The organism is Rhodococcus sp. PSBB066, assembly GCF_017068255.1.
GTDB lineage: Bacteria > Actinomycetota > Actinomycetes > Mycobacteriales > Mycobacteriaceae > Rhodococcus > Rhodococcus aetherivorans.
Genome location: NZ_CP070859.1, coordinates 1,652,853 through 1,766,594, shown reverse-complemented (window position 1 = coordinate 1,766,594; position 113,742 = coordinate 1,652,853). Strand labels below are relative to the sequence as shown.

Below are 113,742 nucleotides of genomic sequence, written 5' to 3'. Positions count from 1 at the left end.
CCTGCAGACCGTCGAGAAGGGCCACGTCACCGCGGTGGTGCCGCCGGTGGAGTGGATGGCCAATCCCATGGGGGCGGTGCAGGGCGGGGTGCTGGTCTCCGTCGCCGACGCCGTTGCCGAACTGGCGGCCCAGACCCTCACCGCCGCCGGCCGGCAGTACCGACTGCTGAACCTGACCCTCGACTACCTGCGCTCACCCGAGGCGCCGGGTCCCGACATGCTCGTCGAGGCGAAGGTCACCCGTGCGGGCCGGCGACTCGCCTCGATCGACACGCACCTCACCGCACCGGACGGCGCGGTCCTGGTGCGGGCCCACGCGAGCGTGCACATGGGTTCGCTCTGAAGGTGTCGGCTTCCGACCGCGCTCGATCAACTCGCCGAGCGGTGGGCGGAGACGACCCTCGTCCGGCCCCCGGCTCGGACCGTCGCATCAGGGGTGGGCGCAGGTCGCCGGTCAGTGGTCGTCGTAGTGCCCGTCGTGCGCGGCGTGCCGGTGCCCGTCGTGGATGTAGTCCAGGTGATCCCCGTGCGGGACGGCCACGTGCCCGCAGCCTTCACCGTGGACGTGGTCGTGTCCTTCGTAGGCCACATGCTCGGCGGGTTCACACTCGTCGACGTGTCCGTCGTGGACTCGGTGCAGATGCCCGTCGTGCACATAGTCGACGTGGTCGCCGTGTGGCACGGCCACGTGCCCGCAGCCCTCGCCGTGGGCGTGTTCGTGGCCTGCATGTTCTCGGTGGGTGGTCATCGCCGCGCTCCTCGGACAGACGAAACCGTTTCGCGCTTCCCAGTCTCCCACCGTCATCCGTGGTTCGGAACAGAGCCGCCGGTGATCCTGCTGTTCGTGGTCGAGGCGGTCACCGGGCGCCGCGTGCACCACTGACAGGTCCCGGGTCGGCACGGGGTGCGGGCTCCTCGGCAGGCCGTCAGGTAGCCCGCCGTCAGGCCGCCTGCCGGGCGACGACGACACCCGCGGCGCCGAGGCGCGGGAACCGCATGTCCGAGATGGGGGTGACGCTCCCGAGGCGGTTGGTGACGAAGGCGATCGACAGGCCGGTTTCCGGATCGGCGAACGCGCCGGAGCCGCCGAAGCCGAAGTGGCCGATCGACTGCAGCGGTTGCTCGCGCAGGGCGACCCAGCCCGGGTGGTAGCCCAGCCGCCAGTTCGGGCGGATACCGAGCACGTAGTCGCGGCGACGGGTCTGCACCTCCAGGACCTGTTCGAGGGTCTCCTCCTTCAGCAGCCGCGCCCCGCCGAGTTCGCCGGCGTTCGCGAGGGCCCCGTACATCCGGGCCAGCGCGCGAGCGGTGAACACCCCGTTCCACCCCGGCATCACCGCGTCGTGCGCCGCGGGGCTGCGGGCCAGCTCGTCGAAGCCTTCGGCCATGCCCGCTTCGGCGACGCCGCGCAACCCGGGCAGCCGCGACAGCACGGTGCCGGTGACCGCCCACGGCGCGGGGGTCGGATTCAGCCGGGGGAACACCCGGGCGATGCGGTGCCGATCTTCCTGCGGCACGTGGAACCAGAACTCGCGCAGACCGAGTGGGCCGGCGATCTCCTGCTCGATCAGCTCGGTGAAGGACAGGCCGGTCACCCGGATGGCGATCTCGGCGACGAGGTTGCCGTAGGTGACGGCGTGATAGCCGGGGCCGGCGAGCCGGCGCGGGTCCGGCGCGGCTGCCGCGAGGGCGGCCGCCACCGCGTCGGAGTCGAGCAGCCCGAAGCGTCCCGGCACGAGGCCGCGCGCGCGGTGCAGGCCGGCGCGGTGCGACATCAGTTCCCGGACGGTGATGGATTCCTTCCCGGCGGCCCCGAATTCGGGCCAGTACGCCGCGACCGGTTCGTCGTAGTCGACCAGCCCGCGCTCGGCGAGCCGGTGCAGCACGGTGCTCGCGACGCCCTTGCCGGTGGAGAACGACAGCGCCACCGTGTCGTGGGTCCAGCGCTTGTCCCGGGACGCCCAGCCCGCCCAGATGTCGAGCACCGGTTCGCCGTGCAGGTACGCGGCCAGCGCCCCGCCGCCCTGCCGGGTGTCGCGGAACATCTTGAAGAACCGGTCGGCAACCGGCAGGAAGCGAGGGTCGACGATCATCTCCGTCCGGGGGTGCTCGCCGTCCACCCGCCTGGTCGCTCCGGTGTCGGAACTCATGGCGCCACTCCTACCGCGGCCTCCAGTTGTGACAGAGACCGCTCTGTCAGAGGTATCAACGCTTCGATGTCCGGTATTACTTCCCCACCGGCCACATATCCGAAGCCGACTCGGTCGGCATACGAGCACACCGTGACGTTGAGAGCCATCCCGTCGTACACGATCGACACGGGGTAGATCTCCTCGAGGTGGGCGCCGTTCCAGTACAGCTCGGTGCGCGGGCCGGGCACGTTGGAGATCGGGAGGTTGTAGCCGGGCCGCACCCTCGGGCCGAACGGGAGCATCGGGAGCAGAATGGTCGGCAGGATGCTCGGAGCTGCCACCAGCAGCGACGGCACCGGCCCCAGCGACGCGACGCGCTCCTTGGCCACCTGCATCGACCGGTGGATCAGGCCCAGCCGGTCGGCCGGATCGGCGAGGTCGGTGCCCAGGGTGCACACCGCGGTTCCGAACGCATTGCCCGCCGTCCCGCCGTCCTCCCGCCCGCGTACCGAGACCGGGCAGATCGCCACCAGGGAGTCACCGGGCAGTTCGTCGTGCTCGGCGAACCACGAGCGCAACGCCCCGGCCACAACGGCCGTGACGACGTCGTTGCCGGTCACCCCCGCCGCGTGCTGGATCGCGCGCAGCCGCGCCTTCGGCCAGCCGGCGGCCGCGAAGGTGCGGCCGGCTCCGAGAGGGCCGTTGAGCCGGGTGCGGGGCGCCGCGAACGGCAGCACGGTGGTGTCGGTGGTCAGGCCCTGCACCGTGGAGCGGACCTGCCCTTCGACGGTCCGACGGACCAGACCCATCCCGGAGGCGACCGTCCCGACGGCCGAGCGGGCCAGGGCGAGCGGGGTGGGAAGCCCGCCGTGCGCGGACCCGGGCCGGTCCCGCCCGCCGGTGGCGAAGAACGGGGACATCGACCGACGATCGGGGTCCGGCGACATCGACTCCTCGATCATCCGCAGGCCCGCGATCCCGTCGAGGACCGCATGGTGGACCTTGATGTAGAGCGCGTACCGGCCGTCGGGAAGGCCGTCGACGAGGTGTGCCTCCCACATCGGGCGGGAGCGGTCGAGGGGCTCGGCATGCAACGCGCCCACCAGCTGCCACAGCTCGTCCCGTCCGGCGCCCGGCGGCAGCGACGCCCGCCGCACGTGGTAGCTCAGGTCGATGTCGTCCACGTCGCGCCAGGCCCACCACCCGCCGGTGTCCACTCCCCGGTGCGCCCGGCGCCGCAGCACCGGATCCACCTCGCCGCCCCGGCCGAGGGCGTCCCGGTACGCGTCGTCGACGAACCGCGGGCCGGCATCCTCGGGCGGGTCGAGGATCAGCACCACCGCGACGTGCATGGGGTTGGCCAGCAGCTCCGCCGTCATGAGAACGGCGTCGATCGGGTCCATCAGACCCACATGTTCACCCCGCTTCCACGTGTCTGTGAGGCTTCGGTCACGGTAACTCGAGCGGGACGCGTCGCGGGCCGGGACGGCCGGTCGCGCACGCGCAGGCCCGTGCCGGGTGCGGAGAATGGGTGTAAGGATGGACGACATGACCATCGTGGAGCATTCCCGGGCTCGGCACTCGGGCATCGACCTGACCCACCTCGACGAGAGCACCCGAGCGCAGGACGATCTGTTCGAGCACGTCAACGGGCGCTGGCTCGCCGAACACGAGATCCCCGCCGACCGGGCCCTCGACGGCGCGTTCCGCACGCTGTTCGACAAGGCCGAGGTCGACGTCCGCACCCTCATCGAGGAGGCGGCCGCGTCCTCGGCCGAGCGGGGCACCGACGCGCAGCGCATCGGCGACCTGTACGCGAGCTTCCTGAACACCGAGGCCGTGGAGGCGGCGGGGCTGAGCCCGATCGCCGGCGAGCTGGCCGCCGTGGCGGACGCCGCGGACCGGGCCGAGCTCGCGGCCGTGCTCGGGCGGCTGCAACGCGTCGGGGTCGGCGGCGCCGTCGCGCACTACGTCGACACCGACGCGAAGAACTCGTCGCGCTATCTGATGCACACGACGCAGTCCGGCCTCGGCCTGCCCGACGAGTCGTACTACCGCGAGGACGGCCACGCCGAGATCCGGGCGCAGTACGTCGCGCACATCGGGCGCATGTTCGAGCTGGCGGGCATCGGGCACGACCCGCAGCGGGTCCTCGACCTCGAAACCCGGCTGGCGGCCGGGCACTGGGACGTGGTCAAGCGGCGCGACGCCGACCTGTCCTACAACCTGGTGACATTCGAGGCACTGACCTCCGCTCGGCCCGGCTTCGACTGGCGCGGCTGGATCGACGCGCTCGGCGCCACCGAGGAGCAGTGGGCCGAGATCGTGGTCCGCCAGCCGGACTTCCTCGACACGTTTGCGCGGCTGTGGGCCGACGCGCCCCTCGAGGACTGGAAGGCTTGGGCCACCTGGCGGGTCCTGCACGCCCGCGCGCCGTACCTCACCGAGGCGCTCGTCGCCGAGAACTTCGCGTTCTACGGCCGCACCCTGACCGGCGCGCAGGAGATCCGCGACCGGTGGAAGCGCGGCGTGGCGCTCGTACAGGACCTGCTCGGCGAGGCCGTCGGCAAGCTGTATGTGGAACGGCACTTCCCGGCCGAGGCCAAGGCCCGCATGCAGCACCTCGTCGCCAACCTGCAGGAGGCGTACCGGCGCAGCATCGCCGATCTGGAGTGGATGAGCCCGCAGACCCGCGAGGCGGCGCTGCGCAAGCTGGAGAAGTTCACCCCCAAGATCGGCTACCCGGACAAGTGGCGGGACTACTCGGCCGTGACGATCGACGCGGGCGATCTGGTCGGCAACTACCGCAGCGGCTACGCCGCCGAGTACGACCGCGACCTGGCCAAGCTCGGTGGGCCGGTGGACCGCGACGAGTGGTTCATGACGCCGCAGACCGTCAACGCCTACTACAACCCGGGTATGAACGAGATCGTGTTCCCTGCCGCGATCCTGCAACCGCCGTTCTTCGACCTGCACGCCGACGACGCCGCCAACTACGGCGGGATCGGCGCCGTCATCGGCCACGAGATCGGGCACGGCTTCGACGATCAGGGCGCCAAGTACGACGGCGACGGCAATCTCGAGAACTGGTGGACCGACGACGATCGCACCGAGTTCGGCAAGCGCACCGCGGCGCTGATCGCGCAGTACGACGAGTTCGAGCCGAAGGCGCTCGCCGGCCATCGCGTCAACGGCAGCTTCACCATCGGCGAGAACATCGGCGACCTCGGCGGGCTGTCCATCGCGCTGAAGGCGTACGAGATCGCACTCGACGGCGCCGAGGCGCCCGTGATCGACGGCCTCACGGGCCTGCAGCGGGTGTTCTTCGGCTGGGCGCAGGTGTGGCGGACCAAGGTCCGCGACGAGGAGGCGCTGCGCCGGCTAGCCGTGGACCCGCACTCGCCGCCGGAGTTCCGCTGCAACGGGGTGGTACGCAACATCGACGCCTTCTACGAGGCGTTCGACGTGCGTCCCGGCGATGCGCTGTATCTCGCGCAGGAGGAGCGCGTGCGGATCTGGTGAGCCGGACGCCGGTGCGCCGCGCCCCCCGACGGGGCGGCGTACCGGCGCCCGACTAGGAGCGCGAGGCCTGAGGTACCGAGATCCCGCGCGAGCCGAACCAGGCCATCGGGTCCATCTTGGCGCCGCCCGGCTGCCACACCTCGAAGTGCAGGTGCGGCCCGGTGGACTGGCCTCGGTTGCCCATCGTGGCGATCACGTCGCCCGCCCGCACCTGCTGGCCGACGGACACGAGCGACTCGTTGATGTGCCCGTAGACGCCGATGGTGCCGTCGTCCTGCTGGATGCGAACCCACAGCCCGAAGCCGGAGGCGGGACCGGATTCGATCACGGTGCCGTCGGTGACCGACTTGATCGGCGTGCCGATGGCGTTGGCGATGTCGATGCCGTTGTGCGCCGTGCCCCAGCGGGGCCCGAAGCCGGAGGTCAGCGCCCCGACGGTCGGGAAGACCGCGCTCGGGCGGCTCGCGAGTTCCCGTGCGATCCGCTCGGACTCCTGCTGGGCGAGGCGTTCGGCCTCCTGCTGGGCGAGGCGCTCCGCCTCGCGCTGGCGCTCCGCGGCCTCCGCGGCGAGGCGCGCGGCCTCCCGCTCGGCGGCGCGCTGCAGCTGGTCGACGTACCGGTCGGTGCCGGCGTCCGGAAGCTGCAGCACCTGCGGTGCCGTCGAGAGTCCGACCGTCGGCTGCTGCCGCTCGGGGGCGGCCTCGGCCCGGGGTTGGCCGGGCGCCGCCTGGGCCGCGGCGCTGCCGGCCGCGAGCACGGCGCCGACCGCCAGGGGGATGGTCAGCAACCGGCGCGCGGGCCCGGTCCGGGTCGAGCGCCGGTGGGCCCCACGCCGGGGCGCCACGGGTTCGGAAGCTTCGCTGGAGTTGTCACCATCGTGGCGGGCGTACGGGGCCAATCTGCTGTCCTCGACGTTCGAGCGGTCCGTTTAATAACGGATTGATCACGGTCGAGTCACAGATTAGCGCATAGTTCCGTCGGTGGGTAGCCGCTCCCAGCGGACCGAATGTCACAGGCGTTCCGCTCCGCGATCCAAATGTGACATTCGGCCCACTAGGAAGGGGTCGCCGGCTCGCGCACCAGCCGCTGGTACGAGACCCGCCACAACCACTCGACCGGCCCCTGCCGATATCGCCGCAGCCACCAGCTCGCCGTGACGACCAGCACCGCACACACCAGCAGGTACACCGCGACGGTGAACGGCACCCGCAGCGACGGATCAACTCTCGCCGCCAGCCCGAGGCCCCAGCCGTAGCACAGCGCAGAGGCGAGAACGTTCTGCGCGACGTAGCAGCTCAACGCGGTCCGGCCGATGCGTTCCAGCCCGGTCCCGACCACCCCCGCCCGCCGCGGCGTCACGTGGAACTGCGCGATCCAGGCGAGCAGGCCGACCGCGACGAACGGGGCCACGCCGTAGCGGGCGACCAGCACACCGGCCTCACCGCCGCACAATCCCACGACCGCGTCGACCGGGGCGGCGACCGCCCCGAGCAGCATCAGCTTCCGCCGCAGCACCCGGCTGCCCGGATCGAAGATTCCCGCCTCGTACAGCGCGGCACCGGCGAGGAACATCGCGATCGTCATCGGGATCACGAAGATCACCTCGGCCCGGAACGCGCCGACGTTCTCGGCCCGGAACACCACCAGATCCCACCAGCTGCCGGTGGCGAACACGTCGGTGGCCGGGGCGGTGGGCGCCCCGGAGTCCGGCTCGGCCGCGATCGCCGCCACCAGCGCGGTGAGCAGCAGCACGTGCGCGGCGGACGCGGCGACGGCCACCCACAGCCGCGCCCGTACCGATGCGACGACGAGACCGCACACGAGCATCGACACCAGTGCGTAACCCATGAGGATGTCGAATTCGGCGACGAGCAGGTAGTGCAGCGCGCCGTCGAGCAACAGCAGCGCGGCACGCACCCGGTACCCGCCCGGCCACGGCCGTCCCGCCCGTCGCGCCGACGCCGCCTGGATCGCCAGACCGATCCCGAACATCAAGGTCAGCAACCCCAGGAACTTGCCCTGGGCGAGTTGCATGAGGATCCGCTGGGGCCACGGCTCGGAACCGAGCGTGTTCAGGTAGCCGACGATGCCGGCCGGGTCGGTCAAGATCCAGATGTTCGTGCCGAGCGTGCCCAGGATGGCGATGCCGCGCGCGACGTCGAGCGCCACGATGCGCCCGGGCCGGGTCGTCGTCTCGGTTGCCGTCATGACTTCGACTCTGACGCGAGGCGGTCGCCGGCGCGTCGGCCATCCGACGGACCGGGTGTCCTCCCTCCGGAGGAGGCGACCTACCTGCCCGCGATCTGCCGGGCGACGAACGCGGCGTGCAACCGCGAATCCACCCCCAGCTTCGCCAGGACCCGGGAGACGTGGGTCTTGACGGTGGTGGCGCCGATGTTCAGGCGCTCGGCGATCTGCTGGTTCGCCAGGCCCTCACCGAGGCAGTCGAGCACCTCGCGTTCCCGGTCCGTGAGCAGGTCCACGCCGGTCGGCGGCGGCACCGGTTCGGCGGCACCGGCGGCCAGGCCCGCGATGACGGTGCGGGTCACCTGCGGGGACAGCACGCCGTCGCCGTGGGCCACCCGCCGGATACCGTCGGTCAGTTCCTGCGCGGAGGCCGACTTCAGCAGGAAGCCCGCGGCGCCGGCGCGCAGCGCACCCAGGACGTACTCGTCGACGTCGAAGGTCGTGAGGACGAGCACCTGGGTATCGCTCGTCTCGCGGATCCGGCGGGTGGCCTCGATGCCGTCGGTGCCCGGCATGCGGATGTCCATGAGCACCACGTCCGGCCGCAGCGCCCGCACCTGACGCACGGCGACGTCGCCGTCGGCGGCCTCGCCGACCACCTCGAGATCGGAGGTCGCGGACAGGATCATCGCCAGCCCCGCGCGGATGGCTCCGTGGTCGTCGGCGAGCAACACCCGGATCACGACGGCGCTCCCGGGCGCAGCGGCAGCGACGCCCCCACGACCCACGTCCCGTCGGACGGACCCGCCCGGAACCGGCCGCCGAGAAGCTCGGTGCGTTCCCGCATGCTCGCCAGGCCCCGGCCGCCCGACGGCGTGCGCGGCGCGGCAACCGTCCCGTCGGGGAGCGGGTTGCGCACGGTCACCTCCAACCGGTCGCCGCGCGCGTCCAGCGACAGCTCGACGGGGACGCCGGGCGCGTGCTTGGCGGCGTTGGTCAGGGCCTCCTGGACGATGCGATAGGCGGCGTGGTCGACGGCGACGGGCAGCTGCCGCCCCGGACCCGACCGACGGACGTGGACGACGGTGCCCCCGGCGTGGGCCGAGTCGACGAGCTTGCCGAGGTGGGCCAGCCGCCCGGGCGCGGTCGTCTCGCCGAGGACGGGCCGGTCCCGCAGTAGTCCGATCATCTCCCGCATCTCCTCGAGCGCGTCGACGCTGTTGCTCCGCACCGATTCGAGCACGGCGTGCAGCGCCTCCATCCGGCGGGCCGTCGGCGACGACGCATCGCGGGAGAGGCCCAGCGCGGCCTCGGACTGGATCGCGATCGCCGACAGGTGCCCGGCGACGACGTCGTGCAGATCGCGGGCCATGCGGTTGCGCTCGGCCGCCACGGCGGCCCGCCGGTCGAGTTCGGCGATCGTGGTGACGGCCTCGGCGCGGGCGCGTTCGGCGTCGGCGACGTCCTTGTGCAACCGGACCGCGCGCCCCCACCACAGCGGAGTGCCGACGAACGCGGACAGCGCAATCGCCGTGAGCACCAGCAGCTGCCAGTTCCCGGTGACGACGTAGACGACCCCGAAACAGGCCGCGGAGAGCGCGGAGGCGAGGCCGAGCAGCGCCCGTGCCTGCCGCTCGGTGCCGTAGCGGACGCTGGCGTAGAGCAGGTCGGAGTAGACGAGCCACACGGGCAGGGACGGCCCGAGCAGGAGGTCGATGCCCAGCGGCACCGCACCGAGCACGAGTGCCGCCACCGGCCGCCGCACCCGGAGCACCGCTGCGCCGCACACGGCCGCCAGCAGGCCGATACGCACGGCCGCCGGAGCCTCCACCCTGACGGGGGCGAGTTCGTACAGACCTGCGGACAGCAACAGCAGCCCGAGCAGGAACTCGGCCACCGCGATACACCAGCCCTGCGCGGTGACGGAGAGAGACGACCAACGCGGCACCCGTTCATCACAGCACAGGCGCGCGGCCGGTTCGTCCTCCCGACGGAGGACCCCGCCTCGTTCCGAAGACCGACGACACGCGTGCGGTGACCGCCGAGCATCGAGCCATGGACCTCGCTCTCCTGGGCACGCTCGCGGTGCTGGCGCTCGTGGACAGCACCAGTCTCGGCACCCTCGTCGTGCCGCTGTGGTTGCTCACCGTGCCGGGCCGGCCCCCCGTACGCCGCCTGCTGGTGTACCTGCTGTCGATCGCCGCGTTCTACTTCGTCGTCGGACTCGTGCTGATGTCCGCGGGCCGGAGCGGCGCCGCGGCGCTCGCGCGGTGGAGCGACACGACGGCGTGGCACTGGGCGCAACTCTCGGTGGGCGCGGCTCTGTTCGCGATGAGCTGGCGATTCGACTCGGGGAAGGCGCGGGTTGCGGGCCGCGGGAGCCGGCTGCGGCACTGGCGCTCCCGGGCCCTCGAGCGGCAACGGACGGCGTCCGGTGTGGCAGTGCTCGCGCTCGGTGCCGGGACCGTCGAGGTCGCCACGATGCTGCCGTACCTGGCGGCGATCGGGACGATCGTGGCGACGGGCCTGCCGGCCGCCACCGGCGCCGGCCTGCTCGCCGGGTACTGCGCGGTGATGGTGCTGCCGGCCCTGCTGCTGGTGGTGGGCCGGCTCGTCGTGCACCGGCGGATCGAGCCGCTGCTGCGACGTCTCGACGAGTTCACCGCCCGGCACGCCGACTCGGCGCTGGGATGGGTGCTGGGTATCGCCGGGTTTCTGATCGCGCGGGATGCGGCGGCGGCCCTGTTCTTCGCGGACTGAGGAGGTCTCCGGGCCGGATCTCCTGCCCGGCGGCCACCTCGCTCAGCCGTCCGCCACCTCACGCGCCGACGCGCCGCCGGAGGCCCGGACGCGGGCCCGGTCGGCCAGCACCGTGTCCAGCCAGTCGAACATCCGCTGGTCGGTGAGGCTGCGAGCGAGGGGCTGGCAGTGGAAGTTGGCACCCTCCGCCGCGGTGAACGACGCCAGTTCCTTCGCCCCGCGCAGCCGCTCGGCGAGCTGCCGGGACTGGCCGGGCCAGAACTGCTCGTCCTCGGGGTCGGTGACGAACAGCGGCGTCGTGATCGACTCGGGGAGATCGCCGAGCCGGTACTTCAGCACCTCGGTGAGGGTGTCGAAGTACGAGTCCATCCTGCGGTAGGGGCGGGCCCGGAACCGCCACGTGCGCTCGAGCCGGCCCGACAGCCGCATTCCGAAGGCCATGTCGCGATCGAACTTCTCCCGGTCGCCCTTCTCGAGCAACTCGATCATGTTCTTGGGCATGTGGGCGAGCCACGACGCGGACACGTCGACCACCCCCGGATCGGCGATTGCCGCCGCGATCCGGTGCTCGAAGGCCAGTGCGCGCGGCACCCAGTATCCGGCCTGACTGATCCCGTAGAGGGCGATGCGCGAGCCGTCGACCTCCGGGTACCGGAGGAGGAAGTCCACGATCGGCGTGATCACGGCCTCCCAGTCGTGCCGGAACGGCACGCCGCGCTCGAACAGCATGGACTGCTGGCCCGGACCGTCGAAGAACAGCACGTTGTAGCCGCGGGCGAGGGCGCCGGCCCCGGCGGCGGTCCACAGGCTGCTGATGGGCCCGTCGCTGCCGTTGTTCAGGATCAGGGTGGGGCGTGGTTCGCGGGTCTCCTCGCCGAGCGGCCGCAGCAGGTAGCCCGGCAGGAAGCCGTCCTCGTAGGGAATGTCCACCCGCTCGGCCGGGTGCGGGGTGGTCTCGACGAACCGGTCCCACGCCGCCCGGTGCTGCCGAAACGTCGGCAGCAGCGGGCCGTCGTCGGCCAGACCGTCCACGGAGTTGACTGCGGTAGCGAAATACGTTGCGGCACGCAGATATGCGCCCGCGGCACTGACGACGTGCCCGGCCTCGGCGGAGGCATCGGCGAGCCCCCGGACGCGACTGCCGAGCGCCACCCAGCCCTCGAACCACTTCTCGTGATCCTTCTCGCCGATCGGGGCGATGGTGGCGAGCACCTCCCCCACGTCCGCCGCACCGTGCACGGCCTGTCCGAGCAGGAACCGGACCTCGAAGTCGAAGTCCTCGTCGCGGTAGAAACCTGCGGTGAACGCCTGGTGCGGATGCGCAAAGAAGGATGCAGGCATGTGGGCTCCCTCGGGCGGTGGCGGGGCACACCCACCGTACGCCCGAACCGGTCGTTCGGCTCGATATCCGACTTCCGCCCGTCACAGGCGGTGCAGTTCCACCTCGTGCAGTCCGCCGTCGGCGACGGTCGCGGTCACGAAGGTGCAGAACGGTTGGCGCCGACGGTCGGTCGGTGACCCCGGGTTGAGCAGGCGCAGCCCCGTCGCCGTGGTGGTGTCCCACGGAATGTGGCTGTGCCCGAACACCAGAACGTCGGTGTCGGGATGAGCGGCCGACATCCGCCCGTCCCGGCCTGCCGAGGCTCCGGTCTCGTGGACGACGGTGAAGCGCACACCCTCCAATGTCACGCGCGCGGTCTCGGGCATCCGGCGCCGCAACTCGGCACCGTCGTTGTTGCCCCAGCACGCGACCAACCGGGCGGACCGCTCGGACAGGGCGTCGAAGAACGCAACCTCGACCCAGTCGCCGGCGTGCAGCACCACGTCGGCGTGATCGACCTCCTCCCACACCCGGGCCGGCAGGTCCCTCGCACGCGCAGGGATGTGGGTGTCGGCCAGCAGCAGCAACCTCATGCGACCAGTGTGCCGCCCGGGACGGACCACCCCGCCCGCCCGCCCGCCCCGAACGATTCTCGTCGCGCTCGGCGCCGAGGTTTCGCCCGTCCCCCACCGGGCACCCGGCCCCGGAGGACACGACGAAGGACGCCCGCGGCGGACGCCGGGCGCCACCGGGAGGAACGGCATGGCCAACGTCGCCGACGGGATAGTCGACCGGCTCCGGGCCTGGGGCGTCCACCGCGTCTTCGGCTACGCCGGAGACGGGATCGACCCGATCCTGGCCGCTCTGGATCGGGCGGCCGAGCACATCGAGCTCGTCACCGCCCGGCACGAGGAGATGGCGGCCTTCATGGCCACCGGGCACGCGAAATACACCGGGGAGGTGGGGGTGTGCCTCGCCACCCAGGGACCCGGGGCGGTGCATCTGCTCACCGGCCTCTACGACGCCAAGCTGGACGGCAAACCGGTGGTGGCGATCGTCGGACACGTGGTGACGACGGCCCAGGGCAGCGGCTACCAGCAGGAAGTCGCGCTGCCCACGCTGTTCAAGGACGTGTGCGCCCAGTACGTGCAGACCCTCGATACCCCCGAACAACTCGGCGCGGTGCTCGACAACGCCTTCCGCACCGCACGGGCGACCTCCAGCCCGACGTGTGTGATCGTCCCGCACGACGTGCAGCAGGCCGACGTCGCCGGGGAGGAGCACGCCCACGGCGTGGTCCCCAGCGCCGCGACGGTCGCGGTCCCGCGGGTGCTGCCCACCGACGCCGATCTCGACCGGGCCGCCGACCTGCTCAACGCCGGGCGACGGGTCGCGCTGCTCGTCGGCCAGGGCGCATACGGCGCGGCCCCGGAGATCGGCGAGGTCGCGGAGCTGCTCGGCGCCGGCGTCACGACGTCGCTGCTCGGCAAACCGGTGATCGACGAGTCCCGGGACTGGGCCTGCGGTGTCATGGGACACCTCGGCACGACCGCCTCTGCGGACCTGACGGCCGGATGCGACACCCTGCTGATCGTGGGCAGCAACGATCCGTGGACGGAGTTCTATCCCGCCCCGGGACAGGCACGTGCCGTGCAGATCGACATCGCCGCCCGCAACCTCGGCGCCAAGTATCCCGTCGAGGTGCCCCTCGCCGGGGACGCCCGCGAGACCCTGCGCGCCCTGCTGCCCCGGCTGCACCGGACCGCCGGACCGTGGCGCCGCGACGTCGAGCAGATGGTCCGGAACTGGCGGCGGATCGCCGCCGCACGGTGCACGGAGCCCCCGGACGGTCTCGATCCGCAGGCCGTCGTCCTCGATCCGCAGGCTGTCGTCGCAGCCCTGTCCGACCGGCTCCCGGCGGACGCCCAGGTGGCGGTGGACGTCGGATCGGTCGTGTATTGGTACGCGCGTTTCCTGCGACTGCCGCCGGGAGTGCCGGCGCACCTGTCGAGCACGCTCGCCTCGATGGGGTCCGCGATGCCGTACGGACTGGCCGCCAAGCTCGCCCATCCGGATCGTCCGGTGATCGCCCTGGCCGGGGACGGCGCCATGCAGATGAACGGCATCTCGGAGCTGATCACCCTTGCCCACCGCTGGCGAGACTGGGCCGATCCGCGCTTCGTCGTCCTCGTCCTCGACAACGGCGACCTCACCGAAGTGTCCTGGGAGCAGAGGGAAATGGAGGGCGACGCCCGCATCCCCGCCTCGCAGACCGTCCCGCCCTTCCCCTATGCCGACTACGCCCGGCTGCTCGGCCTGGAGGGCATCCGGGTCGATCGCCCCGAGGACGTCGACGGGGCGTGGCACACCGCCCTGACCGCCGACCGTCCGGTGCTGATCCAGGCGGTCGTCGATCCGGCTACCCCGCTGCTGCCGCCGCGCGCCTCTGCGGACAAGGTCGAGAAGATGCTCCAGGCCCTCGAGCGGGAAGGCGCGCACACGGCCGCACAGCGGCTGCGGCGGCAGCGCGAGCAGGAAGCCGAGAGCTGACGGCGGCGGTTCCCCGGCCCGAAGGGCCTCCACCGGGCGTCGACGGGGCCGCTTCCGGGTATACCCCCGTAACGGCAACGGAGGACAGCGCAGTGGATCGGTGTACATGAGGGCCTCGTTCGATCAACAGTTACGCGACCTCACCGGCAGGCTCCGCGGTCTCGCCGAGCTCGCGGCGAAGGCCCTGGAGCTGTCGACGCGTGCGCTGCTCGACGGCGACGTGGCCGCGGCCGAGGAGGCGCTCGATCTCGGCGAGCAGATCGACACGTTGCACACCGAGTGCAGCGAGCGGGCCGTGGCGATCCTGGCGTTGCAGCATCCGGTGGCCGGCGATCTCCGGTTCGTCTTCTCGGCGGTGCGGATGAGCAGCGACCTGGCGCGGATGGGCCAGCTCGCCCTGCACATCGCGCGGGCAGCCCGGCGGCGCACCCCCGGAGAGCTCGCCCCCGACGAGGTCCGGGACGACATCGCCCGGATGGGCGAACTCACGGCCGGCATGGCGCGCGGACTGTGTGACGTCTTCACGGAGCCGAATCTGGAGCTGGTCACCCGGGTCCGGAGCACCGACGCGGAACTCGACGCCGTCCACGCCCGTCTGCTCGGGACGCTCCGGGACCCGGCGTGGAAGCACGGCGTGACCCCCGCCGTCGACCTCGCCCTGGTGGCACGCTTCTACGAACGCTTCGGGGACCAGGCCGTGGACGTGGCCGAACGGGTCATCTTCCTCATCACCGGGCGGCGCCCCGACGGCGATCCAGCTCCACCCGAGCGGCCCTGAGAATGTGCCCGGGCCGGTCCGGGTTCACGGTCCGTTCGAGGTCGGCGACGAACTCCTCCAGGCGCTCCGTGGGCCACGATTCGAGTCCCGCGCCCGTGCGTTCGGGATAGGCGGCGTGGACGACGTCGAGAATCCGGTGTGCGAGCCGGCGCGCGTCCGCCACGCCGAGGCGGTGGGTCGTGCCGTCGACGGTGACATCCAGCCCGTCGCCGGTGTCGGTCACGGCAAAGGTCGTCATGGGTGCACCTCCTGTGCTCACCGGTCATGACGTTACTCGAGGTGAGCGCCCGTCGACCACCGATCGGCGTGGAGGGGACGACGAGTGGGTACAGGCCCTGCATGAATATTCCTGCACCCGAGAGACTTGCGATCGTCACCGGAGCCGATTCGGGAATCGGAAAAGCCACCGCCGAGGTGCTGGCCTCGGAGGGATTCGACGTAGGCATCACGTTCCACACCGACGAGGCCGGGGCCCGGAACACCCGGGACGGGATCGAGGAGCGCGGACAGCGCTGCTTCGTCGTCCACCAGGACCTGACCAGTCCGGACACCGCCGACGTCGTCGACACGCTCGCCGAGAAGCTCGGCGGCCTGGGCGTTCTGGTCAACAACGCCGGAACCGGGCACATGGACCGGATCCTCGACCTGAGCTACGACACGTGGCGGGAGGTTCTCGCGACCGACCTCGAGGGTCCGTTCCTGTGCGCTCAGCGCGCCGCCCGGCGGATGATCGCGGGCGGCCGCGGTGGCCGGATCATCAACGTCACGAGTGTGCACGAGCACATCCCCCGGCTCGGCGCCGCCGCCTACTGCAGCGCCAAGGCCGGCCTGGGCATGCTCACCAAGTGCCTCGCACTCGAGCTGGGACGGCACGGCATACTCGTCAATGCGATTGCGCCGGGCGAGATCTCGACCCCGATGACGGGCATGGACGAATCCCAGGCGTATCGTGAGGACCGCCCCGGCAACCCGGTCGGCCGGCCCGGGCACGTCAACGAGGTCGCGTCGGCCATCGCATTCCTCGCGTCGCCGCGCTCGTCGTACCTCACGGGCGGCTCGATTCCCGTCGACGGTGGACTGATGCTCATGGCGGCACACGGCCACGACATGGCCGGGGAGAGCTGGCGCGAGATCTGAGATCGCACCGACTGGATCTCGCCGGTGCCGGGCCGAGGGCACCACGAGGCCGCGTCGGCGCCTCTACGCGAGTCGCTCGATGTCCGGCAGCTGCCACGTCTTGTCGAACCACGGTGCGAGGGGGCCGTACAGCCGGAACATGGCCCACCAGCTCTTGCCGGGAACGGTCTGGATCCAGTTGTGACCGTCCTCGGGCGGTTCGGGACCGAAGTGGACGTCGACGGAGCCGTCCTCGTTCGTGGTGAAATCGCGGTCCTGGCTCGTCACCGACGGCCACTCCTGTCCGGTCTGCAGCATGGACCGGGTCTGGGTGTCGTAGGCGAGGATCGACCAGAAGTTGCCGGCCGGAACGTTCGCAGGGACGCGGAGCCGGTAGGTCCGGCCGCCGTCGAACGGGGCGCCGTCGGCGTCGACGCAGGCGACGACGTACTGGGAACCGGTGCCGATCCTCTCGACGTCCTCTGCCGGACTCACGCCGGTCACCGAGAAGTTGAACTGAGCGGCGGCGTCGAGCAGGGCGACCCCGTCCTCCTCGAACCGATGACCACCGAGGAAGAATGCGCGCCAAGTACTGCCCGGGTAGCGGTAGGCCTCCGGCTGCCGGAACCGGTAGGTGAGGGCGCGACCGGTGGCGTCACCCACCGCGGCGGCTTCGGTGAGGATCGCGCGCATGCGCTCGTCGGGGTCGAACGGCCTGCCGCGCCGGATGCCGATCGAGGCGAAGAATCCCAGGGTGAGCGGATCGGACGACTCGGGCGGCTCCGACTGCACCACCTCGTCGAGCATTTCCCACGCCCGGAAGTCGGCCGGGGGGACGCCGACCATGGGTTCGGGCGACACGTTCACGAACCGCATGGACGGCGGACGGCCCGCGAGCGCGAGGGGGTAGGCCCGGGTCTTGTCCTTGATGACCTCGACGGCGGGGTGGGGATCGCCGTGCTCGTCGAGGAAGCCCCGAACGAACAGCACCATGCCGAAGCTGTTGGTCCGCACCACGAAGTAGCCGCCGGGGACCTCACCGTCGTAGCCGGGGGGCAGCAGCAGGTAGGCGCCGCCCCGGCCCTTGTCGGGTCCGGTCAGGCCGACGTCGACCACCCAGCGTCCCCAGCTGTCGTCGATCGCGCCCAGCACGCCGGGCGGCGCCTCGATCACGAGCGGACCGTCGTGCAGGTCGATCCAGATGGCGGTGTACGACGTGCTCGTGTTAGCCGTGAGCCACACGGTGCGCGGATGCATCAGGTCTTCGAAGACGTACGCCGTCGAGTTCACCGGGCCCCATTCGAGGAGCGCGCTGCGCATCGCCGCCATGTTCAGCGCGGGCAGAGCCAGCAGGTACGCCTGCACGGCACGCTGAAAGTCCAGGTTGTCGAACAACGTCCGGACCGTCGCGTCGTCCGGGAAGCCGTCGAAGAACCGCAACGTGCCCAACCGGGTGTGAACCTCGTCGGGCGACTCGATGCCGGCCGGGATGGGGGTCGCCGTCGTATCAGTCATCGCCAGCCTCCTCGTCGCGATGCCGCCGACTCCGACGCTACGAATCACATCACCGGCTCTCTAGGGTCCAAAGCCCATAGCTCGCCCCAGCGGAAGCCGAGGACCCCGGCATCTGCCGAACCCGTCCCTGCGGTGGCCCTCTCACACAAGCTTCACACATCGGGACGGGAACCCTTCACCGACGGTGCGTTGACTCGGTGGTGAGAGAAAGGTGGTGCCGGTGATGAACACCTGGCGGAAGACAGTGGCCGCACTCGCGGCAGGGGCGACGATCGGAATCGCCGGATTCGGGACGGCCGTCGCGACAGCCCAGGAGCCGGACGAGGGCACGGGCGGTGCGCTGTCCACACAGGAGCAGTCCGACCTGGTGGTGATGCGGGAGGAGGAACGCCTGGCACGAGATCTGTACCAGCAGTTCGCGCAGAAGTGGGGGGCACAGATCTTCGAGCGCATCTCCGCCAGCGAACAGCGTCACTACGATGCCGTCGGCGCTCTGCTCGGTCGGTACGGTGTGAGCGATCCATCGGCCGGGCTCACTGCCGCAACCTACGCCGAGCCTCAGTTGCAGAGCGCCTACGACGGTTGGCTCGCCCGCGGTCTGACCTCGGTCGAGGAGGCGTACGCGGTCGGGGCCGAACTCGAGGCCGCCGACATCGCCGAACTGTCCACCGCGATCGAGGTCAGTGACGAGGACGCGATCGACCGCCTGTACGGCAAGCTGCGCACCGGTTCCGAGCACCATCTGCAGGCCTTCCGGGCAGCCCTGACCGGCGAGGAGCCGGCCGGCGGACACGGGCAGGGCCAGGGACACGGGCAGGGACCGCAGCACTCGGAGTAGCGCACGGCCGCGGAAGGCGCGGATGTGTCAGCGTCGGATCGGGTGGTCGCTTCGAGTGGGCAGCTGCAGTGTGAACCGTGATCCGTGACCGCGGCCGGGAGAGTCGGCCGACAGGTCGCCGCCGTGGGCGCGGGCGATGCCCCGGCTGATGGTCAGGCCGATGCCGGAGCCGAGATCGTGCTCGCCCCGGCGCCGGGACGGGACCCGGTAGAAGCGCTCGAAGATCCGTTCCACATCGTCCCGGTCGAGTCCCTCGCCCGTATCGGTGACGGTGACGGTGGCGACGTCTCGACCGGCGGTGATGTCGATGCTCACGCCGCCGGTCTCCGTCGCGGCGAGGGCGTTGCCGAGCAGATTGGTCAGCACCTGCGTGATCCGGTCGGCATCGGCCCACACCACGACCGGCCGGGACGGCGGGTGCACGGTCAAGGTCAGGCCGGCATCGTCGAACTGCGGGCGCAACCGGCCCGTGACCTGCACGACGAGGCCGGACAGATCGACGTCGGCCGGGTGCAGGTCCAAACGGCCCTCCTCCGCCCGGGACAGGGTGGACAGATCATCGGCGAGCCTGCGCAGCCGGCCCACCTCGGTTTCGATCTGGACCAGCTCTGCCGGTGCGAAGACACCGTCGAGGACACCCTCGGCGTAGCCGTCGATCACGGTCAACGGGGTGCGCATCTCGTGCGCCACCTCCGACAGCAGCCGGACCCGCCGGGCTTCTGTGTCGGCGAGGCGGATGGCGAGATCGTTGACATCGGTGGCGACCGCGGCAAGTTCCACCTCCGGCGGCACCGGGATGCGGTGCCGGTAGTCACCGGTGGCGATCGCCCGGGTGCCCGAGCGCACCGACCGCAGCGACCGCAGCAGGCGCCGGGACGCCAGCAGACCCAGCGCGGCGGCCGCGATCACCCCGGCAAGCACCCCGAGCAGCAACGCCGTCGTCACGGCATCGGCCACGACCTCGCGCAACGGAGAAGACCCGTTCGTGCGGTTGCGGCCGCCGCCGGGACCGGGGGCGCGTTCGTCGAACAACGCCGGCGCCGCGACCCGGACGACGGCGAAGGTGACCAGCGCTCCGACCACCGCCACCAGCAGATGGGAGACGAACAGCCGCGTCGTCAGGCTCGGCACGGGAAACCGGGAACCGCCGAGGTTCACCGGTCGGCCCCGGCCGTGGCCACGAACTTGTAGCCGACCCCGCGGACGGTCCCGATGAAGCGGGGGGCGGTGGCGTCGTCACCGAGCGCCCGGCGGATGCTGCGGATGTGCACGTCCACGACCCGTTCGTCACCGAAGAAGTCGCCGCCCCACACCTTCTCGAGCAGTTGCCGGCGCGAGTACACCCGGCCCGGCGCCCGGGCCAGGGCCAGGAGCAGGTCGAACTCGAGCGCGGACAGTTCCACGGGAGTGCTGTCGACCGTCACCTCCCGGGAGTCGGGGTCGACGGTCAGACCGGCGACGACCACGCGGGAGGTCCCACCGTCGGTGCCTCGGGCGCGGCGCAGGACGGCACGGACGCGGGCGGCGACCTCGCGAGGCGCGAACGGTTTGGTGATGTAGTCGTCGGCGCCGACCGCCAGACCCACCAGCTTGTCGACCTCCTCGGCGCGCGCGGTGACCAACACGACGTACACGTCGGAGAATCCGCGGATCCTGCGCAGCACCTCGAGACCGTCGAGGTCGGGAAGGCGGATGTCGAGCAGCACCAGGTCGGGGCGGCGGGACTGCACCGATGTCAGCGCTTGCGAGCCCGTTGCGGCTTCGATGACGTCGTAGCCGTCCGCCTCGAGGTAGCCGCGCAGGACGCGACGGATGTGGGGTTCGTCGTCGACGACGAGGACGCTGCGGGGCACAGTTTCCCCTTTCGATCCGCCGGTCCGACCGGGCGACGGGCTGCTGTGGACAGGAGGGTCCCTCGAGGTGTTCGACTGGCAGACCGAGGGTAGTCCAGCCGCGCAGCCCGCCGCGGAGGTGTCGTTGCACAGACCCGTGAACGCCCACGTCTCCGGCCCGTCCTGCGGAGCGTGCGCACATCCGCATCACCCGAGGCTGCCACCCAGGTGGACGCAGTTACTCGGAGATGGGCAGGCACATCCGGACCTCGGTACCGTGCGGGTGGTTTGGCAGGTACCGGATGCTGCCCCCGTGTCGCTCGACGATGTGCTCCGAGATGATCAGGCCGATCCCGGAACTGTCCTGCTTGGCCGAGAAGGCCCCGGAGGCCAGACGGTTTCCCGAGGCACCGTCCATCCCTCGTCCCTGGTCGAGAACGGAGACGCAGGCCCACTCACCCCGCCGGGCCGTCCGGACGGTCAGCTCCTTGACGGAAGTCGAGGGCAACACGATCTCGTCGATCGCGTTGAAGCAGAGGTTGATGACCACCTGCCCGATCAGCACGCTCTCTCCTTCCACCGGCAACGGGGAACGGGACCTGTCGATCGATATGTGCACGCCCCGCTCGGCTGCCCGCAGACGAACGAAGTACAGGCTCTCCTCGACCGTCTCGTTGAGGTCGATGGCAGCCTTGGTGCTCTCGATCCGCCGCACGTAGCGCTTCACGGAGGACACGATTTCCGCCGCCCGGCCGAGCTGCTTCTCCATCCTGTCCAACCCGTAGCTCAGCGCCTCGGGGTCGAGGGATCGGTCGGAGATGCGCGCCTTGAGGCCGCTCAGATAGTTCGTCGAGGCGGCGAGGGGCTGCCCGAGTTCGTGAGCGAGGATCATGGCCATGTCACCCATCGCGTTGTACCGGCTGAGGTACTGGAGGTTGGCCTCCTGATACGCATGCCGGCGTTCCCACTCCACGCGATCCGTCACGTCACGGATCGTCAGCACCCGGGACGTCATTCCGTCGTGCACCACGGCCTCGAGAAAGCCGGCCAGCCAAGTGGTGCTGCCGTCGCTCTTCTCGATCTCCTGCATGATGCCCACCGGCCCGGCCGCCGCGTCCAATTTGGCGACGACGGGCTCGGCGGTCAGGCGAGGCTCACACCGGCCCAGATCCTCCAGGTACACACCGGACAGTTCGTCCGGCGTTCTGCCGAAGAGCTGGGCCGCGAGCGGCGAGATGTCCTCGATGCAGTTCATCTCGTCGAGCACCACGATGCCCGCCGACGTGTGCGTCATGATGCGCTGTAGGGACTGCGACACCCAGCTGAGCTCCTCCTGGAGCTCCACCTCTTCGGCGATGTTGCGGAACTCGACCATCACGACCTGCCCGTCCTGGAAGGTCAGGAGCGAGGCGACCGCGTCTGCCAGGAAGTCCTGACCGTCCTTGGTCCGGTACTTCCACTGTCTGCGGCTCGAGCCGTGTACGACCGCGTCCTGCAACCACGCCACCCCGACCGAGCGCCGGTACTGACGCTCCTGGCTGCTCATGTGGTGGGCCTTCAACGGTCGCAGTTCGTCGAGGGTGAAACCGAACATCCGGCACGCGGCGGGGTTGGCCCAGAGGATGTTCTTGGACGCGGCCTCGTGGATGAGGATCCCTGTTTCCGTCTTCTCCACCATCTCCTGGAAGTCGCGGCCTGTCGGGAACATCGATCCTCACCTCCGGGTGCCGTGACGGTTCATTGTCGACCCACGAGCGGCGGATCGACCATAGGGGAATGCTTTATGACCGGCGGAGGAAATCCCGATACCGCCTCGTCCGAACCTTTCCTAGCGTTTTCCTCAGCGCGACACGACGAGGTGGATGGAGACGACGATGGCGATCCGGAGCACGATCAAACCAGTGCAGGCGGCAGCGGTGGGCCCTGCACGGGAGAAGGCCTTCGAGGACGCCCTCGCCGTGCTGCTGGACCGGCGCGACGAGTTCAACCGGCAACGATTCGTGCCGAAGGACTTCATCGCGCTCTTGAAGCAGGCCGGACTCTACCGCGCGTCGACCCCGGCACGGTTCGGCGGAGAACCGATGGCCCCCTCCTCCTTCATGAGGCAGATCGAGCGGATTTCCGCGGTGGATCCGGCCACCGGGTGGGTGGCAAGCTTCGGATCCTCGCTCGTGTACTTCGCGGCCCTGCCGGTCGAAACCCAGGAGACGATCTACTCCGACGGCCCGGACGTCGCCTATGCCGGCGGGTTGTTCCCCATGCAGAAGGCCGAGAAGGTGGACGGCGGCTACCTGTGCAGCGGGCTCTGGCAGTTCGCCAGCGGATGCCTGGGCGCCGACATCCTCGGCATCGGTCTCGCCGGAGGCCCGGAAACGAACGGCAAGCCACTGACCGCCCTCGTCGACCCTGCCGACGTGGAGATCGTGGAGAACTGGGATGTCGCCGGAATGAAGGCGACGGGGTCACACGCAGTGAAGGCCGACAGGCTCTTCGTCCCCGAGGAGATGACGTTCGTCCGCGGTGGCGCTCCCCTGATCGACGAGCCGCTCACACGGTATCCGTCGCTCGCCTATGCCGCCCAGGTGCTGGCGGTGGTGACTCTCGGCGCCGCCCGCGGCGCGCTGGATTACGTCCACGAGGTCGGAGCGGTCCGATCCAGCATCACCGGCGGTGACAGCAAGGGAAACCGGCCCGCCTACAAGACCGGCCTGGCCCGCGCCGAGGCCGATCTCCGCTCCGCTCGGGCCTTCTTCTACGAGATCACCGACGAGGTGTGGGACCTGGCGGTCCGCGGCGACGAGATCACCGACGAGTACACGGCCCTGCTCCGCCTGGGAGCAACCCAGGCCGCCCACGTCGGCCGCAACGTCGTGCTCGCCGCGTTCGACCTGGCCGGCACCGGGGCGATCTACGAGAGCCACCCGCTGCAGCGCTACCTTCGGGACGCTCTCGTCCCGGCTCAGCACGCCATGCTTCAGACCAACACCTTCGAGGCGGCCGGAGCCGTTCTCCTCGGCCTGGAACCCGGGATCCCCAGTTTCCCCTGACCGGGGCGGGATCTTCGAGACCAGCGCCTGCCTTCCCAGCGAAAGGACGCCCCATGACCGCCGAACCGTTGCGCACCCTGTTCTGCATCGGCAACAACCAGAACTTCTTCGACCTGCCGAAGGCGGAGATCGGCCCGGTGTGGGTCGGCATCTCCACCATGCTCTCGAATCTCGCGAACATGGACGGCATCCATGTCATCGGCACGTTCGACGACGACGCCCACATGGTGGGCCCGTCCGACGGCTGGCCCTGGACCTGCTACGTCCTGGCCGACGTGAAGGACCAGGAAACCGTGCGGGCCGCGTGCAACCTGTTGCGGACGACGATGATCGGCGAGTACGCCCTCTGGAAGTACTTCAAGATCGAGGCCCGCATGGGCCGAGAGCTGACGATCCGCGCCGACGTCGAGGTCTGATCCGTGACCGACACGGAGCACCGCCTCGAGGTGGTCGAGGCGAAGGAGGCCGTCCGCGACTGTCTCGCCCGCTATCTGGACCTGTGTGACGTGCCCGGCCCGCTGCAGAGCCCGGATCAGCTCGGCGTCCTGTTCACCGACGACGCGACCTGGGAAGGACTGGGTCCGGAGTACGCCGGCAAATTCGGAATCGCCAGGGGCCGAGACGAAATCGTGGCCCTCGTGTCCCGGTACCTGCCGCCGGCCGACCACTTCCTCCGCAACGTGCATCTCCTCGGGAGCGAGCAGATCCGTCTCGACGGCAACCGTGCGAGCGGGCAGTGGATCATGCAGCAACTGTCGCTCTATGCGACGGGAACGGCCGAGATTCTCTGCGCCCGGCTCGCGATCGACTTCGACCTGGGCCGGACCGGGGGACGTACGGCGGCTCGCATGAGCCGGTTCTGCACCCGCCGGATGTTCGCCGCGCCGCTGCCCGCCGAGGCGATGTTCCAACGGATCTGATGCATCCCGGTGATGCCCGCCCTTGCACTTCACGAACGAAGGAATCACATGACGACGACAGAAGAACCCACCGCACGCACCTACGCGGACCTCGTCGCGAACGACCGGGTCGCGGGCCGGCTGTACACCGATCCGGACATCTTCCAGGAGGAGATGAAGAAGATCTTCTACAAGACCTGGGTGTGGGTGGCACACGAGAGCGAGATCCCGGAGGCGGGCTCGTTCAAGACCACCCAGGTCGGAGACCAGCCGGTCATCGTGACCCGGGATCGCAAGGGCAACTTCAACACCCTGCTGAACCGATGCCGGCATCGCGGGGCGACGGTGTGCGACCAGCGCAGCGGCAAGGCCAACGGCTTCACGTGCCCGTACCACAACTGGTCCTACGCACTCGACGGACGTCTTCGCGGCATCCCCTACCCGGACGGTTACGAGGGCGTCGTGGACAAGAAGGACTTCCCGCTCCAGACGCTGCGCACCGAGAGCTACCTGGGGATGATCTGGGCAACCTTCGACCAGGACGCCGAGCCGCTCGAGGACTTCCTCGGCGACGCCAAGATCTGGATGGAACGCTTCTTCAAGCAGAGCAACGGATTTCCGACCAAGGTGCTCGGCGTTCACAAGTTCCGGTTCAAGGGGAACTGGAAGATCCAGCTCGAGAACACCACGGACGGGTACCACTTCCCGATGGTGCACAAGTCGTGGATGGCCTCCGTCGACGCCGAGACGGCGGACATGATGTCATTCATGGACGACCCCGCGGCCGAGACCCACGCCCTCGGCAACGGGCACAGCGTCGCGATCATGGCCGCGGCCCACGCGGATCTCGATGTGGACGACGGAACGGAGGAGATCCAGCCCCGCTTCCAGCATCTGGTCGACGAACTCGCCGCCGCGGGAGAAAGCCCCGAACGGATCCGTCGCTATATGCGTTCCATGCACGGTTGCGGGTTCAACCTCAACACCTTCCCGAACGTCGCGATGTCGTCGTCGTTCTTCCGGGTCCTGATCCCTCTCTCCGTCGACGAGACCGAGATCTGGCACATGGCCCTCGGCATGGACGGCGGGCCCGAGAGCGTCAACCGCGAGCGACTGAGGATCCACGAGCACTTCCAGGGGCCGTTCGGTTTCGGTAGCCCCGACGACGCCGAGGGTTGGATCCGGGTGCAGATCGGGGCCGGCGGCAATCCGAACATGCCGATCCTCGTCAACCGCGGCGAGGGACGCGAGTACACGACCGAAGAAGGTTGGCCCACCTCTCATGTCACCGACGAGACGGGGATGCGGGAAGCCTACGCGATGTGGAAGAAGATGATGAGCAATGACTGAGGTCGTACCGATGCCGACCCTGACGGACTCCCGTACCCTCCGGGCGATCGAGCTCGTCTGGAAGGAAGCTCAGGTCCTCGATGCCAAGGACTATCGAGCCTGGGAGCAGATGTACACGGACGACGCATATTACGTGATTCCCATCGATCCGGACACCGACGACTTCGCCGCGGGCCTGAACATGGTCTACGACGACAAGCGCATGCGGCACCTGCGCGTCGAGCGGATGATGCAGGGCTACTCGCCCTCCGCGGTGGCCGCGGCCCGGACCGTGCGGATCGTCTCGCGGTTCACCGTGGAGGAAATCACCGAAACCTCGGTCACTCTCCGATCGGCCCAGATCCTCAATGCGTTCAAGCGCAACGAATTCACGACGCTCGGCGCCGAGCTGACCCACCGGATCGTTCTCGGAGCGGACGGGGACAGAATCTCACTCAAGGTCGTGCGGCTCATCGACAGCGAGGACGCGGTCAGCGCCTCGGGTTACCTGCTGTAGGGGGCCGATGTGATCTCTCAGTCCACCGGCACCGGGCCGGGTATCGCCGTTGTCACCGGCGCGGCCGGAGGTATGGGTGCCGCCATTGCCCGGAAACTCCACGCCGACGGTAGAAGGGTTCTGCTCGCCGACATCGACACGGCCGGTGTCGAAGCCCTCGCGGCGGAGTTGTCCCCCGACGGATCGACCGCACGCGGTCTCGAGCTCGACGTCAGTCGCAAGGTCGGATTCGAGGAGGCCCTGGCGACATGCCGGCAGATCTGGGGCATCCCCACGATCGTCGTCAACAATGCTGCCGTCACGCAGGCAGCGGAGCTGATGAACCTGGCGGAGGCGGACTTCACGAGTGTGCTCACGACGAACGTGAACAGCATCTTCTTCGGTTGCCAGGTGTTCGGCGCGGCCATGGCCGACCAGGGCTTCGGACGGATCGTCAACATGGCCTCACTTGCCGGCCAGAACGGAGGGACGGCAACCGGTGGCCACTACGCGGCCTCCAAGGGAGCGATCCTGACCACCACCAAGGTCTTCGCGCGCGAGCTGGCCGGCCGGGGAGTGACCGTGAACGCGATCTCTCCCGGGCCGCACGACCTCCCGGTCGTGCGGGCCACGGTGCCCCCGGACAGGCTCGCGGGCATCGTCGCCGGGATTCCGGTGGGCCGCTTGGGAAGTCCGTCGTTCGTGGCGGACATGGTCGGGCTGCTCACCTCGGACGACGGCTACTTCGTCACAGGTGCCTGCTGGGACGTCAACGGCGGGCTGTACCTCCGCTGAGCGGGGTCCTCCCGTCCGGGAGGGCCCCGGTCGGCGTTTTCCGTCCGGAGAAATTCACGAGGAGAACGGACATGGCACTCATCGACGTCACCGTCGCCGAGATCATTCAGGAATCACCCACCGTCAGATCGTTCAGGCTGGCGAAGCCCGACGGATCGCCACTGGGTACGTATCTGCCGGGCGCGCACATCGATGTCGTCGGACCCACGTCGATCACCCGCCAGTACTCGCTGTTCAGCACGCCCGATGCGCAGGATTCGTTCGCCTTCGCGGTGAAGCGCGAGGAGAACTCCCGCGGCGGCTCGGCCGCCCTCCACGAAGTGGGGGTGGGCGACGTTCTCCGGATCAGCTCCCCGCGGAACCTGCTGAGCATCGCGACGGACGCCACGCACCACGTCCTGGTCGCCGCCGGCATCGGCATCACCCCGATGCTGAGCCTGGCGCGCTACATGGACGTCCACGGCATCAGCTTCGAACTGCACTACTTCGCGCGCAGCGAGAAGGAAGCCGCCTTCCTTCCGCTGCTGCGTGACCGCTGCCCGGAGAAGCTCCGTGCCCATCTGGGGGTGGCCCGGCAGGACCAGGACGAGATCCTCGGAACCACCTTTGCGGGAATGGATCCCGGCGCCCACGTCTACACGTGCGGACCCGACGGGTTCATGACCAAGGTCGTTGCGCTCGCCGGCCGGCACGTCCCGGCCGGGTCGATCCATCTCGAGAACTTCCACGCGGCGGAACAGCCGGACGCCTCCGAGAACTCCGCGTTCGAGGTGGAACTGGAGGGGGAGACCTATCAGGTCCCGGCCGACCGGAGCATCGTCGAGGTGCTTCAGGAGAACGGCTGCGACGTGGACACGTCCTGCCAGGAGGGCATCTGCGGTACCTGCATCATGCAGGTGCTGGCAGGGACTCCGATCCACCGGGACAACGTTCTCACGCAGTCCGAGAAGGAATCCGGCGAGATCATGGCAGTCTGCGTGTCCCGGGCAGCGGGCGAGCGCCTGGTGCTGGACTACTACTGATCCTCGACTACTGATCCTCGACCGGCACGTCCACCCCGTACCGAAGGACGTCCCGCACGAGGGTGCTGATGCTGTCGGCGTCCGTCTTGCTCTTGATGCGAGCACGATGGACGTCGACGGTCTTCACGCTCATGCCGAGTTTCCGGGCGATGTTCTGGCTGGGTAGGCCTTCGACCACCAGGGCCAGGATCTGACGCTCGCGCGGCGTGAGGGACGAGACCTTGTTCCGGACGGATTCCCGCACGACATGGTCGGTGAAGCGGAGCCGGGCCTTCTCCACCCCGGCCTGCACGGCGTCCAGCAGCCGTTGCGGATCGTAGGGCTTCTCGAGGAAGTCCAGCGCCCCCGCCTTCAGGGTGGAGACGGACATCCGGATGTCGCCGTGGGCGGAGACGAAGATGATCGCCACGTGCGGCGCGAACTCGTTGAGCTTCTCCTGCAACCGTGTCCCACTCATGCGGGGCATGCGCACGTCGAGGACGATGCAGGCCGGCCGGCTCCCGTCGTAGGCGTTCAGGAACTGCTCACCGCTGTGGCAGATCACCGGTCTGATCCCGATGCTCTCCAGCAACCAGTCGACGGATTCGCACAGTTCGAGATCGTCGTCGACCACGTACACCGTCGTCTCGGCTCGGAGGTCGTCCGCACTCTCCGCCATGGCTCTTCACCTCCGGATTCGGGAGCCAGGGCGTATCCCTGGCTCCCGACATTGTCCCCGTCCGCCGCGCGGGCGGAACCACCTGCTCAGGCGACGTCCGCCGCGGCGTCGTCCCAGCCGGCATCCGCGGTCCAGTAGTTCATTCCCGCCGCGCTCACCTGGTGCCGCCAGGCGGTGGTCCGTCGCAGGAGTGGTTCTTCCCTGCGGACCGACTCGTCGGCCGCCTCGGGGCCGTCGGCCTCCACCGTCCAGTGGACCCAGTTGACCTCACGGCCGTACTCGTCGTGGACGAACAGATCGACGTGGTGCCAGCCGCGGTCGAACGTGTCCTCGTAGCAGGTGAGGAACATCCTGTGGTGGTTGGTGGGGCGGGGTTCGAGCATGGCTGATCCTTTCACCGAGCCGAGCGAGTAATGTCACCGAGCCGAGCGAGTAATGTCACCGAGCCGAGCGAGCGGGCGGCTCAGACGGCAATCACGGGCAGTTCACGTAGGAGGGCCTCGAGCTTCTCGCCCACGTCGAGCAGCCGGTCCTCGTGCCCCGGCAGCCCGACGATCTGCAGGCCCAGCGGCAGTCCCGCGGGGGTGCGGGCACCCGGCACGACCACGACCGGTAGACCCAGCAGCTGCCACGGCCGGCTGAGGATCGGCGACCCGGTCGCGGACAGGCCGAACGGGGCCGGACCCAGCGCTGCAGGACCGACGATGATCGGAGCGGAGTCCAGAATCTCGTCCAGCAGTTCACGAGAACGGTCCCGACGGGTCAGGGCCGCGGAATACTCGGCCCCGGGGGTCCTGCGACCGTTCTCCAGGAGGTCTCGGATCGGCGCGCTCAGTGCCTGCGCATGTTCGTCGAACTCGTGTGCCCGTGCCCGGGCGGCTTCGTACGACATGACGGTGACGTGGTCCTCGGCCAAGGTCTGAACATGATCGTCCCAGTCGAGCGGTTCGGCCTTCACTCCGATCTCTTCCAGCAGGGCGGGCACATGTTCCAGCAACGCCGCCATGGGCGGCTCCAGAGGGTGGAGAGCACCGGCGTTCCAGACCAGGCCCCGAGCAACCGGCTCCGGAGCCCGGGCATCGGAGCGCTCGCGACCGGTGAATGCGTTGTGCACGAAGCGAAGATCGGCCACGGACCGGGTGAGCAGGCCCAGCGAGTCCAGTGACTCGCTCAGACCGGTGATGCCGGACATGTCCGTGGTGCCGTGGGCGAGGACCATGCCGGCGGCTCCGCAGTACGAGGCCGGCCGGGTCAGCGAACCCGCCGTCTGGGTGCCGAGCGCGAGGGGCACGGTCCCCGCCGCGACGGCCGCAGCCGATCCACTGGAGGACCCGCCGGGGGTGTGATCGAGGGCGTGGGGATTGCGGGTGGGGCCGGGGGTGAAGTAGCCGAACTCGGTCGTCACGGTCTTGCCCTGGACGATCGCACCGAGGGAACGCAGACGAGTCACGCAGGCAGCATCGGTGCCGACGGCATCCGGGGAGGTGACTGCGGAGCCGGCACGCGTGGGCATCCCGGCTACGTCGATGAGGTCCTTGACTCCGGCGGACACACCGGCCAGAGGCGCAGAGCCAGGGTCCCGGTCGACGGCACGAGCCTCTGCCGCAATCGTCGACGACAGGCACACCCAGGCGTCGAGTTCCGGTTCGCGCAGCTCGATCGCTCGTCTGACCTGCGTGGCGAGGTCCTCGGCCGGCACCGACCCGGTCCGGACCACCCCGACCTGCTCCCGCAGAGACAGCTCCGACGCGCGCGTGCTCATACTCCTCCTCCGGTCTCGACTCCTCCATTCTGGGCGAACAAGCCGAGGGCCGACAGTAAAGGTTTCCCTCCTACCGCAGTAAGGACGCATGGAAATAGCTTCTGAACCACTGTCGACCCGCTGGCGGATTCCGCATCCGCAGCTCGCTAGGAAAGGTGGCTGCTCATGGCTTCGACCGTGGCGCCCGAAGTCTCTGTCTCCCCGGAACCCGGGGAGAAGAGGATCGACTTCCACAGGATGAACCGCAAGGCGTGGATAATCACGGCTCTGCTCGTCCTCTTCCAGATCGTGGCCTTCGCCGACAAGGCCGTACTCGGCCTGGTGGCCTCGAAGGCCATGCCCGATCTCGGAATCTCCGCCGTGCAGTTCGGTTTCATCGGCAGCGCGTTCTTCTTCCTCTACGCGGTGGTCTCCGTGGTCACGGGTTTCCTCGCCGCCAGGTTCTCGGTCAAGTGGATCATCCTCACCATGGGCGTCGTCTGGGCGGTCATGCAGTTCCCGATGCTCCTCGGTGGCGGTGCCGCGGTGCTGCTGGTGACCCGCATCGTCCTGGGCGGCGCGGAAGGTCCCGCCACGGCGATGTCCCTCACCGCGGCCCATTCGTGGTTCGAACCGCGCCGTCGCGCCCTGCCGTCCAACCTGGTGGCCGCCGGCTCGACGCTGGGCCCGGTCATCGCCGCGCCTGCCCTCGCCTGGGTCATCGTCGCCTGGGGATGGCGCTGGGCCTTCGGCGTCCTCGGCATCGTCGGGCTCGTGTGGGTCGTCGCCTGGCTCCTGATCGCCGGTGACGGACCGTTTGCCGGGCACGGCAAGCAGAACCCCGCCGCCGCCCGCACCGCCGATCGGAAGCCGGCCGATGCCGCCGACGAGGTGGCCACGAACGATGTGGACGAACAGAAGCCTGTCGTCGTATGGCGTGCCCTGCTCAGCATGACCTTCCTCGCCGCGGTGATCGGCGGCGCCTCGAACTTCTGGGTCCAGGGGTTCGTCACGACATGGTTGCCCCAGTACCTCGGCACCGTCGTCGGCCTGTCGCTTCCTCAGGTCGGCACCGTCACCACCTTTCCCTGGATCCTCGGAGCCGCCGTGTTGCTGCTGCTCGGTTTCCTCGGCCACCGGTTGATGAAGCGCGGCCACAACGCGCATCGCGCGATCGCTGTCCCGTTCGGCATCGCGGCTCTGGTGGCCGGAGTCTGCTTCATCCTGGTCCAGGCGACCTCCGGTGTGCTGGCCGTCGCCCTCCTGTGCCTCGCCGCGGGCTGCAGCCTCGCGTACCCGATGACCGCCTCTGCGATCGCCTATGCGGTCGGCGCCAAGCAGCGACCGATTCTCATGGCCACGCTCGGCGGCGTGGCGTCGATCGGTGCCATCGTCTCCCCCACGCTCGTGGGCTGGCTGATGGCCCGCGCCGGTTACGTCTCTCCCGCTGCAGGAAGCGAACTGACCACCGAAATGGCGACGAACATGGCGATCGGTGTGCACCAGGCATTCACCATCACCGGCATCATCCTTCTCGTCGGCGGTCTCCTCTGCATCCTCTTCCTGCGGCCCGAGAGCCTCGGCCGGAAACTGCAGTCCAAGTACGTCAAGCACTGAACCCGGCATCTCGATGCATGCCGGCACCATCCCACCGTCCCCGAGATCAGGAGGACCTCCATGACAGGTTTCGCGACCCCGGTCGACCAGGGGCTCTTCCGGGAAGTGATGGGGCACTACCCGACCGGTGTGGCTGTCGTGACCGGCCGCGCGGACGACGGGGAACTGCTCGCCCTGGTGGTCGGAACCTTCGGTTCGGTGTCTCTCGATCCGCCCCTCGTCTCCTTCATGCCGATGAAGACGTCGAGGACGTTCGCCAAGATGCGGGAGTGTACTTCGCTGTGCGTCAACATCGTCGGCGGCGAGCAGGAGGAACTGGTCGCCAGCGTTGCACGACGCTGGGAGAACAAGTTCGACGGGATCGACTGGTTCCCGTCCCCGTCGGGGGACCCCGTACTGGCGGAATCGGTGGCGTGGATCGACACCCGCATCACCGACACGGTGGAGGCGGGCGACCATTGGATCGTCCTGTGCGCTGTGGCGGACATGGCCGTCACCAACCCGGTGGCCCCGCTGATCTTCTTTCAGGGCGGTTACGGAAGTTTCGTCGGCACGTCGCTGATGGCCCGGATGGAGCACCGGATTCTGTCGGCGATTCAGGATGCGGACTGCGCGCGGCCGGCCGTGAGGGACCTCGCGAACGAAATAGGTTGCGAAGTCACGCTCTACACGGCCGTCGGCCATGACGAGATGGCGACCGTTCTCTCCGCGTCGGCTCCCGGAATCGACCCGGAGAACGGACTGGCGCAGCGAGTTCCGATCGTGCCACCCATCGGCGATTCACTCGTCTTCGATCTGCCTCCCGAGGATCAGGAGCGGTGGATCGCCAAGGCTCGCGGCGTCGAGGAGTCCGGCAGACAGCTCTACCGGGACCGTCTCGACTTCGTCCGCGAACACGGGTTCCTGCTGTCGTTCCTGCCCCGGGAGGGCGGTGCCGCATACGAGGAGATGCGCGCCGCCACCCGCCGGTACGAGAGCGGAAGGCTGACACCGGCACAGGAACGGAGCATCCGGGAATGCGTCGTAAGGTCGACGGTCGACTACCGGTTGCACGACCTCGACGGTGCGGAAACGTACGACCTCGGTTCGGTCGTACTACCGGTTCGCGACCGAAAAGGTGACTACACGCTCACGCTGCGATTGGCGCAACTTCCTCGCCGGGTGTCCGGGACGCGGGTACGAGAGTGGATCGCTCGGGCCAAGGCGGTCGTCGGCGTCCTCGAGAGCGGTACCGATTTCGACCGGTAACCCGTTCCCGCGGAACGCGGTACACCGCGACATCCGGTGCCATGAGGGGTACCGGTCGGTCTTCGCCAGCTTGCATGTCGACCGGGTCGGTCACGGCTCGCCGGGCCGTGGGACGTGCGCCTGCCCCGTGCGTGTGTTCCACGGCTCCCGGATCCTGGCTGTGCGCGTCAGGCCGAGGGCGCTACCCGCACAGCCGCCGATCAAACTCGAGACGCTCCCCCGGCAGTGCGACGATCCCGTCCGCCGGATCGAGGCACGCGTGCGTCCGAGACGATTCCGCCTCCTCGGTTTTACCCGCCGCAGAATCGGTAACCCTGTGCCCATGGCGCACCCACCGAACGTGCTTCCGTGGCAGATCCACGGCTCGTGGACGCCCTCACACGTTCAGGGGTCCCAGGACCCGTTGCCGTCCCTCCTCGACGGCGGGCCGTGGGCGCGGGGCTGCTGCGGGCGGTACGCGCTGATCGACGAGGTGACGAGCGCGGCAACCCGCAGGAGGGAAGGGCCATGAAGATTGCGATGGTGTCCGAGCACGCACGCCTCCTCGCGGCCCCGAGCGACGCAGACTCCGGCGGCCGGGACGTGCACGTCGCCGAACTGTCGGCGGCGCTGGTACGGGCGGGACACGACGTCACCGTCTACACCCGTCGCGACGACCCCGATCTTCCCGAACGAGCCCGGACCGAGGAGGGGTACGAGGTGGTCCACGTCCCCGCCGGGCCACCCACCCGCCTGCCGGCGGACGAGCTCCTCCCGCGGATGGGCGAGTTCGGCACCTTCCTCGAACGCGCATGGACGAAGGACCGGCCCGACGTCGCCCACGCCCACTTCTGGATGTCGGGCATCGCGACCCAGCTCGCCGCCCGCAACGCCCGGGTGCCCACGGTGCAGACCTTCCACACCCTGGGCGTGGTCGAGCGCCGGCACCAGGGCAGCGCGGACGCCGGCTCGTCGAGCCGGATCCGCGTCGAGCGGCTCCTGGCCCTGGGCGCGAGCCGGGTGGCCGCCACCTGCTCGGAAGAGGTGTTCGAGCTCGCCACACTGGGTCTGCCCCGCACCCGCACGTCCGTCGTGCCCTGCGGCGTGAACCTCGAGCTCTTCACGCCCACCGGCCCCGGGGATCGGGCGCGCGGGGCCGGGCACCGCATCGTCACCGTGGGCCCGCTCGTGCCGCGCATGGGCTTCGACGTCGCGATCCGGGCCCTGGCCCTGCTCCCCGACACGGAACTGGTGATCGCCGGCGGACCGGTGGACGGCGACCTCGCCGACGATGCCGAGGCCGCCCGCCTGCGCGCCGTCGCCGAACAGCACGGTGTGCGGGACCGGGTGCGGATGACCGGGCCCGTGCCCCGGAAGGACATGCCCGCGCTGCTGCGGTCGGCGGACGTGGTGGTGTGCACTCCCTGGTACGAACCGCTCGGCATCGTGCCGCTGGAGGCGATGGCCTGCGGGCGGCCCGTCGTCGCGACCGCCGTCGGCGGCCTGCTCGACACGGTCGTCGACGGGGTGACGGGCACGCTGGTGCCCCCGCACGCATCCGAGGCCGTCGCTGCGGCCCTGCACGGCCTGCTCACCGACGACGTCCAGCGCACCGCCTTCGGTCTCGCCGGCCACGACCGGGCGAGTACCCGCTACTCGTGGGACCGGTCCGCCGCCGACGCCGCGCGCACCTATGAGCGGTGCGTGCCGGAACCGCGGCAGGCGGTGCGGTCCACGCGCTCCGGAGCGCGCTGAAGGAACTCCCGGGATCTTCACGGAAATTTCACAGATTCGGCCGCCGGGCACAGGGCCGAGACGTTACTGTTGCGAACAAGGTTGAGAAGCAGCCGGTTCTCGTCTCGTGGAGGCGATTGCTGCGCTCCCCTGTCCCCCGACCGGGCGCTGCTCCAGCAGTCGGAATCATCGGAGGAACAGCCATGGTCTATCTGCGCTCCATCCTGGACGCACCGCACCGGTATTCGTCGTCGCTGCTCGACACCGCGCTGTTCGACGACTTCTCCGGCGACGGGACCCGGGTCTGCATCGACGTCGACGAACCGCCGGGCGGTCCCGTCGTGGTGCAGGTGTCAGGGAGCGTCGACGAGGGCGCCGCGCCGGTGCTGCACTCGTTCCTGCGCGAGGCCGTCGTGCGGGGTCGAGGCGTGGTACTGGACCTGTTGCAGGTCACCGCCGTCGAGTGCGACACCGCGGCACTGCTCGAGCGGGCCGAGTCGCTGCTCCGCGAGCGGGGCGCGAACATCACCGTCGCCGGCGGTGCGGCGGTGCGGCGCGCGGTACGGGACGCGGGATTCGAGGACCGGATCGCGTGCTTCGACACCTTCGGTCCGGCATTCGAGGCGGCACACCGCGGGTGCGACCTCCGGACCGCGGCACGGCGGGTGCAGCCGTGACCGCCAATGTCGTCCTGCTGCTGTTCGTGCTGGCAGCAGGCATCGGTGGCACCGCAGCGTTGCAGGGGGCGCTGCGGCGCCGCCGCTGACTTCACACCTTCCGGACGGCCGTGTGCGGTGCGTCGTGCGCGGGCGTGTGCTGTCCGCGCCGAGGCCGTTGGCCGATCGCCCGCCCGTTGATAGTGTTCTGCGTCACCTACCTCGGTCGCCGAGACCTCGGGGAACGGAGAAGCGCGATGCACGACGAGCACGTCGACGTTCTGATCGTCGGCGCCGGACTCTCCGGGATCGGCGCGGCCTGCCATCTGCAGGACGAATGCCCGGACAAGAGCTACACCGTCCTCGAGGCGCGCGACGCCATCGGAGGCACCTGGGACCTGTTCCGCTACCCGGGCATCCGCTCCGACTCCGACATGTTCACCCTGGGGTACTCGTTCCAGCCCTGGACCGAACCAGAAACCTTCGCCGACGGCCCGTCCATCCGCGACTACGTCCGTCGCACCGCGCGGACCCGCGGCATCGACGAGAAGGTCCGGTTCCACCATCGTGTGGTCCGCGCCGAGTGGTCCACGCCCGAGGCCCGCTGGACCGTGACGGCCGAGCGCACCGACACCGGCGAGCGCATTCGTCTCACGTGCGGCTTCCTGTTCGTCAACTCGGGCTACTACCGCTACGACGAGGGATTCACCCCCGAACTGCCCGGCGTCGAACGGTTCACCGGCACGCTCGTGCATCCGCAGCACTGGCCCGAGGACCTGGACTGCGCCGGCAAGCGCGTTGTCGTCATCGGCAGCGGCGCCACCGCGGTGACCCTCGTCCCGGCGCTCGCGGAGTCGGCCGCACACGTGACGATGCTGCAGCGCTCCCCGAGCTACGTCATGTCACGGCCTTCGATCGACCCCGTCGCCGGTGCGCTGCTCGGCCGGGTGCCGTCGAAGATCGCCTATCCGATCGTCCGCTGGGCCAACGTGCTGGGCAGCATGGCCTTCTTCCAGTTGAGCCGGCGCCGGCCGGCTCTGGTCAAGAGGCTGCTGCGCAAGGGCGTGCTGAGCCACCTGCCCGCGGACTACGAGGTGGATGTCCATTTCCGGCCGCGGTACGACCCGTGGGACCAGCGGGTGTGTTTCGTTCCCGACGGCGACCTGTTCAAGGCCCTGCGCGAGGGCCGGGCGACGGTCGTGACCGACACGATCGGCACGTTCACGGAGAACGGAATCCGGCTCGCCTCGGGGCAGGAACTCGAGGCCGACGTGGTCGTCACCGCGACGGGACTGAACCTGCTCCTGCTCGGCGGGATGGCCGTACGCGTCGACGGTCGCGACGTGGAGATGGGAAAGACGCTGGCGTACAAGGGGATGATGCTCTCCGGTGTCCCCAACCTGGCGTTCACCGTGGGATACACCAACGCGTCCTGGACATTGAAGGCCGACCTCGTCGCCGGATACGTGTGCCGCCTGCTGCGGCACATGGACGCGCGCGGGTACGCCTACTGCACCCCGACCGCTCCCGCCTCCACAACGGCCGCGTCACCGCTGGTCGATCTGGCGTCCGGGTACGTACTGCGCAGCATCGATTCGCTCCCCAAGCAGGGCCCCGCGGCTCCGTGGCGACTGTTCCAGAACTACGTCCGTGACCTGGTGATGATGCGCCGCGGCGGGCTCGAGGACGGCGCCATGCGCTTCTCCCGGGCAGCGGTCCCGACAGCGAAGCAGCCGGCCGCCTGAGGCCCCCGTACGGAATCTCCGAGCATCCCGGGGCCCGCTTCCGCGGATGCGCATGTCCGCGTATCCGCGAGGAATCTCGCTGCCCGCCCGATCGAAAGTAGCAGCGTAGGTGGGCGGTTCCCAGCCGAGCGCGACACCATCCGGATCCGCCGCATAGACTGCCGGTGGAGGAGGCGGTCGACCCTCCCCTCCCCGGCGCACAGTTCCGCAACCGCGGCAATTTCCAGGGGCGGAGAGTGACATATGCAAGTTGGTGCCCTGTTCGGCAGGTATCGCCTGGACCGTCCACTGTCGGTGGATGCGACCGGCGAGGTGTGGGCCGCGTTCGACACGATCACGCATCGGCACGTCGCCGTGCGGGCGCTGCCGCCGGAGGCGACCGAGGACGACGACTACCGCGCTCGTTTCGAACGGGAAGCCGAGATCGCAGCGCGCATCCGGAACCCGCATGTGGTCCCGATCCACGACTTCGGGCAGATCGGCAGCCGGCTCTTCCTCGCAACGACGATCGTCCAGGGCACGAGCCTGCAGGCGATGCTCCGGGCCACCGGCGCAATGGAGGTGCCGCGCGCGGTCGACGTCGTCGAGCAGCTGGCGTCGGCCCTCGAGGCCGTGCACGCGGCCGGACTGGTCGAGCAGGAGGTGACGTCGGCGAACGTCCTCGTGCAGGACGATGGGCTGATCTGCCTCACCGATGTGGGGTTCCCCCCGCATCCCGGCGCGGCGTCGGGCGTCTACGGCCTGACCACCGTGCTGTACGAATGCCTCACCGGCCGACTCTTCCAGTCGTCGAGCGGACCGACGTTGCCACCGCAATCGTCGTCGGTGCTCTCGACCCTGCCCGCCGGTATGGTCGACGTGATCGCCCGCGGAACGGCAGCCGAACCCGCGCGGCGTTACGGATCGGTGGGCGAGCTGGCCGCTGCCGCGCGCACCGCGGCAACATCGCAGCGACCCGCCCACAGGGCCTCGACCGCGATCGTTCCGGTCGACTGGAGCCGGCGCATCCTGGTCGCAGGCCTCGCGCTGGCGGCGATCATCGCCGTTTTCGTCGTCGGCAGCATGGCACTCGGCGCGATATCGCCCTCGTCCGAGGGCGCCGACCCCGCTCCGCTCCCGATCGCGGCGCGGCCGGCCGCGCCGACACCGTCGCCACCGACCACCCCGACAGGTGCGGACGAGGTGCCGCCGGAACCAGCGACACCTCGGACGGAAGCTCCGGCCGCCGAGGCTCCTCCGCTTCGGGAGGCGGCCCCACCGGCACCCACACCCCGATCCGCACCGCAATCGCCACCGGCACCGGCACCGCCACCTGCACCGGCACCGCCACCGCCGGCGCCCGCGCCGCAGGTACTGCCCTGCTACCCCGGCTACGAGCACACCCCGCCACCGGACGGACCCTGCCTTCCGGCCGGCTCACCCCCCGCACCAGCCCCGGCACCGCCGGCGCCCGCGCCGCAGGTACTGCCCTGCTACCCCGGCTACGAGCACACCCCGCTACCGGACGGACCCTGCCTTCCGGCCGGCTCACCCCCCGCACCCGCCCCGGCACCGCCGGCGCCCGCGCCCGCGCCCGCGCCCGCGCCGGCGCCGGCGCCGGAGATACTGCCCTGCTACCCCGGCTACGAGCACACCCCGCCACCGGACGGGCCGTGCTGGGCCCCCGCGAGCCTGCGGGGCCCGACCGGCGACGGGTGATCCCGGTGAACCGTCCGCTCGCCGTCGGGCCGAATGTCACACGCATTCAGTTCAATCGAATGCATGTGACATTCGGCCGCCCACTCGGGGTCAGAGGCGGGCGCCCGTCGTCGCCGAGAAGAAGTAGACCTCGCCCGCCTGCGGGAGCAGGTGCACCCGCTCGCCCGGACCGATCGGGACGCGTCGATCCACCCGCACCACGACCTTGCCCGACGCGCTCGACCAGTCGGCCGGCTCGGCGGCCGTCGCGTGGACGAACGATTCCGCGCCGAGTTGCTCGACGAGGTCCACCGTCAACGACAGGGTTCCGGAACGCCACGCCCCGACGGGGGTCCACGCCTCGGGCCGCACCCCGACGACGATCCGCTCGGCATCGACGTCGGCCGGTACGGCGACCCGCAGACTGCCGAGCACGGCCGCGCCGTCGCGGACGGGCGCGTCGAGCAGGTTCATGCCGGGCGACCCGATGAATCCGGCGACGAAGGTGTTGACCGGGTTGTCGTACAGGTCGCGGGGCGCGGCGACCTGCTGCAGGCGGCCGCCGTCGAGGACGGCCACCCGATCCCCCATGGTCATCGCCTCCACCTGATCATGGGTGACGTACACGGTCGTGGTGCCCAGCCGACGTTGCAGTCCCGCGATCTGCGAGCGTGTGCTGACCCGCAACTTCGCGTCGAGGTTGCTCAGCGGTTCGTCCATGCAGAACACCGCGGGCCGTCGCACGATGGCCCGGCCCATCGCCACGCGCTGCCGCTGCCCGCCCGAGAGCTTGCCCGGTTTGCGGTCGAGCAGCGGCTCGAGCTCGAGCATCCGCGCGGCTTCGAGCACCCGCGCCGACCGTTCCGCCTTGCCGACGCCGGCGTTGCGCAACGCGAAACCCATGTTCTCCGCCACCGTCATGTTCGGATACAGCGCGTAGTTCTGGAACACCATCGCCACGTCGCGTGCCTTGGGCGGCAACCCCGTCACGTCGGCTCCTCCGATGTCGATGCGGCCGTCGTCGACTGCCTCGAGCCCGGCGAGCATCCGCAGGCTCGTGGATTTCCCGCAGCCCGACGGACCGACCAGGACCAGGAACTCCCCGTCCGCGACGTCGAGGTCGAGCCGGTCCACCGACGGCCGTTCGACGCCCGGGTAGCGGTGGGTGACGGTCCGGAAACCTATGTTTGCCAAGGCTGTTCCTACAGGTTCGGGGTGATCTGGCGATCGATGATCTGCTGCAGCTGACGGGTGACGTCGCCGAACGCCGTCGTCACGTCGGCGCCCTGGAGGGCGATCTGCTCGAGGCCGGTGCCGATGATCTGGTCGCCGCCGGGTACGAAGACGCGCGCGTAGTCCTGCGAGCGGGTACGCGCGAGTTGGTCGACGGCGGTACGAGAGTTGGGGTTCTGCTCGAGGAACGCCTTCATGTCGGGGTTCTCGGTGGCGGACTTGCGCACCGGCATGTAGCCGATCCGCTGCGAAAAGTAGGCGGTGTTCTCCCCGTTGGTGACGAAGTCGATGAACTTCAGCGCGTTGCGCTTTCGCTCGTCGGAGATGTTCGCGGGGATCGCCAGTCCGGCGCCGCCGGTGGGGCATCCCGGAGTGCCGTCGGGGGCCGGGAGGAACGCGGTGCCGAAGTCGAACGCGGCGTTCTTCGTGATGCCGGACAGGTCGCCGGTGGAGGCGATCGTGGACGCGATGATCCCGGCGGAGAAGTCGTTGGCGATGTCCGTGGAGACACCCGCGTATTTCCCGGTGTGGATCATGTCCTTCAGGAACTGTCCCGCGGCGATCGTCTCCGCGTCGCCGAAGCGCAGCCGCCAGCCGTCGGAGTAGGCACCGCCGAACGTCCAGATCGGTCCTTCGAAGGTCCAACCCAGGTAGTCCTTGGCGTTGCCCCAGCCGTGCGCCAGCTTGCCTGACCCGACGGCGCGTTGCAGTTCGGGCCCCCACTCGGAGAACTCCTGCCAGGTGGCGGGCCCGCGGTCGGGCAGTCCCGCCTGCCGCCAGACGTCGCGGTTGTAGTAGAACAGCGGGGTCGAGCGGGCGTAGGGCAGCGCGAAGTGGCGGCCCTCGAAGAGGTAGTCGGCCAGCAGGGAATCGACGTAGTCGCCGGTATCCACGCCGACCTCGGTGAACAGGTCGTCGAGCGGCGTGATCGCGCCGGCGAGCGCGTAGTTGAACCACCACACGTCCGACAGGACCACGACGTCGGGCAGATCGCCCCCGGACAGGGCTGCGTTGAACTTCTGTGACACCTCTTCGTAGTTCTTGCCGCCGTCGACGAGGTCGACGGTCAGGTCCGGGTACTTCGCCTGGAACCGGGCGATGAGTTCCTTCTCCACGTCCTGGGACTTGCCCGGGTGGTTGGACCAGAACTTGATCGTGTTCGTATCGGAAGCGGACCCCGAGGTGCCCGCCGACCCGGACGAGCCGGTGCCGGCGCACGCGGCCAGCGCTGCGCTCGCCGCGACCACCCCGGTCAGTCCCAGAAATCCACGCCTGTCGATGTTCACGAAGTTGCTCCTGGAAGAGTTCAGCCCTTGACCGCACCGGAGGTGAGGCCCTTGATCATGTGTCGTTGCAGCGCAAGGAAGACCACGAGGATCGGCAGCATGGCCAGCACCGTGCCGGCCATCACCGGACCCCAGTTGGTGACGCCGTCGTTGTTCTGCAACTGGGTCAGTCCGATCGGCAGCGGGGCCACCGACGCGTCGTCGGCCATGAGGAACGGCCACAGGTATTCGTTCCACTCGTTGACCACGGTGATGAGCGCGAACGCGACCAGGGTCGGGCCGGACACGGGCAGCACGACCCGCCACAGCAGACGGACGTGCCCGGCGCCGTCCATCCGTGCCGCCTCGATGATCTCCGCGGGAATGGACAGGAAGTGGTTGCGCAGCAAGAACGTTCCGAACGCGACGCCCGCGAGCGGCACGATGATCCCCTGGAAGGTATTGCGCCATCCCCATTCCGCCACCAGCGCGTAGTTGGAGATGACCGTGATCTGGTTCGGCACCATCAGGGTGGCGACGATGCCGAGGAACACGAGATTCTTGCCGGGGAACCGCAGGAACACCAGACCGTAGGCGCTCAGGATGCCGAGGACGAACTTCACGCTCGACAGCACCGTGGTGATGATCAGTGAGTTCCGCAGGAACGTGCCGAACGGCACCGAGGTGACGGCCTCCGTGTAGTTCTGGGGATGGAACACGCTGGGCCACCAGGTGACCGGCAGCGTGTAGATGTCGGGCCGCTGCTTGAACGACGTCACCACGATCCAGTACAGCGGCAGCGCCACGACGAGCAGTGCGACGACCATCGCGGCGTAGGCGAGCACACGGATCGCGCGCTCCCGACGCCGGTACGGCTCTGCCGCCGTCGGCTCCGCACGTACGATCCGGCGGTCCAGAAGCGCCGTCATCCCACGATCTCCTTGCGCGCCACCGGCCGGATGTCACATTCCGTCGATGGGACCGAACGCGTGTCACATTCGGCCCCGCGCCCGCGCCCGCGACGGCGAAGACGGGGGCCGCGGACGGGGCGCGGCCGGTCGTCGCGGTCCATGAGACGCACCTGGTACACCGTGACCGCCAGCAGTACGAGGAACATGACGGTCGCGACGGTGGCGCCGTAGCCGGCCCGGAAGTTGCGGAAGGACTCGTTGTAGACCTGGTAGACCATCGTGGTGGTTCCGGTGCCGAGCGGTCCGCCCCGGGTCATCACGTTGATGATGTCGAAGACCTGGAACGAATTGAGCAGCACGGTGATCGACAAGAAGTAGGTGGTGGGCCGCAGCTGCGGCAGGAGTACGCGCCGGAAGGCGGTCCACGACGAGACGCCGTCGATCGCGGCGGCCTCGGAGAGTTCGGGGCGCAGGCCCTGCAGGGCGGCGAGATAGATGACGAAGGTGTAGCCGAGGTTCTTCCACAGGTAGGTGAGGGTGACCATCACCAGCGCCCAGGCCGGATCCTGGTAGAAGTCCGGGGCGCCGATCCCGACCCTGTCCAGCAGGTCCTGGACGAGGCCGAAGTTCGGGTCGAACACGAACTGGAACGCCACGCCCACCGCGGCGCCGGAGATGACGAACGGCGCGAAGAGTGCGGAGCGGACGAGGTTGCGGCCCAGGAGTTTACGGTCCAGCAACAGCGCCAGCGCCAGACCGAGCAGCATGGATCCCGCGACGGTGGCGACGGTGAACACGACGGTGTTGCCGACGATCTGCCAGGTGTCGGCGCGGCCGAACCACTCGCGGTAGTTGCCGAATCCGACGAACGTGGCGGTGGGGCTCGAGATGTTCCACTCGAAGAACGAGAGGCGGATGTTGTCGACGAGCGGCCGGTACGTGAACAGGATCAGCAGCGCGAGATTCGGTCCGATCAGCGTGGCGAACAGCGCGTAGTCGCCCCATGGGCGTCGCGACAGCCCCCGATCGGGTTGGGGCAATACTCTTTCCGGACTCGAGCGCACTGCGGCAGTGTGCCTGCCGCGGGCGAACCGGAGGTTACGCCGGTCTGGCGCCGGCGAGTACTCTCGCCACCCGGAAGGTCACCAGGTGCTCGCCGGCGTCGACCGTTGTCCGGCTAGAGGTTCCAGTCGCCGAGGCCGTCCCAGCCGTTGAGGGTGCCGCCACCGGTGTTCTGCACGATCACCGGGTCGCCCTTCTGGGCGTTCTCGAAGAACCAGCGACCGTCCTCGGTGCTCACGTTCAGGCACCCGTGGCTGACGTTGGTGTTGCCCTGCGCCCACTCGGACCACGGCGCCGCATGCACGAAGATGCCGCTGTTGGAGATGCGGGTCGCGTACTCGACGTAGGTGCGGTATCCCTCGGGCGAGTCGACCGGAACGCCGTACGTGGACGAGTCCATGTACATGTCGCGGAACTTCTCGCCGACGATGTAGGTGCCGTTGGGCGTCTCGTAGCCGGGCTTGCCGAACGACGTCGGCATGGTCTTGACGACCTCGCCGTTGCGGGTGACGGTGATGGTCTTGGTGTTGTCGTCCGCGACGGTGATCAGCGCGTCGCCGACGGTGTACGACGACTGCGTGCCCCCGGCGTTCACGGTGACCTGGGTGTGGGCCGGCCAGAACTCGAACGGCCGCCACCGCACCTGCCGGTCCGAGGCCCAGTAGAAGTGCCCGGACACCGGCGGGTTCGACGTGACGGTGATGGCGCGCTCGGCGGCCGCGCGATCGGTGACGTTCTCGTCGAAGCGGATGATGATCGGCTGGGCCACGCCGACCGTCTCACCGTTCGACGGGTTGATCGACGGGGCCGAGAACGGCGGCGGCGTGGGTGCGACGGAGTTCGAGCCGCCCGGAAGCCTCTCGACGAGTTCCTGCACGCTCGGCAGTTCGGGCCCGCCCGGCCACAGGGGTACCGCGGCGGCGGGTCCCGTCATGGTGAGCATGGCGGCGCCGGCCCCCACCAGCGCGGTGGCGACACGGCCGGACCAGCGACCGGCGCGGCCACGACTGCTCGGCCGACCCTTCTTCTCGAACATTCGACAACCCATCGTTCGTTCGTGCCGTCGCACCCACGTCCGCCCCGACAGCGACGACTTGGCGAACCCATTAGACACAGCTCCCCCGCAAGCGGGCAATTCGACCATGCCCGCCCGGACCACCCCTCGCGGGCTCGCGCCCAGGTCAGGACTCGATTCGAGAGGCGGCAAGGAGATCGGCGACAGCGACGAACTTCACGCGAGAGCGACCCGCGGCGCCGCCCCGGGCGCGTTCCTGCTTGTCGATCTGCTGCCAGCCCCGGTAGTCGACGTACTCCGGCCGGCGCTCGGAGACCAGCGCCGCGAGCTTCTCCCGGTCGGCGACGGGTGCGACGAGCCGGCCGGCCACGAAATCCTGGACCAAGTGCTCGACGGTCTGGGCGGAGCACTGCTTGTTGGTGCCGATGACGCCGGTGGGTCCGCGCTTGATCCAGCCGGCGGTGTACACGCCGGGCAGCGGCTCGTTCGTCTCCGGGTCCACGACCCGGCCCTCCTCGTTGGGGAGGATGCCGCGCTGGTCGTCGAACGGCAGGTCGGCGACGGGGGCCCCGCGGTAGCCGACAGAACGCAGGACCAGGCCGGTGGCCAGGGTCTCGGTCTGCCCGGTGCGGTGCGCCTCGAGCCGGCCGTTCGCCTCGACCAGTTCGGTGCGTTCGAGGGTGATCGATTCGACCCGGCCGTCACCGCTCAGCTCGACAGGGGCGGCGAGGAAGCGCAGCACGATCCGCTTGTTGCCCTCGGTGGGGCGCCGCTGGGCGAAGCCCTGGACCTGTTCGACCTTCAGCGCGATCCGCGGTTCGGCGGTGGGGTCGTCGACGAGGGCGCGGCCGGCCGGGTCGAGTTCGGCCTCGGCCGGGTCGACGACGACGTCGACGCCCGTGAGCTGACCGAGGGCCAGCAGTTCCGGGTTGGTGTAGGCGGCCTGGGCGGGTCCGCGGCGTCCCACGACGACGACCTCGCGGATGTTCGACTCGCGCAGGGCGGCGACGGCGTGGTCGGCCATGTCGGTCTTCGCCAGCTCGTCCGGGTCCATGACCAGTGCCCGCGCCACGTCGAGGGCGACGTTGCCGTTGCCGACGATCACCGCGCGTTCGCCGGACAGGTCGAAGGTGCGGTCGGCGTAGTCGGGGTGTCCGTTGTACCAGGCGACGAACTCGGTGGCCGCGTGCGAACCGGGCAGGTCCTCGCCGGGCACGTCCAGGCGCCGGTCCCCGGCGGCGCCGACGGCGTAGAGCACGGCATGGTGGTGCGCGAGTAGTTCCTCGTGGCTGATGTGGGTGCCCACCTCGACGTTGAACCAGCACTGGCTCTTCTTGTGGCCGAGAGCACTACGGAACAGCTCGCCGACGGCCTTGGTGCTCTGATGGTCCGGGGCGACACCTGCGCGGACGAGGCCGTACGGGGTGGGCAGGCGGTCGAAGATGTCGACCTCGACACGGGCCCGGCCGGTCAGCTCCAGCGCGGCGTAGCAGGCCGCCGGCCCCGAGCCGACGATCGCCACCCGCAGGGTGCCGAGCTCGGCGGGAATCTTGGTGCGGTCGCGTTCCTCGGGCCAGTCCGGTCCGATCGGGTATCGCCGGTAGTAGTCCTCGGCGATCTTCAGATAGGGCTCGTGCGCGGCGGGCAGCTCGTTGTCGGCGTAGATCGCGTCCACCGGGCATTCGTCCACGCACGCGCCGCAGTCGATGCAGGTGTCCGGGTCGATGTAGAGCATCTCGGTGGTGGCGAACGGCGCCTCGTCGGGCGTGGGATGGATGCAGTTGACGGGGCAGACCTCGACGCACGAGGCATCGTTGCAACACGCCTGGGTGATCACGTAAACCACGGTGGATACCTGCCTGAAGTGCCGGGGGTTCGACGACCCACTCAGACTATAACGTGTTCCAATTCCGGTCGAGATCCGGTTCGCCGCCCCTGCTCTCCCGGCGTGTCCCCCGCCACCGGACCGGACGCGTCAGCCGTCGGTCGGCTCGATGCGGAAGCCGATCTTCACGGTCACCTGGATGTGCGCGACGGCCCCGTCGTCGATGTGGCCCCTGACGTTCATCACCTCGAACCACTCGAGGTGGCGCGTGGTCTCCGCCGCACGCGCGACGGCCTGCTTGATCGCGTCGTCGACGCTGTCCGTCGACGAACCCACCACCTCGATCACCCGGTACACGTGGCTCACAGTGTCGCTCCCTCCGTATCGAACTGCTTCGAACAATCGTGGGGGTAGGCGCCGCGGCACCTTCCTCAGGCGCGGCGGGCCAGGTCGCGCGCCAGCGCGCCGAGCCGCGCGAGGCGCAGATCGCCCAGCGCGATCGGACCGCTGCCCAGCCGGTTCGTCGTGAACGCGAGCGCCAGTCCGGTGTCGAGGTCGGCGAAGGCGCCGGAACCGCCGACCCCGTAGTGGCCGAGCGCCCCGCGCGGCCGCTCCCGGCTGACGAACACCGGCTGGTGGTAGCCGAGCCGCCACGCCATCGGGACCCCGAGCACGTAGTCGCGGCCGCGCACCTGGACCTCGCTCATGGCCTCGATGGTTTCCGGGTGCAGGAACTGCACGCCGTCGATCGTGCCGCCCGCGGCGATCGCCCCGTACATCCGCGCCAGGGCGCGCGCCGAGAACACCCCGTTCCAGCCGGGCATCACCGCGTCGTGCACCGCGGGATCGCGCACCAGCTCGTCGAACTCCTCCGGCATCGCGGCCTCCGCGAGGCCCCGGGTGAGGCTCACCCGGGACAGCACCGAGGCGGTCATCCCCCAGTGCAGGCCGGCGGGATTGATCCGCGGGAACAGCTTGGCGATGCGGTGCCGCTGCTCCTCCGGCACCCGGAACCAGAATTCGGGGGTACCCAGGGGTTCGGCGATCTCCTGCCGGACGGCGTCGACGAACGGCGACCCGGTCACGCGCTGCACGATCTCCGCGACGAGCCAGCCGTACGTGACGGCGTGGTATCCCGGGCCTTCCAGCCGGCGCGGGTCGGGTGGGGCTGCGGCCAGCGCACGCACCGTGGCGTCGTAGTCGACGATGCCCATCCGGCCGGGCCGCAGGTTGCGCACCCGGTGCAGTCCGGCCCGGTGGGTGAGCACGTCCGCGACGGTGACGTCCTCCTTGCCGGCCGCCGCGAACTCCGGCCAGTACCGCGCGACGGGGGCGAAGTAGTCGATCAGGCCGCGGTCGGCGAGCCGGTGCACCACGGTGGACGCCACGCCCTTGCCGGTGGAGAAGGACAGCGACACCGTGTCGCGGTTCCACCGCCGGTCGCGGGTGGCCCAGCCCGCCCAGATGTCGAGCACCTTCTCGCCGTCCAGGTAGGCCGCGAGGGCCCCGCCCCCGTGCCGGGGCAGCCGGTACAGGTCGAAGAAGCGATCCGCGAGCGGCAGGAATCGCCGGTCGACGTGCATCTCGGTCGGCGGCGGTTCCTGTACCGCCGCCGCGCCCCGCACCGGTCGGGCTGTCATCCGTGGTACCTCCCAGTCGACATCGTGCCGCCAGGTTACGTCGCAGCGTCCGGTCCCGAACGGGTTTTCCGCAGGCTCCCGGTCAGGGCGTGACGTACCGGAACGTCCCCAGCACGACGCACCCACGGCCGGTGGTGAGGTTGACGGCGGTCGCGGCGGACCCCTCGCACAGCACCGGGTCGCGCAGGTCGCCGATGAAGGCCTGGGACTGCGGGCCGGCCACGACGACCGCGGTCGCGGGCTCCTCGACGATGCCCAGGGCCAGCGCGTCCTCACCGAAACCGAGCGTGGCGAGAGAACCGCCGCGGGCCTCGCCCGCCCCGGCACCCCCCGAGAGCCCGGCCGCGAGCACCCGCGCCCCGGTGCGCGCGTCGGCGAAGCCGACTCCGCCGTCGCCGTGGGCCCACGCGCCGCTCGGTGCGTCCGCGACCGCGCCGCACGCGGTCCGCCCGTCGAGCTGGGTGACCGAGGCCGCCGAACCCGGGGGCGCCGCACACGTCACCGCCTGCGCGGACGGCGCCGCGACGAGTGCGGCCCCGACGGCCGCCGCCACCACGGCCCCACCACCGAGAACCCGAACCGACTTCCGCGCATCCGCTACCACCGACACGGTGACTGCCTCCTCCGGCCTCGTACCCCGCAAACCGAATCCCCCAGGGGGAGTCTACGGAGACGCGCACCGGTTCACCGGGTCGGCGGGCATCGATGCGGTCACGAGAGGTCACCGCCCCGGTGAATCCCTAGCCGGGCCGCTTGCGGTCGGTGTCGCGGGACGGCTGCACCCGCTTCGGCTCGCCCGGCATCTTCGGATGGGTCGGCGGGTAGGGCAGGTCGCCGAGGCCCGCGGCGGCGTCCCGCTCGGCCATCTCGAGCAGCACGTCGAGCGCCTGCGCGGTCTCGTCCATCGCGGCCATCGGATCGCCGCGGCGCTCGAGCAGGCCCGGCACGGTCGCGATCGTGAGATCGTCCGGGTCGGCGTCGACGAGTTCGTCCCACGTCAGGGGTGTCGACACCGTCGCGATCGGGGTGCGCCGCACCGAATATGCCGACGCGATCGTCTTGTCCCGGGCGTTCTGGTTGAAGTCGAGGAAGATGCGCTGCCCGCGCTCCTCCTTCCACCACGCGGTGGTGGCCCGGCCGCCGCTGCGGCGTTCCACCTCCCGCATCAGGGCGATCCCGGCGCGGCGCACGCCGACGAAGTCCCACTCCGGGACGATGCGGACGTACACGTGCAGGCCGCGGCCGCCCGACGTCTTCGGGAAACCGACCAGACCCAGCTCGTCGAGCAGCGGTCGCAGCACCTCGAGCGCGACCGCGCGGGCGTCGTCGAACGCGGTCCCCGGCTGCGGGTCGAGATCGATGCGCAACTCGTCCGGGCGGTCGACGTCCCCGCAGCGCACCGCCCACGGGTGGAACGTCACGGTGCCCAGGTTCGCCGCCCACACGACGTCCGCCGCGCTGCGCACCCGCAGCACGTCGGCGGTGCGGCCGGACGGAAACGTCACCTCGCACGTCGCGACGTGGTCGGGCCGGCGGGCAGGCACCCGCTTCTGGTAGATCTCCTCGCCCTCGATCCCGTCGGGGAACCGCTGCAGATGTGTCGGCCGCTCCCGCAGCGCCTGCAGCAGCGGCGCCGAGCCGGCCGTCGCGACGGTCCGGTAGTACTCGACGAGGCGGCGCTTGGTGCCGGCCTCTCCGAGCCGGGGGAAGTACACCTTGTCGGGGTTGGACAGGCGGACGGGCACGCCGCCGACGTCCAGTTCCACGGCGGGAGAACGCTTCGCATCGGGCACCGGAGGTCACACTCCTGTCCGGTCGAGGACGTCGCCGAGGTCGTACCGCACCGGCACGTCCAACTGCTCGAAGGTGCAGCTGCGCGGCTCGCGGTCCGGTCGCCACCGCAGGAACCGCGCCGCGTGCCGGAACCGCAGGCCGGTCTCGGCGTTGCCCTCCATCTGGTCGTAGGCCACCTCCAGGACCCGCTCCGGCCGCAGCGGTATCCATCGGCGGTCCACCGCCGTCCGCCACCGGCTCGGCTCCCCCTCGGCGACGACGTCGGCGCCGACCCGCAGCGGTGCGAGTTCGGCGAGCAGCTCCTTGCGCTGTTCGACGGTGAACGCCGACGCACCGCCCACCATCACCGGTTCGTCGCCGCCGTCGTACAGGCCCAGCAGCAGGGACCCGACCCCGTCGATGCTCTTGTGCGGCCGGTAGCCGATGAGCACGCAGTCGGCGGTGCGGGCGTGCTTGACCTTGAGCATCTCCCGCTTGTCCGGCACATAGGGCCCGTCGAGACGCTTGGCGACGACCCCGTCGAGACCGGCACCCTCGAACTCGGCGAACCACCGGCCGGCGGTGTCCGGGTCGCGGGTGGCGGCCGTGACGTGGCAGCTGGGGCCGCCGCCGACCACCGCCCGCAGCCGCTCCCTGCGCCGCGCGAACGGCGCCTCCATCAGGTTCTCGTCACCGATCGCGAGCAGATCGAAGCCGACGAACTGCGCGGGGGTCTGCTCGGCGAGCAACGCGATGCGGCTCGCCGCCGGGTGGATTCGCTCGGACAGCGCCTGCCAGTCGAGCCGGATCCGGCCGTCGCGCGGGCGCGGCACCACGATCTCACCGTCGACGACGCACCGGGCGGGCAACTCGGCCCGCACCGCCGCCGCCAGTTCCGGGAAGTACCGCACGAGGTCCTTGCCGCCGCGCGAGGCGAACACCACCTCGTCGCCGTCGCGGAACACGACGGCGCGGAAGCCGTCCCATTTCGGCTCGTACGACCACTCGGGGTCGCCGTCGGCGGGCTGGGCCGGGACCTCGGACACGGCCTTGGCGAGCATCGGTGCGATCGGCGGAGCGACGGGCAGCTGCACCGGCCCATGGTCGCACCCGGAGCCGACTCGTGCCCGCCGGATTTGCGAGAAATCACCCTACGTTTCCCGCCCGAGGCGGACATTCCGTACGCTCTCCCCCCATGAACTTCATTCGACGGGTGAGCGGCACCGCCGTCGCGCTGGCCGCGGCGGCTCTGGTACTCGGCGCGTGCGGATCGGACGTCGAGCCCCGGGCGGTGCCCGAGTCCGGGTCCGAGACCACGTCGGCCAGTGCATCGGATACCCGGACCACCACCGGCCGTCCGACCACTACCACGGCACCGACGTCCCCCGGCTCCTCCGGCCTGGACATCGACGTCGAGATCGGCGACTGCGTGCGCCTCGGCGGCACCGTCGACGACGCGACCATCGAGAACGCGACCTGCGGCAGCATGGACTCGAACTACAAGGTGATCGACATCGTCGACTCCAGCGAGCAGTGTGTCTCGGACGCCGACCAGACCTACTACGAATCCTCCGCCGGTGTCGAGGTGGGCGCCCTGTGCCTCGACGTCGACTGGGTGGTGGACAGCTGCATGGACATCTCCGGTGAGGACCCGCAACGCGTCGACTGCGCCGCGCCCGGCCCCGAGACGGAGAAGGTCACCGAGATCCTGCAGAACACCGACAACGTGAACGACTGCTCCGTCTCCGAAGGCGGATTCGTCTACAGCGAGCGTCGTTTCGTGGTCTGCACCGACACACTCTGAGGTCGCCGTCCGCCGCGGCCGGCTACAACCAGCCGCGGCGGCGGAAGATCGCGTAGAGCCCCGCGCACGTCATGACCATCATCAGTAGAGCCATGGGATATCCTGCGGCCCAATGCAATTCCGGCATGGTGTCGAAATTCATCCCGTAGACCGTGCCGATCAGCGTGGGCGCGAACAGAATCGCCGCCCACGCCGAGATCCGCTTGATCTCCTCGTTCTGCTCGATGCTCGCCCGGCTGAGATTGCGCATCTCCTCGTTCTGCATCTGTGAGACCAGCGTCGCGTTGACCGTGAGGATGTTGCCGAGCAGCTGACGGAAGCTGTCGACCTGCTCGACGACCGTCGTCGCGTGGTCGGTGACGTCCCGCAGGTAGCGCTGCAGTTCGTCGTCGGTGCGGTACTTGGCGAATCCCGACGACAGACCGGACAGCACGGTGAGCAGCGGCTTGGCCGCCCGCTGGAACTCGATGACCTCACGGGACAGTTCGTAGATGCGGCGCGAGACCCGCGGATCGCCGCTGAACACCTCGGTCTCGATCTCGTCGATGTCGTTCTGCAGGCCCGCGACGACCGGCGCGTACCCGTCGACGACGGCGTCGAGGATCGCGTAGAGCACCGCCTCGGGGCCGAGCCGCAGCAGATCCGGCTCGCTCTCCATCCGGTCCCGCACCGCCGACAGGTCGGGCGATTCGCTGTGCCGGACGGTCAGCACGAACGTCGGGCCGACGAAGACGTGCACCTCACCGAAGTCGACCCGCTCGGATTCGTCGACGTAGCGGGCGGCCCGCAGCACGACGAACAGCGTGTCGCCGTACCGCTCGAGCTTCGGGCGCTGATGCGCGACGATGGCATCCTCGACCGCGAGTTCGTGCAGCCCGAATTGCTCTGCGGCGGCGTTGAGTTGAGCGTCGGTGGGCCGGTACATCCCGATCCACGCCATCGAGCCGGGCTCGGGCAGGCAGTCGAGGGCCTGCGCGAGTGTCGCCGGCGACGCGACGCGGCGGCCGTCACGGTAGACCGCGCTGTCGACGATGCTGCTCTCCGCCCCCGCGGCGTCACGGCCGGGACTCGACGCGACGGCGGGGTGCAGGGACGCACCGAACCCGGCGGACGGGTCGGCGGTCGCCGCCGCGGAGCGACGCGGCAGCAGGGCACGGACGGAACGGTTCGGCAGCATGTCGGCACGGCCTTTCGGGGGGCACGGGGGACGACGGCGACGGCATTCGCCGTGGGACGTACACGCGGCGGCAACCGTCGCGCACCGAAAGGACGCGTACGGGCTGCCGTCAGCCGGTACTCGGAGGTCGACTGCGCATCGCGAGTCCCACCTCCTCCACATCACCCGGAACCGCTCCGGGGGCCTGACGAAACACCAGCAGCGTACGCCTTCGTGCCGCACGGAGCCATTTCGGCCGGTCCGGCGCACGACGTCGCGCCGCCCGGCGGACGGTGTCGGTGGCTGCGGCCACAATCGCCGTGACCGCCCTCACCGCCCGCACGACCGACGACAGGACCCCCGATGACGCACTGGCCCGATCGACCGATCTGCGCGTTCGACCTCGAGACCACCGACCGCGATCCGCGGATCGCGCGCATCGTGACCGCGTCCGTCGTCGTCCTCGACGGTGACACCGTCGCGTCGCGGACGTGGCTGCTCGATCCGGGCATCGAGATCCCGGAGGAGACGTCGGCGATCCACGGCGTGACCACGGAGCGGGCGCGCGCCGAGGGCCTCGAGTACACGGCCGGCTACGCCCAGATCCGCGAGGCACTGTGCGAGGCCTGGGTCCGCGATCACATCGTCGTGGCGTTCAACGCCAGTTACGACCTGACGGTCATCGACGCCGAGGGCCGCCGGCTGGGCCTGCCGGGACTCGCCACGGGCCTGGTGTTCGACCCGTACGTCGTCGACCGCGAGATGGACCGCGGCCGCGAGGGCGGCCGCACCCTGCAGGCGGTCTGCGCTGCGTACGGCGTCACGCTGACCGCCGCCCATCAGGCCGAGGCGGATGCACTCGCGGCCGGGCAACTGGCGCGGGCGCTGTGCACCCGCTTCCCGCAGCTCGCCGACCTGGACATCATGACGGACCAGGCGGCCTGGCACGCGGAGCGGCAACGCAATTTCGCCGAGTACCTCTCGGGCCTCGGCCGCGACGCGTCGGACGTGGACCCGCAATGGCCCATCCGCGGTATCGCCTGAGAGAAGTTGCCGGACGGTGGGTTCCGACGTCCGGCCTCACGGCACGGCGGCGAACGCTGCGGAGACGTACTCCGCCGAGCGATCGGAGCCGAGCAGGCCGGGTCCCATCTTGTTCATCACGTACGCGACGGTCATCCTGCGCTCGGTGTCGACGATGATCTGGGATCCACCCCAGCCGCCCCAGAAACAGATCCGCCCCTGCGGGACGAACGGAACCGATTCCGTTGTGGGAAGCCCGAATCCGACTCCGAAGCGGACGGGAACGCCGAGCACGAGATCGACACCGTAGGACTGCTCGTCGAATATCGCGTCGATGGTGTCGGCCGAGAGCAGGCGGACGTCGCCGACCCGTCCCCCGCACGCGATCACCGACTGGATCCTCGCCAGGGCACGAGCATTGGAATGTCCGTTGGCCGCGCCGATCTCGGCTTCGCGCCAGCCGTCGCTCCAGGACGCCGCAGCGTCGGCGGGCGGACCGGTGAAGGTCTTCACCATCACGCTCGCGGGATCGAGGGTCGCGAGGTCGATCGGCAGCGGGGGCGGGGGGATGACCTCGGACACGCGCGAGTAGTCCGAGCGGGCCACGCCGAGGCGGAAGTCGGCGTCGAGGGGACGCGCGATCTCCTCCTCGATGAAGCCGGTCAGCGTCCGGCCGTCGACGCGGTGGACCACCTCGCCGATCAGATGCCCGTAGTTGAGCGCGTGGTAGCCGGAGGCAGTGCCGGGCTCCCACCACGGCGCCTGCGCCGCCAGCAGTTCCGTGGCTTTGGCGGTGTCGGCGAGGTCGTCCATCGTGAACGGCTGGTCCCAGCCGGACACGCCGGAGGTGTGGGACAGCAGGTGCCGGACCAGGATCCCGTCCTTGCCGTTGGCGGCGAAGTCGGACCAGTACCGCGCCACCGGTGCGTCGAGGTCGAGTTGCCCCCGGTCGACGAGCATCAGGGCAGCCAGGGCGGTGACCGTCTTGCTGCACGACCAGACGTTGGTGATGGTGTCCCGCTCCCACGGCCGCGTTCCGCCGGCGTCCATGGAGCCGCCCCAGATGTCGACGACGGGTTCACCGTCGAGGGTCACGGCGATCGACGCGCCGACGTCCTCCCCCGAATCGAGATTCCGTTCGAGGGCCTCTCGCAGCGCGGAGAACCGAGGGTCACAGACGCCGTGGATGTCGGACATGGAGTACTCCTGGAGTGAGAACGGCAGCCAAAGTTGATTTCGAGTTCAACTTGGACGAGTATGAGCACGGTCCGTTGTGATGTCAATCACTACGTCGGTGCGAGCAGGATCGTTACCCGCGAAAACGCATGGCGCCCCCGGCGCCCCGTCGGGCACGGTGACCCGGTGCCGACCCACTCCGCCAGCGTCCCGCGGCCCCGCTTCCTGTGGAAGCAGCACTGCTGTCTGCCGCTGACCACCACCGCCCGCACGGCGGACCTGTTGCGCTACGACACCGGCGCCGGCGCCTTCACGTCCCTCAACGTCGGCGATCTGGTGGCCGAGATGAACGCGGTCGGGATGGTGGTCGACGGCTCGCACTGCAGCCGCCGGACGGGGCTCGACCTGTGTGAGGTCTCGGCGTCGCCGGTGATCTACTCGCACTCGTGCATGCGGTCGATGTGGGAGCACGAACGCAACATCACCGACGAGCAGGCCCTCGCCTGTGCCGAAACCGGCGGCGTCGTCGGCATCGCCGGCGGGGGCAACTTTCTCGGCGAGAACGAGGCCACTCTCGAGGCTATGGTCCGCCCCATCGACCATGCAGTCGAGCTGCTCGGCCCGGAGCATGTCGGCATCGGGTCCGATTTCTCCTTCGACCATCTCGACGCACAGGCGGAGTTCGCGTCGCACCCGGACCTGTTCCGGAGGCCTACACCCGGTACGGCGGCATCGACTGGGTGCCGCCTGAGCACACTCGCACCCTCGGCACCGAACTGCAGCGGCGCGGCTATCCGGAGGAGGCGATCACCATGATCCTGGGCGGGAAATTCCGCCGGGTCGCCGAACAGGTATGGACATGGCCGAGACGTGGACTGCGGACGATGTCGCCCGCTCACCCCTTGACGACGCCGAGCGGCACGAGCCGGGCGATCCGGCGGGCCAGGCCCGCACGTTCGCTCACCTCCGCAACCGCGTCGATGTCCTTGTACGCCTCCGGCTTCTCCTCGGCGAGTCCCCGCCACGAGCTTCCCCGCACGAGCACCCCGTGCGTCTCGAGTGCGTCGCGCACCGCCCGGCCGTCGGTGTGCCGGGCAGCACGGTGCCGGCTCTGCACCCGACCGGCCCCGTGCGCGGTGGAGTAGAACGCCGGGTTCCCGGCGACACCGGCCAGCACGTACGACGCGGTGCCCATCGTGCCGGGGATGAGCACGGGCTGCCCTGCATCGGTGAGGTCGGCGGGCACGTCGGGGTGGTCCGGCGGCAGGGACCGCGTCGCGCCCTTGCGGTGCACGCACAGCGCGCGGACCCGGCCGCCGACCTCGTGCCGCTCGATCTTCGCCAGGTTGTGCGAGATGTCGTAGAGAAGGTCGAGGGTCGTGCCGGCCGATTCCTCGAAGACCCGGCGGGCCGCCTCGGTGAGCAACTGCCGGTTGGCCCGGCCGTAGTTGGCCGCCGCCACCATGGCCCCGAGATAGGCCTCCCCCTCCGGCGACCGGACCGGAACGCACGCCAGCTGCCGGTCGGGGACGTGAATCCCATAGCGGCCCATTGCCTTACCCATCTCACGTACATGGTCGGTGCAAATCTGGTGGCCCAGGCCGCGGGATCCGCAGTGGATCATCACGCACACCGTGCCCACGTCGAGCCCCATCAGCCGCGCGGTGTCCGGATCGAAGACCCGCTCGACGGCCTGGACCTCGAGGAAGTGGTTTCCCGACCCGAGGCTGCCGAGCTGACCGAGGCCCCGCTCGACGGCACGGTCGCTCACCGAGTCCGGGTCGGCGCCGTCCAACACGCCACGGTCCTCACACCGCTCGAGGTCGCGGGCGACGCCGTGCCCCTGCTCCACCGCGAAGCGGGCGCCGCCCGCGAGCACCTGCCGCAGCACGGTACGGTCCGGGAGTTCCCACACGCCCCGGGTCTCCATGCCGCGCGGTACGACGCGACCGAGCCGGTCCATCAACACACCCAGGCGCGACGCGAGGGCGGACCGGTCCGCGTCGCGTGCGATCAGGAGCCGCACGCCGCACGAGATGTCGAAGCCCACGCCGCCGGGGGAGACGACGCCGCCGTCGTCGATGTCCGTCGCCGCGACCCCGCCGATGGGAAAGCCGTAACCCCAGTGCACGTCCGGCATGGCGAACGACGCGGTGACGATGCCGGGCAGCGTCGCGACGTTGGCGACCTGGGTGAGCGCCTCGTCCCCCTCCGCGACGGGGAGCAGGGACCGGGCGGCGAAGACGATCCCGGGTACGCGCATCGCGCCGGCCCGATCGATCCGGAACCGGTACGGGGTCTCCTCGACGATCCTCATCACTGTCCGATCCGGGGGCGGGAACGCGACGTCGGCGGCCTCGTTCCACCATAGGATCTGCAGTGCCTGCTGCACAGGCCCGGGAGCGAATCATGAACGGAAGCGGGTACCGGTCGGTGCCGCACACGGCGGATCTGCGCATCGAGGCGTGGGCACCGACCCGTGACGAGTGCATCGCGCAGGCGGTGCGCGGCGCCGTCGCGAGCTTCGCCGACATCTCGTCCGCGGGACCCGGCCGGGTCCGCAACCGCCCGTTGACGGCCGACGGCGACGAGGACCTGCTCGTCGCGGTGCTCGACGAGGTGATCTATCTGCTCGACACGGCCGGGGAGATCCCGATCGACGTGGTCGTCGAATCCGGCGGCGGCACAGCGGAGGCGCGGTTCTCGATGGTCGACGCCGCCGCGGTGGCCCAGATCGGTGCGGTCCCGAAGGCGGTGTCGCTCCACGAGCTGCGCCTCGACCGAGGACCGGAAGGGTGGTCGTGCTCGGTGACGCTGGACGTGTGAACCGGCGACGAGCGCCGCAGTACCGGTCGCGGCACGCCGAGCGCAGGCGACCGTGTGGGCGCCCTCGCCGTTGTGACTTTCCGCTGTAGATGGCCGGGATTGCCTGCTGGGCCGGTGCCCGTTGCCGGGGCCGAGACCCGGGTGGTCGGCGAGCTCCGGCGAGCGGCTGCGCTACATCGGCATGTTCATCATGGGCATCCCGCCCATCTGGTGGAGCCACATCATCAGCTGGTGCAGCAGGGTGTGCGCCTGGTCCATCATGCCCATCATGTTCACGGCCGTGACCTTTCTGGAGCCGAGTAACCCTCGGGGGCGGGATCGTCCCACTATGACGCTCTGTTGTTCCCCGATGTGCCACCTCGCGTGCGAGATCCGTCTTCTTCAACAGATCTTCACGAGATCTCGACTTTCGGTGTCCGGACACGGCAGGAGTGGGCCGCAGCACCCCCGCACTTCGGAACCTGCCGGCGCGCATGGCGTAGCACCGGTTCATTCGAGCTGTCGTGCGCCGCCTGGGGTGGGTGCGCTGCGGGCTGTGCCAGTGGAGCGGTGCGGTTGCCCGCTCGGAGGTCAGTCCGCAGCGATGATGGGGGTGCCGCGGTCGGCCAGCCACTGCGCCGGGTCGGTCTTGGCGCCGGAGCGGTCTTCGACCTCGAAGTGCAAGTGGGGTCCGGTGGAGTTGCCGCGATCTCCGACGGTGGCGATCTTCTGCCCGGCTTCGACTCGTTGCCCGGCCGTCACCAGGTTGGTGTTGTTGTGGCCGTAGGTGGTCACCGTGCCGTCGTCGTGCCGGATGCGTACCCACAGCCCGTAGCCCTGTGCCGGTCCGGCGCTGATGACCTCCCCGTCGGCGACGGCGACGATCGGTGCGCCCATGGTATCGGCGATGTCGATGCCTCCGTGTCCCCGCCCGTCCCGAAGGTGGAGGTGATCACCCCGGCGGTCGGGGCGACGGACCGCCCGGTCCCGCCCCAGTGCCCGCCGTCGGCCGGGCGCGGCAGGGTGGGGCTTGCGGGTGCGGCGCCGGGGTCTTCCCCTCCGGTGGCGCTCTTGTTGCCGGGGGCCGTATCGGGTGTGCCCCTAGCAGGCGCGTCGTCGCCGCCGGGCGGCGCCCCAGGCTCCGGTGCCGGGGGTTGCCCGAATCTCGCGTGCTCTCGACCGCTACCGTCCCCCCTACACTGAGGGCACTCGGTCTGTCGAGTGTGAGAGGAGCGGAGATGCGGAACCTGTCGCCGCTGACGATCGTGCTGACCGAGCAGGAGCGCCTGCGGGTGCGCGAACAGCTCCGGCAGCGAGCTGCATGAATCGCGACCAGTTCTCCATGGACCTCAAGGCGCGTGCGCGCACCTGGACGAGCCTGCCGGGCGCGGTGTCGGCGTTGGCCGCAGCTGCCCTGCTCGTGGCCGGGTGCTCGTCCCCCGACGCCCCTCGCGCGGCGACCGTACCCTCCGGCGCCGCCACCGCACCGCGCGTTGCGTTGTCCCCGGCGCTCGATCACGTGCACGGGCTGAGCGTCGATTCCGCCGGCACGATCCTGGCCGGCACTCACAGCGGACTGGTCGCGGTCGCGCCGTCCGGCGCCACCACCGAGGTCGGCACCTCCGACGACGATCTGATGGGGCTGGCCGGGGTGTCCGGCAGCGACGTGCTGGTCGCCTCGGGCCATCCGGGTCCGTCGAACCCCGGCCCCAACCCGCTGGGTTTGCGCCGCAGCGACGACGGCGGGCGCACCTGGACCGACCGGTCCCTGCTCGGAGAGGTGGATTTCCACGCCCTGGCCACGGACGGCACCGTGGTGGTCGGTTTCGACGGCACCCGCGGCATCCGGGTGTCCACCGACGCCGGCGCCACCTGGAGCGCCGGTGCCACCGTGGCGGCCGCGGCCCTGGCCCTGACCCCGGACGCGGTGTGGGCGATCACGCCGGCCGGGCTCGAGCGCAGCACCGACCTGGCACGCACCTTCACCCCGGTCGAGGACGCACCCGCCCTCGTGCTGCTGGCCGGCACCGGCGACGGGCTGTGGGGCATCGATGCCGACGGCTACGCCTGGCGCAGCCGGGACGGCGCCGCCTGGGAGCAGCGGGCCTTCGTCGGGCAGGTGGAGGCGCTGACCGCCACCGGGTTCGACACCGCCTACGCCGCCACGGCCGAGGTCTTGTACACACTGAACTGACGCGGTCGGACCGGGCGGTGCTCCCCGCTGACCGGTGGGGCCCGGCACGTCCGCGTGCCGGGCCCCACCGTGTCGACCGCGCGATCGCGGCGGCTTTCTCGCGGTCACAACGAGGACAAAATGTTCTCCATCGTGGTGATCTCCTGCTGCTGCGTCTCGGCGATGGTGCGCGCCATGGCCACCGCATCGGAATTCTGCCCGGAGTCGACCTCGGTCTGCGCCATCGCGATCGCGCCGCGGTGATGTTCGATCATCTGGGTCAGGAACAGGCGGGACGCGTCGACACCCTGTGCGTCGCGCAGGGCGGTCATGTCCTCGGCCGACATCATCCCGCTCATGCCGCCACCCATCTGTCCGCCGCCGGGCATCGTGGTGGACTGCATCGGCATGTCGTGTCCGGGCATCTCCATCCCGGGGGACGACATGGGCATGTTCGGAGTGGCCATCGGCATGCTGGTCGTGCCCATGGGCATGGTGGGCTGCCCCCAGTCGGTGAGCCAGCTCTGCAGCTGCTCGATCTCCGGGCCCTGGGCGGCCTTGATCTGCTGGGCCAGTTCGGTGACCCGCGGGTCGATGCCCTCCTTGGCCAGGATGACGTCGCTCATCTCGATGGCCTGGCTGTGGTGCGGGATCATCTGCTGGGCGAAGGTCACATCCGCCTGGTTGTGGTCGGCGGCCGTCTCGGCGGAGGCGCTGGTGGTCGCCGTCGCCGACGGGCTCGCCTGCGAGGCCTGATCGTTGCCCGAGTCGCTGCAGGCGGCCAGGGTGAGCGCCGCAGCGACCGCCACTGCGCCGGTGGCCAGAGACTTCTTCCTCACAAGAACATTCCTTTCCGTCGTGTACACGCACCGGGCCGACACCACGGTCGCGATAGCGAAGGCATCCCCCACAGCGGCTGCGGCAAACCCGGCCCGCCTCACCCCTCGGCGGGGGACGCGGACCACTGCGGGTGTGATACGCCCTCTGCGGTGCGGCCGACCGGCCGGCCGCACCTCGTCCGGATCCGAGCCTGGCAGCCGCACCCGGCGACAACTCGGACCTTTCGGTGAAGATTTCCTGAAGAACCACCGCGCCGAGCCCGGAGCCGGGGTCACACGGCGCTCCGTGCCCGGACCGTGGACGCTGCGGCCCCTTCCCGCCCCGGCCCCTCCGGCAATCGGCGACCGACCCGGACGCCTGGGCGACCATCGCCGCTGTTCTTGAGCAGATCTTCACGGAAACGACGGCGAAGAGCTCATCGAGGCCGGGCACCGTGGACAGCGAACACACCGGGACCGCGCACCGCTGCCCCACGCGGGGTGCCGGTGCTGCGGCCGACCGGGTCGGACAGCCGGTGTCCGGTAGCGCCGACCGAGGGCGAGGAAGGGTGGTTTCGATGATGTTCTGGTACGGCAACGGCATGAACGGTTGGGGTTATGTGCTCATGACCGTCGGGATGGTGGCGTTCTGGGCGTTGGTGATCGTCGGCATCGTGATGCTGGTGCGCGCCGCGACTCCCCGGTCGACACCACCGCCGGCGCCCCATGCCCCGACGCCGGAAGAGATTGTGGCCATGCGCTTCGCCCGCGGCGAGATCGACGAGGACGAGTACCGGCGCCGTCTCGACGCCCTGCACACCCATCGGCCCGGCCCGGGGGCGTGAAGACCGCAGTCAGGTCGAATCGCCCTGCCCACCTCAGGTGCGCCGGGTCAGGAGCGGCGGTGTCAGCGGCGGTAGTGGCGACCGTCGGAGTCGTCGGTGACCAGGCGGTACAGCACGTAGACCGAGAACCAGACGATCAGCACGGACACCAGCACGAGCGCGATCTCGTACACGAGGACCACACCACCGATCCTACGGCCGCGCCGGCCACCCGATCCCACCCTGGCGTCGACCCCTGGATGCGCCGACACCGCGGTGAGGTCAGCGGTGCGGGCTGGTAGGGATCGGCTCCGGTGCCGGGCGCGGCGCCGGTTGCTCCTGCGGTGGGGACGGCAACCGCAGCCGCTTGAGCATCAGCGCATTGACCGCGACGATCAGGCTCGAGCCGGACATCGACAACGCCGCGATCTCCGGGCGCAGCACCAGCCCGAAGGCGGGCTCGAACACGCCGGCGGCGATCGGCAGCGCGATGACGTTGTAACCGACCGCCCAGCCGAGATTCTGCCGCATCTTGCGCAAGGTGCCCCGGCCGATGCGCAGCGCAATCGGCACATCCAGCGGGTCCGAGCGCATCAGCACCAGATCGGCGGTTTCGATCGCGACGTCGGTGCCGGCACCGATGGCGATCCCCAGATCCGCCTGCGCGAGGGCGGGTGCGTCGTTGACGCCGTCGCCGACCATGGCGACCTTCTTCCCGGCTCTTTGCAGTTCGGCGATCTTGTCGGCCTTGTCGCCGGGCAGCACCTCGGCGATGACGGTGTCGATGCCCAGTTGTCCGGCGATGCGGCGGGCTGTGGCCACGTTGTCGCCGGAGAGCATGACCACCTCGATGCCGAGTTCGTGCAGCGACGCCACCGCCTCGGCCGAGGTCTCCCGGGCGGCGTCGGCCAGGGCAATCGCCCCGACGCCGCGGCCGTCGACAGCGACGAGGACCGCGGTGCGGCCGGTCGAAGCCAGCTCGTCGCGCCGGTCCATCAACGCGCCGAAGTCGACGTTCTCGGCGACCATGAGTTTGCGGTTGCCGATGGCCACCCGCCGGCCCGCCACCTCGGCGACCGCACCGTGTCCGGGCACGTTGCGGAAGTTCTCCAACGACACCGCGGGAAGGCCGCGGGCGGCGGCATAGCGCACGATCGCACCGGCGAGAGGATGCTCGGATTCGCGTTCGACCGCCGTCACGAGGGTCAGCAGCTCGTCCTCGGTGAGACCGTCGACGACGACGTCGGTGACCTCCGGCTCGCCCTTGGTCAAGGTGCCGGTCTTGTCCATCACCACGGTGTCGATGCGGGCCGAGGTCTCGAGGGCAGCGGCGTTCTTGAACAGCACGCCGCGCTGGGCGCCGAGACCGGTGCCGACCATGATCGCGGTCGGGGTGGCCAACCCGAGCGCGTCGGGGCAGGTGATCACCACGACGGTGATGGCGAACAGCAGCGCCCGCTGCACATCCCCGTCGACCGCCCACCACACCACGAACGTGCCCAGCCCCCCGATCAGGGCGACGAGCACCAGCCAGAATGCGGCGCGATCGGCCAGGCGCTGGCCGGGTGCCTTGGAGTTCTGGGCCTCCTGCACCAGCGCGACGATCTGCGCGAGGGCGGTGTCGGAGCCGACCTTGGTCGCCCGTACCCGCAGAGTGCCGGTGGTGTTGATCGACGCACCGATCACCTCGGATCCTTCGGCCTTGGTCACCGGCAGGGACTCCCCGGTGACCATGGATTCGTCGACCTCGGAACTGCCGGTCTCGACGGTGCCGTCGACCGGGATCTTCGCCCCCGGTCGGATCAGGAGCAGGTCCCCGACCACGACCTCGGCGGTGGGGATCTCCACCGGCTGCCCGTCGCGCAGTACCACCGCCATCGGCGGGGCGAGTTCGAGCAGGGTCCGGATGGCATCGTTGGCGCCGCCGCGGGCGCGCATCTCGAACCAGTGCCCGAGCAGCACGAAGCTCGCCAGCACGGAGGCGGCCTCGTAGAACACCTCGCCGCCGCCCGTCAGTGTCACGCCCACGCTGTAGAGCCAGCCGGTGCCGATCGCGACGGCGACGAGCACCATCATGTCCAGGGTCCGCGCCTTCAAGGCCCGGTAGGCACCGTCGAAGAAGATCCACGACGAGTAGAAGATCACCGGCAGGCTCAGCAACAGGGTGAACACGTCGTCGCGCAGGCCGAACGGCGCCGGGACGGTGAACCCGAACATCTCGCGACCCATCGGCGACCACAACATGATCGGGATCGACAGCACCAGCGCCACCAGGAACCGATTGCGCATGTCGCGGACCATGGCGTCCATCGACATCCCGGCGTGACCGCCGTGATCCATCAGCTCCTGCGCGGTGTGCCCGCCAGGCATCTCGTGCGCCGCCGGCTGCGGGGGATGTGCGGGTGTGCCCGGGCCCGGAGCCGGTTCGCTCATCGGGTCGCACACGTGCTCGGGCACCGAGCGGCCGGCGCAGTGATAGCCGCAGTCCCGCACCCATTTCGACAGCTCCGCCACCGACGTGCGGTCCGGATCGTAGGTGACGGTGGCGGTCTGGTTCACCGCGTTGGCCTCCACCGCGGTCACTCCCGGTCGGCGCAGCAGGGTCGATTCGATGACCGGCGTCGACGTCGCCCAGTGCAGGCCGCCTACTTCGAGAACGGTGGTTCGGTTCATTCGATCCGGTCCCTCCCTCTGATGGCGGGGACGCGTTACTCGCCCCGTACGCAGTGCGGTTCCGCCGAACCGCAGTACCGATAGCCGACACCGGTGAACGGTCATCGCTGATCGAGTCCGAGTCTGCCCCGCCCCGACCCGGCATCTTCTGGTGGTTGGATGAAGATCCGTTGAAGAAGTCCGGGTCCCGGGTCAGGGTCCGTGCTCGTCGGTACCAGTGCCCCGGCGATGATCAGCCATCTCGCCTCCTCGGATTCCCGATGTGCGGGTCGGTGGGTACCGGAGCCGTGCGCCGATGACTCTTCCTGCCGCGGTGGGGGTTTCGGCTGGTGGTTCGGTGAAGATCTGTTGAAGACTCTGTATCCCCCGAAACGGGTACCGCCGGGCCCTGCGGTGACAGTCCCTCAGCCGCTGTGGTGTTCGCCGTGGTCGGCCGGGACGGTGGTCGTCGGCACCGAGTTCGGTCCCGGCGCCGGTGCAGGGTTCGGGGCCGAGGGGCCGGTCAGAGCCGGTCCGAGCACGAACGCCGAGAGCGAGAACATCGCCGCGAACACCACCAGGGCGATCGCCGGGGCCTTCCAGGTGGCAAACCGCCGATACAGCCGGCGCAGCAGCGGAATCGAGAACACCACCCCGAGGGCGAAGAACAACAGGTTGCCCCCGGCGCCGGTGACCAGCGCGGCCCCGGCGATCAGGCCGACGTGGTGCAGCACGTGCGGCGCCAGCCCCATCACCGCGCCGAGGGCCGCGGACACGGCGTTCCAGGTCGCGGCCAGCGGGCCCTTGCGGGCCGGCACGGCCGCCGGTGGGGTGCTCATGGCTTCGGCGGTGGCGGGGTGCTCGCCGGGAGGAGTCGTCATACGCAGACTCCGTCTTCTCAGGCGCGGTAGGACAGGGTCGTCATCATTCCGGCTTCCTGGTGGTAGGCGTTGTGGCAGTGCAGGGCCCACTGGCCCGGGTTGTCGGCGTCGAACTCGATATCCACAGTCTGCATCGGACGCACCGTCACGGTATCCTTGCGGGCTCCGCCGTCGACCAGGGCGAAGGTGTGTCCGTGCACGTGCATCGGGTGGAACATGGCCGACATGTTCCGTAACCGCATCCGTACCCGTTGTCCCTGGGCGACGGTCAGCGGCGCGGTGTCGGGGAAGGTGGCGCCGTTGAGCATCCACCGGTACGGGGCCATCGTGCCGCCCATGTCGACGCTCAGGTAGTTGTCGTGGGATCGTCGGGGCAACCGCACCTGCTCGGCCGGGGACAGGGCGGTGCCGAGCAGCACCCGCCGATCCAGCTCGCCGGGCCGGGTATCGGTGGCGGCCGTCCCGGCGGCGGTGCGCACGACGGCCACCGCGTGGCCGGGTTTGCCTTCGGCGGCGGCGTAGAGCGGGAACACCCCGTCGGCGAGGGTGACCAGCACATCGAACCGTTCGCCCATACCGATCAGCACCGCGTCGGTGTTCCGGGGGGACACGGGGAAACCGTCACTGTGGGTGACCGTCATCGCATGTCCACCGAGCCCGACGCGGAAGGCGGTGTCCGAGGCGGCATTGACCAGCCGGATCCGCACCCGCTGCCCCGGGGCGGCGGTCAGGGTCACCGGGTCGACGGGGGTGCGGCCGTTGAGCAGGTAGTACGGGTAGTTCACGTCGCCGGCGCCGCCGAGCAGGTCCGAGCGCATGCTCTCTGCACCCATCATCGAGCCCATGCCGCCCATCGCGCCGTGGTCCATCATCGAGCCCATCCCACCCGCACGGGGGGCGGGCCGGCCGGGGGCCGGCATGCCGAGTTCGCGGGCGACATCGTCGGGGGTGCGGCCGGTGCCGTCGACCCAGTCGTCGAGCACGACGACCCATTCGTCGTCGTAGCCGCCGGGCTCGGCCGGGTCGTCGATCACCACCACCCCGTACAGGCCGCGGTCGAGCTGCAGCCCGGTATGCGAGTGGTAGAAGTAGGTGCCCGGATGCGGGGCCGTGAATTCGTAGGTGAACGACTCCCCGGCGACGATGGGCTCCTGCGTGAGCCCCGGTACCCCGTCCATGTCGTTGCTCATCGCGATGCCGTGGAAGTGGATGCTGGTGTCGACCTCGAGCCGGTTGTCGACCCGCACCTGCAGCAGATCCCCGGCCCGGGCCCGCAGCAGCGGACCGGGCAGCGTGTCACCGTAGCCCCAGGTCGAGACCACCGTACCTCCGAGGTCGACCTGCACAGGCCGCGCCGTCACATGCGCGGCGACCACCGCCTGCCCGGTGGTACGGCGTTGGGCCTCGAGCCGGCGCACCGCCTCGGCGCCCGGCCCGACCGGATTTCCCGCTACACCGGGGCGGGCGCAGCCGACCGGCCCACCGAGGGCCATCGCCCCGGCGGCCGCGGACGCACCGAGCAGAAACATACGGCGGGACATCTGCACCACACACATCTCCTGGAAACGTTGGGACGACAACGGACGACACGAGGTCGGCGCCGCTCACCGGTAGGGGCGCAGCGCCCGCCGCCGGGCTTGGTACTCGTCGGCGTCGATCTCGCCCCGTGCGAAACGGTCGTCGAGGACGCGCAGCGGATCGGCCGGCGGTGGCGGGGTGCCGGTGCGGTGGCCGGTGCGGAACAGCGCGGCGATGCCGAAGGCCACCAACGCCCAGAAACCGATCATCGTCAGCGCCATCACCATCCAGCCGGCCCAGCCCATTGCGCCCGATCCCCACATCACGGCCGCTCCCTTCCTCGAAAGGCCCGGATCCGAGTCTGGGCCCGTTACCCGACGCCGCGGGTTGGCGTTCGATGAAGGTTCGCTGAAGAACGTCGCCACCGGCCCGCCGCGGCGGTCACGATGGGACATGGCCTCCGGTTCCGATCAGCTCGTCCCCGCCTCTGCCTCGAGCGCAGCGGTCCCCCCGAGCGGCCTGCGGGCGCTGGTGGTCGAAGACGAAGTGGCGCTGGCCCGGGTTGTGGGCACCTACCTCGAACGCGCCGGCTGCGAGGTCACGCTCGTGCACGACGGGCTCGACGCCGTCGAGCGCGCCCGGCAGGTCGATCCGGATGTCGTGGTGCTCGATCTGGGGTTGCCGCACCTGGACGGGATCGAGGTGTGCCGGCAGCTGCGCACGTTCTCCGACGCCTACGTCGTCATGCTCACCGCCCGCGCCGACGAGATCGACACCCTGGTCGGCCTGTCGGTCGGCGCCGACGACTACATGACCAAACCCTTCAGTCCGCGTGAACTCATCGCCCGCATCCAGGCCATGTTGCGGCGCCCCCGACCCTCGACCGGGGACGGCCGCACCCCCGCGCAGTCCGGCACCGATACCGGCCGCCGTACGTTCGGGTCGTTGACCCTCGATGCGGCCGGCCGCGAGGTGTGGGTCGACGGTACCCCGATCGCCTTGACCCGCACCGAATTCGACCTCCTCGCCGCGCTGTCCGCACACCCCAACATGGTGTTCACCCGGGCGCAGCTCATCACCGCGGTGTGGGGCCCGAGCTGGGTCGGCGACGAACACCTGGTCGACGTGCACATCGGGCACCTGCGCCGCAAACTCGGCGACGACGCCACCCGCGGGGTCTTCGTGCGCACCGTGCGCGGGGTCGGATACCGCATGGGAGCCGGGCAGTGACCACACCACCCCCACCGGCGGCAGCAGGGCGGAGGCCCGGGCGCCGCAGTGTCGGATTCGGCAGCCGGCTACTGGCCGCGCAGGCGATCGTCGTCGTCGGCGGCGCGATCAGCGCCTGGCTGGTGGCCGCCGCCGTCGCCCCGGGACTGTTCCACAACCACCTCGAGCAGGCAGGTATCGAGCACGTCTCGACCGAGGCGGCGCATGTGGAGGAGGCGTTCACTTCGGCGATGATCATCTCGCTGGCCATCGCGCTGGTGGTCTCGGCGCTGATGGCGCTGGCGGTGAGCTGGTACTTCACCCGCAGGGTGCAGCGCTCGGTCACCGGCGTGGCCGCCTCGGCCACCGAGATCGCCGGCGGCCACTACGGCGTGCGTCTGCCCGGACCCGGTCTCGGGCACGAATTCGACCAGCTCGCCGAGACGTTCAACCAGCTCGCCGATCGGCTGGACTCGGTCGAAACCACCCGGCGGCGCATGCTCTCGGATCTCGCGCACGAGATGCGCACCCCGCTGGCCACTCTCGATGCCCACCTCGAGGCCCTCGAAGACGGCATCCGGGTTCCCGACGCCGAGACCCTCGCGGTCCTGCGGTCGAGCACCGCCCGGCTCGGGCGGCTCGCCGAGGACATGGGCGCGGTCTCGCGCGCCGAAGAGGGCCGGCTGTCCGTCACGCCCGTGCCCACCGACACCCGCACCCTCGTCGACGCCGCGGTCCGCGTCGCCGCCGACCGCTACGCCGCCAAGGGCGTCGCCCTGGTCGAAGACGTCGAGCACCCCGCCGCGGTCACGGTCGACCCGGACCGGATCGGGCAGGTGCTGGGCAATCTGCTCGACAACGCCCTGCGGCACACCCCCGCCGGGGGCACGGTCACCGTCGCCACCACCGCCGTCGACGGAGAAGCCGGGATCACCGTCACCGACACCGGCGACGGCATCGCCGCCGAGCACCTGAGTCATCTGTTCGACCGGTTCTACCGTGCCGACCCCGCCCGCCGACGGCAAGAAGGCGGCAGCGGCATCGGATTGACCATCGCCCGCGCCCTGGTCGAAGCCCACGGCGGTACGCTGACCGCCTCCAGCGGCGGAGCCGGAACCGGCGCCCGATTCACCGTGCACCTGCCCACCGCCGCAGGCGCCCGCAGCAGCGCGCGCACCACCCCTCCGCGGGGTGCCGTGCACGCCGGCACCGGTCCCCGGGAGCGGCGATGAAGAAGCTTGCGCTCGATGCGCTCGCCCGTCACCTGGCCGCGCATGCCGCCGCCGCGCCCAGCGGCCGCAGCGCCGAGACCGTCTACGGCGGGCACGAACACGTGCTGCGGCAGACCCTCGTGGCGTTGCAGGCCGGACAGTCCATGGCCGAGCACGTCAGTCCCGGTGAGGCCACGGTGTACATCCTGCGCGGGCGCATCCGTGTCGTCGCCGACCGGACGAGCTGGGACGGACGCAGCGGCGACCTGATCGCCTTACCCCGCACCCGGCACCGGATCGACGCCGTCGCCGACACGGTCGCGCTGCTCACCGTCGCCAAGTACTGACCTCCGGGTGGTTCAGAGCCCGTCGCCGGGGAGCGGCTGCGCCCACTGCGACGGCTCCGGCTGCAGCATCGGGCTCTGCCCGATCCCCAGATCCTCGAACGGCACCAAGAACGCGATGAACGTCCGATGTCGGCGCTGCCCACCGCTACCGACTGGCGCCGAGCCGGGAATCCGCCCCGGTCCGCTCCGGAGGTGGGCTGCGACAAAGCCCTGCTAGGGCAACAGGCCCTGCCGACGGGCCTCGACGACCGCCTCGTGCCGGCTGCCGACCTCGAGCTTGCCCATCAGATTGCGCATGTAGCTCTTGACGGTCTCCACGCTCAGCGACAGCCGCTCGGCGATCTCGGCGTTGCGGCACCCGAGCGCCACGTACGCCAGCACATCCCGTTCCCGCGCCGAGAGCCGCACCGTCGGTGTGGCCGCCCCGCCGGTCAGCGTCCGCAGCTTCTCCTCGACCTCCCGCAGGCGCGCTTCGATCCCCGGGTCGGACGTCTGTGCCGCGATCTCCCGCAGGGCCAGGTAGCTCTCGGTGATGCCCTCCGACACCGACGCGGACACGGCGGACGGGGCGGCGGCGCGGGCGTTGTCGATGAGGGCGACCCGCCGGTCCACCTCGTCCCGGATCTCGATCTCGCGGGCGAGCCTGCGGGCCGACCGCATCACCTGCTCGACGACCACGTCGCCGATCGGCAGGCTGGTCCGCAGGCCGCCGTACAGGGCGGCGCGGGTGCGGCGGCGCACCACCACCGGCACGGCGAGCAGCGATTCGATGCCCTCCCCCGCGACCTCCCGGTCGTACTCGTGGGAGATCTGGGGGGAGTTGAAGTAGTCCGACACCGCGCCGGGCCGTTGCTCGGCGACCACCTTGCCGCCGAGCCCGCATTCGGAGCTGATCACCAGGTCGCGGAGGATGCCGCTGCGGGTGCCGACGAAACCGGACAGCAGCATGTCCCCGCCGTGCACGGTGCCACCGAACAGCACGGGCATCCCGGTCGAGATCTGCAGCTGCCGCAGCTCGGCGCGCAGGGCGTCCTCGTCGCTCGGCCGCAGGTGCGCGTGCGGGCCCTGGCGCGTCGCCGCAACATTCGGCGTCCCGACCCGTGTCGATGCCGGGTTCGTCGACGCCGTGCTCGTCGACGCTGGGTTCGTCGACGCTGGGTTCGTCGACACAGACCTCACCGGAACCACCTCCGAGACCGCGAATACCCACTTCGGAGGGTAGCGGGGAATCTGTCGTGACTCATAACCTCCACCCGTTCCGGTGTTGCAGCGATCACAATGGCGTACACCGACCGAGTGCCGAAGTCCCGGAGGTATCCGTGCCCACCCCCACGTCCGTCCCCACCGCCCGAACGGCGAACCACACCCCGCTCAGCCCCCTGCGGTTCCTCGAGCGTTCGTCGTCCGTGTTCCCCGACCGCACCGCGATCGTCCACGGCGACCGCCGCTACACGTACGCGCAGTTCGCCGACGAGGCGCAGCGCCTGGCCCGCGTCCTGCGCAGCCGGATCCAGCCGGGTGACCGGGTGGCCTTCCTGGCGCCGAACGTGCCGGAACTGCTCATCGCGCACTTCGCGGTGCCGCTCGCCGGAGGCGTGCTGATCGCGCTGAACTCCCGGCTCGCCGGGCCCGAACTCGAGTACATCCTCGGGCACGCGGAGGCGTCGCTGCTGTTCGTCGACTCGGAGTTCGTGGGGTCGGTCGCCGGTGTCACGGCCGGCGTGCCGTCGCTGACGGCGGTCGTGGAGGTGCCGGATTCGACGGTCCCGTACCCCGACGTGCCGGCCGGGATCGTCACCACCCGGTACGACGAGTTCCTCGCCGCCGCCGACGACCTCGACGACACCCCGCTGCCCTGGGGCGTCGACGACGAGGAGCAGGTCATCACCCTGAACTACACGTCGGGCACCACCGGCAAGCCGAAGGGCGTGATGTACACGCACCGCGGCGCCTACCTCAATTCCTTCGGCGAGACGTTCCACAACGGGTTCGACGGGAAGACGCAGTACCTGTGGACCCTGCCGATGTTCCACTGCAACGGCTGGTGCACGCCGTGGGCCGTGACGGCGGCCGCCGGCACGCACATCTGCCTGCGGGCCGTGCGGGCGGACGCGATCTGGGACGCCATCGACAACCTGGGCGTGACCAACCTCTGCGGCGCCCCCGCGGTGTGCTCGACCATCGCCGAGGCCCCGCAGGCCCACCGGCTGGACCGGCCGCTACGGATCACCACGGCGGGCGCGCCCCCGTCGCCGACGGTGATCGCGCAGCTCGAGGCGATCGGCGTGACCGTCGTGCACGTGTACGGCCTCACCGAGGTCTACGGGCCGTACACGATCTGCGAATACCAGGACTCGTGGGACGACAAGCCCGCCGAGGAACGCGCGGCGCTCCTGTCGCGGCAGGGCGTGGGCATGCTGCAGGCGGAGAACGCACGGGTCGTCGACGCGAACATGAACGACGTGCCCGCGGACGGGCAGACGATGGGCGAGATCGTGCTGCGCGGCAACAACGTCATGGCGGGGTACTTCAAGGATCCGGAGGCCACGGCGGAGGCGTTCAAGGGCGGCTGGTTCCACACCGGCGACCTGGGCGTGATGTACCCGGACGGATACATCCAGCTCAAGGACCGCGCCAAGGACATCATCATCTCCGGCGGCGAGAACATCTCCACCGTGGAGGTCGAGCAGGCCATCGTCAGCCACCCGGCCGTGCTGGACGTCGCGGTGGTGGGCGTGCCCGACGAGAAGTGGGGCGAGCGTCCCAAGGCGTTCGTGATCCTGAAGAAGGGCGAGACCGTGACGGCCGAGGAGCTGATCTCCTACACGCGCACGTTGCTCGCCGGGTACAAGGTGCCGCGGGAGATCGTGTTCCCGCTGGATCTGCCGCGGACGCCGACCGGCAAGATCCTCAAGTTCGAGCTGCGGGCCGCGCACTCGGCGCAGGCCTGACGCCGGCCGCGCCGCCGGGTCCGGCGGCGCGGCCGTTTCGACTTCGATACCGCGGATTGGATACTGAGAACCATGGCACTCGGTCCCGACTCCGCCCGCCGCATCGACGCGACCGGCCCCGATCCCGCCCAGTTCCGGGTGCACGTGGTGACGCAGGCGATCCGCCTGTTCTCCGAGTACGGCTACGAGTCGACCACCGTCGAGCAGATCGCGTCGGCCGCGGGAGTGTCGCGACGGACCTTCTTCCGGCAGTTCCGCTCGAAGGAGGACGTGATCTTCGCCGATCACGAATCGCTGCTCGAGCAGGTCGGACACTATCTGTCGGGGAACTTCGACGATCCGTGGGCGGCCGCCGCCGAGGCCGCCGAGCTGGTGTTCGGGCACTTCCGGGACAAGCGGGAGCTTGCGGTGTGGCGGTATCGCGTGGTGCAGCGGGTGCCTGCGCTGCGCGAGCGGGAGCTGGTCACGACGTACCGCTACGAGCGCCTGTTCACCGACTACCTGCGCTCGGCGGTGCCGTCGGAGTCGGGGGTGCGGATCGTCAGCTTCGCGGCCGCGATGACCGCGACGCACAACTTCCTGCTGCGCGCGATGATCCGCGGCGACGAGTCCGCGACGGCTGAGGAACTGCGCCGCGCGCTGCTCGAGGTGCGGCGCTCGTTCGGCGTCGCACCGGGGCAGAGCGCCGCGCCGGCCGTCGGTCCGGCGCGAGACGCCGAGCGCGCGATCACGGTGGTGACCTATCCCCCGGGCACGTCGCCCGCGGAGGTCGCCCGCCAGGTGCAGGCGCAGCTCGAGGCGGCGTCGGACTGACGTCAATGGGGTGGCCGACGATCCACCACCCCATTGACGTGGCACTGAGTGCCGTGGTTCACTGGAACCGATTTCGTGACGTCGCGAGCCCTCCACTCAGTAGGATGGATGCGACACCCAAACAAGAACTGGCACTGCGTGCCGATAGGAGTCCGCCGTCATGGCCTTCAACCCGGAGTTCGGTCTGTTCAAGCTGGGCGAGGAGCACGATGAGCTCCGCGCCGCCATCCGCGCGCTGGCCGAAAAGGAGATCGCGCCCTACGCCAAGGACGTCGACGAGAACTCCCGCTTCCCGCAGGAGGCCCTCGACGCCCTCAACAAGTCCGGCCTGAACGCGATCCACGTCCCCACGGAGTACGGCGGCGACGGCGCCGACTCGGTCGCCACCTGCATCGTCATCGAGGAGGTCGCCCGCGTCTGCGGTTCGTCCTCGCTGATCCCGGCCGTGAACAAGCTCGGCACCATGGGCCTGATCCTGTCCGGCTCCGAGGAGCTCAAGCAGAAGGTCCTGCCCGACCTGGTCAAGGGCGACATGGCGTCCTACGCGCTGTCCGAGCGGGAGGCCGGCTCCGACGCCGCGGGCATGCGTACCCGCGCCAAGGCCGACGGCGACGACTGGATCCTCAACGGCTCCAAGTGCTGGATCACCAACGGCGGCAAGTCCAGCTGGTACACCGTCATGGCCGTCACCGACCCCGACAAGGGCGCCAACGGCATCTCCGCGTTCATGGTCCACAAGGACGACGAGGGCTTCGTCGTCGGCCCCAAGGAGAAGAAGCTCGGCATCAAGGGCTCCCCGACCGCCGAGCTGTACTTCGAGAACTGCCGCATCCCCGGCGACCGCATCATCGGCGAGCCCGGCACCGGCTTCAAGACCGCCCTCGCGACCCTCGACCACACCCGCCCCACCATCGGCGCGCAGGCGGTCGGCCTCGCGCAGGGTGCGCTCGACGCGGCGATCGCCTACACCAAGGACCGCAAGCAGTTCGGCAAGCCGATCTCCGACTTCCAGGGTGTGCAGTTCATGCTGGCCGACATGGCCATGAAGGTCGAGGCGGCACGCCTGATGGTGTACACCTCCGCGGCGCGCGCCGAGCGCGGGGAGCCGAACCTGGGCTTCATCTCCTCCGCCGCCAAGTGCTTCGCCTCCGACGTCGCGATGGAGGTCACCACGGACGCCGTGCAGCTGTTCGGCGGTGCCGGCTACACCACCGACTTCCCGGTCGAGCGGATGATGCGCGACGCCAAGATCACCCAGATCTACGAGGGCACCAACCAGATCCAGCGGGTCGTCATGTCCCGCGCGCTGCTCCGCTGACGCGGCGGCAGTAAGTTCACCCTGGTCCAACCTTCGTATCGAGGAGAATCTCCCGTGGCAGTGGAATTGATCGGTGTAGTCGGTGGCGGCACGATGGGGGCCGGCATCGCCGAGGTGTGCGCCAAGGCCGGCAGCGACGTGATCGTGCTCGAGACCAGCGAGGAGTTCGCCGACGCGGCCCGCAAGCGCGTCTCCGGCTCGATCGGCAAGGGCGTCGCCCGCGGCAAGATCACGCAGGAGGAGGCCGACGCCGCGATCGCGCGGGTTCGGGTCACCACCGATGTCGCCGATCTCGCCGACCGTGATCTCGTCATCGAGGCGGCGCCCGAGATCGAGTCGCTCAAGGTCGACATCTTCACCAAGCTCGACGCGGTCGTGAAGCCCTCCGGCATCCTGGCGACCAACACGTCGTCGCTCCCGGTGATCAAGATGGCCCAGGCGACGTCGCGTCCGGGACAGGTGGTGGGTGTGCACTTCTTCAACCCGGTGCCGGTGATGCCGCTGGTGGAGATCATCTCGGCGCTGACCACCGAGGAGGAGACGGCGAACGCCGTCTTCGACTACGTCAAGAACACCCTCGGCAAGATGACGGTCCGCGCGGGCGACCGCGCCGGCTTCATCGTCAACGCGCTGCTGATCCCGTACCTGACGTCCGCCGTGCGGATGCTCGAGTCGGGCTACGCGACGAAGGAAGACATCGACGCCGCGATGAAGGGCGGCTGCGGCTACCCGATGGGCCCGCTCACCCTCATCGACACCGTCGGTCTCGACGTCACCCTCAACGCCGCCCAGTCGCTGTACGACGAGTTCGCCGAGCCGCACTACGCGCCCCCGGCGCTGCTGCGCCGCATGGTCGACGCCGGCCGCCTCGGCCGCAAGACCGGCCAGGGCTTCTACAGCTACAACTGAGCCCCGCAGCACGAACCCCGTCGCGACGCGCTCGCGGCGGGGTTCGTCGTATCCGTGATCCCCCGCGCGCATCGGTGCCGTCCGCGCGCGGCCACGCCGGGCGAGCGGACCTACGCCGGGGGTGCGTCCCGGTCCGCCTCGGACCGCTCCTCCACGTGCCGCTGCAACGCGCCGATCCGCAAGTCGAGATCCCGGGCGCTCTCCGCGGCGGCGCGCAGTTCGTCGAGCATCTCCCGCGGGACGTGACCGTCGAACTCGGTGCGCAGCCGCGTCGCCACGCTCTCCCACGACTCCATGACCCCGGTGCGGATCTGCACCTCCACGTACACGGTCCGCACCCGGCCGGTCGACGCCACCGGCACCTCCACGACGAGGCACAGCCCGCGGTACCCGTCCGGGCCGGCGCGCTTGATGTAGTCCCTCGCCTCGATCACCCGCACGTCCCGCCGGGCGACGAGCAGGTCCCGTACGCGGTACACGTCGGCGGTGACGGCGCACGTGAGCCGGATCCCGGCGACGTCCCGCCCGAGGTCCTCGACCCGCAGCGGTGGATCGGCCTCGCCCAGGACCGAGTCGGGCGTGGTCAGCCACGTTTCGGCATGCTCGACGGGATCGTAACCGTGGGTGTCGGCGAACTCGCTGCGGACGATGTCGATCTTCGTCCGCAACTCTTCGACACCGAACCCGCAGGTCTTCAGGAACCGAGCCAGATCCCGCCGGAGGATGTCAGTCCGCCCGGGTCCGCTCCCCGTCATCGCCAGCCTCCTCGATCCGCGTCTGCGAATTCGCCGGCCCCGCGCGACGACCGTCGCGCAGCACCTGCCGCAGCGTCCGCGGCGACACGCCCGCCTCGCGGCGGGCCTTGCCGCGGGTGACGAGCACCCCGATGATCGCCACGACCCACACGGGATACTGCGCCAGCCAGGCGACCCGGAACGCCTCGAAGGTGTAGCCGCCGAGACGCTGCAGGATCAACCCCATCGCCTGGATCACCAGCAGGGACGCCAGGAATCCGCCGATGTTGACCATGCCCTGGGCGGTGCCGAGCGCGGTGCTCGGGTTGAATGTCCGCGCATAGTCGAATCCGATCATAGACCCGGGTCCGCCCACCGAGATGGTCACGATCAGGAGGACGAGCAGCCACATCGGGGCCGGCGCCGGCAACAGCAGCACGACCGTCCACATCGCGGCGTTGCTCACCATGATCGACAGCACCAGCCACGAGCGGTGCAGCGGGAACCGGCCGCTGAGGATCCCGAGCACCGGGCCGGCCGCGATCGCCGAGACCACGGAGAGGGTGAGCAGCGAACCGGCGGCCGCCGCGGACAGGCCCTGCGCCGACTGGAGGTACGGCACGCCCCACAGCAATGCGAACGTGGTGATGGAGAATTGGGTGCCCATGTGGGTGAAGAAGCCGAGCCGTGTGCCCGGTCTGCGCCACACCACCCCGATCTGCCCGAGCACCTGCCGCATCCCGGCAGCCTCGGTCCGCACGACCACCCCCGGCGGCGCGTCGCGCACCACTGCGACCGCGAGCACGCAGGCGAGCACGCCGAGCGCCGCGGCGCTCGCGAACGCCGCGCTCCACCCCGCTCCGCCCAGGATCAGTACGAAGGGCAGCGCCGAGAGCACCTGACCCAGCTGCCCCAGGATGCCGGTCAGCTGCGACACCAGCGGCACCCGCCGCGTGTCGAACCACACCGGCACCAGCCGCAGCACCGAGATGAAGGTCAGCGCGTCGCCCGCCCCGACGAAGACGCGGGCCGCATAGGCGGCGGGCAGGGACTCGGTGAACGCCAGCACCAGCTGCGCCACCGCCATGATCGCCGCACCCGAGGCGATCATCACCCGGGAACCGAACCGGTCGAGCAGCACCCCGGCCGGGATCTGCATGCTCGCGTACACCACGATCTGCAGGACCACGAAGCCCGACAGCACGGCCGGGGTGATGTCGAAGCGTTCGGTCGCGGCGAGTCCGGATACGCCGAACGACGTGCGATGCATGACGGCCACGACATAGGCGAGGACACCCACGCCCCACACCCACCAAACCCGTTTCATGATGAAACGACCCTACGCGGCGACGCGACTACCCGCCGGTAGTCACTCCCGGCCCCACGACACCCAGGTCGGGTCCGCGGCCCGCCCACCCACGACCGCGTCGGCGAGGGTGTCGAGCCTGGCGACGTGCTCGTCGGTGAGACGCACGTCGAGCGCGCCGGCGTTCTCGGTGACCCGCGCGGCGGAGCGGCTGCCCGGGATCGCCACCGACGGCAGCCCGAACTGCCGCGCCTTGGCGTCGAGCCACGCCAGCGCCACCTGCGCGATCGTCGCGCCCACCTCGTCGGCCACCGCGCGCACCGCGGCACGCACCTGCAGGTTCGCGGGCAGCGCGTCGGCGGCGAATCGGGGGAAGCGCCGGCGCAGGTCCTTCTCCCCGATCCGGGCGGCATCGAACGCATCGGTGAGCAGACCTCGGCTGACCGGCGAGTACGGCACGAAGCCGATGCCCAGCTCGGCGGCGGTCGGCACGACGTTCTTCTCGACGTCCCGGGAGACGATGCTCCACTCGGACTGGATCGCGGCGATCGGGTGCACGGCGTGCGCGCGGCGCAGCTCGTCGCCGGTGGCCTCGGACAACCCGATGTGCCGGATCTTGCCGGCCTGCACCAGCTCGGCCAACGCGCCGACCGTGTCCTCGATGGGCACGTCCGGGTCCACACGGTGCAGGTAGTACAGGTCGACGCGGTCCACCCCGAGCCGGCCGAGGGACTCGTCGAGGGCCTTCTTCGCGTACTCGGGACGGCCGTCGATGCCGCGATTACCGCTGCCCAGCGCACCGACGAGCCCGAACTTCGTGGCCACCTGCACCTCGTCGCCGCGGTCCTGCAGCAGCTTCCCGACGACCCGTTCGCTGGTGCCGTCGCCGTAGACGTTCGCGGTATCGACAAACGTGACCCCCAGGTCGACGGCGTGATGCAGCGTCGCCAAGGCCTCGTCGAGATCGACGGGGCCGTAGGCAGGCGAGACCGACATCGCGCCGTATCCCTGTGCGCTGACGGTCAGGCCGGGGGCGAGCTCGACGGTGGGGACGGGCATGACTTCTCCAGTACTGTCCGGACGATCGGGGGACCGCACCAGGTGCGGCGACACCGATCCTCCCGAACATCGCGGGCCGCCGCACGCCGGGAAACCCGGTGCCGCCGCCACCGCCCGCCTAGTCTGAATCCATGTCGTACGACTGGCTCGAACTGCAGCACATCGCCCGGCAAGGTTTCGAGAGCCGGCTCTCGGCGGTCACCGACTGGTCCGCCCCCACCCCCGACACCGAATGGGACGTCGCCACCCTGGTCCGGCACGTCGTGGACGAGCAACGGTGGGTGCCGCCGCTGCTCGCCGGCAGGACGATCGCCGAGGCGGAGGCCGAACTCGACCCGCTCGGCGACGACCTGTCCGCCGAATGGGACCGGCACGCCGTCGACGCCTCCGTCGCGTGGGCTTCCACCGACCCGGACAAGCAGGTGCACCTGTCCTACGGGATGGTGCCCGTCCGCGACTATCTGCGGCAGCAGGTCGCGGACATCGCGATCCACACGTGGGACCTGGCCCGGGCCGTGGGGGCCGACGAACGCCTCGATCCCGACCTGGTGGCGGCCGTGTGGGAGGACATACAACCGCAGCGGGACATGCTGGCCGCGAGCGGGCTGTTCGCGCCGCCCGTGCCGGTGCCCGACGACGCGGCCGTGCAGGACCGGTTGCTGGCGCTGACCGGGCGTGATCCCCGACCGGGAGGAACGCGATGAGCACGCCGACCGAGCCGGAGGCGAGCAGCGCGACCGAGCCGGAGGCGAGCAGCGCGACCGAGCCGGAGGCGAGCAGCGCGACCGAGCCGGAGGCGAGCACGCCGATCGAGCCGGAGGCGAGCAGCGCGACCGAGCCGGAGGCGAGCAGCGCGACCGAGCCGGACATCAAGCCCCGCAGCCGCGACGTCACCGACGGCCTCGAGAAGACCGCGGCGCGCGGCATGCTCCGCGCGGTCGGCATGGGCGACGACGACTGGGGCAAGCCGCAGATCGGGGTGGCCTCGTCGTGGAACGAGATCACCCCGTGCAACCTGTCGCTGGACCGGCTGGCGCAGGCGGTCAAGGACGGCGTGCACGCCGCCGGCGGGTATCCACTCGAGTTCGGCACGATCTCCGTCTCCGACGGCATCTCGATGGGCCACGAGGGGATGCACTTCTCGCTGGTGTCGCGGGAGGTGATCGCCGACAGCGTGGAGACGGTCATGCAGGCGGAGCGGCTCGACGGGTCGGTACTGCTCGCAGGATGCGACAAGTCCCTGCCCGGAATGCTGATGGCCGCCGCGCGTCTCGACCTGGCGGCCGTGTTCCTGTATGCGGGGTCGATCCTGCCGGGCGTCGCGAAGCTGTCCGACGGATCCGAACGCGACGTGACGATCATCGACGCCTTCGAGGCGGTCGGCGCCTGCGCCCGCGGGCTGATGAGCCGGGAGGACGTCGACGCGATCGAGCGGGCCATCTGCCCCGGCGAGGGCGCGTGCGGCGGCATGTACACGGCGAACACGATGGCCAGCGCGGCCGAGGCGCTCGGCATGTCGCTGCCGGGAAGCGCGGCGCCGCCGGCGACGGACCGCCGCCGCGACGGGTACGCCCGCCGCAGCGGGCAGGCCGTGGTGAACCTGCTGCGCCGCGGCATCACCGCCTCCGACATCCTCACGAAGGAGGCGTTCGAGAACGCGATCGCCGTGGTGATGGCGTTCGGTGGGTCGACCAACGCGGTGCTGCATCTGCTCGCGATCGCGCACGAGACGCAGGTCGAGCTGAGCCTGGACGACTTCTCCCGCATCGGTGCGCGCGTCCCGCACCTGGCCGACGTCAAGCCGTTCGGCCGGCACGTGATGCAGGACGTCGACCGCATCGGCGGCGTGCCGGTGATCATGAAGACCCTGCTCGACGCGGGCCTGCTGCACGGCGACTGCCTCACCGTCACCGGGCGGACCGTCGCCGAGAACCTGGCCGAGATCGCTCCGCCCGACCCGGACGGGAAGGTGTTGCGCGCACTGAGCGAACCCATCCATCCCACGGGGGGCATCACGATCCTGAAGGGCAGCCTCGCCCCGGGCGGCGCGGTGGTGAAGTCCGCCGGGTTCGACGAGTCGGTGTTCGAGGGCACCGCCCGGGTCTTCGAGCGCGAGCGTGCCGCGATGGACGCGCTCGAGGACGGCACGATCACCGCGGGAGACGTGGTGGTGATCCGGTACGAGGGCCCGAAGGGCGGGCCGGGAATGCGGGAGATGCTCGCCATCACCGGCGCGATCAAGGGTGCCGGCCTCGGTAAGGACGTGCTGCTGCTCACCGACGGGCGGTTCTCCGGCGGCACGACGGGCCTGTGCGTCGGGCACGTGGCTCCCGAGGCGGTGGACGGTGGCCCGATCGCCTTCGTCCGCGACGGCGACCCGATCCGCCTCGACGTCGCGAACGGCACCCTCGACGTGCTGGTCGACGAGGACGAACTCGCGTCCCGCCGGCAGGGGTGGGAGCCGCTGCCTCCCCGCTACACCCGCGGGGTGCTGGCCAAGTACACGAAGCTGGTCGGTTCGGCGTCGAGCGGCGCGGTCTGCGGCTGACCCGATTCGCGGATCCGTCGAGGCGGTGGAGAATCGGCCTGCGCGACGGCGCCCTACAGATCGAGGCCGAGGTCGACGTCCCGGCCGTCGAGGGCGCCCCGCAGGATCGCCTGGTCGGCCAGGTCCTCGGCCAGGAATTCCCGGAGCAGGTCCACCGCCTGCACGATCTTCCGGCTGCGCAGCGAATAGAAGACGTTGTTGCCGGAACGTCGCGCGTTCACGATGCCGCGCTCGCGGAGAACGGACAGATGCTGGCTGGCGTTGGACTGGCTGAAGCCCAGCGCCTCGCACAGGTCACCGACGCTGAGTTCGCCGTCCCGCAGCTCGTTGATGATGAGCAGTCGCTTGGGGTCGGCGATGGCCTTGCAGACTCGGGCGTGGAGTTCCTGCAACTGTGCCGCGATGTCCTGTTCCATCACCCCTCCGAACCGAGCGTCGGGTGCCGATTATAGGTGCGCCGGCCGGGCGGCAGCGGATCGCGGCGGGGCGCCGGCCCGGCGAGCGCGACGGTGCCGTCGGTGGCCGCACCGCTCAGTGGGCGGTCTTCAGCGAGGTGGCTGCCGCGCATTGGTTGCGGCCGACGTCGAGGACCTCGAGCTCGTCGTCGGCGGGGGCGAGTTGTCCGGCGTTCACGCGGCGGATCGTCTCGTAGGTGTGCGGGGCTGCGGGCAGCGAGTTCACGATCTGCTCGACGAAGCGTTCGAGGGCGTGCTCGTTCAGCAGTGTGGCGGTGAAAACCTCCTCCAACGTGGTGACGACCAGTCCTTCGGCGTTGATCTCCTCGCTGCTCGACCAGTGGGCCGGGGCGATCATCGTTCGCGGGTCGAGGGGGCGCAGCCTGTCGTGCACGCTGCGGAACAGATCCCGCGCCAGCTCCTCGGCCCGGCCGGTCAGGTCGGGCCGGCCGAGTCCCCGGACGAAGACGGTGTCGCCGACGAGCAGGACCGAATCGCTGACCAGCAGCGCCGTCGTGCCGGGGGTGTGGCCCGGCAGGTGCATGGTCATGGCCCGGACGACGGTGGACCCCAGGTCGAGTGCGTCGCCCTCCTTCAGCGGCCGGTTGGGGAACGGGACGATGCCGCCGGCGTCCTCCGGCGGCAGGTGATACTCCGCCTCGAGCCGGGCGGCCAGTGCCGGGCCACCACTGACATGGTCCGCGTGCACGTGGGTGTCCACGACGTGCACGATCGAAACATCTTGCATTCGAGCAAGTTCCAGGTATGCCTCGGTCGATCTGGCGGGGTCGACGACGATGCCGCGGCCGCCGGGCACGCCGACGAGGTACGACAGGCAGGCCTTCGCCGGGCGCTGGAACTGCCAGATGCGCACGTCGCCGGGGAGTCCGGTGATCTCGACGGGAACGAGGAGCCGGTTCCACGCGTCGGTACCGCCCTCGAGGGAGCGGGTGCGCAGGCCCAGCGTCTCGAACTCCTCGGCGACCAGTTCGGAGCCGTTGCCCTGTCCGCAGACGACGACGGCGCCCGCCCGCGTGACGGCGGCCTGTTCCTCGAGTTCTTCCATCACCCGATAGACCGGGACGTGGCGAGTGGGAACGGGCCGGGGTCCTTCGATCCGGCCGGCCCGGAAATCCTCGGTGCTGCGGATGTCGAGGATCTCGGGAACGGTGCCCGCCTGGAGCTCGCGAAACAGTTCCAACGCTGTGACGGTATCGGCCACGTGTCCTCCCAGGGACGAAACGGGCGGGTGGTCCGCACACCGGGAGGGTGACTTTCCGAACCATCTTGCGGTATGCGCATACACGAATGTAGTGTTCTGGATCACATATCGCAACACTCCGCGCGAAGGCCGCACGAGGCCTCCCCGGCAACCACGAAAGGGGCCGGCGCATGTCGGACAACCCGCAGCGTGACGTCGACGACGCCCCGGAGAGCATGACGATCGTGGCGTGGAGCGGCGATCTGGACAGAATGTGGCCAACCCTGATCCTCGGCTCCACCGGCGCCGCCTACGGCATGTCCACGACGATCTTCTTCACCTTCTGGGGACTGTTCCCCCTGGTGCGCGACGACGTCCGGATCACCGGCACCGACGCGATGACCAAGGCGCTGGCCGGCATGAACCGGCCGGGCATGCGGCACATGAAGCTGTCGAAGCTCCACCTGGCCGGCGCCGGGCCCTGGATGATGAAAAGACTTGCGCGCCAGAAGAACGTGGCCCACCCGGCCGAGCTGGTCGAGATGTGCACCGAGCTGGGCGTGAACCTGTGGCCGTGCGAGATGACCATGGACCTGCTGGGCCTTCGCCGCGACCAGCTCCTCGAGGGAGTGGGCGAGCCCGTCGGTGCCGCCACCGCCCTGTCCGCGATGAGCAGGTCCCAGATCAGCCTCTTCATCTGACCCTTCCGAACCCAGGAGCGGACCGTGGACTACCAGATCGACGTCGTCGTCGACGCCAAGGGACAGAAATGCCCGATGCCCGTGCTGCTCGCCTCGCGTGCGATCAAGAAGCTCGAGGCCGGGCAGATCCTGCTCGTCGAGGCCACCGACGGCGGATCGAAACGCGACATCCCGTCGTGGGCGACCGACACGGGAAACGAACTGCTGGAGAACAACAGCGAGGACGGCGTCCACCGCTACCTCATCCGGAAGAAGTGAGACGGTGCGCTACGGCTTCGCGATCGATCAGCGCACGTGCATCGGCTGCCACGCCTGCACGGTCGCCTGCAAGACCGAGCACGAGGTACCGCTCGGCCAGTTCCGCACGTGGGTGAAGTACGTCGACGCCGGTGAGTTTCCGAACACCACAAGATCTTTCGGTGTGATGCGCTGCAACCACTGCACCGACGCACCGTGCGTGAAGATCTGCCCCACCGGCGCGCTGTTCAAGCGCGACGACGGAATCGTCGACTTCGACAACGAGCGCTGCATCGGCTGCAAGAGCTGCATGCAGGCGTGCCCCTACGACGCCATCTACATCGATCAGGACACCCACACCGCGGCGAAGTGCAACATGTGCGCGCACCGCGTCGACAACGACATGGAGCCTGCCTGCGTCGTGGTGTGCCCCACCCACTCGATCTGGGTCGGCGACCTCGACGACCCGACCAGCGGCATCGCCACCCTGGTCAGCACGCAGCAGACCGCCGTGCGCTCGCCGGAACAGAACACCGGGCCGAACGTCTTCTATCTCGGTGCCGACCGGGCGGTCCTCGATCCGCTGGTCGCCCCGGTCGCCGACACCTACATCTGGGCCGAGCCGGACGCGCACCGCCGCGAGACCGCGGCCGACCTGCCCGGGGATCGCACCACGAAGGCGCGCACCACGCTGAACACCGCGCATCCCCGGCCGTGGGGATGGCGCGTGACGACCTACCTGTGGACCAAGGCCGTCGCCGCCGGCGCCCTCGCCGTCGCGGGGCTGGCCCACATCCTGGGCATCGACCTGGGGTGGCTGGGTGACTACGCGGCGCCCGCAGTGGCCATGGCGGGCGCGGCCCTCACCGGAGTCCTGCTGATCTGGGACCTGAAGCGGCCGGAGCGTTTTCTCTACATCTTCCTGAGATCCAACTGGTCCTCGTGGCTCGTGTGGGGCGCCTACGCGCTGGCCGCCTTCGGCGGGGTAGCCGCCCTGTGGGTCCTCGCCGCCTTCCTCGGATCGGCTTGGGGCGCAACCGTGCTCGCCTGGGCCGCCCTGGTCTCCGGGGCGCTGGTCGCCGGCTACACCGGTTTCCTCTTCGGGCAGGCCGAGGGCCGCGACCTGTGGCAGTCACCGTTGTTGTTCTGGCACCTGCTGGTTCAGGCCGCCATGGTCGGGACCGGGGCGCTGCTCGTCGTCGCGCCGTTCGCGGGTCTCTCCGACGGGGCGGTCGGCTTCCTCGTGCGCGTCTTCGTGCTCTCGACCGGACTGCACCTGCTGATGCTGCTCATCGAGTACTCCGGCCGGCACGCCAGCCGGCAGGCGACCCTGGCCGCGCACATCATCACCCGCGGCCGCTACGCCCGGCTGTTCTGGCTGGGGGCGATCGTCCCGGCAGTGGTGGCGGCCGCACTGGCCGCCCCGTCGTGGAACGGCTCCGCCGGTGCCGTCCTCCTCGTCGCGGCCGGCCTGCTGACGCAGATCTCACTGCTGGCCTACGAGACTGCGTTCGTCCGGGCGGGCCAGGACCCACCCCTGTCGTGAGCGGCCCGACCGGCACCCGACCACCCACCCGAAGGGAACCCCATGACTGCCGAGACGGAGCACACCCCGACCGGGGCGGCGCTGCCCGGTCAGCGCACGCACGAGCGGCTGCGGAACTTTCCTCCGGTCGAAAACTGGGACCACCACGTCGAATACGACGCCAAGGCCCACCCTCGTAAGGTGCCGCACGAATACATGCTGGTGCCCACCACCTGCTTCAACTGCGAATCGGCGTGCGGCCTGCTCGCGTACGTGGACAAGTCCGACCTGTCCATCAAGCGGCTCGAGGGGAACCCGGCGCATCCGGGCTCACGCGGACGCAACTGCGCCAAGGGTCCCGCGACCATCAACCAGATCAAGGACCCCGAGCGCATCCTGTACCCGCTCAAGCGCGTCGGTGCCCGCGGCAGTGGGCAGTGGGAGCGCATCGGCTGGGACGAGGCCCTCGACGACATCGCCGCCCGGATCCGGGCCGCCATCGTCGAGGACCGCCGGGACGAGGTCGTCTACCACGTGGGCCGACCCGGCGAGGACGGCTTCGCCGAGCGGTTCCTGCTGGCGTGGGGGGTGGACGGACACAACAGCCACACCAACATCTGCTCCGCCGGCGCCCGGCTGGGCTACGCCCTGTGGGGTGGCTACGACCGGCCCTCACCGGACTACGCGAACGCCAAGGTCATCCTGCTGATCTCGAGCCACCTCGAGACCGGGCACTACTTCAACCCGCACGCGCAGCGGATCATGGAGGGCAAGGTCGAGGGCGGCGCCAAGGTCGTCGTGCTCGATCCGCGGCTGTCGAACACCGCGTCCCACGCCGACCTGTGGATCGCCCCGTGGCCCGGCAGCGAGGCGGCGATCCTGCTGTCCGTCGCGTCGTACCTGCTGCGCACCGGCCACATCGACCGGGCATTCCTGCGCCGCTGGGTGAACTGGCCCACCTACATGAAGCACCGCCACCCCGACCTGCCCGCCGACGACTTCGACGTGTTCGTCGGCGCACTGACCGAGGACTACGCCTGCTTCACCTTCGCCTTCGCCGCGCAGGAGGCGCAGGTACCCGAGAAGCAGATCGCCGAAATCGCCCGGATCGTCGCCACCGCCGGCTCGGCCCTGTCGGCGCACGTGTGGCGGGCGGCGACCGCCGGCAACCTCGGCGGGTGGCAGGTCTCGCGGGCCCTGTTCTTCCTCAACGTGCTCACCGGCAGCGTCGGCACCAAGGGCGGCACCAGCCCCAACGGCTGGGACAAGATCATCGCCCACGGCCCGAACCTGCCCCAGGGACACGAGCCCTGGAACGAGCTGCTCTGGCCCCCCGAGTTCCCCCTGTCGACCAACGAGATGTCGATCCTGCTGCCGCATCTGCTCCAGGACGGCCGCGGCACGCTGTCGATGTACTTTTCGCGCGTCTACAACCCGGTGTGGACCAACCCCGACGGCTTCAGCTGGCTGGAGGCCCTGACCGACGAATCGCTCGTGGGCTGCCACGTCGCACTCACCCCCACGTGGTCCGAGACGGCAACCTTCGCCGACTACGTCCTGCCCATGGGGCACAGCACCGAGCGGCACGACACCCAGTCCTACGAGCAGTACGCCGGCAAGTGGCTCGGATTCCGCCAGCCCGTCACCCGGGTGGCGCTCGAGCGCATGGGCCGGAGCGTGTCCGACTCCCGCGAGTCCAATCCCGGAGAGGTGTGGGAGGAGAACGAGTTCTGGTTCGAGCTGTCCTGGCGCATCGACCCCGACGGCAGCCTCGGCATCCGCAAGTTCTTCGAATCCCCCTACCGGCCCGGGCAGAAGGTCACCGTCGACGAGTACTACCGGTGGGTGTTCGAGAACAGCGTGCCCGGCCTGCCGAAGGCCGCGGCCGACCAAGGGCTCACCCCGCTGGAGTACATGCGCAGATACGGCGTCTTCGAGGTCGCCAAGGACACCTACCGGCTCGACGAGCGGCCGCTGACGGCCGCCGAGACCGAGGGGGCGGACCCGGACGAGCACGGGGTGCTGCGCAAACCCGTCACCCTGGACTCGACCCCGCCGCTCGTCGGCGAGGCGGGTGCCGTCGGTGTCGTCCACGAGGACGGCAGCAGGACCGCCGGGTGGCTCACCCCGTCGCGCAAACTCGAGCTGTTCAGCGAGACCATGGTCGACTTCGGGTGGGAGGAGTACGCCACGCCCGGCTACATCGAGTCCCACGTCGGGCACCGCTCGATCGACCCGGCGAACAACGAGATCGTGCTCGTGCCGACCTTCCGCCTGCCGACCCTGGTCCACACCCGGTCCGCGAACGCGAAGTACCTCAACGAGATCAGCAACACGCATCCGCTGTGGACGAATCCCTCGGACGCCGCGCGCTTCGGCGTCGGCACGGGTGACCTGGTCCGGGTCAACACCGAGATCGGGTACTTCGTGGCCCGTGTGTGGGCGACCGAGTCGATCCGCCCCGGCGTCCTCGCGCTCTCGCACCACATGGGCCGCTGGCGCACGTCCGAGAACGCCGGATCCCGTTGGGCTATGGGCCTCGTCGATCTCGACAACGACGGAGACGGGGTGTGGCGGTTGCGCTACAAGCAGGGCGTACAGCCGTTCCGCAGCGACGACCCGGACAGCGAGCGGATCTACTGGGAAGACCCCGGCGTGCATCAGAACCTCGCCTTCGCCGTGCACCCCGACCCGCTGTCGGGCATGCACTGCTGGCACCAGAAGGTGCGCGTGGAGAAGGCCCACACCGACGACCGGTACGGCGACGTGGTGGTGGACACCCGGCGGTCCCGCGAGGTCTACCGCGCCTGGCTGGCATACACCCGGCCCGGCCCCAGCCGGTCCGGGCTGCGCCGCCCGGAGTTCCTGATGCGCCCGGTCAAACCCCGCCGGCGTGCCTTCCGCGCGCCCGGGACGGAGGAGCGAACATGAGCCTGCTGTCGCGGAGGACGTCCGGCCCGGCGGTCTCCGCGGCTGCGGTGCGTGCCGCGCTGGCCCGGGTCGAGGATCCCGAGCTGCATCTGCCGCTCGAGCAGGCCGGCATGCTCGGCGAGGTGAGGATCGATCGCTCCGGACTCGTCCGGGTGACCGTCCGGCTCACCACCTCCTCGTGTCCGATGCAGGCCTCCCTCTCCGCCGACGTCACTGCGGCCGCCGGGGCAGTCGCCGGCGTGACCGGCGTCGAGGTCGTCTTCACGGCGATGAGCGAAGCCGAGCGGAGGCGGCTCGCCGCCCGCTTGCGCGGTACGAGACCAGAGGACGCTCCCCCCTTCGGTCCCGATTCGGCGACCCGGGTGTACGCCGTGGCCTCCGGCAAGGGCGGCGTCGGCAAGTCGACGCTCACGGCCAACCTCGCGGTGGCGCTGGCCCAGCAGGGCAAGCGGGTCGGCGTTCTCGACGCCGACGTCTGGGGTTACTCCGTTCCGCATCTGTTCGGGGTGCGCCGCGCACCGGTCGCCCTGCACGGAACGATGCTGCCGGTCGAGGCGTTCGGCGTCGCCCTCATGTCCGTCGGGTTCTTCGTCCGCGACGACGAGCCGGTCGTCTGGCGCGGCCCCATGCTGCACAAGGCGATCGAGCAGTTCCTGCGCGACGTGTACTGGGGTGAACTCGACGTCCTGCTCATCGACCTGCCACCGGGCACCGGAGATGTGACACTCTCGCTGCTCGAACTCGTGCCGGACGCGGCGCTCCTCGTCGTCACCACGCCCCAGCCGGCGGCCCAGACCGTCGCCCAACGGGTGGGCCGCATGGCGCGTGACCTGCGGATGCCGGTCGCCGGCGTCGTGGAGAACATGTCGGCGCTGGTGTGCTCGTCGTGCCACGCGAGCACACCGTTGTTCGGTACCGGAGGCGGCGAGCGCCTCGCCCGGGCCGTCGCGGCACCGCTCCTCGGGCAGGTCCCCCTCGACCTCGACCTGCGCGCGGCGGGCGACAGCGGCATCCCGGCCATGGTGGCGACGCCGCACGCCCATTCCGTCTCGCAGATCCGGCAGATCGCCGCGGCCCTGCCGGCCCCGAGACGAAGCCTCGTCGGCCGGCCGCTACCGCTGTCGGTCCCGTAGCCGGCCGACGAGCCCGCGCCTGTACGTCAGATGGGGCGGTAACCCGCGCCCACGCCGCCCCGGGCGTCGACGTCGCCGAGGATCGTGACGAAGTTGGTGCCCACCTCCGGGCCGATGCACGGTGTGAGCAGGTAGGCGTTGACCATCGCGACGAGCGTCGTGCCGACGACCAGCGGGGCGCCGGAGTCGCCCTCGACGACGCACACCTGCGTCCAGGTCTCCTGGGAGTTGAACACGTCGCCCCACACGACACCACAGGTGTTGCCGGTGGTGCGGCCTTCCTTGCACGCCACGTTGGGGAACCCCACGGGGGTGCCGACGCCGGTGATGGTGACGTTGCCGACCCGGTTCACCGGCGCGACGCGGCCGCGGTCGAACTCGATCACCGAGTAGTCGAGCACCTCGTTGGTGCCGACGATGCGCCCGACGACCCCGGCCCCGGGGTCCGCCTCGGACTTCACGGTCGTCCCGGGACCGCCGCAGTGGCCGGCGGTGAAGCCGACGAGCCGGCCGCCACGGTCGTTGCCGATCGTGGCGAGCGTGCAGTCGAACAGATCCTCGGATCCGTTGCCGAGCGTGATGCCCGACCCGCCCCCGAGCGGAACCGGCGGCGCCGCCACCGCGACCCCCGTCCCACCTGTCAGCAGTGCGACCCCCGCGACGATCGCCATCGCAACGCGCTTGAACATGAGCCCTCCCGCCCGGCCGGTTCCGGCCGCATCAGCGGATCAGACTACCCGGTCGGGCCCGATCCCAGGCTCTCCAACGCCTTTCTGGCCTCCTCGAGTTCGCGGCTGAGCTGCGCGACGCGTTCCTCCGCGGCCTGGCGCGCCGCGTCGATCACGGACCGGACCGCCTCGAGGGCCGCCTCGTCGCCGAGCTCGAGCACGGCGCGCTCCACGGCGTCGGGGCTGACGGGATTGGCCTTGCTCAGGCGCCGGGTGCCCTGCGCGACACCGACCGTCCACTCCTGCTCGGGGTCGATGGTGATGGTGACGGTCACGCCGGGCTGCTTCTTGGGCCGGCGCGACGCCGCCTTCGGCTTCGGGGTCGCGCCGGTCTGCGGTTCGGGTGCGGTCGGCGGCACGGTGGTGGTCTCCTTCGTGGCGGGGGTGGATGCCGGGGACGACGAGCTCTTCGGGGCGGGAGCGCGGGAGGGACCCGACGTGGTGGGCTGCGACGCGGACGTGCGCGGGGTGGTGGGGCGCGGGGTCGATCGATCCGCGGCCTTGCGGACCGGCTTCGACGGCTCCTTCGTCAGACGCAGCTCCTCGGCCTCGAAGGGCAGCTCGTCGTCGACGCCCTTGGGACGGACGGTGACCGTGCGGCCCGCCACCGACACCGCCCGGGCCGACGCGCCCGGGGCGATGCCCAGGCTCGTAATGCCCTCGATGAGATAGACGGTGGCGCGGCGACCGTCCGCGACGGCGGTGGTCAGCTCGGCGAGCTGCTCGTCGGTGAGGTGATCCGGGCCGGTTGTGCCGGCTCGTCTGCGGGGCGGCATGCCACGTCCTTTCGGGCTGGGTGGTGCAGGAGGCGCGATCACTGTCGCACACAGGTGCGACACTCTCGCGGATTCGTTGCGCGCCCGAACCGAGGTGGGCCATGCTGGGTCGGCCGGTCACGTTCGGCGGCCGGGAAGGAGCGACGTGAGCGCGTCGGAGCAACCGGAGCTCGAGCCCGAGCTCCTGCAGGCCGTGCAGGCCGAACTCGAGCGGACCCTGCTCGGCGGCGAGCGTCGCTACACCCAGCGGGAGAGCGCCGACCTGGCCGGGGTGGACTCCGAACGCGCCCAACGACTCTGGCAGGCGCTCGGATTCACCGTGGATCCGGACCCGGACGCGCGGACCTTCACGGACGGCGACGTCGCGGCGCTGCGGAACATCGACGCGATCGTGGCGAGCGGCGCCCTGCACCCCGACCTGGAACTGGCGGCCGCGCGGTCGCTGGGACAGTCCATGTCGCGGCTGGCCGAGTGGGAGGTGGCCCTGATGAACACCCACATCCTCGATCGGCTCGAGACCGAGTACACCGGGACCACCCCCTCCGAGCGGGAGATCCGGTCGTTCGTCGACGAACTGCTGCAACGGGTCCTGCCCCTGACCGAGACCTTGCAGCTGTACGTGTGGCGACGGCACCTGGCGGCAACGACGGGACGCAACGTGGTGCGGGCCGGGGGCGAGTCGGCCGGCCGGGTCCTGGTCGTCGGCTTCGCCGACATGGTGGGGTACACGCGCCTGACCCGCCGGATCGACGCCGACGAGCTCAACGACCTGCTCGAGGACTTCGAGTCGACCGCGACGGGGATCGTGACCCAGGGCGGCGGATGGGTGATCAAGACCGTGGGCGACGAGGTGATGTTCGCCGCCGAGGATCCGGCGGACGCCGCACGGATCGCGCTGGCGCTGCAGGAGTCGTCCGGCTCCCGTCCCGACGCCCCGGATCTCCGGGTGGGTATGGCGCAGGGGCCGGTGCTGGCCCGGTTCGGGGACGTGTTCGGGTCGGCGGTCAACATCGCGGCGCGGCTGACCGGTGCCGCGCGTCCGGGAACGGTGCTGGTCGATTCGACCCTCGCCGGCGTGCTCGACGGCGACGACCGGTTCCGGCTGCGTCCCCTGCGCGCGCTGCGGGTCAAGGACTTCCACCGGCTGCGGCCGTCGGTGCTGCGTCCGCCTCAGGACTGAGCGGTGCCCGTGCCCGACGGGTTCGCGGCGGGCACGTCGTCGACGATCCGCCCGCATGCGTCGCGGCCCGTGCTGGCGGGCGCGGTGCCGTGCGCGTGGTGGCCCGGGCCGGAAGTCACCGTTGTGCGACGGCGGCCGTCGAGGTAACCTCGGATTAACAGTTACCAGTCGTCACACTAAAAAGGTGGAGACATGACCGCATCGCTCACCCGCCCGTCGGAAGCCGAGAGCACGGGCTTCGTCCCCGGCGTCCCGCTCTCCGACCGCGAGGAGACGGCGCAGCGCCTGCTCGCCTCGTCGGCCCGCAAGTCCTACGACCCGACGGTCGAGGTCGACTGGGAGGCCCCCGTCCCCGCCGACAAGTACGGCATGACCCCCGAGTGGAGCACGCTGTACGGCACCGCGCTGTGGGACGAGATGACCGAGGAACAGCGCATCGAGCTGACCAAGCACGAGGCCGCGAGCGTCTCGAGCGTGGGTCTGTGGTTCGAGATCCTGCTCATGCAGATGCTGCTGCGCGACGTCTACAACCGCGACAAGCACTCCCGCCACGTCCAGTTCGCCCTCACCGAGGTCGCCGACGAATGCCGTCACTCCGTCATGTTCGGCCGCGCCGGCGAGCGCCTCGGCATGCCGGACTACGGTCCCGCCCGCTACATCCACCGCCTCGGCCGGCTGTGGGGCGGATTCTTCCGGGGCGCCAACGCCTACGCGAGCGTCATGGCCGCCGAGGAGATCCTGGACATGATGCAGCGCGACTTCATGCGCGACGAACGCGTCCAGCCGGTCACGCGCACGGTCAGCAAGATCCACGTTCTCGAGGAGGCCCGGCACATCCGGTTCGCCCGCGAGGAGGTCGCGCGCCGCCTGGCCGGCGCGAGCCGCGCCCGCCTGCAGTTCGAGCGCATCAACACCGCCGTGACCGTGTACTTCGTGGTCAAGAGCATGATCCACCCCGACGTGTACAGCAACGCGGGCGTCGACCGCGACCGGGCAATCGCCGAGGCCCGGAACAACACCCACTACCACGACCGCGTGCGCAAGTCCGGCGCCAAGCTGATGACGTTCCTCGACAGCGTCGGCCTGATCGGCGGTCCGTCGAAGATCCTCTACAAGAAGGTCCATCTCCTCTGAGCCGCCGCCTCGGAGGTCGCGCGAGCTCGTGGGGTCTCGCGCGACCCCGCCCGGCCGTCGGGCCGCCCGGATTCGTCGAACGTGCTCACCGCGGTCGACGCTCGAGGTAGGCCCGATCCCAGTGGCCGAGCTCGGCGGCTGCCTCATAGGTGCTGCGCAGGAACCGCAGCAGTTCCGCGTCGGGGTCGGCGGCGGTCCGCACCGCCTCGTACGGCAACAGGAACTCACCCAGCTCGGCGGAGTAGTAGGCGGCGTCCGGGCGCACCGGATGCGCGGCGAAGCCCTCCGGTGCGGGATAGGCGTAGGAATAGAAGGCCCCTTCGTCCGCACCGCCGGGCCAGAATCCGCAGCTGCTGAGCTCGTGCGAGTACGCCTCGGTCATCACCCAGTCGGCACAGTTGGGGATTCCTCCGGGGTGCGGTGGCGCGGTGCGTCCGGAGAAGCGGGTACAGGCGAGATCCATCGCGCCCCAGAAGAAGTGCACCGGACTGACCTTGCCGAGGAAGTCCCCTCGGAACTCGTGGAGGATGCGGTCGGCCTGGAGCAGTTGCCGCCAGAAGAGGTGGGCCGCATCGGGGTCGTACGTGTTGTGCTCGCGGTCCTGCGCGAACGGGATCGCCGGATCCACCTCGTTGGGGGTGCCCTGGATTCGCGTGGCGATGCCCAGCTCGTCCAGGGCGCCCAGAGTGCGGGAGTAGAAGTCCGCCACCGATTGTGCGGTGAGCGGGACGAAACGGCTGCCGCCGTCGCTCGAGCGGATGTGCAGGCGGTGCTCGCAGAAGTCGAACTCGATGTCGAAGGTGGCGTGCCGGTAGGGGATCGACGAGGTGCCCAGCCCGCGTGGAGTGACATACAGCGTCGCCTGCCACCAGTGGTTGACCATCGGCGCGTGGGCCAGCCGGATCTTGCCGACGATCTGCAGCCACATGTGCAGGGTGTCCCGAGTCGCGGCCCAGTCGGCCGTACGCAGAGTCGGCCACGCCCCTCCGGGAACCGGTGTCGATTCGTTCACTACGCCTCCCACGGTCCGGGAATCGACCCTACTCGGCCGGACCGCCGGGCGGGGCGGTGTCGACGGGATTCTCCGCTCCGGCCGAGGCACCGGTCCTGTGCGTGTTCGTCGCCCGCGGAGCCGGGGAGGACCGTACTGTGCGGGCGGCGACGCACGCCGATCCGCCAACCCGGATTCGTGCAAGTGCTGCAGCACCGTCCCCGGCGGCGCAGAATTCAGGTACGAACCGCGAGTCCCGCCGGGAGCACCATGGCCACATCGTCCGACCTCCCCACGGTGGGGGTCGAGGAGGAGTTCCTCCTCGTCGACGCGGAAACCGGGGAACCCGCCGTCAACAACTCCGAGGTCGTCGCGCAGGCCCGCGACCTCGGCGTGGAACTGCAGTACGAGCTGGACCGGTGTCAGGTGGAAACGGCGTCGGGCGTGTGCCACGACGCCCTCGAGCTGTACACCGACCTGTCCACCCGGCGGTCCCTGGTCGCCGAGGCCGCCCGCCGCTGCGGCTCCCGGCTGGTGGCGGTCGGTGTCCCGGTCGTCGGGTCGCGCGAGCTGCCGGTCACGGCGAAGCCGCGCTACCTGCGCATGGAACGCGTCTTCGGCATGCTGGCCCGGGAACAGGGCATCTGCGGCTGTCACGTGCACGTGGCCGTGCCGGATCGCGCCACCGCCGTGCAGGTGAGCAATCATCTCCGGCCGTGGTTGCCGTCCCTGCTGGCGCTGTCGGCCAACTCCCCGATCCACCGCGGCGTCGACACCGGGTACGCGAGCTGGCGCTCGATCCTGTGGTCGCGCTGGCCGAGCGCCGGTCCGCCACCGTACTTCTCGTCCCTCGAGGAGTACGACCGCACCGTCGCGGCGATGCTGGAGTGCGGCAGCATCCTCGACAAGGCGATGGTCTACTGGGACGTCCGCCCGTCGACCAATTTCCCCACCGTCGAGGTGCGGGTGTGCGATGTCCCCTCGACCGTCGCCGAGACGGTCCTCGTGGCCGTCCTCGTCCGCGCTCTGGTGCTCACCGCTCTGCGTGCCCTCGATGCCGGCCGCATCGCCGAGCCGTTCTCCTCCGAAGTGCTGCGGGCCGCGTACTGGCGCGCGGCGCACGACGGGCTGCCCGGTGACGGCATCGACCTTCCGTCGACCGCCCGTCGCCCGACCGCGCACCTGCTCCGGGCGATGATCGAGCACGTCCGGCCGGCCCTCGAGGACCTCGACAGCTACCAGCACGCCCGCGAGGGCCTGCACACCGTGCTGGCGTGCGGCAACGGGGCCGTCCGGCAGCGGCGGGTGCTCTCGGCCGGCGGCACCGCCCGGGACGTGATCGCCCGGCTGGCCGAACTGACGCCCGCCGGGTGCACCCACTGAGCCGCGGAACACACGCACCTATCCCTAGCTTTCCGGTCGCGAATTGGTTACGGTCTGCGCCGTGCTCCTGCTGACCCGTCGCCGCCACATCGACTTCGCCCGCACGGCGACGTCCACGTGTCCGTGCCCGTAGGCCCGCCTCTCCCCCGAACCGACTGTCGAGGAAGCACATTCATGACCACTGCTCCGTCCACCCACCTGCGCGCCGTCGTCGACACGAATCGTGAGGCGATCGCCGACGACCCCACCCGGGCTCACGCCGTCTTCCGCGCCGAAGCGCACGGGCACGACGCCGTCGCCAGCACCGTCGCCCTCGGCAGGTTCAGCGTCGAGGTCGACGAACCGCCGGCCCTGGGCGGGGAGAACACCGCACCGAACCCCGTCGAGTACTACCTCGCCTCGCTGCTGTCCTGCCAGGTGGTGACCTACCGCGTCTGGGCGGAGCGGCTCGGGATCCGCGTCGACGACATCTCGGCGCGCGCCGAGGGCGATCTGGACGTGCGCGGGTTCTTCGGCTTCGACGACGTCCGCCCCGGATTCGGGGAGGTGCGGGTCGCCGTCACGCTGTCGGGACCGGAGCCGCGCGAACGCTACCTCGAACTGCAGGAAGCGGTGGACGCCCACTGCCCCGTCCTCGATCTGACGCGCAACCCCACCCCGGTGCGGACCGTGGTCGAGATCGCGTGAATTCCGGGGAGCGCTGGTCGGCGCCCCGCACACCAGATAGTGTCGGGCGCGTGAGCCGGACACGAATGCAGGCAATGCCGGGGCCTTCCGCCCGCTGCCGGGCCGTGCGCATGTGTATCTGCGGGTGTCCGGCCGCCTGACCGGCCGCACCCGGACCTCGCCCGTATCGGGCATCCCGATTGTGCATCCGACGTGGCGTTCCCCGTGTCGAGTTCCGCGCGGGAACCGTCACGTCACCTCGAGACGATTGTCGAACGAAAGACGGAGCAGCAACCCATGAGCGAAACCCCCGCAACCGATCCCGCCGCCGGCTGGAGCTTCGAGACCAAGCAGATCCACGTGGGCCAGCCCGGCGGCGGCGACACCCGCGCCCGCGCCCTGCCGATCTACCAGACCACCAGCTACACCTTCGACAGCACCGACCACGCCGCCGCCCTGTTCGGCCTCACCGAACCGGGCAACATCTACACCCGCATCATGAACCCCACCCAGGACGCGGTCGAACAACGCATCGCCGCCCTCGAAGGCGGCGCCGCCGCCCTGCTGCTGTCCTCCGGCCAGGCCGCCGAAACCTTCGCCGTGCTCAACCTCGCCGCCGCCGGCGACCACCTCGTCTCCAGCCCCTACCTCTACGGCGGCACCTACAACCTGTTCCACTACACCCTGCCCCGACTCGGCATCGAGGTCACCTTCGTCGACGACCCCGACGACCTCGACCAGTGGCGCGCCGCGATCCGCCCCACCACCCGCGCCTTCTACGGCGAAACCATCGCCAACCCCAAGAACCACCTCCTCGACCTGCCGGGCATCTCCGGGGTGGCCCACGAGCACCACCTGCCGCTGATCGTCGACAACACCGTCGCCACCCCCTACCTGATCCGCCCCCTCGAGCACGGCGCCGACATCGTCGTGCACTCGGCCACCAAATACCTCGGCGGCCACGGCACCGCCATCGCCGGCGTCCTCGTCGACGGCGGCACCTTCGACTGGACCGCCACCGGCCCCGACGGCACCGCGCGGCACCCCCAGTTCGTCACCCCCGACCCCAGCTACCACGGCGTGGTCTACGCCGACCTCGGCGCCCCCGCCTACGCCCTCAAGGCCCGCGTGCAACTGCTGCGCGACCTCGGCTCCGCGGTGTCCCCGTTCAACGCCTTCCTCATCGCCCAGGGCCTGGAAACCCTGTCGCTGCGCATGGAACGGCACGTCGCCAACGCCGCCCGCGTCGCCGAATTCCTCACCACCCGCCCCGAGGTCACCGCGGTGTCCTACGCCGGCCTGCCCTCCTCCCCCTGGTACCGGCGCGGCCGGCAGCTCGCCCCCCGCGGCACCGGCGCCATCGTCACCTTCGAACTCGCCGGCGGCGTCGACGCCGGCAAGAAGTTCGTCGACGCACTGACCCTGCACAGCCACGTCGCCAACATCGGCGACGTCCGCTCGCTGGTCATCCACCCCGCCTCCACCACCCACTCCCAGCTCACCGCCACCGAGCAACTCGCCGCCGGCGTCACCCCCGGCCAGGTCCGCCTCGCCGTGGGCATCGAAGGCATCGACGACATCCTCGCCGACATCACCACCGGCCTCGAGGCCGCCGGCGCCTGATCACGGCCGCACGCATCGATCCCGCCCCGGATGCCGGGGCGGGATCGCGCATGTCGGAACCGGGCGCTACCGCACGGCGACCGGGGCGGACACTTCGCCGAGCGCCCTGAGCGCCGGCACCCCGACCGGTTCGGTCGCGAGCAGCGGCACGACCGCGTAGCGATCGGCGAGTTCGGTACGGATCTTGTCGATCTGCTCGAGCTCGGCGGCGGCGCGGCGGCGCAGCAGCGGCGCGGTGGGCGCGGCGGCGGCCACGGAGTTGTCGATCACCCACGCCCAGGGGTGAATACCGGCACGTTCGAGGTCGGCCTGGAGCCCGGCGGCCTCGAGCACGGGGGTGGTCTCGGCGAGGGTGATCAACAGGACCTTGGTCGAAGCCGGGTCCTGCAGGCGCATCATCGGGGTGACGGCGTGCAGGCCGGGGCCCAGCTGCCGGGTGACGTCGCGGTGGTAGGACCCGGTGGCGTCGAGCAGCAGCAGGGTGTGGCCGGTGGGCGCGGTGTCGACGACGACGAACTTGCGCCGGGACTCCTGGATCACTCGCGAGAAGGCTTGGAAGACAGCCACTTCCTCGGTGCACGGGGAGCGCAGGTCCTCGGCGAGGGTCGCGCGGCCCTGCTCGTCGAGGTGCGCACCCTTGGTGGCCATCACCCGCTCGCGGTAGGCGCGAGTGGCCTCGGCGGGATCGATGCGCGAGACGTGGAGGTGTTCGACGTCGCCGTGCAGGGTCTCGGTCAGGTGTGCGGCGGGGTCGGTGGTGGTCAGGTGGACCTCGTGTCCGCGTTCGGCCAGGGCCACGGCGACGGCCGCGGCGACCGTGGTCTTCCCGACCCCGCCCTTGCCCATGCACATCACGAGACCGTGCCCGTCCCGCTCGATCTCGTCGATCAGGGCGCGCAGCGGTGCATCCGCGACCTCCGACACCGCGCCGGTCTCCGGCGGGAGGTCCATGCCGCCGTCGGCCGTCTCGAACAGCGTCCCGAGGGCATCGAGACCGATCATGTTCGCGGCCTTGAGCTCGATCAGGTCCAGTGGCAACGGTTTCAGCGCCGCCGGCATGCCCGCCAATGCGGCCTGTTCGCGACGGTGGATCGCGAGGGCGAGAGGGTCCGTGTCGCCGGACGGCGCCGGCAGGACGCCGTTGACGACGACGTGCTGGCGGCTCAGCCCGAGGGTGGCGAGTTCGCCGTGCGTGCGGTCGATCTCGGCGAGGGCGGAGCGGGTGGCGCGGGCGACGAGCACGAGCCGGGTGCGCTGCGGGTCCGCCAGTGCGCCGACCGCGGCGGCGTACATGACCTTCTGCTTGTCGAGCCCGGCGAGCGGTCCGAGGCACGACGCGTCACCCTTGCCCGCCTCGAGGAACTCGGTCCAGTTCCCGGGCAGCTGCAGCAGCCGGATGGTGTGTCCGGTGGGGGCGGTGTCGAACAGTACGTGGTCGAACGAGGCGATCTCGCCGTCGGTGTCGGTCAGCAGGGAGGTGAACTCGTCGAAGGACGCGACCTCGGTGGTGCACGAACCGGAGAGCTGCTCGGTGATCGAGGCGATCTCCGCGTCGGGCAGCAAACCCCGCACCGGTCCGACGATGCGTTCACGGTAGGCGTCGGCGGCCTGCTCGGGATCGATCTCGAGCGCCGACAGGCCCGGCACCGCGGGAATTGCGGTGAGGGCGTTGCCGATCGCCAGGCCGAAGACCTGGCCGACGTTCGAGGCGGGGTCCGTCGAGACCAGCAGCACCTTCTTCCCGGCGCGGGCGAGGCTCAGCGCGCTCGCACAGGCGATGGAGGTCTTGCCGACGCCGCCCTTGCCGGTGAAGAACACGAACCGCGGCGGGTCGGTCAGGAACGTGGGGGTGGTCATCCGGTGATCTCCTCGTCCTCGACAGCTCAGCAGCAGGTGGAGTCGCCGGGTGTGCAGCAGGCATCGTCCGCGAGATTCAGCATCGTCGCGCCGACGGGCGCCTGCGCGGCGTCGAGTCCCGCCCACGCGGCGAGCTGGGTCCGATCGGGGTAGCGGCCGGTGAGCACGGTGACGTCGTCGACGAGCACGAGCGGCAGACCGGCGGAGCCGGCGACCTCGAGGAAGCGCTTGACGGCGGGATTGTGCGCGAAGGCCAGCGGATCGTTGGCGAGGTTGTGCCGGGTGATGGCGGCACCCTGATCCTTCAGCCACTGCATGTCGGCCGTGAAGGTGACGAGGTTCCGGTCCACGTCGTCGCCGCACACGCCGGTGTTGCAGCACAGGGCCGGCTCGAAGACTGCAATGGTGCTCATGAGTTTCTCCTGGATCGGTCGGATCAGCGGGTGGGGGAGGCGGAGTCGAGCAGGCGGGCGGCGAGCGCGTCGACGCGGGCGGCGATGTCGTCGCGCACGAGGCGCATCCGTTCGATGCCGTCGATGCCGCGCTCGGACGGCTCGTCGGTGTCCCAGTTCTCCACGTACGCCGCGTCGACGCGGGCGTCACGGCCGAGGGTGACGACGAGGTCGACCTCCCGCAGCAGCTGCGGATCGATCGGCTTGGGGTACTCGCCGTCCACCGGTGCGCCGACCTCCTCGAGCGCCTGCACCGAGAGGGCGTTGAGCGTCGGACCCGGTGCCGTTCCGGCGGAGTGCACGGCGATGCGGCCGCCGGCGGCCTGGCGCATCAGCGCGGCGGCCATCTGGGACTTGCCGCCGTTCTTCACGCAGACGAACAGCACCGAGGGTGTGCGCACGTGAGGGTTTCCTTCCGACCGGGCCGGCTGTCCGTTTGACGCCGTGTTTCGACAACCGTCAATATAGACGCATGCCGAATCAACCGCCGCGCGGGGACGAGCCCTGCTGCCCGCCGCTCAGCCGCGAGCCGCTCACCTCCGATTGGGCCGGTGACCTGGCCCGCATGTTCAAGGCCCTGGGCGATCCGGTGCGCCTGCGGATGCTGAGCCTGATCGCCAGCCACGAGGGCGGCGAGTGCTGCGTGTGCGACATCTCACCGTCCTTCGACCTGTCGCAACCGACCATCTCGCACCATCTGAAGGTGCTGCGGGAGGCCGGCCTCCTCGACTGCGAACGTCGCGGCACCTGGGTGCACTACCGGGTCGTCCCCTCCGCTCTGGCCCAGCTGTCCGCGGTGCTGTCCGTCGAATCCGGGATCGTCGCGAACTCGTCCTGCACGCCCGCCGTCACCCTCGAGGAGGTCGCCTCGTGACCACCACCAGCGACCACCCGGCCGTGGTCGGCAAGCTGTCCACACTCGACCGGTTCCTGCCGGTGTGGATCGGCGTCGCCATGGTCGTCGGCCTGTTGCTCGGCCGCCTGATCCCGGGCCTCGGCGACATCATCTCCGCCGTCGAGATCGACGGCATCTCGCTGCCGATCGCCCTCGGCCTGCTGATCATGATGTACCCGGTGCTGGCCAAGGTGCGCTACGACCGGCTCGACACCGTCACCGGCGACCGGCGGATGCTGATCGGCTCGCTGGTCCTGAACTGGATCGTCGGGCCGGCGTTGATGTTCGCCCTGGCCTGGCTGATGCTGCCCGACCTGCCCGAGTACCGCACCGGACTGATCATCGTCGGTCTGGCCCGCTGCATCGCCATGGTCATCATCTGGAACGACCTCGCCTGCGGCGACCGCGAAGCCGCCGCCGTGCTGGTCGCGCTGAACTCCGTCTTCCAGGTGATCATGTTCGCCGGCCTCGGCTGGTTCTATCTCTCGGTGCTGCCGGGCTGGCTCGGACTCGAACAGACCACCCTCGACGTCTCGCCCTGGCAGATCGCCAAGTCGGTGCTCATCTTCCTCGGCATCCCGCTGCTCGCCGGTTTCCTCACCCGGCACTTCGGCGAGAAGGCCAAAGGCCGCACCTGGTACGAGCAGAAGTTCCTGCCCAGGATCGGGCCGTGGGCCCTGTACGGGCTGCTGTTCACCATCGTGATGCTCTTCGCGCTGCAGGGCGAGCAGATCACCTCCCACCCGTGGGACGTCGCCCGCATCGCCCTGCCGCTGCTGGCGTACTTCGCGATCATGTGGGGCGGCGGCTATCTCCTGGGCGCCGCGATGGGTCTGGGCTACGAGCGCACCACCACCCTCGCGTTCACCGCGGCCGGCAACAACTTCGAACTCGCCATCGCCGTGGCCATCGCCACCTTCGGCGTCACCTCCGGGCAGGCCCTCGCGGGCGTCGTCGGGCCGCTCATCGAGGTGCCCGTGCTCGTCGGCCTCGTCTACGTCTCGCTCGCCCTGCGCAAGCGTTTCACCCCCTCCGCCACCCCCGCTGCTTCGTGAAGCCCGAGAGCCAGGGAGACGGCATGTCCGACCGCCACCAGCCCGAACTGCTCATGCCGCAGGCAGTACTCCAGCGTGCCGCCGAGCACCTCGCCGACAAGTACGACGGAATCTTCTCCCCGCAGACCGTCGAACGGGTGGTGTTCGAGTCCTATGCGGCACTGCGCCGCACCGCCACCGTCTGCACCCACCTGACCGCGCTCGCCCCGCGGTTCGCCGCCGAACGCCTGACCGCGCTGGCCCAGGCCGAAGGCGCCGTCGCCAAGGACGTTCCGGAGGTGCTGTTCGTCTGTGTACACAACGCCGGCCGCTCCCAAATGGCCGCCGCCCTGCTCGACCACCGTGCCGGTGGCCGCGTCCACGTCCGCTCCGCCGGCTCCGCGCCGATCGCGGCGATCAACCCGGTCGTGGTCGAGGCCATGGCCGAACTCGGACTCGATCTCGACGCCGAGTTCCCCAAGCCGCTCACCGACGACGTCGTCGCCGCCGCGGACGTGGTCGTGACCATGGGCTGCGGCGACGCCTGCGCCGTCTACCCAGGCAAGCGCTACCTCGACTGGACCGTCCCCGACCCGGACGGGCAATCCCTCGAGGTGGTCCGCACCCTCCGTGACGACCTCGACGCCCGGGTCCGCGCTCTGCTCGCCGACCTCACCGCCGTTCCCACCGTCTGACACCCGAAAGGTTCCCTCGATGACCACCAAGCCGTCCGTGCTGTTCGTGTGCGTGCACAACGCCGGCCGCTCCCAGATGGCCGCCGGATTCCTCACCGCCCTCGCCGGCGACGCCGTCGAGGTCCGTTCCGCCGGCAGCGCCCCCGCCGATCAGGTCAACCCCGCCGCCGTCGAGGCCATGGCCGAGCTCGGCATCGACATCTCCACCCAATCCCCGAAGATCCTCACCACCGACGCCGTCGAAGCCTCCGACGTGGTGATCACCATGGGCTGCGGCGACACCTGCCCGGTCTTCCCCGGCAAGAGCTACCGCGACTGGGTGCTCGAGGACCCGGCCGGCAAGGGCGTCGAGTCGGTCCGCCCCATCCGCGACGAGATCAAGACGCGGGTCGAGGCACTGATCGCCGAACTCGTCCCCGGCGCCGTCCGCAGCTGACCCGACCGCAGGGCGGGCCCCGGCCGGATCCGTCGGGACACGCCCTGCGGCCCGGCCGGGTCGGCCACACTGGAGCCCGGGGCGACTCCCACCTTCCCCGCGAACCGAGAAGGGGTGTGCGATGACGGCACTGCCCATCGTCTGGCAACGCCTGGTCAGCCAGGGCCAGACGTGCCGCCGCTGCGCCGGCACCGGTGAGCAGGTCCAGCACGCGGTCGGCACGCTCGAGCAGGTCCTGCGCCCGCTCGGCATCGCACCGCAACTCGAGGTCCGCGAACTCGACGACGCCGCCTTCGCCGCGAACCCGGCCGAATCCAACCGCATCTGGATCGCCGGCCGTCCGCTCGAGGACTGGCTCGACGCCGACGTCGGCAGCAGCCGCTGCTGCTCGGTGTGCGGCGACTCCCCGTGCCGGACCGTCGCACTCGGACCGGTCACGTTCGAGGAGATCCCCGAACGACTGATCGTCAAAGCCGCCCTGATCGCCGCGGCGAGCCTGCTCGACGCCCCCGAACACCCTGACGGCTGACACCGGTAGCTCTGCGCACGACGACGGGCCACGGGTGACGAGGGAGACGATGAGCGCGATCGAGGTGGACGTCGTGGTGATCGGGGGCGGGCAGGCCGGCCTGGCCGCCGGGTACTACCTGCGCCGGGCCGGGCACGAGTTCGTCATCCTCGACGACCGGTCCGCGCCGGGCGGGGCGTGGCCGCACACCTGGCCGTCGCTGCGGCTGTTCTCCCCGGCGGAGTATGCGTCGCTGCCGGGATGGCCGATGCCGCCGTGGCGGGACGGGTTCCCACCGGCTCGGCATGTGATCGAGTATCTGACCGCGTACGAGCGTCGCTACGGCCTGCCGGTGCGGCGGCCGGTGCGGGTGCGGGCGGTCACCCGTGACGACGACCGGGAGCGGCTGCGGGTGGACACCGCGGAGCAGGTGTGGCGGGCGCGGCGGGTGATCAGTGCCACCGGCACCTGGCAGCAGCCGTTCTGGCCCGTCTATCCCGGAGCCCGCAGCTTCGCGGGCAGACAGTTGCACACCGTGCAGTACCGCACCCCGGGTGACTTCGCCGGTAAGGAGGTGGTGGTGGTCGGCGGCGGCAACTCCGGGGCCCAGCTGGTCGCCGAGATCTCGGAGGTCACCGGCACCACCTGGGTGCCCCCCCGGCCGCCGCGGTTCCTGCCGGACGACGTCGACGGACGCGTGTTGTTCGAGATGGCCTCGCGGCGAGCGCTGGCGCTGGCGGCCGGACGCCCCGATCCGGGCGGCATCACCGAACTCGGTGACATCGTGATGGTCCCGGAGGTCCTCGCGGCCCGGGACCGCGGCGCGCTGGATCCGCTGCCGATGTTCGACCGACTGACCCGTGACGGCGTCTTCTGGGACGACACCGGCGAGAGCCGGCACGCGGAGGTGATCGTGTGGGCCACCGGTTTTCGGCCCGCCCTGACGCCTCTGCGGCCGTTGCACCTGCGTGGGCCGGACGGTTCGATCGCTGTGGCGGGCACCCAGGCGTTGAAGGAACCCCGGCTGCATCTGCTCGGCTACGGGGACTGGACCGGCCCCGGCTCGGCCACGCTGATCGGGGTCGGGCGCACCGCCAAGGCCGCCGTCGCCGGGCTGGCGATGGACCCCAGCCCTGAGCCCCCCGTCGTTGATTCGTATCGGATTCCCAACCGTTTCAGGACGTGACTCCGGTTTCGGGCATGGGTGTGTCGCCGACACCCTGGCTGCGTGCCGAGCATCCCGCCCGCCCGGGTGTGGTGGACGACCGTCGACTCCGGTTCCGACCCGGGTCTCGCCGTCTCTTGTCACGCCTACGACAGGCGTGGTGAGCGACGCACGAGAACGGCCCACCGCACCCGGACGCTGCTCGCGGTCCGCACCTCACCGGTCTCGGTCACCGCGGGCGGTTCGGGTGTGCGCATCGGTTCTCGAGACTCCGGTGCACGGTGGTACGTCGCGTCGAGTGTGCGCGTGGCGGCCCGTTCGACCAGCAGGGGGACGAAGTCTCGGATGCGGCATCCGTCGAGCCGACCGAGCGTGGCCTCGATCAGGCCCCCCACCACCTCGGGGTCGAGGTCGGGGTAGCGCTGGCCGAGTCGGATTCGGACGACGTCGATGGCGTGCACTTCGCTGTCGTCCATGAGAAGTATTGTCCCGCAGAACAGGACGGGTAGGAACACGTTTCGATACCACTTCGATCTGCGCACCCGCGGCGGAATCAGGCCCCTCTGCACGAGGCCGGTGGGGTCTGTTCGGATCGTCGGCGGGCCCGGGTCATGTCGAACGCCTGCGGCGGTGGGCACGGGCCGGCGGCGGGCCACTCGATGACGAGATGGTCGATCGGGCCCGTCTCGTCGCTGTCGATAACGGCCGTCGCAGAGCCTCTCCCGCTGTAGCGAAACGCTCGAACCGACTCCGCCCGAGGCCCTGTCCTCTGCACGGCGGGTCGTGTACGGGGGCAGGAACCGGGTTCGTCGTTGACGGTGGCCCTGTGTGCCCACCTTCGGCGCGGTGTCCGCCCGGGGAAGGCACCTCGTGCAACCGAGCGAAAGCACGTGAGACCGTTTCCCGGACCACGCACCGTTCACCCCGGACGGTGAGGAAGATCAGCACTTTCCCCGAGGCGGATGCGGGATCGGCGCATACTGCTGATGTCTCATCCAACCTGTGAAGGGGACCGCCATGTCCGAGGATGTACGTCACAACCCGGGAAGCATCAGCGTCAAGCAGGGCATCGCGGCGGGCACGTCGGTGGGGGCGGCGGTCATCATGGCCACCGTCGGCATCGTCCAGTTGCTCCAGGGCATCGCCGCGGTGGCCGAGGACGAGTTGTTCGTCCAGGGCCCGGAGTACACGTTCAAGTTCGACTTCACCGCGTGGGGGTGGATCCACATCGTCCTCGGAGTGGTGTTGGTGGTCGTGGGCATCGCCTTGATCACCGGCGCAACGTGGGCGCGGGTAGCGGCGATCGTCGTCGCGGCACTGTCGATCCTGGCGAACTTCCTGTGGCTGCCGTACTACCCGTGGTGGTCGATCCTGATCATCGCCTTGGACGTGGTGGTCATCTGGGCGGTGTCGACCTGGAATCCGCGAGCCGACTACTAGGACGAATCCTGCCGTCGGGCCGAGCTTCGCCCTCGGCAACGCGACGGCCGTCAGGCGCTGACGTCCGTCGGTCAGCCCCTGCAGGTCGATCAGATTTCGGAGGTTTGCACATGAGCAAGCACGAGCACGACATCCTGTACGTAAGCGCTGCGGCATACGACAGCGTCGAGGACGCCGTAGCGGACTACGAGGCACTCGAGCAGCTGTACCGCGAGATACGCACCTCCCACGACTTCGACGCGTCCGTCATCGCCAAGGACGAGAACGGGAAGGTCCACATCGTCAAGAAGCACGAACAACCCACCCGCCACGGGGCAGCGGTCGGCCTCGGCTGGGGACTGGCGGTGGGTGTGGTGGCGGCGCTGTTCCCGCCCGTGGGCATCGGTCTCGTCGGCGCCGCCGCCGGCGGGACGGCCCTCGGGGCCGTGGTGGGGCACGCCAGCGACCGGATGAAACGCAGCGACGTCAAAGAACTCGGTGAGACCCTCGACGAGGGCCAGGCCGGCGTGATCGTGGTGTACGAAACCAACCTCGCCGATCAGATCGTCGCAAACATCAAAGCCGCCAACCGGATCGTCTCCAAAGCCACCGACATGGCCGCCGACCAACTCGCCATCGACATCAGGAACGCCGAGCAGAATCGATAACCTCCCGAACGCTCGCATCGCCCCCTGAGCGCGGCGTTCGAGCGCGTCCGCACACGGCCGCATACCTGCCGCTCAGGCCGGCCATCCCGGCGTCGTGCCCAGCCCGCGCCACTCGCTGTCCCAGGCCGCCCCTCGGCGATGCTCGGCTCACCGGTGCAGCCCGTACAGCCCCGCGCCTGCCGCCGCCGTCACCGTCCACACCGCCAGGGCCGCGACGACGGCGGTGGCGGCACTGTCCGCCCCGCTCCGCGGAGGGGCGACCGGAGTGCCGGTCACATCGACCCATTCGATCCGGTCGTACCGGCGCATCAAAGGACTGCGGCTCCACGGGGCCCGACGCCACAGGCGAACGGTCCGGGACGGTCCGGTCTCCATCACCTTCACCCCGCACGTCTACTTCGGCCCGAGGTCACGGCCGGCGCAGGCGGTCCCCGCACCGGCACCTCGTGCAGTCGCTCGTCAGCGACGGGGCATGCTGTCGCGCCCGGTGGTGCCCTGCCCGGCGGTATTCTGCCCCACCGCCTTGGCCTCGAGCTGCGCGAACTCCGCGGGGGTGATCGCACCCGAGTCGAGCAGGGCCTTCGCGTCGGCGATCTGCCCGGCCGGAGATCTGCCGGCCGTCACCTGCCGGATGTACTCGTCGGTGGTCTGCCTGGCCGCGAGCTGCGCCTGCCCGGCCCGGCCCGGATGGCCATCCCCTGGCCGCGCACCACGAGGTAGATCAAGGCGCTGAAGAACGGGACCACGATCAGCACCACCACCCAGAAGGCCTTGGCCACGCCGGAGACGGTGTGGTCCCGGAACAGATCGATCAGGATCTGGAACAGCACGATCAGATACGCCGCGAACACGAACACGACGATCGTGTACCACAGGAAATCCCAGAACGACTCCATGATGTGCACCTCCTCGACCGGACCTCCTCGACCGCCACAGCGGCGTCGACGCCGCTGCTACGGCACCGCACACTGCCCGGACTCGACCGGATCGAGCAGGCGCCGCCGGGCGAATCCTTCGACCAGCTCGGGGCAGGTCCGGCACCGGAACCCCCGCAAGTCCTCGACGCCGGCGCCACGACCGCCTCCACTCGATGCAGGTGGGGACGGCCGTCGAACTCGGCGACGAGCCGCTCCACCGCTCCGCGGTGAGGGGAACCGCACCCGCCTCGGTCATGCTCGTCTCGAATCACGCAGTCCCGGTGTGCTCCGCCGGATAGGACTGCCTCGAGTGTATGTCCGGCCACTGCCCCGGCACCCGGGAACGAGATGACGGTGATCATCCGGTCGGTGACCAGCGCAATCCGCTTCCCATCGGGTGAGGTGGTCGACCCCGACCTCGAGGTCCTCCCACGCCACGCCGAGATCCCTCGGCCTCGAAGCGGTCGGCCGGCTCCACCCCTCCTCGGCCGGTCTGTCCCGCGGTCAGCCCCGGGACGCCGGGCGTCCCGGGTCATCCGCACCGGTCGTCGCGTCCTGCTTCGTCACCGCTGGGCGCGGTCCCGTCGAAAAATCCCGCCACCCGACGAGCACCGTGTGCACGGTTTCGGCGCCGTGCAGCGGTTCGGGCGGGGCGGGCAGATCGGCGGGGTAGACGAGAAACGGAGTGCTCTGCGGTCCGCCCATGCCGCCGTGCGAGCCGACCTGCTCCTCGAACGCCGCGACCTCGTCGGTGTCGGGCCAGTACGTGCCGCCGACCATGATGTCGGCAACGTTGTTGAAGGTGTCGGTGCGACGCACCTTCGCCAGCGCGTCGGGGCCCATCACCGCCAGCGGGTTCCGGCCGGTGACCTTCCCCGTGGTCACGTCGACCTCGCCGTGGGGCCCGAGCACCACGGACCCCCCGGGAGCGGCCACGAGCAGGAAGCCGATCCCGGGATGCTCGCGCAGCCCGGTGAGCAGACCGGGGTGGGCGGCCTCGATGGCGTGGACGTCGGCGCGTCCGGGCAGGTGCGGGAAGTAGACCAGGCCGAGGTTGCCCGAGCCGAGCACGATCGGCTCACCCGCGCAGGCGTGTGCCTCCTCGGCGGCGGCCGGCGAGTGCACGCTGGCCGCGGCGTAGGCGCGCCCCTCCGACCCGGGTTGGGCGGAGACGTCGGATTCGCGCTCGTACCAGTGGCGCTTCGCCGGTTCGCGCCGGGTGGCCAGCCGGATGACCAACTGCCCCAAGGTTTCCCCGTAGCGTTGCAGAAAGGTCGCGCCCTGACTCTGCCCGTGGTCGGACAGCACGACGACGCGGTAGGGCCGATCGGCCTGCGCCACCACGGCGAGCAGCATCTCGACGACGTCGTCGAGTTTGGTCAGCACCGCGAGGGTCTCGGGCCGGGAGATGCCGGAGTGGTGCGACACCTCGTCGTAGCCGATCAGGTCGACGTAGACGACGCTGCGCCCCTTGATCAGATCGCCCACCACCGCCGCGACGGCGACATCGGTGGCGAGCACGGTCGCGAACGCCCGCACGAACGGATAGAGCCCGCCCCGCGGCACCCGCGGCTGGATGTCCTTCCGCTTCTGCCGCAGCGACTGGCGTAGTTCCCGTTGCAGTTCCGCGAGCATCCGGATGAACGTGCGCAGCGCGCTCGCCGGGTCGGCGAAGTAGTCGCTGTAGCCGGCACCGCCGCCGAGGCGGGCACCGCGCATCCGGCTGACGACGAGCACGTTGTCGTGCGCGCCGCCGGTGAACAGGTTGCCCCGGCTCGTACCGTCGTGCGCCAGCAGGCCGGGGATGTGGGTGCGTTCGAGTTCGCGTTGCTCGTTGTCGACCGGGTTGCTGAACACCGAGACGTGCTCGGTGGTCTTGTCGTACCAGCGGAACGCCGGCACGTTGTGATTGGAGCCGTGCAGCACGCCCAGCTGGGTCGCACCCGTCTGACTGCTCCAGTCGGTGTGCCACGGCATCAGCCGGTGGGTCTCGCGCACCAACTTCGCCAGCGCGGGGGTCACACCGTCGGCGATCGCGCGACGCAGCACGTCGTAGCCGAGGCCGTCGATCTGGATGCACAGCAGCCCCGGGGACGCGTCCACGAGTGCGGTGTTGCGACGCAACCGGAACCGCTGTCGGCGCACCTGCATCAGCCGGTACGCGGTATCGGAACGGGACGCGATGGCGCCCGAGACGACGGAGGTGAACAGCGAGAGCAGCGCCGCGAGGTAGAACGCATCCCGGCGCTGGTCCACCGACGCGACCGGTACCAGGTAGAGCGTCAACAGCATGATCACACCGCCCGCCACGAACACCCCGACGAACAGCAGCACCGGACCGATCCACGACATCAACCGCATCATCACCGGCCACAGCGCCGCGTTCAGGAGGCCGAACACCAACGCGAGCACCAGCGCGGCCGGCAGCGTCGGTAGCGGAGTGAAGCCCGACGGGTCCAGGGTGATGCCGTCGAGGATGCGGTCGAGCACGATGAGCGCGAGCGCCGACGACCCCCACAGCACCAGGAACTCGACGAGCACCCGCACCATGCCGCCCACCGTGCGCATCGCGGCCCCTTCCCTCGTCTGGAATCGTAAGGGTCGTGAGCACGCCACCGGGTCCGGATGCCGCCACATCCGGTGTGCGCTGGCTCGGACATGCCAGCGCGCTGATCATGGACCGCGGGACGGTCGTCCTGACCGATCCGGTGCTGACCGACCGCGTCGCGCATCTGCGCCGCCGCCGGGGGCCCACCCCGATCGGGCCGCACGTGCGCAACCCGGACGCCGTCCTGCTCTCACACCTGCACGCCGACCACACCCACCTGCCGTCGCTGCGGCTGCTCGACCCGGACGTTCCGATCGTGGCCCCGTGGCGGGCGATCGACGGCCTGCCCGCGCTGCGCCGATTCGCCGACCGCCTGGTGCCGCTGCGGCCCGGCGACGAGACACGGATCGGCACGCTCACCGTCCGGGCGGTGCCCGCCCGACACGACGGGCGGCGCTGGCGACGCGGCCCGGAACTCGCCCCGGCGATCGGGTACGTCGTCGAGGGGGACCGGCGGACCTACTTCGCCGGCGACACCGACCTGTACCCGGACCTCGCCGACCACGTCGGCCCGGTGGACCTTGCGTTGCTGCCCGTCGGGGGCTGGGGTCCGACCCTCGGCAACGGCCACCTCGACCCGTCCCGGGCCGCGGTCGTCGCGCGCCTGGTGGCAGCGGGCCTGGCGGTGCCGATCCACTACGGCACGCTGTGGCCGATCGGCCTCGACGCCGTACGCCCCCGGTTGTTCTTCGGTCCGGGCGCCGAATTCGTCCACCACGCCCAGCGGGCGGGGATCGTCGCGGTGGAATTGCCCCCGGGTGGCGCACTCGGCGCACCGGGCGCCGGCCCCGGCTCGCCGGGACCACACCGCGTATGAACTCGGCCACCTCGGCTCACGGGATGCCGTAGGCGCGGTGGTCGGCCTCGCGGAGCGCGCTCACGTAGTCGCCCCGTCCGCGGCCGGTCCCGTCCGCGCCGGGCGGCACGGCAAGCATCCCCCGGAACTCGTCGACGCTGCGATACCCCTTGCGGCGCATCCACTCGCGCACGCCGTCGAGCAGGACGGCGGCGTACTCGGGACCGTGGCGCAGCAACGCCGAGGCGGACTGCACGACGTCCGCGCCGGCGAGCAGGTGCTTGATCACGTCGGTGGCGTCCTCGACGCCGGTGGTCGCGGCCAGGTCGGCACGCACCCGTCCACGCAGCAACGCGATCCAGGTCTGCGGCAGCCGGGTTTCCGCGGGGGTCGAGAGGGTCACGGCAGGCACCACGGTGAGGGTTTCGGGATCGATGTCGGGCTGCAGGAACCGGTTGAACAGCACCAGCCCGTCGGCCCCGGCCTCGTCGAGGCGAAGCGCCATCTCGGCGATCGAACTGAACTGGGGGCTCACCTTGACCGCCACCGGCACGGTGACGGCGTCCGCGACCCGGGCCAGGACGTCGAGGTGCCGTTGTTCGACGTCCCGGCCGCTGATGTGCGGATCACCGGGCAGGTAGTAGATGTTCAGCTCGATCGCGGCCGCACCGGCGTCCTGCATCGACCGGGCGTAGCCCGCCCACCCGCCCGGGGTGACGCCGTTCAGGCTGCCGATCACCGGGACGGCGACCGCCTGCACGGCGCGTTCGAGCAGACTCAGGTAGCGGCGCGGTCCGTGGTCCTCGACGGCTTCCTCCGGAAAGTACGACAGGGACTCGGCGTAGCTCTGCGAACCGTGCTCGGTCAGTGCCGCATTGCGCTCCGCTTCGCGCAGCAGCTGCTCTTCGAACAGCGAATAGAGCACCACCGCACCGACGCCTGCCCCGGCGAGCCGCCGGACACCGTCGACCGTGCGGGACAGCGGGGATGCCGCCGCCACCAGTGGGTTCGGCAAGGCCAGGCCCAGATACCGCGTCGACAGGTCCATCAGCGGTCCTTGCGGGCGTCGGCGGTGAAGTGGTGCGACCCTTGCGACGCCATGTCCTCGTACCGGTCCCAGCGCTGAGCGATCGCCTCCTCGGAGAGGCCGAGGAGCCGGTCGTATTCCGCCGGATCGGTGTTGGCGAGCGCGCGGTACCGCAGTTCGCGGCTGCGGTAGTCCTCGAGCGGAATCCTCGGCCGGTGCGAATCGAGCAGGAACGGATTCTGCCCGGCCGCCCGCAACACCGGGTCGTAGCGGATCAGCGGCCAGTGCCCGCTGGCCACCGCGCGGTACTGCTGGTCCATCCCGTGACGCATGTCGATGCCGTGCGCGATGCACTGACTGTAGGCGATCACGAGCGAGGGCCCCTCGTAGGCTTCGGCTTCCCGCATCGCCTGCAACGTGTGTTGCGGATCGGCGCCCATCGCGACCCGGGCGACGTAGACGTTGCCGTAGGCGATGGCCTGCAACGCGAGGTCCTTCATCGGGACCGTCTTGCCGCCGGCGGCGAACTTCGCGATCGCCCCGAGCGGGGTGGCCTTGGACATCTGCCCCCCGGTGTTGGAATACACCTCGGTGTCGAGGACGAGGACGTTGACGTTGCGGCCGCTGGCCAGGACGTGGTCGAGGCCCCCGGCACCGATGTCGTAGGCCCAGCCGTCGCCGCCGACGATCCACACGCTGCGCCGCACCAGGTGGTCGAGCACACTGCGCAGGTCGGCAGTCACGTCGGGATCCAGCTCTGCGAGCAGGGTTTCGAGTTCGGCCACCCGCTCCCGCTGGGCGCGCAGCTCGGACTCGCGCAGTTGCGGCGCCGTCAGGATGTCGTCGACGAGGTCGGCACCGATCGCCTCCCGCAGTTCGGTCAGGCGCCGCCGGGCGAGCCGGGTGTGCTCGTCGGCGGCCAGCCGGAACCCGAGCCCGAATTCGGAGTTGTCCTCGAACAGGGAATTGGACCAGGCGGGGCCGCGTCCGTCCGCGTTGGTCGTCCAAGGGGTGGTGGGCAGATTGCCGCCGTAGATCGACGAGCAGCCCGTGGCGTTCGCGATCATCAACCGGTCGCCGAACAGCTGGGAGAGCAGCTTGAGGTACGGGGTCTCCCCGCAGCCCGCGCAGGCGCCGGGAAACTCGAACAGCGGCTCGAGGAACTGCGTTCCGCGGACGGTGCCGAAGTCCACCCGGGCCCGGTCGGCCGTCGGCAGCGTCTCGAAGAAGGTGATGTTCTCGCGTTCGGGGGCCACCCGCGGTTCGCGGGGGGCGAGGTTGATGGCCTTGGTCACCGTCGCGCCGGGGGCCACGGCAGGACAGGCCTCGACGCACAGCCCGCATCCGGTGCAGTCCTCGGCGTAGACCTGCAGGGTGTACCGGACATCCGGCAGGCCCACAGCGCCCAATGCCGCCGAGCCGAACTGCTCCGGGGCACCGTCCAAGTG

At 70.3% G+C, this 113,742-nt stretch carries 106 protein-coding genes and 3 pseudogenes (2 of these 109 running past the window's edge); 54 read left to right on the top strand and 55 right to left on the bottom strand.

Annotation, left to right across the window (positions count from 1 at the left end; all coding sequences use genetic code 11):
* Positions 1-343, top strand: the 3' portion of a protein-coding gene (locus tag JYA75_RS08265) for a PaaI family thioesterase (RefSeq protein WP_203329866.1). It extends 572 nt beyond the left edge of the window; only the last 343 of its 915 coding nucleotides appear in the window; the start codon falls outside the window, past its left edge; the stop codon is at positions 341-343.
* A gap of 111 nt (positions 344-454) precedes the next feature.
* Here the strand turns inward: JYA75_RS08265 and JYA75_RS08260 are convergent, their stop codons facing one another.
* From JYA75_RS08260 to JYA75_RS08250, 3 genes are all read right to left on the bottom strand, one after another.
* A complete protein-coding gene (locus tag JYA75_RS08260) occupies positions 455-748 on the bottom strand; it encodes a hypothetical protein (protein WP_203329865.1) in 294 nt (97 codons plus the stop codon).
* Positions 749-941: 193 nt separating this feature from the next.
* Entirely contained in the window at positions 942-2,150 is a 1,209-nt protein-coding gene (locus JYA75_RS08255) for a serine hydrolase domain-containing protein (protein ID WP_006947337.1), read from the bottom strand.
* Positions 2,147-3,544, bottom strand: coding sequence for a wax ester/triacylglycerol synthase family O-acyltransferase (locus JYA75_RS08250; protein WP_185713125.1), 1,398 nt, complete (start codon positions 3,542-3,544; stop codon positions 2,147-2,149). The genes JYA75_RS08255 and JYA75_RS08250 overlap by 4 nt, the downstream gene beginning before the upstream one ends.
* Before the next feature lie 136 nt (positions 3,545-3,680).
* On the opposite strand from JYA75_RS08250, the gene JYA75_RS08245 reads away from it, so the two are divergent.
* Positions 3,681-5,654, top strand: a complete 1,974-nt coding sequence (locus JYA75_RS08245) for a M13 family metallopeptidase (RefSeq protein ID WP_185713126.1) — start codon at positions 3,681-3,683, stop codon at positions 5,652-5,654.
* Between the two features lie 52 nt (positions 5,655-5,706).
* Here the strand turns inward: JYA75_RS08245 and JYA75_RS08240 are convergent, their stop codons facing one another.
* The 4 genes from JYA75_RS08240 to JYA75_RS08225 form a co-directional block, all read right to left on the bottom strand.
* The gene (locus JYA75_RS08240; protein ID WP_006947325.1) at positions 5,707-6,441 is read right to left on the bottom strand and encodes a M23 family metallopeptidase; all 735 of its coding nucleotides are present in this window, start codon (positions 6,439-6,441) and stop codon (positions 5,707-5,709) included.
* Between the two features lie 266 nt (positions 6,442-6,707).
* On the bottom strand, positions 6,708-7,862 hold the full coding sequence (locus JYA75_RS08235) for a DUF418 domain-containing protein (RefSeq protein WP_185713127.1): 1,155 nt from the start codon (positions 7,860-7,862) through the stop codon (positions 6,708-6,710).
* Positions 7,863-7,942: 80 nt separating this feature from the next.
* Complete coding sequence (locus JYA75_RS08230; RefSeq protein ID WP_006947321.1) at positions 7,943-8,584, bottom strand: response regulator transcription factor; 642 nt, start codon at positions 8,582-8,584, stop codon at positions 7,943-7,945.
* Positions 8,581-9,789 (bottom strand): histidine kinase, encoded by a 1,209-nt coding sequence (locus JYA75_RS08225; RefSeq protein ID WP_203329864.1) that lies wholly within the window; start codon positions 9,787-9,789, stop codon positions 8,581-8,583. The genes JYA75_RS08230 and JYA75_RS08225 overlap by 4 nt, the downstream gene beginning before the upstream one ends.
* 107 nt (positions 9,790-9,896) lie before the next feature.
* On the opposite strand from JYA75_RS08225, the gene JYA75_RS08220 reads away from it, so the two are divergent.
* Positions 9,897-10,601, top strand: coding sequence for a GAP family protein (locus JYA75_RS08220; RefSeq protein ID WP_072636328.1), 705 nt, complete (start codon positions 9,897-9,899; stop codon positions 10,599-10,601).
* Between the two features lie 42 nt (positions 10,602-10,643).
* On the opposite strand, the gene JYA75_RS08215 is transcribed toward JYA75_RS08220, so the two are convergent.
* Together JYA75_RS08215 and JYA75_RS08210 are read right to left on the bottom strand one after the other, a co-directional pair.
* A complete protein-coding gene (locus JYA75_RS08215) occupies positions 10,644-11,942 on the bottom strand; it encodes a dipeptidyl aminopeptidase (RefSeq protein WP_185713128.1) in 1,299 nt (432 codons plus the stop codon).
* 81 nt (positions 11,943-12,023) lie between these two features.
* On the bottom strand, positions 12,024-12,515 hold the full coding sequence (locus JYA75_RS08210) for a metallophosphoesterase (RefSeq protein ID WP_072636330.1): 492 nt from the start codon (positions 12,513-12,515) through the stop codon (positions 12,024-12,026).
* Between the two features lie 169 nt (positions 12,516-12,684).
* On the opposite strand from JYA75_RS08210, the gene JYA75_RS08205 reads away from it, so the two are divergent.
* On the top strand, positions 12,685-14,472 hold the full coding sequence (locus JYA75_RS08205; RefSeq protein WP_185713129.1) for a thiamine pyrophosphate-requiring protein: 1,788 nt from the start codon (positions 12,685-12,687) through the stop codon (positions 14,470-14,472).
* Between the two features lie 106 nt (positions 14,473-14,578).
* Positions 14,579-15,250, top strand: coding sequence for a phosphate signaling complex protein PhoU (phoU, locus tag JYA75_RS08200; protein WP_050035952.1), 672 nt, complete (start codon positions 14,579-14,581; stop codon positions 15,248-15,250).
* Here the strand turns inward: phoU and JYA75_RS08195 are convergent.
* Positions 15,201-15,488, bottom strand: coding sequence for a hypothetical protein (locus JYA75_RS08195; RefSeq protein ID WP_006931807.1), 288 nt, complete (start codon positions 15,486-15,488; stop codon positions 15,201-15,203). The genes phoU and JYA75_RS08195 overlap by 50 nt on opposite strands.
* 101 nt (positions 15,489-15,589) lie before the next feature.
* On the opposite strand from JYA75_RS08195, the gene JYA75_RS08190 reads away from it, so the two are divergent.
* Entirely contained in the window at positions 15,590-16,387 is a 798-nt protein-coding gene (locus tag JYA75_RS08190; protein ID WP_051359216.1) for an SDR family oxidoreductase, read from the top strand.
* A 63-nt stretch (positions 16,388-16,450) separates the two neighbouring features.
* Here JYA75_RS08190 and JYA75_RS08185 read toward each other — a convergent pair whose 3' ends face one another.
* The gene (locus tag JYA75_RS08185; protein ID WP_168580143.1) at positions 16,451-17,881 is read right to left on the bottom strand and encodes a DUF1254 domain-containing protein; all 1,431 of its coding nucleotides are present in this window, start codon (positions 17,879-17,881) and stop codon (positions 16,451-16,453) included.
* 223 nt (positions 17,882-18,104) lie between these two features.
* On the opposite strand from JYA75_RS08185, the gene JYA75_RS08180 reads away from it, so the two are divergent.
* Positions 18,105-18,719, top strand: a complete 615-nt coding sequence (locus tag JYA75_RS08180) for a DUF2202 domain-containing protein (RefSeq protein ID WP_185713130.1) — start codon at positions 18,105-18,107, stop codon at positions 18,717-18,719.
* A gap of 27 nt (positions 18,720-18,746) precedes the next feature.
* On the opposite strand, the gene JYA75_RS08175 is transcribed toward JYA75_RS08180, so the two are convergent.
* The 3 genes from JYA75_RS08175 to JYA75_RS08165 all read right to left on the bottom strand — a co-directional run bounded on the left by JYA75_RS08175 (position 18,747) and on the right by JYA75_RS08165 (position 22,259).
* Positions 18,747-19,850 carry a HAMP domain-containing sensor histidine kinase gene (locus JYA75_RS08175; RefSeq protein ID WP_239010547.1) on the bottom strand — a complete coding sequence of 368 codons (1,104 nt, stop codon included), beginning with the start codon at positions 19,848-19,850 and terminating at the stop codon, positions 18,747-18,749.
* Between the two features lie 23 nt (positions 19,851-19,873).
* Positions 19,874-20,572: a response regulator transcription factor gene (locus JYA75_RS08170; RefSeq protein ID WP_185713132.1), complete on the bottom strand. Its 699-nt coding sequence runs from the start codon at positions 20,570-20,572 to the stop codon at positions 19,874-19,876.
* A gap of 217 nt (positions 20,573-20,789) precedes the next feature.
* The gene (locus tag JYA75_RS08165; protein WP_006931801.1) at positions 20,790-22,259 is read right to left on the bottom strand and encodes a PAS domain S-box protein; all 1,470 of its coding nucleotides are present in this window, start codon (positions 22,257-22,259) and stop codon (positions 20,790-20,792) included.
* 154 nt (positions 22,260-22,413) lie between these two features.
* On the opposite strand from JYA75_RS08165, the gene JYA75_RS08160 reads away from it, so the two are divergent.
* The 7 genes from JYA75_RS08160 (at position 22,414) to JYA75_RS08130 (ending at position 28,139) form a co-directional block, all read left to right on the top strand.
* On the top strand, positions 22,414-23,598 hold the full coding sequence (locus JYA75_RS08160) for an acyl-CoA dehydrogenase family protein (RefSeq protein WP_168580146.1): 1,185 nt from the start codon (positions 22,414-22,416) through the stop codon (positions 23,596-23,598).
* A gap of 53 nt (positions 23,599-23,651) precedes the next feature.
* Positions 23,652-24,014, top strand: a complete 363-nt coding sequence (locus JYA75_RS08155; RefSeq protein WP_168580147.1) for a hypothetical protein — start codon at positions 23,652-23,654, stop codon at positions 24,012-24,014.
* A gap of 3 nt (positions 24,015-24,017) precedes the next feature.
* Positions 24,018-24,518 carry a nuclear transport factor 2 family protein gene (locus tag JYA75_RS08150; protein WP_168580148.1) on the top strand — a complete coding sequence of 167 codons (501 nt, stop codon included), beginning with the start codon at positions 24,018-24,020 and terminating at the stop codon, positions 24,516-24,518.
* Positions 24,519-24,566: 48 nt separating this feature from the next.
* Complete coding sequence (locus tag JYA75_RS08145; protein ID WP_006931795.1) at positions 24,567-25,847, top strand: aromatic ring-hydroxylating dioxygenase subunit alpha; 1,281 nt, start codon at positions 24,567-24,569, stop codon at positions 25,845-25,847.
* Positions 25,840-26,343 carry an aromatic-ring-hydroxylating dioxygenase subunit beta gene (locus tag JYA75_RS08140; protein WP_168580149.1) on the top strand — a complete coding sequence of 168 codons (504 nt, stop codon included), beginning with the start codon at positions 25,840-25,842 and terminating at the stop codon, positions 26,341-26,343. Before JYA75_RS08145 ends, JYA75_RS08140 begins: the two co-directional genes overlap by 8 nt.
* Before the next feature lie 9 nt (positions 26,344-26,352).
* On the top strand, positions 26,353-27,117 hold the full coding sequence (locus tag JYA75_RS08135) for an SDR family oxidoreductase (protein WP_168580150.1): 765 nt from the start codon (positions 26,353-26,355) through the stop codon (positions 27,115-27,117).
* 71 nt (positions 27,118-27,188) lie between these two features.
* Positions 27,189-28,139 carry a PDR/VanB family oxidoreductase gene (locus JYA75_RS08130; RefSeq protein WP_168580151.1) on the top strand — a complete coding sequence of 317 codons (951 nt, stop codon included), beginning with the start codon at positions 27,189-27,191 and terminating at the stop codon, positions 28,137-28,139.
* Positions 28,140-28,146: 7 nt separating this feature from the next.
* Here the strand turns inward: JYA75_RS08130 and JYA75_RS08125 are convergent, their stop codons facing one another.
* The 3 genes from JYA75_RS08125 to JYA75_RS08115 form a co-directional block, all read right to left on the bottom strand.
* The gene (locus JYA75_RS08125) at positions 28,147-28,797 is read right to left on the bottom strand and encodes a response regulator (protein ID WP_006931786.1); all 651 of its coding nucleotides are present in this window, start codon (positions 28,795-28,797) and stop codon (positions 28,147-28,149) included.
* Positions 28,798-28,883: 86 nt separating this feature from the next.
* The gene (locus JYA75_RS08120; RefSeq protein ID WP_006931784.1) at positions 28,884-29,180 is read right to left on the bottom strand and encodes a hypothetical protein; all 297 of its coding nucleotides are present in this window, start codon (positions 29,178-29,180) and stop codon (positions 28,884-28,886) included.
* Between the two features lie 80 nt (positions 29,181-29,260).
* The gene (locus JYA75_RS08115; RefSeq protein WP_168580152.1) at positions 29,261-30,559 is read right to left on the bottom strand and encodes an amidase; all 1,299 of its coding nucleotides are present in this window, start codon (positions 30,557-30,559) and stop codon (positions 29,261-29,263) included.
* A gap of 165 nt (positions 30,560-30,724) precedes the next feature.
* On the opposite strand from JYA75_RS08115, the gene JYA75_RS08110 reads away from it, so the two are divergent.
* The 6 genes from JYA75_RS08110 to JYA75_RS08085 all read left to right on the top strand — a co-directional run bounded on the left by JYA75_RS08110 (position 30,725) and on the right by JYA75_RS08085 (position 39,215).
* Positions 30,725-32,155, top strand: coding sequence for an MFS transporter (locus JYA75_RS08110; protein ID WP_044475636.1), 1,431 nt, complete (start codon positions 30,725-30,727; stop codon positions 32,153-32,155).
* A 60-nt stretch (positions 32,156-32,215) separates the two neighbouring features.
* Positions 32,216-33,403 (top strand): flavin reductase family protein, encoded by a 1,188-nt coding sequence (locus JYA75_RS08105; RefSeq protein WP_168580153.1) that lies wholly within the window; start codon positions 32,216-32,218, stop codon positions 33,401-33,403.
* Between the two features lie 507 nt (positions 33,404-33,910).
* Entirely contained in the window at positions 33,911-35,137 is a 1,227-nt protein-coding gene (locus JYA75_RS08100) for a glycosyltransferase (protein ID WP_185713134.1), read from the top strand.
* 182 nt (positions 35,138-35,319) lie between these two features.
* The gene (locus tag JYA75_RS08095) at positions 35,320-35,793 is read left to right on the top strand and encodes an STAS domain-containing protein (RefSeq protein WP_006931741.1); all 474 of its coding nucleotides are present in this window, start codon (positions 35,320-35,322) and stop codon (positions 35,791-35,793) included.
* 236 nt (positions 35,794-36,029) lie between these two features.
* The gene (locus JYA75_RS08090; RefSeq protein WP_203329863.1) at positions 36,030-37,517 is read left to right on the top strand and encodes an NAD(P)/FAD-dependent oxidoreductase; all 1,488 of its coding nucleotides are present in this window, start codon (positions 36,030-36,032) and stop codon (positions 37,515-37,517) included.
* A gap of 243 nt (positions 37,518-37,760) precedes the next feature.
* Positions 37,761-39,215 (top strand): serine/threonine-protein kinase, encoded by a 1,455-nt coding sequence (locus tag JYA75_RS08085; RefSeq protein WP_203329862.1) that lies wholly within the window; start codon positions 37,761-37,763, stop codon positions 39,213-39,215.
* 90 nt (positions 39,216-39,305) lie between these two features.
* Here JYA75_RS08085 and ugpC read toward each other — a convergent pair whose 3' ends face one another.
* The 11 genes from ugpC to JYA75_RS08030 form a co-directional block, all read right to left on the bottom strand.
* Entirely contained in the window at positions 39,306-40,388 is a 1,083-nt protein-coding gene (ugpC, locus tag JYA75_RS08080) for a sn-glycerol-3-phosphate ABC transporter ATP-binding protein UgpC (protein WP_168580157.1), read from the bottom strand.
* Positions 40,389-40,396: 8 nt separating this feature from the next.
* A complete protein-coding gene (locus JYA75_RS08075) occupies positions 40,397-41,713 on the bottom strand; it encodes an ABC transporter substrate-binding protein (protein ID WP_050035960.1) in 1,317 nt (438 codons plus the stop codon).
* Between the two features lie 20 nt (positions 41,714-41,733).
* Entirely contained in the window at positions 41,734-42,621 is an 888-nt protein-coding gene (locus JYA75_RS08070; RefSeq protein WP_065922037.1) for a carbohydrate ABC transporter permease, read from the bottom strand.
* Positions 42,618-43,643 carry a sugar ABC transporter permease gene (locus tag JYA75_RS08065; protein WP_206531033.1) on the bottom strand — a complete coding sequence of 342 codons (1,026 nt, stop codon included), beginning with the start codon at positions 43,641-43,643 and terminating at the stop codon, positions 42,618-42,620. Before JYA75_RS08065 ends, JYA75_RS08070 begins: the two co-directional genes overlap by 4 nt.
* 137 nt (positions 43,644-43,780) lie before the next feature.
* Entirely contained in the window at positions 43,781-44,701 is a 921-nt protein-coding gene (locus JYA75_RS08060; protein ID WP_029546319.1) for an Ig-like domain-containing protein, read from the bottom strand.
* 145 nt (positions 44,702-44,846) lie between these two features.
* Positions 44,847-46,526 (bottom strand): FAD-dependent oxidoreductase, encoded by a 1,680-nt coding sequence (locus JYA75_RS08055; protein WP_185713138.1) that lies wholly within the window; start codon positions 46,524-46,526, stop codon positions 44,847-44,849.
* Between the two features lie 129 nt (positions 46,527-46,655).
* Positions 46,656-46,871: a dodecin gene (locus JYA75_RS08050; RefSeq protein ID WP_006931721.1), complete on the bottom strand. Its 216-nt coding sequence runs from the start codon at positions 46,869-46,871 to the stop codon at positions 46,656-46,658.
* 65 nt (positions 46,872-46,936) lie between these two features.
* A complete protein-coding gene (locus JYA75_RS08045) occupies positions 46,937-48,145 on the bottom strand; it encodes a serine hydrolase domain-containing protein (protein ID WP_203329861.1) in 1,209 nt (402 codons plus the stop codon).
* Positions 48,146-48,227: 82 nt separating this feature from the next.
* On the bottom strand, positions 48,228-48,755 hold the full coding sequence (locus tag JYA75_RS08040; RefSeq protein ID WP_050035963.1) for a DUF6764 family protein: 528 nt from the start codon (positions 48,753-48,755) through the stop codon (positions 48,228-48,230).
* Positions 48,756-48,885: 130 nt separating this feature from the next.
* The gene (locus JYA75_RS08035) at positions 48,886-49,938 is read right to left on the bottom strand and encodes a DNA polymerase domain-containing protein (protein WP_006931712.1); all 1,053 of its coding nucleotides are present in this window, start codon (positions 49,936-49,938) and stop codon (positions 48,886-48,888) included.
* 6 nt (positions 49,939-49,944) lie between these two features.
* Positions 49,945-51,012, bottom strand: a complete 1,068-nt coding sequence (locus tag JYA75_RS08030) for an ATP-dependent DNA ligase (protein WP_050035964.1) — start codon at positions 51,010-51,012, stop codon at positions 49,945-49,947.
* Between the two features lie 101 nt (positions 51,013-51,113).
* On the opposite strand from JYA75_RS08030, the gene JYA75_RS08025 reads away from it, so the two are divergent.
* Positions 51,114-51,722 carry a hypothetical protein gene (locus JYA75_RS08025; RefSeq protein WP_006931708.1) on the top strand — a complete coding sequence of 203 codons (609 nt, stop codon included), beginning with the start codon at positions 51,114-51,116 and terminating at the stop codon, positions 51,720-51,722.
* 22 nt (positions 51,723-51,744) lie between these two features.
* Here the strand turns inward: JYA75_RS08025 and corA are convergent, their stop codons facing one another.
* Positions 51,745-52,899, bottom strand: a complete 1,155-nt coding sequence (corA, locus tag JYA75_RS08020) for a magnesium/cobalt transporter CorA (protein WP_006931706.1) — start codon at positions 52,897-52,899, stop codon at positions 51,745-51,747.
* Positions 52,900-53,241: 342 nt separating this feature from the next.
* Between corA and JYA75_RS08015 the strand changes: the two genes are divergently transcribed.
* On the top strand, positions 53,242-53,922 hold the full coding sequence (locus tag JYA75_RS08015) for a 3'-5' exonuclease (protein WP_006931704.1): 681 nt from the start codon (positions 53,242-53,244) through the stop codon (positions 53,920-53,922).
* Between the two features lie 36 nt (positions 53,923-53,958).
* Here JYA75_RS08015 and JYA75_RS08010 read toward each other — a convergent pair whose 3' ends face one another.
* On the bottom strand, positions 53,959-55,098 hold the full coding sequence (locus tag JYA75_RS08010; RefSeq protein WP_006931701.1) for a serine hydrolase domain-containing protein: 1,140 nt from the start codon (positions 55,096-55,098) through the stop codon (positions 53,959-53,961).
* 312 nt (positions 55,099-55,410) lie between these two features.
* Between JYA75_RS08010 and JYA75_RS08005 the strand changes: the two are divergent.
* A pseudogene (locus tag JYA75_RS08005) lies at positions 55,411-55,934 on the top strand (membrane dipeptidase); the annotation flags it as partial.
* A 38-nt stretch (positions 55,935-55,972) separates the two neighbouring features.
* Here the strand turns inward: JYA75_RS08005 and JYA75_RS08000 are convergent.
* Positions 55,973-57,394 (bottom strand): RtcB family protein, encoded by a 1,422-nt coding sequence (locus tag JYA75_RS08000; RefSeq protein ID WP_044475639.1) that lies wholly within the window; start codon positions 57,392-57,394, stop codon positions 55,973-55,975.
* 92 nt (positions 57,395-57,486) lie between these two features.
* Here JYA75_RS08000 and JYA75_RS07995 point away from each other — a divergent pair, with 92 nt between their 5' ends.
* The gene (locus tag JYA75_RS07995) at positions 57,487-57,903 is read left to right on the top strand and encodes an archease (protein ID WP_203329860.1); all 417 of its coding nucleotides are present in this window, start codon (positions 57,487-57,489) and stop codon (positions 57,901-57,903) included.
* 570 nt (positions 57,904-58,473) lie between these two features.
* Here JYA75_RS07995 and JYA75_RS07990 read toward each other — a convergent pair.
* Positions 58,474-58,871, bottom strand: a pseudogene (locus tag JYA75_RS07990) (M23 family metallopeptidase); the annotation flags it as partial.
* Positions 58,872-59,203: 332 nt separating this feature from the next.
* Between JYA75_RS07990 and JYA75_RS07985 the strand changes: the two are divergent.
* Positions 59,204-60,076 carry a F510_1955 family glycosylhydrolase gene (locus JYA75_RS07985; protein WP_235431121.1) on the top strand — a complete coding sequence of 291 codons (873 nt, stop codon included), beginning with the start codon at positions 59,204-59,206 and terminating at the stop codon, positions 60,074-60,076.
* Between the two features lie 104 nt (positions 60,077-60,180).
* On the opposite strand, the gene JYA75_RS07980 is transcribed toward JYA75_RS07985, so the two are convergent.
* The gene (locus JYA75_RS07980) at positions 60,181-60,894 is read right to left on the bottom strand and encodes a DUF305 domain-containing protein (protein ID WP_029546334.1); all 714 of its coding nucleotides are present in this window, start codon (positions 60,892-60,894) and stop codon (positions 60,181-60,183) included.
* A 557-nt stretch (positions 60,895-61,451) separates the two neighbouring features.
* Between JYA75_RS07980 and JYA75_RS07975 the strand changes: the two genes are divergently transcribed.
* Complete coding sequence (locus JYA75_RS07975; RefSeq protein ID WP_050035965.1) at positions 61,452-61,718, top strand: hypothetical protein; 267 nt, start codon at positions 61,452-61,454, stop codon at positions 61,716-61,718.
* A 261-nt stretch (positions 61,719-61,979) separates the two neighbouring features.
* Here the strand turns inward: JYA75_RS07975 and JYA75_RS07970 are convergent, their stop codons facing one another.
* The 4 genes from JYA75_RS07970 to JYA75_RS07955 all read right to left on the bottom strand — a co-directional run bounded on the left by JYA75_RS07970 (position 61,980) and on the right by JYA75_RS07955 (position 67,071).
* Positions 61,980-64,370, bottom strand: coding sequence for a heavy metal translocating P-type ATPase (locus JYA75_RS07970; protein ID WP_168580160.1), 2,391 nt, complete (start codon positions 64,368-64,370; stop codon positions 61,980-61,982).
* Between the two features lie 404 nt (positions 64,371-64,774).
* The gene (locus tag JYA75_RS07965) at positions 64,775-65,230 is read right to left on the bottom strand and encodes a hypothetical protein (RefSeq protein WP_168580161.1); all 456 of its coding nucleotides are present in this window, start codon (positions 65,228-65,230) and stop codon (positions 64,775-64,777) included.
* 17 nt (positions 65,231-65,247) lie between these two features.
* Positions 65,248-66,780 (bottom strand): multicopper oxidase family protein, encoded by a 1,533-nt coding sequence (locus JYA75_RS07960; protein WP_275408351.1) that lies wholly within the window; start codon positions 66,778-66,780, stop codon positions 65,248-65,250.
* A gap of 54 nt (positions 66,781-66,834) precedes the next feature.
* Entirely contained in the window at positions 66,835-67,071 is a 237-nt protein-coding gene (locus tag JYA75_RS07955; protein WP_050036451.1) for an SHOCT domain-containing protein, read from the bottom strand.
* A 205-nt stretch (positions 67,072-67,276) separates the two neighbouring features.
* On the opposite strand from JYA75_RS07955, the gene JYA75_RS07950 reads away from it, so the two are divergent.
* From JYA75_RS07950 to JYA75_RS07940, 3 genes are read left to right on the top strand one after another with little or no spacing between them, the layout of a single operon-like run.
* Positions 67,277-67,978 (top strand): response regulator transcription factor, encoded by a 702-nt coding sequence (locus JYA75_RS07950; protein WP_029546345.1) that lies wholly within the window; start codon positions 67,277-67,279, stop codon positions 67,976-67,978.
* The gene (locus tag JYA75_RS07945) at positions 67,975-69,189 is read left to right on the top strand and encodes an ATP-binding protein (RefSeq protein ID WP_006942829.1); all 1,215 of its coding nucleotides are present in this window, start codon (positions 67,975-67,977) and stop codon (positions 69,187-69,189) included. The genes JYA75_RS07950 and JYA75_RS07945 overlap by 4 nt, the downstream gene beginning before the upstream one ends.
* The gene (locus tag JYA75_RS07940; RefSeq protein ID WP_029546350.1) at positions 69,186-69,515 is read left to right on the top strand and encodes a cupin domain-containing protein; all 330 of its coding nucleotides are present in this window, start codon (positions 69,186-69,188) and stop codon (positions 69,513-69,515) included. Before JYA75_RS07945 ends, JYA75_RS07940 begins: the two co-directional genes overlap by 4 nt.
* A 213-nt stretch (positions 69,516-69,728) precedes the next feature.
* On the opposite strand, the gene JYA75_RS07935 is transcribed toward JYA75_RS07940, so the two are convergent.
* Positions 69,729-70,565, bottom strand: coding sequence for a LuxR C-terminal-related transcriptional regulator (locus tag JYA75_RS07935; RefSeq protein WP_037202046.1), 837 nt, complete (start codon positions 70,563-70,565; stop codon positions 69,729-69,731).
* 269 nt (positions 70,566-70,834) lie between these two features.
* Here JYA75_RS07935 and JYA75_RS07930 point away from each other — a divergent pair, with 269 nt between their 5' ends.
* The 4 genes from JYA75_RS07930 to JYA75_RS07915 all read left to right on the top strand — a co-directional run bounded on the left by JYA75_RS07930 (position 70,835) and on the right by JYA75_RS07915 (position 75,506).
* On the top strand, positions 70,835-72,466 hold the full coding sequence (locus JYA75_RS07930; RefSeq protein ID WP_006930314.1) for an acyl--CoA ligase family protein: 1,632 nt from the start codon (positions 70,835-70,837) through the stop codon (positions 72,464-72,466).
* A gap of 72 nt (positions 72,467-72,538) precedes the next feature.
* A complete protein-coding gene (locus tag JYA75_RS07925) occupies positions 72,539-73,279 on the top strand; it encodes a TetR family transcriptional regulator (protein ID WP_006930316.1) in 741 nt (246 codons plus the stop codon).
* 160 nt (positions 73,280-73,439) lie between these two features.
* Positions 73,440-74,597 carry an acyl-CoA dehydrogenase gene (locus tag JYA75_RS07920; RefSeq protein ID WP_006930317.1) on the top strand — a complete coding sequence of 386 codons (1,158 nt, stop codon included), beginning with the start codon at positions 73,440-73,442 and terminating at the stop codon, positions 74,595-74,597.
* Positions 74,598-74,657: 60 nt separating this feature from the next.
* On the top strand, positions 74,658-75,506 hold the full coding sequence (locus JYA75_RS07915) for a 3-hydroxybutyryl-CoA dehydrogenase (protein WP_029546354.1): 849 nt from the start codon (positions 74,658-74,660) through the stop codon (positions 75,504-75,506).
* A gap of 110 nt (positions 75,507-75,616) precedes the next feature.
* Here JYA75_RS07915 and JYA75_RS07910 read toward each other — a convergent pair whose 3' ends face one another.
* From JYA75_RS07910 to JYA75_RS07900, 3 genes are read right to left on the bottom strand one after another with little or no spacing between them, the layout of a single operon-like run.
* Complete coding sequence (locus JYA75_RS07910; protein ID WP_072636360.1) at positions 75,617-76,261, bottom strand: (p)ppGpp synthetase; 645 nt, start codon at positions 76,259-76,261, stop codon at positions 75,617-75,619.
* Positions 76,233-77,567, bottom strand: a complete 1,335-nt coding sequence (locus JYA75_RS07905; RefSeq protein WP_006930320.1) for an MFS transporter — start codon at positions 77,565-77,567, stop codon at positions 76,233-76,235. Before JYA75_RS07905 ends, JYA75_RS07910 begins: the two co-directional genes overlap by 29 nt.
* A gap of 42 nt (positions 77,568-77,609) precedes the next feature.
* A complete protein-coding gene (locus JYA75_RS07900; RefSeq protein ID WP_203329859.1) occupies positions 77,610-78,605 on the bottom strand; it encodes an aldo/keto reductase in 996 nt (331 codons plus the stop codon).
* Between the two features lie 131 nt (positions 78,606-78,736).
* Between JYA75_RS07900 and JYA75_RS07895 the strand changes: the two genes are divergently transcribed.
* Together JYA75_RS07895 and ilvD are read left to right on the top strand one after the other, a co-directional pair.
* A complete protein-coding gene (locus tag JYA75_RS07895) occupies positions 78,737-79,309 on the top strand; it encodes a TIGR03086 family metal-binding protein (protein ID WP_006930322.1) in 573 nt (190 codons plus the stop codon).
* On the top strand, positions 79,306-81,153 hold the full coding sequence (gene ilvD / locus JYA75_RS07890) for a dihydroxy-acid dehydratase (RefSeq protein WP_239010546.1): 1,848 nt from the start codon (positions 79,306-79,308) through the stop codon (positions 81,151-81,153). Before JYA75_RS07895 ends, ilvD begins: the two co-directional genes overlap by 4 nt.
* Before the next feature lie 53 nt (positions 81,154-81,206).
* Here ilvD and JYA75_RS07885 read toward each other — a convergent pair whose 3' ends face one another.
* Both JYA75_RS07885 and JYA75_RS07880 read right to left on the bottom strand, forming a co-directional pair.
* A complete protein-coding gene (locus JYA75_RS07885; protein WP_006930324.1) occupies positions 81,207-81,569 on the bottom strand; it encodes a metalloregulator ArsR/SmtB family transcription factor in 363 nt (120 codons plus the stop codon).
* Positions 81,570-81,684: 115 nt separating this feature from the next.
* Positions 81,685-82,809: an MBL fold metallo-hydrolase gene (locus JYA75_RS07880; protein ID WP_238406620.1), complete on the bottom strand. Its 1,125-nt coding sequence runs from the start codon at positions 82,807-82,809 to the stop codon at positions 81,685-81,687.
* 191 nt (positions 82,810-83,000) lie between these two features.
* Here JYA75_RS07880 and JYA75_RS07875 point away from each other — a divergent pair, with 191 nt between their 5' ends.
* Genes JYA75_RS07875 through JYA75_RS07855 form a run of 5 tightly spaced genes read left to right on the top strand, consistent with a single transcriptional unit; the run spans position 83,001 to position 89,336 of the window.
* A complete protein-coding gene (locus tag JYA75_RS07875; RefSeq protein WP_006930336.1) occupies positions 83,001-83,510 on the top strand; it encodes a DsrE/DsrF/DrsH-like family protein in 510 nt (169 codons plus the stop codon).
* Between the two features lie 24 nt (positions 83,511-83,534).
* A complete protein-coding gene (locus JYA75_RS07870; RefSeq protein WP_006930338.1) occupies positions 83,535-83,768 on the top strand; it encodes a sulfurtransferase TusA family protein in 234 nt (77 codons plus the stop codon).
* A 4-nt stretch (positions 83,769-83,772) separates the two neighbouring features.
* Positions 83,773-85,293 (top strand): 4Fe-4S dicluster domain-containing protein, encoded by a 1,521-nt coding sequence (locus JYA75_RS07865; protein ID WP_006930340.1) that lies wholly within the window; start codon positions 83,773-83,775, stop codon positions 85,291-85,293.
* 42 nt (positions 85,294-85,335) lie between these two features.
* Positions 85,336-88,203, top strand: a complete 2,868-nt coding sequence (locus JYA75_RS07860; protein ID WP_203329858.1) for a molybdopterin-dependent oxidoreductase — start codon at positions 85,336-85,338, stop codon at positions 88,201-88,203.
* Positions 88,200-89,336, top strand: coding sequence for an Mrp/NBP35 family ATP-binding protein (locus JYA75_RS07855; protein ID WP_168580165.1), 1,137 nt, complete (start codon positions 88,200-88,202; stop codon positions 89,334-89,336). Before JYA75_RS07860 ends, JYA75_RS07855 begins: the two co-directional genes overlap by 4 nt.
* Before the next feature lie 26 nt (positions 89,337-89,362).
* On the opposite strand, the gene JYA75_RS07850 is transcribed toward JYA75_RS07855, so the two are convergent.
* On the bottom strand, positions 89,363-90,025 hold the full coding sequence (locus JYA75_RS07850) for a hypothetical protein (protein WP_043802893.1): 663 nt from the start codon (positions 90,023-90,025) through the stop codon (positions 89,363-89,365).
* 44 nt (positions 90,026-90,069) lie between these two features.
* Positions 90,070-90,840, bottom strand: a complete 771-nt coding sequence (locus JYA75_RS07845) for a DUF6319 family protein (protein WP_185713147.1) — start codon at positions 90,838-90,840, stop codon at positions 90,070-90,072.
* A 145-nt stretch (positions 90,841-90,985) separates the two neighbouring features.
* Here JYA75_RS07845 and JYA75_RS07840 point away from each other — a divergent pair, with 145 nt between their 5' ends.
* The gene (locus JYA75_RS07840) at positions 90,986-92,020 is read left to right on the top strand and encodes an adenylate/guanylate cyclase domain-containing protein (protein WP_029546367.1); all 1,035 of its coding nucleotides are present in this window, start codon (positions 90,986-90,988) and stop codon (positions 92,018-92,020) included.
* A 192-nt stretch (positions 92,021-92,212) separates the two neighbouring features.
* Positions 92,213-93,154 carry a diiron oxygenase gene (locus tag JYA75_RS07835; RefSeq protein WP_029546368.1) on the top strand — a complete coding sequence of 314 codons (942 nt, stop codon included), beginning with the start codon at positions 92,213-92,215 and terminating at the stop codon, positions 93,152-93,154.
* Positions 93,155-93,239: 85 nt separating this feature from the next.
* Here JYA75_RS07835 and JYA75_RS07830 read toward each other — a convergent pair whose 3' ends face one another.
* Positions 93,240-94,166, bottom strand: coding sequence for a DUF5996 family protein (locus JYA75_RS07830; protein WP_029546369.1), 927 nt, complete (start codon positions 94,164-94,166; stop codon positions 93,240-93,242).
* A gap of 249 nt (positions 94,167-94,415) precedes the next feature.
* Here JYA75_RS07830 and JYA75_RS07825 point away from each other — a divergent pair, with 249 nt between their 5' ends.
* The 3 genes from JYA75_RS07825 to JYA75_RS07815 all read left to right on the top strand — a co-directional run bounded on the left by JYA75_RS07825 (position 94,416) and on the right by JYA75_RS07815 (position 97,817).
* Positions 94,416-95,528: a glutamate--cysteine ligase gene (locus JYA75_RS07825; protein WP_185713148.1), complete on the top strand. Its 1,113-nt coding sequence runs from the start codon at positions 94,416-94,418 to the stop codon at positions 95,526-95,528.
* Positions 95,529-95,702: 174 nt separating this feature from the next.
* Complete coding sequence (locus JYA75_RS07820) at positions 95,703-96,215, top strand: OsmC family protein (protein WP_006930353.1); 513 nt, start codon at positions 95,703-95,705, stop codon at positions 96,213-96,215.
* A 276-nt stretch (positions 96,216-96,491) separates the two neighbouring features.
* Complete coding sequence (locus JYA75_RS07815; RefSeq protein ID WP_203329857.1) at positions 96,492-97,817, top strand: bifunctional o-acetylhomoserine/o-acetylserine sulfhydrylase; 1,326 nt, start codon at positions 96,492-96,494, stop codon at positions 97,815-97,817.
* Between the two features lie 66 nt (positions 97,818-97,883).
* On the opposite strand, the gene arsA is transcribed toward JYA75_RS07815, so the two are convergent.
* From arsA to JYA75_RS07800, 3 genes are read right to left on the bottom strand one after another with little or no spacing between them, the layout of a single operon-like run.
* On the bottom strand, positions 97,884-99,674 hold the full coding sequence (arsA, locus tag JYA75_RS07810; RefSeq protein ID WP_168580188.1) for an arsenical pump-driving ATPase: 1,791 nt from the start codon (positions 99,672-99,674) through the stop codon (positions 97,884-97,886).
* Between the two features lie 26 nt (positions 99,675-99,700).
* Complete coding sequence (gene arsD, locus JYA75_RS07805; protein WP_006945082.1) at positions 99,701-100,087, bottom strand: arsenite efflux transporter metallochaperone ArsD; 387 nt, start codon at positions 100,085-100,087, stop codon at positions 99,701-99,703.
* A 23-nt stretch (positions 100,088-100,110) separates the two neighbouring features.
* The gene (locus tag JYA75_RS07800; RefSeq protein ID WP_185713150.1) at positions 100,111-100,527 is read right to left on the bottom strand and encodes a low molecular weight phosphatase family protein; all 417 of its coding nucleotides are present in this window, start codon (positions 100,525-100,527) and stop codon (positions 100,111-100,113) included.
* A gap of 71 nt (positions 100,528-100,598) precedes the next feature.
* Here JYA75_RS07800 and JYA75_RS07795 point away from each other — a divergent pair, with 71 nt between their 5' ends.
* The 6 genes from JYA75_RS07795 to JYA75_RS07770 all read left to right on the top strand — a co-directional run bounded on the left by JYA75_RS07795 (position 100,599) and on the right by JYA75_RS07770 (position 104,880).
* Positions 100,599-101,000 carry a metalloregulator ArsR/SmtB family transcription factor gene (locus tag JYA75_RS07795; RefSeq protein ID WP_043797947.1) on the top strand — a complete coding sequence of 134 codons (402 nt, stop codon included), beginning with the start codon at positions 100,599-100,601 and terminating at the stop codon, positions 100,998-101,000.
* Entirely contained in the window at positions 100,997-102,076 is a 1,080-nt protein-coding gene (gene arsB / locus JYA75_RS07790) for an ACR3 family arsenite efflux transporter (RefSeq protein WP_043797950.1), read from the top strand. The genes JYA75_RS07795 and arsB overlap by 4 nt, the downstream gene beginning before the upstream one ends.
* 23 nt (positions 102,077-102,099) lie before the next feature.
* A complete protein-coding gene (locus tag JYA75_RS07785) occupies positions 102,100-102,750 on the top strand; it encodes an arsenate reductase ArsC (protein WP_203329856.1) in 651 nt (216 codons plus the stop codon).
* A 19-nt stretch (positions 102,751-102,769) separates the two neighbouring features.
* Positions 102,770-103,186: an arsenate reductase ArsC gene (locus JYA75_RS07780; RefSeq protein WP_006945074.1), complete on the top strand. Its 417-nt coding sequence runs from the start codon at positions 102,770-102,772 to the stop codon at positions 103,184-103,186.
* A gap of 121 nt (positions 103,187-103,307) precedes the next feature.
* On the top strand, positions 103,308-103,715 hold the full coding sequence (locus JYA75_RS07775; RefSeq protein WP_006945072.1) for a DUF2703 domain-containing protein: 408 nt from the start codon (positions 103,308-103,310) through the stop codon (positions 103,713-103,715).
* Positions 103,716-103,764: 49 nt separating this feature from the next.
* On the top strand, positions 103,765-104,880 hold the full coding sequence (locus JYA75_RS07770; protein WP_203329855.1) for an ArsO family NAD(P)H-dependent flavin-containing monooxygenase: 1,116 nt from the start codon (positions 103,765-103,767) through the stop codon (positions 104,878-104,880).
* A gap of 125 nt (positions 104,881-105,005) precedes the next feature.
* On the opposite strand, the gene JYA75_RS07765 is transcribed toward JYA75_RS07770, so the two are convergent.
* Positions 105,006-105,335 carry a hypothetical protein gene (locus tag JYA75_RS07765; protein WP_203329854.1) on the bottom strand — a complete coding sequence of 110 codons (330 nt, stop codon included), beginning with the start codon at positions 105,333-105,335 and terminating at the stop codon, positions 105,006-105,008.
* 541 nt (positions 105,336-105,876) lie between these two features.
* Between JYA75_RS07765 and JYA75_RS07760 the strand changes: the two genes are divergently transcribed.
* Together JYA75_RS07760 and JYA75_RS07755 are read left to right on the top strand one after the other, a co-directional pair.
* Positions 105,877-106,299 carry a hypothetical protein gene (locus JYA75_RS07760; protein ID WP_043797955.1) on the top strand — a complete coding sequence of 141 codons (423 nt, stop codon included), beginning with the start codon at positions 105,877-105,879 and terminating at the stop codon, positions 106,297-106,299.
* Positions 106,300-106,409: 110 nt separating this feature from the next.
* Positions 106,410-106,946, top strand: a complete 537-nt coding sequence (locus JYA75_RS07755) for a DUF1269 domain-containing protein (RefSeq protein WP_006945064.1) — start codon at positions 106,410-106,412, stop codon at positions 106,944-106,946.
* A 147-nt stretch (positions 106,947-107,093) separates the two neighbouring features.
* Here JYA75_RS07755 and JYA75_RS29090 read toward each other — a convergent pair whose 3' ends face one another.
* The 3 genes and pseudogenes from JYA75_RS29090 to JYA75_RS07745 all read right to left on the bottom strand — a co-directional run bounded on the left by JYA75_RS29090 (position 107,094) and on the right by JYA75_RS07745 (position 110,431).
* Entirely contained in the window at positions 107,094-107,222 is a 129-nt protein-coding gene (locus JYA75_RS29090; protein WP_277397941.1) for a hypothetical protein, read from the bottom strand.
* 183 nt (positions 107,223-107,405) lie between these two features.
* A pseudogene (locus JYA75_RS07750) lies at positions 107,406-107,842 on the bottom strand (PLDc N-terminal domain-containing protein).
* 525 nt (positions 107,843-108,367) lie between these two features.
* A complete protein-coding gene (locus JYA75_RS07745; RefSeq protein WP_203329852.1) occupies positions 108,368-110,431 on the bottom strand; it encodes a phage holin family protein in 2,064 nt (687 codons plus the stop codon).
* A gap of 35 nt (positions 110,432-110,466) precedes the next feature.
* Between JYA75_RS07745 and JYA75_RS07740 the strand changes: the two genes are divergently transcribed.
* Complete coding sequence (locus JYA75_RS07740; protein ID WP_006945056.1) at positions 110,467-111,288, top strand: MBL fold metallo-hydrolase; 822 nt, start codon at positions 110,467-110,469, stop codon at positions 111,286-111,288.
* Between the two features lie 16 nt (positions 111,289-111,304).
* On the opposite strand, the gene JYA75_RS07735 is transcribed toward JYA75_RS07740, so the two are convergent.
* Both JYA75_RS07735 and nifJ read right to left on the bottom strand, forming a co-directional pair.
* Positions 111,305-112,315: a dihydroorotate dehydrogenase-like protein gene (locus JYA75_RS07735; RefSeq protein WP_203329851.1), complete on the bottom strand. Its 1,011-nt coding sequence runs from the start codon at positions 112,313-112,315 to the stop codon at positions 111,305-111,307.
* A protein-coding gene (gene nifJ, locus JYA75_RS07730) for a pyruvate:ferredoxin (flavodoxin) oxidoreductase (RefSeq protein ID WP_203329850.1) crosses the window boundary here: on the bottom strand, positions 112,315-113,742 show its 3' end. 2,145 nt of this gene lie beyond the right edge of the window; the window shows 1,428 of its 3,573 coding nt (coding positions 2,146-3,573); its start codon lies off the right edge, out of view — the gene reads right to left on this strand; its stop codon occupies positions 112,315-112,317. The genes JYA75_RS07735 and nifJ overlap by 1 nt, the downstream gene beginning before the upstream one ends.

Coding starts and splice junctions, on each gene's coding strand:
- JYA75_RS08260 (WP_203329865.1), bottom strand. CDS start 748: ATGACCACCCACCGAGAACATGCAGGCCACGAACACGCCCACGGCGAG.
- JYA75_RS08255 (WP_006947337.1), bottom strand. CDS start 2,150: ATGAGTTCCGACACCGGAGCGACCAGGCGGGTGGACGGCGAGCACCCC.
- JYA75_RS08245 (WP_185713126.1), top strand. CDS start 3,681: ATGACCATCGTGGAGCATTCCCGGGCTCGGCACTCGGGCATCGACCTG.
- JYA75_RS08235 (WP_185713127.1), bottom strand. CDS start 7,862: ATGACGGCAACCGAGACGACGACCCGGCCCGGGCGCATCGTGGCGCTC.
- JYA75_RS08220 (WP_072636328.1), top strand. CDS start 9,897: ATGGACCTCGCTCTCCTGGGCACGCTCGCGGTGCTGGCGCTCGTGGAC.
- JYA75_RS08215 (WP_185713128.1), bottom strand. CDS start 11,942: ATGCCTGCATCCTTCTTTGCGCATCCGCACCAGGCGTTCACCGCAGGT.
- JYA75_RS08210 (WP_072636330.1), bottom strand. CDS start 12,515: ATGAGGTTGCTGCTGCTGGCCGACACCCACATCCCTGCGCGTGCGAGG.
- JYA75_RS08205 (WP_185713129.1), top strand. CDS start 12,685: ATGGCCAACGTCGCCGACGGGATAGTCGACCGGCTCCGGGCCTGGGGC.
- phoU (WP_050035952.1), top strand. CDS start 14,579: ATGAGGGCCTCGTTCGATCAACAGTTACGCGACCTCACCGGCAGGCTC.
- JYA75_RS08195 (WP_006931807.1), bottom strand. CDS start 15,488: ATGACGACCTTTGCCGTGACCGACACCGGCGACGGGCTGGATGTCACC.
- JYA75_RS08190 (WP_051359216.1), top strand. CDS start 15,590: ATGAATATTCCTGCACCCGAGAGACTTGCGATCGTCACCGGAGCCGAT.
- JYA75_RS08185 (WP_168580143.1), bottom strand. CDS start 17,881: ATGACTGATACGACGGCGACCCCCATCCCGGCCGGCATCGAGTCGCCC.
- JYA75_RS08180 (WP_185713130.1), top strand. CDS start 18,105: ATGAACACCTGGCGGAAGACAGTGGCCGCACTCGCGGCAGGGGCGACG.
- JYA75_RS08165 (WP_006931801.1), bottom strand. CDS start 22,259: ATGTTCCCGACAGGCCGCGACTTCCAGGAGATGGTGGAGAAGACGGAA.
- JYA75_RS08160 (WP_168580146.1), top strand. CDS start 22,414: ATGGAGACGACGATGGCGATCCGGAGCACGATCAAACCAGTGCAGGCG.
- JYA75_RS08155 (WP_168580147.1), top strand. CDS start 23,652: ATGACCGCCGAACCGTTGCGCACCCTGTTCTGCATCGGCAACAACCAG.
- JYA75_RS08145 (WP_006931795.1), top strand. CDS start 24,567: ATGACGACGACAGAAGAACCCACCGCACGCACCTACGCGGACCTCGTC.
- JYA75_RS08140 (WP_168580149.1), top strand. CDS start 25,840: ATGACTGAGGTCGTACCGATGCCGACCCTGACGGACTCCCGTACCCTC.
- JYA75_RS08130 (WP_168580151.1), top strand. CDS start 27,189: ATGGCACTCATCGACGTCACCGTCGCCGAGATCATTCAGGAATCACCC.
- JYA75_RS08125 (WP_006931786.1), bottom strand. CDS start 28,797: ATGGCGGAGAGTGCGGACGACCTCCGAGCCGAGACGACGGTGTACGTG.
- JYA75_RS08120 (WP_006931784.1), bottom strand. CDS start 29,180: ATGCTCGAACCCCGCCCCACCAACCACCACAGGATGTTCCTCACCTGC.
- JYA75_RS08115 (WP_168580152.1), bottom strand. CDS start 30,559: ATGAGCACGCGCGCGTCGGAGCTGTCTCTGCGGGAGCAGGTCGGGGTG.
- JYA75_RS08110 (WP_044475636.1), top strand. CDS start 30,725: ATGGCTTCGACCGTGGCGCCCGAAGTCTCTGTCTCCCCGGAACCCGGG.
- JYA75_RS08105 (WP_168580153.1), top strand. CDS start 32,216: ATGACAGGTTTCGCGACCCCGGTCGACCAGGGGCTCTTCCGGGAAGTG.
- JYA75_RS08100 (WP_185713134.1), top strand. CDS start 33,911: ATGAAGATTGCGATGGTGTCCGAGCACGCACGCCTCCTCGCGGCCCCG.
- JYA75_RS08095 (WP_006931741.1), top strand. CDS start 35,320: ATGGTCTATCTGCGCTCCATCCTGGACGCACCGCACCGGTATTCGTCG.
- JYA75_RS08090 (WP_203329863.1), top strand. CDS start 36,030: ATGCACGACGAGCACGTCGACGTTCTGATCGTCGGCGCCGGACTCTCC.
- JYA75_RS08085 (WP_203329862.1), top strand. CDS start 37,761: ATGCAAGTTGGTGCCCTGTTCGGCAGGTATCGCCTGGACCGTCCACTG.
- JYA75_RS08070 (WP_065922037.1), bottom strand. CDS start 42,621: ATGACGGCGCTTCTGGACCGCCGGATCGTACGTGCGGAGCCGACGGCG.
- JYA75_RS08060 (WP_029546319.1), bottom strand. CDS start 44,701: ATGTTCGAGAAGAAGGGTCGGCCGAGCAGTCGTGGCCGCGCCGGTCGC.
- JYA75_RS08045 (WP_203329861.1), bottom strand. CDS start 48,145: ATGACAGCCCGACCGGTGCGGGGCGCGGCGGCGGTACAGGAACCGCCG.
- JYA75_RS08025 (WP_006931708.1), top strand. CDS start 51,114: ATGAACTTCATTCGACGGGTGAGCGGCACCGCCGTCGCGCTGGCCGCG.
- corA (WP_006931706.1), bottom strand. CDS start 52,899: ATGCTGCCGAACCGTTCCGTCCGTGCCCTGCTGCCGCGTCGCTCCGCG.
- JYA75_RS08015 (WP_006931704.1), top strand. CDS start 53,242: ATGACGCACTGGCCCGATCGACCGATCTGCGCGTTCGACCTCGAGACC.
- JYA75_RS08010 (WP_006931701.1), bottom strand. CDS start 55,098: ATGTCCGACATCCACGGCGTCTGTGACCCTCGGTTCTCCGCGCTGCGA.
- JYA75_RS08000 (WP_044475639.1), bottom strand. CDS start 57,394: ATGAGGATCGTCGAGGAGACCCCGTACCGGTTCCGGATCGATCGGGCC.
- JYA75_RS07995 (WP_203329860.1), top strand. CDS start 57,487: ATGAACGGAAGCGGGTACCGGTCGGTGCCGCACACGGCGGATCTGCGC.
- JYA75_RS07985 (WP_235431121.1), top strand. CDS start 59,204: ATGAATCGCGACCAGTTCTCCATGGACCTCAAGGCGCGTGCGCGCACC.
- JYA75_RS07975 (WP_050035965.1), top strand. CDS start 61,452: ATGATGTTCTGGTACGGCAACGGCATGAACGGTTGGGGTTATGTGCTC.
- JYA75_RS07970 (WP_168580160.1), bottom strand. CDS start 64,370: ATGAACCGAACCACCGTTCTCGAAGTAGGCGGCCTGCACTGGGCGACG.
- JYA75_RS07965 (WP_168580161.1), bottom strand. CDS start 65,230: ATGACGACTCCTCCCGGCGAGCACCCCGCCACCGCCGAAGCCATGAGC.
- JYA75_RS07955 (WP_050036451.1), bottom strand. CDS start 67,071: ATGTGGGGATCGGGCGCAATGGGCTGGGCCGGCTGGATGGTGATGGCG.
- JYA75_RS07940 (WP_029546350.1), top strand. CDS start 69,186: ATGAAGAAGCTTGCGCTCGATGCGCTCGCCCGTCACCTGGCCGCGCAT.
- JYA75_RS07925 (WP_006930316.1), top strand. CDS start 72,539: ATGGCACTCGGTCCCGACTCCGCCCGCCGCATCGACGCGACCGGCCCC.
- JYA75_RS07920 (WP_006930317.1), top strand. CDS start 73,440: ATGGCCTTCAACCCGGAGTTCGGTCTGTTCAAGCTGGGCGAGGAGCAC.
- JYA75_RS07910 (WP_072636360.1), bottom strand. CDS start 76,261: ATGACGGGGAGCGGACCCGGGCGGACTGACATCCTCCGGCGGGATCTG.
- JYA75_RS07905 (WP_006930320.1), bottom strand. CDS start 77,567: ATGAAACGGGTTTGGTGGGTGTGGGGCGTGGGTGTCCTCGCCTATGTC.
- JYA75_RS07900 (WP_203329859.1), bottom strand. CDS start 78,605: ATGCCCGTCCCCACCGTCGAGCTCGCCCCCGGCCTGACCGTCAGCGCA.
- JYA75_RS07895 (WP_006930322.1), top strand. CDS start 78,737: ATGTCGTACGACTGGCTCGAACTGCAGCACATCGCCCGGCAAGGTTTC.
- ilvD (WP_239010546.1), top strand. CDS start 79,306: ATGAGCACGCCGACCGAGCCGGAGGCGAGCAGCGCGACCGAGCCGGAG.
- JYA75_RS07885 (WP_006930324.1), bottom strand. CDS start 81,569: ATGGAACAGGACATCGCGGCACAGTTGCAGGAACTCCACGCCCGAGTC.
- JYA75_RS07875 (WP_006930336.1), top strand. CDS start 83,001: ATGTCGGACAACCCGCAGCGTGACGTCGACGACGCCCCGGAGAGCATG.
- JYA75_RS07860 (WP_203329858.1), top strand. CDS start 85,336: ATGACTGCCGAGACGGAGCACACCCCGACCGGGGCGGCGCTGCCCGGT.
- JYA75_RS07855 (WP_168580165.1), top strand. CDS start 88,200: ATGAGCCTGCTGTCGCGGAGGACGTCCGGCCCGGCGGTCTCCGCGGCT.
- JYA75_RS07850 (WP_043802893.1), bottom strand. CDS start 90,025: ATGTTCAAGCGCGTTGCGATGGCGATCGTCGCGGGGGTCGCACTGCTG.
- JYA75_RS07845 (WP_185713147.1), bottom strand. CDS start 90,840: ATGCCGCCCCGCAGACGAGCCGGCACAACCGGCCCGGATCACCTCACC.
- JYA75_RS07835 (WP_029546368.1), top strand. CDS start 92,213: ATGACCGCATCGCTCACCCGCCCGTCGGAAGCCGAGAGCACGGGCTTC.
- JYA75_RS07825 (WP_185713148.1), top strand. CDS start 94,416: ATGGCCACATCGTCCGACCTCCCCACGGTGGGGGTCGAGGAGGAGTTC.
- JYA75_RS07820 (WP_006930353.1), top strand. CDS start 95,703: ATGACCACTGCTCCGTCCACCCACCTGCGCGCCGTCGTCGACACGAAT.
- JYA75_RS07815 (WP_203329857.1), top strand. CDS start 96,492: ATGAGCGAAACCCCCGCAACCGATCCCGCCGCCGGCTGGAGCTTCGAG.
- arsA (WP_168580188.1), bottom strand. CDS start 99,674: ATGACCACCCCCACGTTCCTGACCGACCCGCCGCGGTTCGTGTTCTTC.
- arsD (WP_006945082.1), bottom strand. CDS start 100,087: ATGAGCACCATTGCAGTCTTCGAGCCGGCCCTGTGCTGCAACACCGGC.
- JYA75_RS07795 (WP_043797947.1), top strand. CDS start 100,599: ATGCCGAATCAACCGCCGCGCGGGGACGAGCCCTGCTGCCCGCCGCTC.
- JYA75_RS07785 (WP_203329856.1), top strand. CDS start 102,100: ATGTCCGACCGCCACCAGCCCGAACTGCTCATGCCGCAGGCAGTACTC.
- JYA75_RS07780 (WP_006945074.1), top strand. CDS start 102,770: ATGACCACCAAGCCGTCCGTGCTGTTCGTGTGCGTGCACAACGCCGGC.
- JYA75_RS07775 (WP_006945072.1), top strand. CDS start 103,308: ATGACGGCACTGCCCATCGTCTGGCAACGCCTGGTCAGCCAGGGCCAG.
- JYA75_RS07770 (WP_203329855.1), top strand. CDS start 103,765: ATGAGCGCGATCGAGGTGGACGTCGTGGTGATCGGGGGCGGGCAGGCC.
- JYA75_RS07765 (WP_203329854.1), bottom strand. CDS start 105,335: ATGGACGACAGCGAAGTGCACGCCATCGACGTCGTCCGAATCCGACTC.
- JYA75_RS07760 (WP_043797955.1), top strand. CDS start 105,877: ATGTCCGAGGATGTACGTCACAACCCGGGAAGCATCAGCGTCAAGCAG.
- JYA75_RS07755 (WP_006945064.1), top strand. CDS start 106,410: ATGAGCAAGCACGAGCACGACATCCTGTACGTAAGCGCTGCGGCATAC.
- JYA75_RS07745 (WP_203329852.1), bottom strand. CDS start 110,431: ATGCGCACGGTGGGCGGCATGGTGCGGGTGCTCGTCGAGTTCCTGGTG.
- JYA75_RS07735 (WP_203329851.1), bottom strand. CDS start 112,315: ATGGACCTGTCGACGCGGTATCTGGGCCTGGCCTTGCCGAACCCACTG.